Source organism: Achromobacter agilis (assembly GCF_900496965.1).
Taxonomy (GTDB): Bacteria; Pseudomonadota; Gammaproteobacteria; order Burkholderiales; family Burkholderiaceae_B; genus Achromobacter; species Achromobacter agilis.
Map to the genome: position 1 here is coordinate 1 of NZ_UFQB01000016.1, position 111,034 is coordinate 111,034.

The window sequence follows — 111,034 nt, forward strand, 5'->3', positions numbered from 1 at the left end:
GGCCGCCGTGCCTGCGCCAGCACCGACACCCATGCCCGCCGCCGTCCAGGCCGCGCCGGCGCCCGAAGCCGCTCCCGCCGCGCCGGCCGTCGCTCCCCAGGTGGCAGCGCCCGCCGCGCCCGAACCGGTAAGCGCCGAAGCCGAACCCGAACCCGAACCCGAACCGCAACCCGTTGCGGCTGTCGCGGCGCCGGCTGTCGAGCCGGGTAGCGTGCCGCCCTGGGAAGATCTGCCGGCCGAGCCGGCGGTCGCCGCCGAGGCGCCCGGCAAGCCTGCCGGTTCCGCGGCGCTGGCGGTCACGCCGGCCGTTGCCGCCGTCGTCGCCGCGCCGGCCGTGGATGCCGCCGATGCCGGGGACGGCCCGCCCGCCTGGGTCGACGAGGAAATCCCGTTCGACGCCGAAGGCGGTTTCGCACCGGACAACGGCTTCACCGCCGACCCGGACGACGACGATTTCGAAACCCTGGCGTCGCCTGGCGCCGCGCCGGCGCCGGCCGCGCCCGCCCGGCGCGAGAGCCCGCCGCCCGCGCGCAAGCGCAGTTCGGGCGCGCGCATGGCCGACATGACTCCGGCGGGCTGGCCCGAGTTGGCCGCGCGCCTGCCGGTCACCGGCCTGGCCGCGGAACTGGCGCGCCAAAGCGAATGGGCCGGCGTGCAGGGCGATGCGATCGTCCTGCGCGTGGCCGTCAAGACGCTGGCCGAAAGCGAAAGCCGCGTCCGGCTCCAGACCGTGCTGTGCGAGCATTTCGGCCAGGGCATACGATTGGATGTGGAAGTCGGCGTGACGGGCGACGCCACGGCGCACGCCGTGGCCCAGGCCGAACGCGCCGCCCGCCAGCAGGCCGCCGAAGACGCGGTCGCCGTGGATCCGTTCGTGCAGGCGCTGGTGGCCGATTTCGGCGGACAGGTCGTCGCCGGCTCCATTCGCCACGTCGATTCCCCAGCCGCCGCCTGAGGCGGCGGCAATCTCTCATTTCCCTCGTTCAAGGAAGCACCGATCATGATGAAAGGACAACTGGCCGGCCTGATGCGCCAGGCGCAGCAGATGCAGGAAAATATGAAGAAGGCGCAGGACGCCCTGGCCGAGATCCAGGTCGAAGGCGCCTCCGGCGGCGGCCTGGTCAAGGTCACCATGACCTGCCGCCACGACGTCAAGCGCGTCGCGATCGACCCGTCGCTGCTGGGCGACGACAAGGACATGCTGGAAGACCTGGTCGCCGCCGCGTTCAACGACGCGCTGCGCAAGGCCGAAGCGACCTCCCAGGAAAAGATGGCGTCCGTCACCGCCGGCATGCCGCTGCCCCCGGGCATGAAGCTGCCGTTCTGAATCCGGCCGCATCCGCATCCACAGGCCCTGGCCCGCAATGGATCCTTTACTGCCCGAACCCGAACCGCTGGTTTCGCTGATCGAGGCGCTGCGGCGCCTGCCCGGCGTGGGCGTGCGTTCCGCGCGGCGCATGGCCTATCACCTGCTGCAGCATGATCCGCAAGGCGCGGACATGCTGGGGCGGGCGCTGGCGGGCGCGGTGCGGGACCTGAAACATTGCGCGCGCTGCAACAGCTTTTCGGAAGACGAGGTCTGCGGCACCTGCAGCAATCCCAAGCGCGACCGCTCCTTGCTGTGCATCGTCGAAACCCCGGCCGACCAGAACATGATCGAGTCCAGCCACGGTTACCGCGGCCTGTACTACGTGCTGATGGGACGGGTGGCGCCGCTCGAGGGCATCGGCCCGCGCGAGCTCGATTTCGACCGCGTGATCAAGCGCGCCACCGACGGCGAAGTGCAGGAAGTCATCCTGGCGACCAACTTCACCGCCGAAGGCGAAACCACTGCGCACTTCCTGGGTGAAGCCCTGGGCGAGCGCGGCTTGCGCGTCACGCGGCTTGCGCGCGGCGTACCGGCAGGCAGCGAACTCGAATACGTGGATGCGGGCACCATCGCGTGGGCCCTGATGGAGCGCAAGATCACCTGAAGTCAATGCCAGCGAGCCTTCGGCAACGTATCGAAGGCCGCCGGAAAAATCCGCGAGGAGACAATCGATGTCAGCGCTGACCGGACTGAAAGTCCTGGAACTCGGCACGCTTATTGCCGGCCCGTTCGCCGCGCGCATCTTCGGCGAATTCGGCGCCGACGTCATCAAGGTGGAAACGCCCCACGGGCCCGACGGCTCGGGCGGCGGCGACCCCATCCGCAGCTGGCGCCACCTGCACGAAGGCAATTCCCTGTGGTGGACCGTGCAGGCCCGCAACAAGCGGTCTATCGCTCTCAACCTGAAAGACCCGCGCGCGCGGGAGATCGCCCGCCAGCTGGCGCTGGACGCCGACGTGGTGGTCGAGAACTACCGGCCCGGAGTGCTCGAGAAGTGGGGGCTGGGCTACGAACAGTTGCGCGCGGTCAATCCGGCGCTCATCATGGTGCGGCTGTCCGGTTACGGGCAGACGGGGCCGATGAAGGACCAGCCGGGCTTCGGCGCGATCGGCGAATCCATGGGCGGCCTGCGGTACGTTTCGGGCCACCCGGACCGGCCGCCGCTGCGGGTCGGCATCTCGATCGGCGATTCGATCGCCGCGCTGCACGGCGTGATCGGCGCCATGATGGCGCTGCGCCACCGCGACGCCACGGGCGGGCGCTGGAACGGCAAGCAGGGCGTCGAATGTCAGGCAGGGCAGGGGCAGATGGTGGACGTGGCCCTGTACGAGGCCGTGTTCAACATGATGGAAAGCCTGGTGCCCGAATACGACGTGGCCGGCGTCGTGCGCGAACGCACGGGCGGCGCGCTGCCCGGTATCGTGCCTTCAAATACCTACACCACCCGCGACGGCCAGAACATCGTCATCGCCGGCAACGGCGACGCGATCTTCCACCGGCTGATGCGGGCGATCGGCCGGGACGACCTGGCGTCGGACCCCGGACTGGTGCGCAACGATGGCCGCGCCAGGCGCGTGGAAGAGATCGACGGCGCAATCCAGCAATGGTGCGGCGAACGAGGCATCGAAGAAGCTCTGGGCATCCTGAAGGGCGCCGACGTGCCTGTCGGCAAGATCTACAGCGTGGCCGACATGTTCAGCGATCCGCAGTTCCTGGCGCGCCGCATGATCGAGCAGCACCGCTTCGCCGACGGCAGCCCGGTCAAGCTGCCGGCGGTCGTTCCCAAACTGTCGGAAACCCCTGGAGAGACTCGCTGGGTGGGCCCGGGATTAGGGGAACATACCGAGGAAGTCCTGAAATCGCTGGGGTATGATTCAGCGGCTATCGACGAACTGGCAAAGACCGGCGCTATCGGTAGACCCGACAATTAGGAGACAACCACATGTCAGTCACTCGCCGTGATCTGCTCAAGATGGCCGGTGCCGCCGGCGTCATGGGCATGGCGCCCGCCATTGTGCGCGCCCAGAAGCTGGAAAAGACCAAGGTCCAGATCGCCGTCGGCGGCAAGCCGCTGATCTACTATCTCCCCCTGTCCATCGCGGAAGCCCGCGGCTATTTCAAGGACGAAGGGCTGGACGTCAGCATCGCCGACTTCGCGGGGGGCTCCAAGGCCCTGCAGGCGGTGGTGGGTGGCAGCGCCGACATCGTTTCCGGCGCGTTCGAACACACGTTGTCCATGCAGTCCAAGGGGCAGGCCTATCGCGCCTTCGTGCTGCAGGGCCGCGCGCCGATGATCGGCGTGGGGGTCTCCAAGAAGAACCTGCCCAACTACAAGGGCGCGGCCGACCTGAAGGGCAAGAAGATCGGCGTGACGGCGCCGGGTTCTTCCACCAACATGGTGGTCAGCTTCTTCCTGGCCAAGCACGGCCTGAAGGCCTCGGACGTGTCCATCATCGGCGTGGGCGCCGGCGCCGGCGCGGTGACCGCCCTGCGCAGCGGCCAGATCGACGCCATCTCCAACACCGATCCCGTGGTGTCGATGCTGGCGATGCCCGGCGACATCCAGATCATCGTGGACACGCGCACGCTCAAGGACACCCGGGAAATCTTCGGCGGCAACATGCCGGCGGGCTGCCTGTACGCGCCCCAGGCCTTCCTCGACGCCAATCCCAATACGGCTCAGGCGCTGGCCAATGCGCTGGTGCGCGCCGACAAATGGATCCAGAAGGCCGGACCGGACGAGATCGCCAAGGTCGTGCCCGAAACGTATCTGCTGGGCGATCCGGCGGTCTACAAGGCCGCCATCGGTAAGAGCCTGGAAGGCCTGTCGCCCGACGGCATGATTCCCGAGGACGGCGCCGCCACCGCGCTCAAGGCGCTGGCCGCCTATCAGGCGGACTTCGACGGCTCCAAGATCGATCCGTCCAAGGTCTGGACCAATGATTTCGCGCGCCGCGCCAACGAGAAGTACCCCAATGGCTGAAGCCGCGCTTTCGCTGGAGAACATCAGTTGCACCTTCGTCTCGCGTGACGACCGCAGTCAGCGCTACACCGCAGTAAGCGACACGTCCCTGGCCATCGCGCCGGGGGAGTTCGTCTCGGTGGTGGGGCCCACGGGCTGCGGCAAGTCCACCTTGCTCAACGTCAGCGCCGGCCTGCTGGCGCCGTCGTCGGGCCAGGTGAAAGTATTCGGGCAGCCGCTGTCCAGCATCAATGCGCGGGCGGGCTACATGTTCCAGGGCGAGGCATTACTGCCCTGGCGCAGCGCGCTGGATAACGTCGTGGCGGGGCTGGATTTCGCCGGCGTGCCGCGCCCCGAAGCGCTGGAGCGCGGCCGCGAATGGATGCGCCGGGTCGGCCTGGGCGGTTTCGAAGGCCGCTATCCCCACCAGATGTCCGGCGGCATGCGCAAGCGCGCTATGCTTGCGCAGACCCTGATCCGCGACCCGGACATCATCCTGATGGACGAGCCGTTCTCCGCGCTGGACATCCAGACGCGCCAGCTCATGGAGAACGAGGTCCTGGACCTGTGGATGGCCAAGCGCAAGGCCGTGCTCTTCATCACGCACGACCTGGACGAAGCCATCGCCATGAGCGACCGGGTGGTGGTGCTGTCGGCCGGTCCCGGCACCCACCCCATCGGCGAATTCGCGATCGACCTGCCGCGCCCGCGCGACGTGGCGGAGGTGCGCACCGATCCGCGGTTCGTTGAACTGCATGCCGCCATCTGGGGCGTGCTGCGTGAAGAAGTGCTCAAGGGCTATGCCCAACAGAAGCGGGCCTAAAGATGAGACCCACCCCCGAAGCGCCTTTGGCGCTTCCCCCTCAAGGGGGCGCCGCAGGCGGACCGGCGAAGCCGGATCCGCGGCGGCCGGGCTTGGTGTATGCCTGCTGTCTAAGCAGAACGAGGCGCGCAGGCGCCCTGGAGTGGTGACATGTCGAAGTCTTTGATCAAACCGGGTACGGCCAGCTTACGCTTCTGGCAGTTGCTGCTGCTCGTCATCATTCTTCTCGTCTGGCATTTCGCCTCGCGCGATCCGAAGGTGGCGTTCTTTTTCGGCGAACCGCTGAAGGTGTGGGGCCGCATCTGGGCCTGGTTCGTCACCAATGCGGACATCTATACCCACCTGGGCGTCACGCTGACCGAAACCGTGCTGGCCTTTTTCATCGGCACCATCGCCGGCCTGGGCTTCGGCCTGTGGCTGGGGTTGTCGCCGGGCGCCAGCGCCATCCTGGATCCTTACATCAAGGCTGCCAACTCGATGCCCCGCGTCATCCTGGCGCCCATCTTCGGCATGTGGTTCGGACTGGGCATCTGGTCCAAGGTCGCGCTGGCGGTGACCCTGGTGTTCTTCATCGTCTTCTTCAACGTCTACCAGGGCGTGCGCGAAGTCAGCCCCACCTTGCTGGACAACGCAAGAATGCTGGGCGCGCGCAAGCGCCAGCTGTTGCGGCACGTGTATCTGCCGTCGGCCACCAGCTGGGTGTTCTCCAGCCTGCACACGTCCGTGGGCCTGGCCTTCGTGGGCGCGGTGGTGGGCGAATACCTGGGGTCGGCGAGCGGGGTGGGGTACCTGATCCTGCAGGCTGAAGGCACGTTCGACGTGAACACCGTGTTCGCGGGCATCATCGTGCTGACGGCCTTCGCGCTGGTCCTGGACGGCATCGTCGGCGTGGGTGAAAAGCGCCTGATGAAATGGCAGCCCCGGTCAGGCGAAACCGAAAAGCTCTAACCAGGCATTCTTTCATTCCTACGGAGTTCCCATGGCCCGCCTGCCTTATGCCGACCTGACCCACCCCGACGCCCAGCCGCTGGTCGACCGCATCGTCGCCGAACGGGGCAGCGTTCTGCATCTGTACCAGATGCTGCTGCACAGCCCCGCCGTGGCGGGCGGCTGGCTCAACTACCTGACGTCGATCCGCCAACTCAGCACGTTGCCCGGCGACCTGCGCGAGCTGGTGATCATGCGGGTGGCGGCCATCAACGGCGCGCCCTACGAGGCCGACCAGCATGCGCCGATCGCCCTGAAAGAAGGCGTGTCGCAGGCGCAGCTGGATGCGCTTGACGCCTGGGAAAGCTCGAGCCTCTTCAGCGACCGCGAGAAGGCGGTGCTGGCCTACACCGACACCATGACGCGCCACGTGCAGGTGCCGGAGCCGGTGTTCCAGGCGGCCAGGGCCGCCATGGGTTCCGACAAGCTCATGGTCGAACTGACCGCGACGGTAGCGGCCTACAACATGGTGTCGCGCTTCCTTGAGGCGCTGCAGGTGCATTCGCACGACCACCGGTAAGCCGCGCAAGCGGCATCCGGTGGCCGGCGCGGTTCTGTTCAGGCGCGCTGGGCTTCGATCAGCGCATCCAGTTTGACCGCGTCCGCCACGAACAGGCGGATGCCTTCCGACAGTTTTTCGCTGGCCATCGCGTCTTCGTTGAGCAGGGTGCGGAACGTGACCTCGTCCGCGCCGATGCGGGCGAGGTCGGCAGGGACGTCGTCGGCGCGCAGCTGCGCGGGCGCGTCGCCCTCGGTGCCGGCCAACTTGGTCAGCAGCTCCGGGCTGATGGTCAGCAGATCGCAGCCCGACAGCGCCAGGATCTGGCCCACGTTGCGGAAGCTGGCGCCCATGATTTCGGTGGGAATGCCGAAGTGCTTGTAGTACTGATAGATCCGGGTGACGGACAGCACGCCCGGATCGCGAGCGCCGGCGTTGTCGGCTTCGACCCAGGCGGCGCCGGCGGATTTCTTATGCCAGTCGTAGATGCGGCCGACGAAGGGCGAGATCAGTTGCACGCGCGCATCGGCGCAGGCGACCGCCTGCGGCAGCGAGAACAGCAGGGTCAGGTTGCAGCGCACGCCTTCGGATTGCAGCGCGCGGGCCGCCTGGATGCCTTCCCAGGTCGATGCGATCTTGATCAGCACGCGCTCGCGCGGCACGCCGGCAGCTTCGTACAGGGCGATCAGGCTGCGAGCGCGCTCGATGGTGGCGCGGGTATCGAACGACAGGCGGGCGTCCACTTCGGTCGACACGCGTCCCGGAACGATGTCCAGGATCGCGCGGCCGAAGGCGACCAGCAGGCGGTCCATGAGTTCCGCGGTGGGCGCGCCGCGGTATTCGCGCGCGGTTTTTTCCAGCAGCGGGCGGTAGGCATCCTGCTGAACCGCCTTGAGAATAAGGGACGGGTTGGTGGTGGCGTCGGTGGGACGCAACGCCTTCATGGCTTCGAAATCCCCCGTGTCGGCGACGACGGTGGTGTGGTTGCGCAAGGCGTCAAGTTGACTGGACATGGACGATACGGCTCGCAGCTGGCTAGGGTTGAAGGTGTCCTAGCGTATCACCGAGGCCGCCAGGGCGCTGTCGGCCGGACGAGGGAGGGGGATGGCCGGGCGTCGGAAAACGGGCCAAAACACCGTTTCCGGCCTTATTTGGCGCGGTTCGCCGGGAAAAACGGCCGCTCAAGGTATAATCCGAAGGTTTGATTATCGATTCTAAAACCGGGGTTTACTGTGCTGCCGCAACTTTTTCCCGAGGGGATCAACCGCTTCCCTCCTGCAATTCTGGCTCTGGCGGACGGTACCATTTTTCGAGGCGTGTCGATCGGTGCGCCTGGGCATACCGTTGCCGAGGTGGTGTTCAACACCGCGATGACCGGGTACCAGGAAATTCTCACCGATCCCAGCTACAGCGGCCAGATCGTTACGCTGACCTATCCGCACATCGGCAATACCGGCGTCAACGCCGAGGACGTGGAAGCCAATCGCGTCTATGCCGCCGGCCTGGTGGTCCGCGACTGTCCCGCCCGCGTGTCGAACTTCCGTTCCACGCAATCGTTGCCTGAGTACCTTTCCGAGCAGGGCATCGTCGCCATTTCTGGCGTGGATACCCGCAAGCTCACCCGCATCCTGCGTGAAAAGGGCGCCCAGGGCGCCTGCATCTTCGTCGGCACCGACGCCGAACGCGCCGTCGACCTGGCCCGCGGCTTCGCCGGCATGGCCGGCATGGACCTGGCCCGCGTCGTCTCCATCAAGGACAGCCTCAACTGGACCGAAGGCACCTGGCAACTGGGCTCGGGCTTCTCCCAGCCGGACCAGTCCAAGTTCCACGTCGTCGCCTACGACTTCGGCATCAAGAGCAACATCCTGCGCCTGCTGGCCGACCGCGGCTGCCGCATCACCCTGGTGCCGGCCCAGACCAGCGCCGAGGAAGTCTTCAAGCTGAATCCGGACGGCGTGTTTCTGTCCAACGGCCCTGGCGATCCCGAGCCCTGCGACTACGCCATCGACGCCACGCGCGCCTTCCTGGACAAGAAGTTGCCGGTGTTCGGCATCTGCCTGGGCCACCAGATCATGGGCCTGGCGCTGGGCGGCAAGACGCTCAAGATGAAGACCGGCCACCACGGCGCCAACCACCCCGTGCAGGACCTCCAGTCCAAGCGCGTGTTCATCACCAGCCAGAACCACGGTTTCGCGGTCGACGCGGCCAGCCTGCCGGCCACCGCGCGCGTGACGCACGTCTCGCTGTTCGACGGCACGCTGCAGGGCTTCGAGCTCACCGACCGTCCGGCCTTCTGCTTCCAGGGCCATCCCGAAGCCAGCCCCGGTCCGCACGACATCCTGGAGCTGTTCGACAAGTTCATCAGCCTGATGTCCGGCCAAAAGTAAAGATTGCATCATGCCCAAGCGTACAGACCTAAAAAGCATTCTCATCATCGGCGCCGGCCCCATCATCATCGGGCAGGCCTGCGAATTCGACTACTCCGGCGCCCAGGCGTGCAAGGCGCTCAAGGCCGAGGGCTACCGCACCATCCTGGTGAACAGCAACCCGGCGACGATCATGACGGACCCGGAAACGGCCGACGTCACCTACATCGAGCCCATCACCTGGCAAGCCGTCGAAAAGATCATCGAGCGTGAAAAGCCCGATGCGCTGCTGCCCACCATGGGCGGCCAGACCGCGCTGAACTGCGCGCTGGACCTGGCGCACCACGGCGTGCTGACGAAGCACAACGTGGAACTGATCGGCGCCAACGAGCACGCCATCGAAAAGGCCGAAGACCGCCAGAAGTTCAAGCAGGCCATGACCGACATCGGCCTGGAATCGGCCAAGTCGGGCGTTGCCCACAGCATGGACGAGGCCTGGGAAGTGCAGCGCCGCATCGCGGCCGAAGTCGGCACGTCCGGCTTTCCGGCGGTCATCCGCCCCAGCTTCACGATGGGCGGCTCGGGCGGCGGCATCGCCTACAACGCCGAAGAATTCGAAACCATCTGCCGCCGCGGCCTGGAAGCCTCGCCCACCAGCGAACTCCTGATCGAAGAGTCGCTGCTGGGCTGGAAGGAATTCGAAATGGAAGTGGTCCGCGACAAGGCGGACAACTGCATCATCGTCTGCTCCATCGAAAACCTGGATCCGATGGGCGTGCACACTGGCGACTCGATCACCGTGGCGCCGGCCCAGACGCTGACCGACAAGGAATACCAGATCATGCGTAACGCGTCGATCGCGGTGTTGCGCGAGATCGGCGTGGATACGGGCGGCTCGAACGTGCAGTTCGCCGTCAATCCCAAGAACGGCCGCATGATCGTCATCGAGATGAACCCGCGCGTGTCGCGTTCGTCGGCGCTGGCATCGAAGGCTACCGGCTTCCCCATCGCCAAGGTCGCCGCGCGCCTGGCCGTGGGCTACACGCTGGACGAGCTCAAGAACGAAATCACCGGCGGCGCCACGCCCGCCTCGTTCGAACCCTCGATCGACTACGTCGTCACCAAGGTGCCGCGTTTCGCCTTCGAGAAATTCCCCACCGCCGACGCGCGCCTGACCACGCAGATGAAGTCGGTCGGCGAAGTCATGGCCATCGGCCGCACCTTCCAGGAATCGTTCCAGAAGGCGCTGCGCGGCCTGGAAGTGGGCGTCGACGGCCTGAACCAGAAGACCACCGACCGCGAAAAGCTGCAGGTCGAGCTGGGCGAACCCGGTCCCGAACGCATCTGGTACGTGGGCGACGCTTTCGCGCAGGGTTTCTCGCTGGACGAAGTGCACAACATCACGCACATCGACCCGTGGTTCCTGTCGCAGATCAAGGAAATCGTCGACATCGAGCTGGCGCTCGAACAAAAGACGCTGGCCGACCTGGACTACGCCACCCTGTGGGAACTCAAGCGCCGCGGTTTCTCCGACCGCCGCCTGGCCTTCCTGCTGGATTCCTCGGAATCCGAGGTGCGCAAACTGCGCCACCAGCTGAACGTGCGCCCGGTCTACAAGCGTGTCGATACCTGCGCCGCCGAATTCGCCACCCGCACCGCCTACATGTATTCCACGTACGAGGAAGAGTGCGAAGCCGCGCCCACCGATCGCAAGAAGATCGTGGTGCTGGGCGGCGGCCCGAACCGGATCGGCCAGGGCATCGAGTTCGACTACTGCTGCGTGCACGCGGCGCTGGCGCTGCGCGACGACGGGTACGAGACCATCATGGTCAACTGCAACCCGGAAACCGTGTCCACCGACTACGACACGTCGGACCGCCTGTACTTCGAGCCGCTGACCTTGGAAGACGTGCTGGAAATCGTCCACAAGGAAAACCCGGTCGGCATGATCGTCCAGTACGGCGGCCAGACGCCGCTGAAGCTGGCGCGCGCCCTGGAAGCGAATGGCGTGCCCATCATCGGCACCAGCCCCGAATCCATCGACGTGGCCGAAGACCGCGAGCGTTTCCAGAAGCTGCTCAACAAGCTCGGTCTGCGTCAGCCGCCCAACCGCACCGCGCGCACCGAAGGCGAGGCTCTGGCCCACGCCGCCGAGATCGGCTATCCGCTGGTCGTGCGCCCCAGCTACGTGCTGGGCGGCCGCGCCATGGAAATCGTGCACGAGCAGCAAGACCTCGAGCGCTACATGCGCGAGGCCGTGAAGGTCAGCAATGACTCGCCCGTGCTGCTGGACCGCTTCCTGAACAACGCCACCGAAGTGGACGTGGACTGCCTGGCCGACGGCGAAACCGTCTTCATCGGCGGCGTCATGGAACACATCGAACAGGCCGGCGTGCACTCGGGCGACTCGGCTTGCAGCCTGCCCCCGTACTCGCTGTCAGCCGACGTGATCGCCGAGATCAAGCGCCAGACCACGATGATGGCCAAGGCCTTGAACGTGAGCGGCCTGATGAACGTGCAGTTCGCGATCCAGGGCGGCGACGTCTACGTGCTGGAAGTGAACCCGCGCGCCTCGCGCACGGTGCCTTACGTGTCCAAGGCCACCGGCCTGCAGCTGGCCAAGATCGCCGCGCGCGCCATGGCCGGCCAGACGTTGGCTGCCCAGGGCATCACCAAGGAAGTCGTGCCGTCGTATTTCTCGGTCAAGGAAGCCGTGTTCCCGTTCGTGAAGTTCCCGGGCGTGGACACCATCCTGGGTCCGGAAATGAAGTCGACCGGTGAAGTGATGGGCGTGGGCATGAGCTTCGGCGAAGCCTTCGTCAAGTCGCAGCTGGCCGCGGGCGTGCGCCTGCCGGATTCCGGCACGGTGTTCATCAGCGTGAAGAACCAGGACAAGCCCCTCGCCGTGGAAGTGGCGCGCGGCCTGCACCTGCTGGGCTTCAAGCTGGTCGCCACGCGCGGCACGGCAGCCGAGATCGAGGCCGCGGGCATTCCCGTGCAACTGGTGAACAAGGTCACCGAAGGCCGTCCGCACATCGTCGACATGGTGAAGAACGGCGAGATCTCGCTGGTCATCAACACCGTCGAAGAGCGCCGCAACGCCATCGCCGACTCGCGCACCATCCGCACCCAGGCGCTGGCCGCCCGCGTGACCTTCTTCACGACGATCGCCGGCGCCCGCGCCGCGGTCGAGGGCATGCAGTACCTGCGCCAAGGGCTGGGCCTGCAGGTCTACCCGCTGCAAGAGCTTCACGCTTCCTTGCGCGGATAATCCGGCAACGGCATCAAGGTAGGGCACGCGAGAGCGTGCCCTAATTCTTTGCAACGCGATAAAGGGCTTCAGGCATTATGGACAGAGTCTTCATCACCGGCGCGAGCAGCGGCCTGGGACGCGCGTTGGCGCAGCGATATGCCGCCGCGGGCGCCACGCTGGGGCTGCTGGGCCGCCGCGAAGAGGCGTTGCGCGAGCTGGCCGACAGCCTGCCGGGGCAGCACCGCTGCTATGTCGCGGACGTGCGCGACCGTGAGGCCTTGCATGCCGCGGCCCAGGATTTCATCGCGTTCTGCCAGGGGAGGGTCGATGTCGTGATCGCCAGCGCGGGCATCAGCGCGGGGACGCTGACCGATCATGGAGAGGACTACGAGGTCTTCAAAGCGATCGTGGACACCAATCTGCTGGCAACGGTTTCGACGTTCGAGCCTTTCATCGCGCCGATGCGGGCGGCGGGGGCGGGGCGCCTGGTGGGCATCGCGAGCGTGGCGGGAGTGCGGGGGCTGCCGGGGGCCGGCGCGTACAGCGCTTCCAAGTCGGCGGTGGTGACCTACTGCGAGAGCCTGCGGCTGGAGCTGGCGGGGGAGGGTGTCCAGGTGGTGACGATCGCGCCGGGCTACATCAAGACGGCCATGACGGCGCACAATCCCTATTCGATGCCTTTTCTGATGGAAGCGGACGCTTTCGCGCAGCGCGCGCGCGCAGCCATCGATCGCGGGACGTCCTATGTGGTGATTCCGTGGCAGATGGGGGTGGTAGCCAAGCTGATGCGCCTGCTGCCCAACGCCGTCTACGACCGCCTGGCCCGCAATGCCCCTCGCAAACCGCGCAAGCCGCAGTAAAGGCCGCGGTGTTCGTAGCACCCCTGCGAGCTGCCCGCGTTCGTGTCTGACACGCTTACGCGCTGCCCGCCAGGCTAAAGGGGTGTCCCCGGGTGTCAGACACCCGCGTTACACCACAGCGCAGCCAAGGCCATCTCCTCGGGTGTCAGACACTCACATCAGCGCCGGGTGTCAGAGACACCTATATCAGCGCCAGGCGTCAGACACCTACAACCGCCTCAGGTGTCTGACACCCATACGGGCAGGACTTTAGACTCGGACTGCCCCGCCCGGGTGTCAGACACCAAGAAGAATCCCTCTTGTGTCAGACACCAAGAACGATCCCTCCGGTGTCCGGCACCAAGAAGGTTTCCAGTGCCTGCCGCCTCGCAGAATCACGGCACCACGTCGTCCCCGACCTCGTCGCTCACATGGCCGACATCCCCCCAGTCCAGCACCTGCCACTTGCGGCCCTGGATGCCGACCCGGTTGATGCTGACATTCAGCAGCGCCGCGTCGCGCGGGGCGTTCAAGGGGACGCCCGACGCGTGGCGCCAGATGATGTCCAGCACGCCGCCGTGCGTGAACATCAGGATGCGCTCGTCATCGTGGCGGCTGGCGATATCGTCCACGGTGGAAATCACGCGGGACTGGAACTGGCCCAGCGTTTCGCCGCCGTCCAGCGGGCGCAGCGGGTCACGGCTCTTCCAGGCGGCCGCGGCTTCGGGCGCCTGAACGTCGATGTTGTCGTGGTCCAGCCCTTCCAGCACGCCGAAACCGCGTTCGCGGATGCCGGGTTCCACGCGGACGCGCAGCCCGAGCTGGTCGGATACGGGCGTGGCCGTGGCGTGGGCGCGTTGCAGGTCGCTGCTGTAGATGGCGTGGATGGGCGTGCGGCGAGCTTCTTCGCGCATGCGCGCGGCCAGGAGGCTGGCCTGGTTGACGCCGAATTCGTTCAGGGGGATGTCTTGCCAGCCTTGGAGGCGCCGTTGGCGGTTCCAGTCGGTTTCGCCGTGGCGGATGAACCAGATTTCAGTCATTACGGATATTTGATGCTTGATGCGGGGGAATAGGGCCTAAAGCTGGGCCGGCGCAATGGGCGCGCGTGGATTCCAGATGGTTTGAATGATCGAGCTTAACGCGACCAGCGCGGGCTCGCTAGCGCGCTCGTGCGGCTGGATGAACGCGAGCACCGCGTCGACCCGCGCCTGGCCCCAGACGATGAAGTCGTTGGAGGCCGCGCCCGCCAGCGCATTTTCTTCGCGCAGCAGCGCGCAACCCGCGCCGGCGCGGACCAGGGCGTCCAGGTTGGCCTGGTCGTCGTTCTGCATCACGACGCGCGGCGACAGGCCGTGGCGCTCGAACATGTCGCGCAGCAGCAGGTGGGTGTGGCTGCCCGAAGGGCCGTCCAGCCACGGTAGCTGCGCCACTTCTTTCCAGCCGCCGCGCTTGAGCACCGCCGCGTGCTCCTTGGGCAGGGCGATGCGGTAGCGCACGCTGCGCAGCGGCTGCCACAGCACGCCGCGCGGCGGATTGGAGGCGATGGTCAGCGCGGCTGGCAGGCGGCCGGTGCTGACCTGTTCCGCCAGCGTGGCGGCGGGGAGTGTCTGGGTTTTCAGTTCGACCAGGGGCAGGCGTTGCGTAACGGCCGAGGCCAGTTCGCCCAGGCGCAGGAAGTCGGGCTTTTCGCTGGGCACGCCCAGCTCGACCGCGCCGTGCAGGCTGCCCTGCAGTTGCTGGGCCTCCGATTTAAATTGCGCGCCCAGCACCAGCAGCGATTCCGCGGTAGGCAGCAGCACCTCACCCGCCTTGGCCAACGCCAGCCTGCCGCCGCTGCGGTCGAACAGGGCCACGCCCAGGCTTTGTTCCAGCGCCTTGATCTGCGCCGTGACGGCGGGCTGGGTCAGGGAAAGGGCCTCGGCCGCCTTCGTCAGGTTGCCCAGCCGGGCGACGGTCACGAAGGCGCGGATCTGATAGATTTCCATGGCGGCGGAGTCAGGCCGCCAGCAAGCGCACCTGGGTGGGCTCCAGGCCTATCGATACGGGAGCGCCCACGGGGAAGGGCGACAAACCGGCCAGATGCGACTGGTCGGCCGTCAGGCGCTGTTCGCCGATCTGCACCTGGTAGCGGGTGAACTCGCCCAGGAATTCGCTGCTTTCCACGATGCCCGGCAGCCAGACGTAACGCGCATCGCCCAGGCCGTCCGCCATTTCGATCTGCACCGTGTGCGGACGGAAGCTGGCCGCAAGCCGCGATGCCGACGGCGCTTCGCCCGAGAGGGGCAGGTGCAGGTCGCCCACGCCTTCCACCGCCAGCACCACGCTGCCGCTGGTGCGCTCGCGCACTTCGCCCTCCAGCACGTTCATGGTGCCGACGAAGTTGGCCACGAAGCGATTCACGGGGTAGTCGAACAGCGTGCTGGGCGCGCCGATCTGCTGGACCACGCCGTGGTCCAGCACCGCCATCCGGTCGGCCGTGGTCATGGCCTCTTCCTGGTCGTGCGTGACGAAGATGGTGGTAATGCCGAGCCGGCGCTGCAGGCTGAGCAGGTCCTGGCGCATCTGCACGCGCAGCTTCTTGTCCAGGTTGGACAGGGGCTCGTCCAGCAGCAGCACTTGCGGCTCGATGACGATGGTGCGGGCTAGCGCCACGCGCTGCTGCTGGCCGCCTGAAAGCTGGTTGGGCCGGCGCTTGGCATACTGAGACAGGCCTACCAGGTCCAGGGCAGCCTCCACTTTGGCGCGGATTTCGGCGCGCGGCAGCTTGCGCTCAACAAGGCCGAAAGCCACGTTGTCCCAGACCGTCATGTGCGGCCACAGCGCATAGTTCTGGAACACCATGCCGATGTTGCGGTCCCAGGGCGGCGTGGTGCTGATGTCCTTGCCGTCGACCAGGAGCTGCCCCGCGTTATGGCGGTTGAAGCCGGCGATGAGGCGCAGCAGCGTGGACTTGCCCGAGCCGGACGGCCCCAGCAGGGCAAAGAACTCGCCCGGCTCGATGTTGATGTTCACGTCCTTCAGCACTTCGGTCTTGCCATAGGACAGCCGGATATTGCGGCATTCGACGCTGACCTTCTTCATTCCGTTTCCCCTTCGTGGCGCGCCGGCCGCTGGCGCGTCTGGGCGCGCTCCACCAGCAGGTGCGATATATACGTGCCGACGGCGACCGCGGCCACCGCCAGGACGCCGAGTGCAGCGCCGGGGCCCCGGCCTGCGGCGCTCTGCATGTACAGGTAGATGCCGTAGCTCATGGGCGCCTGGCTGTCTTTTGTGACAAGCATAATAGTGGCGGACAGTTCGACGGCCGCCGTTACGAAGCTGGTGACGAAGCCCGCCAGCATGCCGCCCGCCATCAGCGGCACCACCACGCGGCGTATCGTGCTCATGCGCGTCGCGCCCAGCGATTGCGCGGCCTCTTCGAGCGATATGTTTATCTGCTGCAGCGACGCCACGCAAGAGCGCAGGGCGTAGGGCAGCCGCCGGACCGAGTACGCGATCATGATGACGATCCACGACGAGGTCAGCAGCGTGCCGGTGCCGGGCAGTTCGATGCCGCGAAAGGTGCGCAGGAAGCCGATGGCCAGCACGATGCCCGGTATCGCGAGCGCGGCCGACGCCAGGAAGTCCAGCCATTGGCGCGCGGGCAACCGGGTCCGCAGCATCAGGTAGGCGATGGCCGTGCCCAGGATCACGTCCACGCCCGCGGCCAGGCCGCAATAGAGCAGGGTGTTGGCGATCATGCCCTGGGATTCGGAGAACACGGCCGAGTAATGCGCCAGCGTATAGCCGTCGGGCAGCGGCGCGAAGCTCCAGACGCTGGCCAGCGACAGCAGCAGCACGCCCATGTGGGGCGACAGCACCAGCAGCAGCACCAGGATGATCCAGCCGTAGGCCAGCACGCTTTCCAGCGGGCGCAGCTTCCGCTTGTGGATGGAGTTGCCGCCCTTCTGCAGGGTGGAGTAGTCCCGGCCCTTGAGCACGCGGGCCGATAACCACAGCGCCAGGATCGAAAAGGCGACCATGATGACGCTGATGACGTAGCCCAGCGGATCCTCCAGCCCCACCTGGGTGATGCGCAGATAGGCCTGCGGCGCCAGCATGTTGGTGGTGCCCAGGACCAGCGGCGTGCCCAGGTCGTCGAAGACCTTGACGAAGACAAGGGACGTGCCCGCCACGTAGCCAGGCAGCGCCAGGGGGAAGATCACCCGGCGGAACAGGCGGAAGCCGCGCGAGCCCAGGTTGAAGGCCGCCTCTTCCATTGCGCCATCGATGTTGCGCAGCGCCACGACCAGGTTCATCAGGATGAACGGGAAGTAGTGCAGCGCTTCCACGAAGATCACGCCGTTCAGGCCTTCCATGAAGGGCAGCGTGAAGCCGAACCAGTCCTGCAGCAGCAGGTTGACGCTGCCGGAGCGTCCGAAGATCAGCTGCATGGCGACCGCGCCGACGAAGGGCGGCATGATCAGCGGCAGCACGCCCAGCGTCTGGATCAGGAGCGCGCCGCGGAAGTCGAAGCGCACGGTGAAGTAGGCCAGCGGCACCGCGATGAGCGACGCGAGCAGGGCCGACCAGCCCGCCACGTACAGGCTGTTGAAGAACGCCTCCTGCATCAGTGGCTGGTTGAAGAAGGCGCCGAAATGGCCCATCGTGAAGCTGCCGTCGGCGTTCACGAAGGCGGTGTAGAACACGGTTCCGACCGGAATGGCCAGGAACAGCAGCAGAAAGCCGAACACCAGGAGCGCCGTCAGCACAGGGCCGGCGTGCAGGCGCGAATGGCCCGAATAATTCATCGAGAATCCCGAAATCGTTGCGAGTGTCTGGTCCGGCGCATACGGAAGACGGTCGTCATCCGGACGCCGCTACGGAACGGAACACGGGGGAGCCGCCGGCAGCGGGCGGATTCCCCGCCCGCTGCCGTTCGCAGGGCTTGCCGGTTAGAGCGCCGCGGCTTGCCTGGCCAGCTTCACGGCCTCTTCGTAATTGGCGCGGGCGCGCCCGTTCCACTCGCCTTCCAGCTGCGTGATCTGCTGGTTCACGGCGGCGTCTTTCTTGTTGCCGGCGAAGATGGCCAGGAAGGCCGGGTCCGCCGCCTTCTTGCCGTCGACCAGCGGCGTCCAGGTCAGCTTGCGGGCCTGCTCCAGGAGTTCCGCCGGCTTGCCGCTCTTGGCCTTGTCGCCCAGCTTGGCTTCGGCGTCGTAGATGGCCTTGGAGGCCGCCTGCAGTTCCTTCAGGCGGAACGTGACGGTCTGGTCGTACAGCGACTGCACCACGTAGTAGCGCGTCTGCGAGAGGTCGGCATTGAATTGCACCTTGCTGCGCTTGGCGATTTCAGCCGGATCCGGGTAGCCGGGCGGTATCTTGCCGGCAAGCGCGGAGTAGGGCAGCACCGGCAGGCGCGAGATCTTCGGCTCCAGCAGCAGCTCCTGGCCAGCCTGGCTGAGCGTGAAAGCGATGAACTTCTTGCCTTCCTCGGTATTCTTCGCGCCTTCGATCAAGGCGATGTTGGCGGGCACGATGGCGGTTTCGGACGGATAGACGAAGTCGACCGGGAACTTGGAGTACTTGCTGGACAGACCGAAGAAATCGATGACCGGGCCGGCGCCGAACTGGCCGTTATTTACGCCGTCCGGCACGCCGAACGAGCGCTCCGTGACGGCGCTGCTGTTGCCGGACATGCGTAGCAGCGTGCGCCAGCCTTCGTCCCAGCCTTCGCCCTGCAGGATGGTTTCGACGGTCAAGTGCATGGTGCCCGAGCGCGACGGCGACGTGATGCCGACGTGGCCGAACCATTGCGGCGCCAGCAGGTCCTTCCATTCGACCGGCGCGGGGAGCTTGTGCGCGGCGATATAGCGCGTGTTGTAGATGATGCCGTAGCCGGCCAGCGCCTGCCCGAGGTACATGCCGCCCGGATCGTTGATGGGGTAGTTGCCGATCTTGTCCGGCACGTCCTTGTTCGCCACGTCGGACGACTTGGCCAGCAGCTTGTCGCGGCCCAGCACCTCGAATGCGTCGGGCGCGCTGGCCCAGAACACCTCGGGGCGTTGGCCGGCGGGCGTTTCGCGCACATAGGCGATGCCCGACACCGTGTTCTTGTTCAGGATTTCCAGCGTGATGCCGGGGTTGGCCTTCTCGAACGCGGCCTTGTAGGCCTGGGTCAGGTCCTTGGGGAACGACGTGATCACCGTCACCGTGCCGGCCAGGGATGGCGCGGCGCAAACGGCCAGCAGCGCCCCTGCGAGGGCTGTGCGCATTGCGTGCATGGTTTGTCTCCGTGGTATTAGATTTGTCCGGAGACAGTAATGTCTGGTCCGCAATGCGTCCAATCAGAAATTTTGATGCGGCCCATCAGCGTGGGCGGCCCCGCGCTACGCCGTGGCGGACACGCCGCCCTGCATCGCACGGGCTTGCTGCGCCATGACCTGCGCGATCTGCCCCTGGATCTGCAGAGCCTGGGCATTGAGGGCCTGCAACTGCTGGGCCTTCATCTCGGCCGACATGCCGCTGGCCTTGACCCGGGCGATCTGCTCCATGACCCGCTTCAGCTGCTTCTGCAATTCCTTGATCTGGCGCGTGAATTCGTCGTCGTTGTCGGTTTCCTCGGCCGCCTGCGCGCCGCCGACTTTCATGCTTCCCGGCGCGCTGACACGGATACTGCCGTCCTGGCCGGACACTTCCGCCTGCGCGCCCGGCGCGTTCCTGGCCTCTTTGTTGGCCTGGATTTTCTCGGCCCACAGGTCCGCCAGGCTGATGGCCCGGGAGGTGCCGTTGATGGAATTGATCGCCATGGTTGCTCCTGCTGCCTGTATGGATTTCGGGGTTTCTACCAATACGGCATTCCACAGAGGAACTTAAGCATTGCCGGGCCTTCGCGGCCCCCTTTACACTGGCGCCCGCTCGCATCCTGAATCCTCCATTCGAATCATTCTCCCGGGGAATCCATGTCCAATTCCTATTTTCCGCGCTGGCGCCTGGCGGACGACGCCGAGCCCGGCGTCATCATCGCGCCCGATGAGCGGCTGTCCTGGCCCAAGAACGTGGCCATGGGCGCCCAGCACGTCGTCGCCATGTTCGGGTCCACCGTGCTGGCGCCGCTGCTCATGGGCTTCGATCCCAACGTCGCTATCCTGATGTCGGGCATCGGCACGCTGATCTTCTTCCTGTTTGTCGGGGGGCGGGTTCCGAGCTACCTGGGTTCCAGCTTCGCCTTCATCGGCGGCGTGATCGCGGTGACGGGCTACGCGGGCGCCGGTCCAAACGCCAATATCGGCGTGGCGCTGGGCGCCATCATCGCCTGCGGCCTGGCCTATACGCTGATCGGGCTGATCGTCTGGTTCGTCAATGCGCGGGCCGGCGGGGGCGCGAACTGGATCGACACGCTGATGCCGCCCGTCGTCACGGGCGCGGTGGTTGCCGTGATCGGCCTGAACCTGGCGCCCATCGCCGCCAAGGGCGCCATGGGCGCATCGGGCTTCGATAGCGTGATGGCCATGGTCACCATCCTCTGCGTGGGCGGTATCGCGGTGTTCACCAAGGGCATGGTGCAGCGCCTGCTGATCCTGGTGGGCATGATCCTGGCCTGCGTGCTGTACGGCATCTTCGCCAACGGCCTGGGCCTGGGCAAGCCCATCGACTTCTCCGCGGTGTCCGCAGCCGCCTGGTTCGGCCTGCCGCATTTCGCCGCGCCCGTGTTCAAGGCCGAAGCCATGGGCCTGATCGTGCCGGTCGCGATTATCCTGGTGGCCGAGAACCTGGGCCACGTGAAGGCGGTCAGCGCCATGACGGGCCAGGACCTGGACCGCTACCTCGGCCGCGCCTTCGTGGGCGATGGGGTCGCCACCATGGTGTCCGGCGCGGTGGGCGGCACAGGCGTCACCACCTATGCCGAGAACATCGGCGTGATGGCCGTGACCCGCATCTACTCGACGCTGGTGTTCGTGGTGGCCGCCGTCATCGCCATCATTCTGGGCTTCTCGCCCAAGTTCGGCGCCCTGATCCAGACGATCCCGGCGCCCGTGCTCGGCGGCATGTCGGTGGTGGTGTTCGGCCTGATCGCCATTGCCGGCGCCCGTATCTGGGTGGTCAACCAGGTGGATTTCAGCGATAACCGCAACCTGATCGTGGCGGCGGTCACGCTGGTGCTCGGGGCGGGCGATTTCACCGTCAAGCTGGGGACCTTCACGCTGGGCGGCATCGGTACCGCCACTTTCGGCGCCATCATTCTGTATGCCTTACTGCGCCGCAGGACGTAAAACACGCGCCGCGGGGAAGCGCGAACCCGTTTCCCCGCGGCAGCGGCCCGCCTAGGAGCGGGTCAGCCGGGAAGCCTGCGGCAGGCGGCCCAGCGGTGCCGGTGTTGCCTCGATGACCTGCCCCGACTGCGTCTTGAACACGGAGGTGGCTTCCGCCAGGCGCCGCGCCTGTTCCTCCATCGCCGCCGCGGCGGCGGAGGCCTCTTCGACCAGCGCCGCGTTCTGCTGCGTGACTTCATCCATCTGCGTGATCGCCAGGCTGACCTGGTCGATGCCGCCGGCCTGCTGGGCCGAGGCCGCCGAAATCTCGCCCATGATGTCGGCCACGCGCTGCACCGACGTCACGATTTCCTGCATGGTCTGGCCGGCGGCCGCGACCTGCGCCGAGCCGGCCGCGACGGTGTCCACCGAGGTTTCGATCAGCGCCTTGATTTCCTTGGCCGCCTGGGCGGCGCGCTGGGCCAGGGTGCGGACTTCGCCCGCGACCACCGCGAAGCCCTTGCCCTGCTCGCCGGCCCTTGCGGCCTCGACGGCGGCGTTCAGCGCCAAGATATTGGTCTGGAAGGCGATGCCGTCGATTACCGACACGATGTCCGAGATCCGCCGCGAACTGTCCGAGATGCCATGCATGGTGGCCACCACCTGATCCACGTTCTGGCCGCCGCGCTGCGCCACGTCCATGCTGACCGCCGCCAGTTGATTGGCCTGGGCGGCGTTTTCCGCATTCTGCTTGACCGTGACTGCCAGCTCCTCCATGGTCGAAGCGGTTTCTTCCAGCGCCGCGGCCTGCTCTTCGGTGCGGACGGACAGGTTGGCGTTGCCCGCCGCGATTTCCGCCGCGCCGACGTTGATCTCGTCCACGCCGAGGCGCACGGAGGTCACCGTGCGGGTGAGCCCTTCCTGCATGCGCTTGAGCGCGGCGAAGAGGGCGCCGATCTCGTTGTCCGAGCGGCTTTCCACGCGCGCGGTCAGATCGCCGGCCGCGATGCGGTCGAAATGCCTGCCGGCTTCCTGCAGCGGTTGCAGTACTCCGCGCCGGATGAAGGCCCAGCACAGCGCGGTCAGCAGCAGGGCGGCCGATACCAGGGCGATCGCCGAGATCCGCGCGGTGGAGTAAGTCTGCTCGGCGCTGGCCAGCACGCCGTTGCTGCGTTCTTCGACCCGGGCCAGGAAGGCCTGCATGTCCTTGATGAAGCTGGCGTCCGCCTGGCGCACCCGGCCCTCATCCTGCTGGTACCTGGCGGGCGAGCGTTCCTTCAGGGCCGCGCCCAGCGCTTCAAGTCTTGCGCCGTACTCCGTGAAGCGGGCCTGCAAGGTCTGGGCCAGGGCTTGGCCCCGCTCGGTCTTGGGCACGGCCATATAGCGGGCGAAGCGCTCGCGGGCCAGCGCAAGTTCCCGGGCGGCTTCCTGCTCGGTCTGCGCGGCCTGGTCGGTGGCGGCGGCCTGCAAGGCGGCCATGCCGGCGCCGAGCGCCAGCCGCGTGCGCAATAAGGCCGCGTTCGCTTCATACAAGGGGTCGACCTGATGGACTGCGACGTTGTTCAGGTCCTTGATCTCGGTGACGCTTCTTTCGGCGTTCATCCAGCCCAGACCGCTTGCCAGCGCAAGGGCGATCACGAAGCAACCCAGCACCAGCAGCATTCCCGTACGGACTTTCAATTTTTCCAGCATGAGCCTTTCTCCTTCCTCAACGCACTCCGCCACGCGCGGGACGGGGCCTGGCCCGCCCGCCGCGTGCCGTAGCGGCGGGCGTCGCGCCGGATGGTTGTGCGATGCGCCCGCCAGAACTGCCTACATCGCCAATGACCCGCGCCGCGCTGGCGGCCCGTATTCGGACCGCTTGCCGGGGTGGGGAAAATACTCGTATTAATTATTTGTATTAAATTGTCATTAATTGACGGTTTTGTTTTTTATACTGGTTTTCGCGATTTTCTCCAGCGGTTTTCATGCGCCATCCGGCACCGGATGAATAAAAGGTTATTCCAGAGTAGTTTTTGTGCAACAAACGGCGGCTGCCAGCATCCCGAGCGCGCGATTGCCGGCACAACTTGCGCGAAAGCAAGGACAGTTGGAGAAAATGGCTGGTTTTAGCGGGTTACAGCGCCGAAATCCGTCGAAAACGACGGTTTCTCCGGCGGCTTGCAATTCCCGTGGACTTTGCCCACAATATGACTTTGATTGCCCCGGTTCCGACCCGAGCCGGGGTTTTGTTTTGGTCGTCCGCGCCGCACCGCCGTTATTGATATTTCCGGCGGCATGCGCGCGCGAGCTCTGCGACCTTCACCGAGAACGCTCCGTCGGGGGCGTTTTCTACTTTTGTTTGGGAAACGACATGTCTGCCATTCCTTTGACCGTGCGCGGGGCCGAGCGCTTGCAAGAAGAGCTCCAGCGGCTGAAAACCGTGGAACGTCCCGCCGTGATTAACGCCATCGCCGAGGCGCGCGCGCAGGGCGATCTGTCGGAAAACGCCGAGTACGATGCAGCTCGCGAGCGCCAAGGCTTTATCGAGGGCCGGATTGCCGAGCTTGAAGGCACGCTTTCCAATGCCCACCTGATCGACCCCTCCGCCCTCGAGGCCGAAGGTCGTGCCGTGTTCGGCGCAACCGTCGAAATCGAAGACCTGGATTCGGGCGATCGCGTGACCTACCAGATCGTCGGCGACGTTGAAGCCGACATCAAGTCGAACCTGATTTCCGTGTCGAGCCCGGTGGCCCGCGCGTTGATCGGCAAGAGTGAAGGCGACGTTGTCGAGGTCAAGGCCCCGGCTGGCGTTCGCGAGTATGAAGTGTTGGGCGTGCGTTACATCTGACGCCGCAGTAAGTTGCTGGAAACTGTCAAAACACCATAGTCCGAACCGTGCGTTCGCATGGATTTCGCGGATTAATGCGGACACGCTATGGTGGGCCGGGCGCGTAAAGCGCCCGTTTTTGTGTCGGCGCTCCGTTTACGTTTACTATTGCCGCCGGGCCGCCCCAAGGCAAAAACGCCCCCTTGGGGGGCAGCAAGCCGAAGGCGCAGCGTGGGGGTACATTTTGCCGCCGGGCCGCCCCAAGGCAAAAGCGGCCCCCTTGGGGGGCAGCAAGCCGAAGGCGCAGCGTGGGGGCTCTACTTCTACTTATTATTTCGAACGGCGGCTGGTGCCGCTGCGGGCTCCGGCCCGCAGGCTGAGCGCGCTGCCGGCGCGACGAGGGATGCCGTGGTCGCTGCTGGAGGCCTTCTTGGTGCTGGGGCGCATGGGCTTGCCGTTCTTGTTCAGCTGATCCGCGGGAACGTAGCGCGTCTTGGGCTTGGGTTCCTCGGTTTCGCTGCGGCGGGGGCGCTTGGCAAGGGTCTTGCCTTCGGCGGCCAGCTTCTTGGGCGTATGGGGCTCGGAGGCGCGGCGCTTGGCCGGACGTTCAGGCTCCAGGGCGGCCAGCGAGGCGGGCTTGATGTTGCCGGCCAGCGGGCGGAACAGGATCAGGATCTTGCCCAGGTGGTGGACCGGGGCGCACGAGAGCGTGTCGCAGATGGCCGACAGCATGGCTTCGCGGGCTTCGCGGTCGTCGCCGCCGGCGCGCACCTTGATGAGCCCGTGCGACGTCAGTGCAAGGTCGATTTCCTTGAGCACGGCGTCGGTCAGGCCATTGTCGCCGATCAGGACGACGGGGCGCAGAGGGTGAGCGGCGGACCGAAGGTCGCTACGCTCACGAGAGGTAAGTTCTAATATAGGCATGCGTGGAATTGTACGGTAATGGCCAAGAATAAATTCTCCAAAGACTGGATTCACCAGCACATCAATGATCCCTATGTGAAGCTGGCGCAACAGAAGGGCTACAGGGCCCGCGCCGCCTTCAAGCTGATCGAGATCCTGGAAACCGAGAAGCTGATGCGCCGGGGCGACCTGGTCGTGGACCTGGGCTCGGCGCCGGGCAGCTGGTCCCAGGTGGCGCGCGAGCGGCTGGCGGGGCCGGGCGGCGTCGTGGACGGCCGTATCATCGCCCTGGACCTGTTGCCCATGGAGCCGGTGGCCGGCGTCGAATTCATTCAGGGCGACTTCCGCGAGGATGACGTTTTGAAACAATTGGAAGACATGGTCGGATCCCGTCAGGTCGACCTTGTTATTTCAGACATGGCCCCCAACTTGTCTGGCGTGGGTAGCGCCGATTCGGCGCGTATCCAGCATGTGTGCGACCTGGCGATGGAATTTGCCTGCGCCCATTTGAAGCCCAACGGGGCGCTGATCGTCAAGGCCTTCCACGGCAGCGGCTTTTCGCAGATCGTGCAGTCCTACAAGCAGCGCTTCAAGCGGGTGGTCGAACGCAAGCCGAAGGCGTCTCGGGACAAGTCCTCTGAAACCTTTCTGGTTGCGCGCGATCTGAAATAGCCCGGGTTCGCCTGGGCCAGAAAAACCTATCGCCTGCCGAGACAACGACCAGAAAACTTACGAATCAGACGAAACTTAGAGGGGCCCAGGGTTCCCAGGACGCAATCTGCCTGACAGGGTAGAATGGGCTATTGACATACTTGTGACTGTGCCATATGCGGGTGCGCGGTCGCCGGTCGGAATCGAAAGCAGGAGATCGACCTTGAATAATTCATTTTCGAAAGTCGCTGTCTGGATGGTGATAGCCCTCGTGCTATTTACCGTCTTCAAACAGTTCGACGGACGCGCCCAGACGCAGGATGGCGTGACGTATACGCAGTTCATGGATGACGCCAAGGCGGGACGCATCCGCAAGGTCGACGTCCAGGGCGACGTGCTGTATGTAACGCCCGACGCGGGCCGTGCCTATACGCTCACTTCTCCGGGCGACCTCTGGATGGTTTCCGATCTGCTGAAGTATGGCGTCCAGGTGTCGGGCAAGCCGCGCGAAGAGCAATCGCTGCTGATGAGCATCTTTGTGTCGTGGTTCCCCATGCTGCTGCTGATCGGCGTCTGGGTGTTTTTCATGCGGCAGATGCAGGGCGGCGGCAAGGGCGGTGCGTTCAGCTTCGGCAAATCGCGCGCCCGCATGCTCGACGAGAACACCAACCAGATTACCTTCGCCGACGTTGCCGGCTGCGACGAGGCCAAGGAAGACGTCCAGGAACTGGTCGACTTCCTGCGCGACCCCAGCAAGTTCCAGAAGCTGGGCGGGCGCATCCCGCGCGGCGTGCTGATGGTCGGCTCCCCGGGTACCGGCAAGACGCTGCTGGCCAAGGCCATCGCGGGCGAAGCCAAGGTCCCGTTCTTCAGCATTTCCGGTTCGGACTTCGTTGAAATGTTCGTCGGCGTGGGCGCGGCCCGCGTGCGCGACATGTTCGAGAACGCCAAAAAGCACGCACCCTGCATCATCTTCATCGACGAAATCGATGCGGTGGGCCGCCAGCGTGGCGCCGGCCTGGGCGGCGGCAACGACGAACGCGAACAGACGCTGAACCAGATGCTGGTGGAAATGGACGGCTTCGAATCCGGCCAGGGCGTGATCGTGATCGCCGCGACCAACCGTCCGGACGTGCTGGACCCGGCGCTGCTGCGTCCGGGCCGCTTCGACCGCCAGGTCGTGGTGCCGCTGCCCGACATCCGCGGCCGCGAGCAGATCCTGAAGGTCCATATGCGCAAGGTCCCGCTGTCGCCCAACGTCGACGCCACCGTCCTCGCGCGTGGCACCCCGGGCTTCTCGGGCGCCGACCTTGCCAACCTGGTCAACGAAGCCGCGCTGTTCGCCGCCCGCCGCAACGGCCGCACGGTGGATATGTCCGACTTCGAAAAGGCCAAGGACAAGATCATCATGGGCGCCGAGCGCCGCTCCATCGTCATGCCTGAAGAGGAGCGCAAGAACACGGCGTACCACGAGTCCGGCCACGCCATCGTCGCGCGCCTGCTGCCCAAGACCGACCCGGTCCACAAGGTCACCATCATCCCGCGCGGCCGTGCGCTGGGCGTGACGATGCAGCTGCCCGAGACCGACCGCTACAGCATGGACAAGGGCCGCCTGCTGTCCACCATCGCCGTGCTGTTCGGTGGCCGTATCGCCGAAGAGCTGTTCATGGACCAGATGACCACGGGCGCCTCGAACGACTTCGAACGCGCCACTGCCATCGCCCGCGACATCGTCACACGCTACGGCATGACCGACGAACTGGGCCCCATGGTCTACGCCGAGAACGAAGGCGAAGTGTTCCTGGGCCGCAGCGTTACCAAGACCACGCACATGTCCGAAGCCACCATGCAGAAGGTGGACACCGAGATCCGCCGCATCATCGACGAGCAGTACGGCGTCGCGCGCAAGATCCTGGAAGACAACCGCGACAAGGTCGAAGCGATGACCACTGCGCTGCTGGAATGGGAAACCATCGACGCCGACCAGATCAACGACATCGTCGAGGGCCGCCCGCCGCGTCCCCCGAAGACGCCCTCGGGGCCGTCGGACACGTCCGACACGCCCCCGACCGGCCTGGCTGCGGGCGGCAATACGGCTGCCGCAGTCTGAGGGCTCTCGTCCTGAGTTATGGCAAATAACTTTCTTTGCGGGCGCTTCGAGTTTGATCTCGAGCGCCCGCTTGTCATGGGTATCGTCAACGTCACGCCGGATTCCTTTTCCGATGGCGGCCAGCATGGCGATACGGATTCCGCGGTGGCGCACGCGCGCCAGTTGGTCGAAGAGGGCGCCCAGATCCTGGACCTGGGGGGCGAGTCCACGCGGCCCGGCGCCGACCCGGTCTCGGTGGCGGACGAACTGGCCCGGCTGCTGCCGGTGATCGAGGCGCTGCGCGATTGCGGCGTGCCCCTGTCCATCGACACGTTCAAGCCGGAAGTCATGCGGGCCGTGCTGGACGCGGGCGCGGACATGATCAACGACATCTATGGCTTTCGCCAGCCCGGCGCCGTCGAGGCAGTGGCGCAATCGCGCTGCGGGCTGTGTGTCATGCACATGAAGGGTGAGCCCCGCACCATGCAGGCTACCCCGCCCGAGTACACCGATCTGATCGGTGAAATCGGAATTTTCCTGGGAGCCCGCGCGCACAAGCTGCGCGCGGCCTGGGTCGATCCCCGCCGCATCGTGCTGGATCCGGGCTTCGGCTTCGGCAAGACCGCCGACCAGAACTTCCAACTGCTGCGCCGGCTCTCCGGCCTGCGCAGCATCGGTTATCCATTGCTGATCGGCCTGTCGCGCAAAAACATGATCGGCCAGGCCACTGGCCGGCCGGTGAACGACAGGCTGCCCGGCAGCATCGCCGCGGCGCTTGCCTGCGTGGCGCGTGGCGCTTCCATCGTGCGTGTGCATGATGTGGCGGCCACCGTCGACGCGCTGAAGGTATGGCACGCGGCAGAACAAGGAGCAATCACTTCATGATTCGACGCAAGTATTTCGGCACTGATGGCGTGCGCGGTGAGGTTGGCGGTCCGGTGATCAACGCCGAGTTCGCCCTGAGGCTGGGCTATGCGGCTGGCCGCGTGCTGGCGCGCGAGCACGCCGTGCGCGGCGCAAGCCGCCCGCAGGTCGTGATCGGCAAGGACACGCGGATCTCCGGCTATATGCTGGAATCCGCCCTGGAAGCCGGCCTGTCGGCCGCGGGCATCGATGTGCTGTTGGCCGGCCCGATCCCGACGCCGGCGGTGGCCTATCTGACGCGGGCCCTGCGCCTCGTGGCCGGTATCGTCATCAGCGCTTCGCATAACCCGTACCATGACAACGGCATCAAGTTCTTCTCGGCACAGGGCATGAAGCTGCCCGACGATATCGAGGCGGCGATCGAGGCCGCGCTGGACGAGCCGCTGGGCTGCGTCGGCTCGGAAGCCCTGGGCCGCGCCCGCCGCATGGCCGACTCGCAGGGCCGTTACATCGAGTTCTGCAAGAGCACCTTCCCCAACGATCTGGATCTGAACGGGATGACGATCGTAGTGGACGCCGCCCACGGCGCCGCGTACAACATCGCTCCTCATGTCTTCCGCGAACTGGGTGCCGAGGTGCATGCCATCGGCGTGCATCCCGACGGCTTCAACATCAACAAGGGCGTGGGCGCGCTGCATCCCGAGCTGTTGGCCAAGGAAGTGAGCGCGCGCGGCGCCCAGTTGGGTATCGCGCTCGACGGCGATGCCGACCGCCTCCAGATGGTGGACGGCGACGGCCGCATCTATAACGGCGACGAACTCATGTACGCCATCGTCCGCGAACGCATGCAGCGCGGCAAGGTGGACGGCGTCGTGGGCACGCTGATGACCAATTTCGGCTTCGAACGCGAGATGAAGCGCCTGGGCGTGGGTTTCGAGCGCGCCAATGTGGGCGACCGCTATGTGCTGGAGCAGATGCAGGCGCGCGGCTGGCTGTATGGCGGCGAGAGCTCGGGCCACCTGTTGTGCCTGGATTGCCATTCGACCGGCGATGGCATCGTTGCCGCGCTGCAGGTGCTGACCGCGCTGCGCCGCAATTCGGTCGGGCTGTCGGAGTGGGTGAGCGACCTGCGCATGTACCCGCAGAAGATGATCAACGTGCCGCTGGCGCCGGGCCAGGACTGGAAGACCCATGCCGGCCTGAGCGCCGCGCGCAAAGCCGTCGAAGCGGAACTGGACGGCCGCGGCCGCATCCTCATCCGGGCGTCGGGCACGGAACCGAAACTGCGGCTGATGGTGGAAGCCGAAGACGAAGCGCTGGCGGTGTCTTGCGCGGAAAAACTTGCCGCCAGTTTGGGGTAGACGGACCGCTACCTTGATTTGCGGCAAAGCAAAGGCCACCCAGTATGTGACGGGTGGCCTTTTATCTGTAAGCAATTGGCATAGGTTTGTAAAGATTTGTCGACATCTGCGGAAAATGGACAGATCTGCTCCGAACTAAACTTCATAGTCACGTAACATATTGGTCAAGTCTTTGACATACAGGGCGTCCACACTGACTGGACTCTCTAGGAGCTTCGCGCAATGCTGGAATTAGCACGCATCAATCCGAGCCGTAATGCTGCAGAACCTTGGACCGGCGCCGCCGCCAAGGTGCTGGTGGTGGGCTTGGCGCGCACCGCTGAAGAAATCGAGCAGATTCAACGCCTGCGCTACGAGGTCTTCACCGAGGACATGGGAGCCGTATTCCCGGATGCCCAGGACGGCGTAGAGAACGACCGCTTCGACCCGTTCTGCGAACACCTGATGGTCCGCGAGCTGGATACCGGCCGTGTCGTGGGCACATACCGCATCCTGACGCCGGAAAAGGCGCGGGAGGCGGGCGGATACTATTCGGAGTCCGAGTTCGATCTCTCCGGCCTGGGCTCGATCCGGGACGAGCTCGTTGAAGTCGGCCGTTCCTGCACGCACGCCGACTACCGCGGCGGCGGGGTCATTATGCTGCTCTGGTCCGGCTTGGCGGAATACCTGCGCCGCGGCGGCTACGAATATGTGCTGGGCTGCGCCAGCGTGAGCCTGCGCGACGACGGCGTCACGGCTGCCGAAGTGTGGCGCACCATCTCCAAGCACCTGCCCCAAGGCGACGAACCCCGCGTCACACCGCTGCACCGCTATCCCGTGGAAAAGCTCAACAGCACCTTGCCGGCGCGTGTGCCGCCGCTGATCAAGGGCTACCTGAAGCTGGGCGCCAGCGTCTGTGGCGAACCCGCATGGGATCCCGATTTCAACGCCGCGGATTTCCCCGTGCTGCTCAAGATGGGGCGCATGGACGAACGCTACCGCCGCCATTTCGGGCTGGATCAGCCCGCGGCCCCCAACGCCCAGCGCTGACTGCCATGCGCCGCCTGCTCCGCCGCATGAAGATCAGACTGATACGGCGGGCGACGCGGCCCCTGCGCATGGAACTCAAGCGGCTCGACCGAGAAACGGATCTTTCACCGTTCTAGCGCCGGGCCGCAAGGGCATGCGGCCGTAACGGCGGGCGGCGCCCGCCGTCCGCCCATGTTCTGGGCCTGCCGGCCCTAGAACTCCAGTAGTTCGAACGAAAACCCCACCTTGTTCCATTCGGCTTCTTCGGCGCGCAGCGTGAAGTCGCTCAAGGGGTGCTGGGCCAGCCAATCGCGGTTGACGCGCACGACGATGGAGTTGTCGCGCACCGATGCCGTCAGCGGCAGCGGCTCGATCTCGTTGCGGCGGCGGAACAGCAGTACCGCCAGGCGCAGGCTGAGGATGGCTTTCCATTGGGGGCGGGAACGCACCAGCGGCTCCAGCTTGGCCAATTTGCCCTGGTGGCCGAGCGCCAGCAGCGCAAGCAGCTGCTGGTCCGCGCGCGAGAAGCCCGGCATGTCGGCGTTTTCCAGCACGTAGGCCGTGTGCTTGTGATAGGCGTTGTGCGCGATCGACAGGCCCACTTCGTGCAGGTCGGCCGCCCAACCCAGCGCCGGCCGCAGCTCGGCGCGTTCCGGGCCGTCGGGGAACATCGTGTCGAACAGGGTCAGGGCCGCGTGGCGCACGCGGCGGGCCTGGTTGACGTCGACGTGGTAGCGCTTCATGAACTGGCGCACCGATTCGTCGCGCTTGTCGTGTTCGTCGTCGCGGCCGAGCAGGTCGTACAGCACGCCCAGGCGCAGGGCGCCGTCGCCGGTGTGCATGACCTCGATGCCCAGTTCGTCGAAGAGGGCGCTCATGATGGCCAGGCCGCCCGGCAGCACGTCCGCGCGTTCGATCTTGATGCCCGGCAGTTCGGAGGGGATGACCCGGCCCGAGCGCACGATGCGGTCTTTCAGTTTGGTCAGGCCGGCGCGCGTGATGCCGCGGTCGGAGAAGCGGCTTTCGGTCAGGATGGCGAACAGCGCCTTGGCGGTGCCCGAGGAACCGTAGGCTTCTTTCCAGCCCATCTTGCGGTACTGCTTGGCGATGACTTCGATTTCGCGCCGGGCGGCCAGCTCCGCCTGCTTCATCTGGTGCGCGTCCACGATGCCGTCCGAGAAGAACTGCCGGCTATAGCTGACGCAACCCATATAGAGCGAGGACATCAGCGAGGGTTCGTGTCCTTTGCCGATGATGACTTCCGTGGACCCGCCGCCGATGTCGATGACCAGCCGCTTATTGGGCGACGGGGGCAGGGTATGGACCACCCCAGAGAAGATCAGGCGGGCCTCTTCGCGGCCGGCGATGACTTCGATGGGGAAGCCCAGGGCGGCTTCGGCCCGCGGCAGGAAGTCCCGGGTGTTGCGCGCCACGCGGAAGGTGTTGGTCGCGACGGCGCGGACGCGGTTGGGATGAAAGCTGCGCAGGCGGTCGCCGAAGCGCTCGAGCACGGCGATGGCGCGGTCGATCGCGTCGTCGCCGAGCTTTTTCTCGGCGTCCAGGCCGGCCGCGAGCCGGACGGTTTCCTTGAGACGATCGATCTGATAGATCTGGGGCGTACCGTCCTGTTGAACGATGCGTCCGATGGAGAGGCGGAAGCTGTTGGACCCGAGGTCCACCGCGGCCAGAAGTTGATCCATGCGGCTCGTGAAATATTGGCTGTGAGGTGGCCTGATTATAGAGACCCCATATGACAGCGCTCTGGACTGCGGTTTTTTTCTTACGGAACAGGGGCTTGGGAGAATATATCCTCGGCTATACGTCCCGGTTTTGGCGTACGCTACGTTCTTGGCGTCGTGTCATGGAACCGTCACCTTTTTGCAGTAAAACTCCACGCTCCCCCTACGTATGGAATCCGGTATGCCCTCACGCCCTCCCGCCGAGCCCTTGCTCATGAACCGCGAGTTGTCGCTGCTGAAATTCAACGAACGCGTGCTGGCGATGGCGGAGGATCCGAAGACGCCCCTGCTCGAGCGGTTGCGCTATGTGTGTATCGTCAGTTCCAACCTGGATGAATTCTTCGAGATCCGGATTTCCAGCCTGAAGGAGCAGCAGCGGCAGTCGCCGAACCTGGTGGGGCCGGACGGCATGACGCCGGACCAGGCGTTCGAGAACGTCCAGCAGGCGGTGCATGAGCTGGTCGGCCGCCAGTACAACCTGCTCAACGACGAGATCCTGCCCGCCATGCACGCGGAGGGCATCACCCTGCATCACGCGTCCGAATGGAATCCGCAACAGCAGGAATGGGCGCGCAATGTGTTCAACCGCGATGTGATGCCGCTGTTGACCCCCATCGGGCTGGATCCGGCGCACCCGTTTCCGCGCGTGTACAACAAAAGCCTGAATTTCATCGTGTCGCTGTCGGGGGCGGATGCGTTCGGCCGCCAGGCGTCCATCGCCGTGGTGCAGGCGCCGCGGGCCCTGCCGCGCCTGATCAAGATGCCGCAGGAGCTGTCCGGCTACCCGGAAGGCTACATCCTGCTGACGTCGCTGCTGCGCGCCTTCGTGGGCGAACTGTTCCCCGGCCTGGAAATGCTGGGCTGCTATCAATGGCGGGTGACGCGCAACAGCGACCTGTTCGTGGACGAGGAGGAAGTCACCAACCTGCGCCACGCCTTGCAGGGTGAACTGTCGCAGCGCAATTTCGGCGCGGCCGTCCGTCTGGAGATCGACAAGCTGACGCCGGTCGAACTGGAAACCTTCCTGCAGCGTGAATTCTCGCTCAAGCCCGAGGATACCTACCGCGTGCCGGGCCCCGTGAACCTGTCGCGCCTGATGCAGCTGTGCAACTCGGATTCTCGGCCGGACCTGCTGTTCCCCGATTACCGCGCGCCGGTGCCGGCGCCGTTCGACCGAGTGGGCGACAAGCCCGCCGAGCTGTTCGAGGCCGTGGCCGAGCAGGACAGGCTGCTGCATCATCCCTACCAGTCGTTCCAGCCTGTCATCGATTTCCTGACCGCCGCCGCGCTCGATCCGGACGTGATGGCCATCAAGCAGACCATCTACCGCACCGGCGAGGATTCCGAGCTGATGAAGATCCTGCTGGCCGCGGCGCGCGCCGGCAAGGAAGTGACGGTGGTGGTGGAGCTGATGGCTCGTTTCGACGAGCAGACCAACATCAACTGGGCCTCCAAGCTGGAAGAGGTGGGCGCCCACGTCGTGTATGGCGTGGTGGCGCACAAGACGCATGCCAAGATGGCCGTGGTGCTGCGCCGCGAAAAAGGGCGCCTGCGCCGTTACGCCCACCTGGGCACCGGCAACTACCACCCGCGCACGGCGCGCCTGTACACCGATTTTGGCCTCTTGACCGCCGATCCGAAGCTGTGCGAGGACATGGACAAGGTCTTCGCGCAATTGACCGGGCTGGGCGCGCGCCGTTCGCTCAAGGCGCTGATGCAGTCGCCGTTCACCATGCACGACGGCATGGTGGCGCTGATCCGCGCCGAGGCCCGCGCGGCCAAGGCGGGCAAGCGGTCCCGCATCATGGCCAAGATGAATTCCCTGCTGGAAGAGCAGATCATCGAAGAGCTCTACAAGGCGGGGCAGGCCGGCGTGAAGATCGATCTGATCGTGCGCGGCGTGTGCGCGCTGCGCGCCGGCGTGCCGGGCCTGTCCGAGAATATCCGGGTCCGCTCCATCGTGGGCCGGTTCCTGGAGCATTCGCGGGTGTTCTACTTCTATGCCGAAGGCGAAGAAACCGTCTACCTGTCGTCGGCCGACTGGATGGACCGCAATTTCTTCCGCCGCGTGGAGATCGCGTTCCCCATCTACGACAAGACGCTGAAAAAACGCGTGATCGACGAGGCCTTCACCTACGCCCTGCGCGACAACCAGCTGGCCTGGCAGCAGCAGCCCGACGGCGACTATGCCCGCGTGAAGAGCCGCCGCGAACCCTTCAACGTGCATCAGTACCTGATGCAAAAGCTTGGCGTGTAACACCCGCCGCCCGTAGGGCGGCGTTTCGACGCAGCCCCGGCCCACACCAGCGGATCCGCCCCCACCGGTCCGCTTCCCGGTGCCGCACTCCCCGGGGCGGGGCTTCGAGTTCCACCCGGTCACTTTTGCCCTTTCTCCTGGTCGTCATCCGAGGCAAGGCGCTCCCAAGCCAGGCCGCGCGGATCCGGCTCCGCCGGTCCGCCACCGGCGCCCCCCTGGGGGGGAAGGCGCGCAGCGCCTACGGGGGGGGATCATGACTGTCACTATCCTGTCATCTTGGACTTCTAAGATGCGAGGGTCGCTGAAAGACAGGCAGTACCAAAGCCTGCCAAGACTCCTCCAACGAGCACAGAAGGAACCCAGATGTTCAAACGTGTCTTCAAACAAGTTTCCCTGGGCGTCGCGCTGAGCGCCGCCGTCTTCGCCGTCCAGGCCGCCGACGTGACTGGCGCCGGCGCATCGTTCCCGTACCCGATCTACGCCAAGTGGGCGTCGGACTACAAGGCTGCCACCAACAACGCCGTGAACTACCAGTCGATCGGTTCGGGCGGCGGCCAGCAGCAGATCATCGCCAAGACCGTCGACTTCGGCGCGTCGGACGATCCCATGAAGGCGGCCGACCTGGAAAAGAACGGCCTGCTGCAGTTCCCGGCCGTGATCGGCGGCACCGTTGCCGTGGTCAACATCGACGGCGTGGAGCCGGGCAAGCTGAAGCTGTCGGGCAAGGTCCTGGCCGACATCTTCCTCGGCAAGGTCAAGAAGTGGGACGACGCCGCCATCAAGGCGCTGAATCCCGATGTGAAGCTGCCGTCGGCCGACATCATCGTCGTGCACCGTTCGGACGGCTCGGGCACCACCTTCGGCTGGACGAACTACCTGTCCAAGGTGTCGCCTGACTGGAAGGCGCAAGTCGGCGAAGGCAAGGCCGTCAAGTGGCCCACCGGCCAGGGCGGCAAGGGCAACGAAGGCGTCGCCGCCTACGTGGGCCAGTTGAAGAACTCGATCGGCTACGTCGAATACGCCTACGCCAAGCAGAACAAGCTGGCCTGGACGCAACTGCAGAACAAGGACGGCAAGTTCGTCCAGCCCGAGCAGAAGGCATTCGCCGCCGCGGCCGCCAACGCCGACTGGAAGAGCGCGCCGGGCATGGGCGTGGTCCTGACCGACGAACCGGGCGCCGATTCGTGGCCCGTCACCGCCGCCACCTTCATCCTGCTGCACAAGTCGCAAGACAAGCCGGCGCAGGGCAAGGCCGTGCTGGAGTTCTTCGACTGGGCGTTCAAGAACGGCGCCAAGTCCGCCGAAGCGATGGACTACGTGCCGCTGCCGGAAGCCGTGACCAAGGAAATCCGCGCCGCCTGGGGCGAGGTCAAGGCCGCCGACGGCAAGGCAGTCTGGAAGTAAGGATGGTATCGCGCGCTGCGGGCCAGGCAGTCTCCAGGCCTCCAGCGCGCGCAATCCGTCCAGCGGCCGGCCCCGGCCTTCTGCCCGCAGAAGAATGGGTCGGCCAGCAGCAAGATCCCCGAAGTTTCTCCCCCCAGGTTTCCTAAGGAAAGTCCATCCATGAGCGCGGTAATGGATAATAGTGTGCCGCTTCCGCCCAGCGTGGCGGACTCCGTGACTACCGGCACGCCTTCGCCTATGAAGCAAAATAACAACGCGCTGATGGATGCGCTATTCAAGAACCTGACGCGCCTGTTCGCCTTCCTGGTGTTCATCCTGTTGGCGGCGATCCTGGTTTCCCTGATCTACGGCAGCCGCGAATCGCTGGCCAAGTACGGCCTGTCGTTCCTGTGGCTAAACGACTGGGACCCCGTCAACCAGAACTACGGCGCCGTCGTGCCGATCATCGGCACGCTGCTGACCTCGGCCATTGCGCTGATCATCGCCGTGCCCGTGTCGTTCGGCATCGCCATCTTCCTGACCGAACTGTCGCCGACCTGGCTGCGCCGTCCACTGGGCACCGCGGTTGAAATGCTGGCGGCCATTCCGTCCATCATCTACGGCATGTGGGGCTTGTTCGTCTTTGTCCCCGTTTTTCAGCAGTACGTGCAGCCCTTCCTGATCGCCACCCTGGGCAGCGTGCCTGTGATTGGCGGCATCTTCGCGGGGCCGCCGTTCGGCATCGGTATCTTCACGGCTGGCCTGATCCTCTCGATCATGATCATCCCCTTCATTGCAGCAGTCATGCGCGACGTGTTCGAACTCGTGCCGACGATGCTGAAGGAATCGGCCTACGGCCTGGGCAGCACGACCTGGGAAGTGATGTGGCGCGTGGTCCTGCCTTTCACCAAGTCGGGCGTCATCGGCGGCATCATGCTCGGCCTGGGGCGAGCGCTGGGCGAGACCATGGCCGTGACCTTCGTCATCGGCAACGCCTTCAAGTGGTCCGGCTCGCTGTTCTCTCCGGGCAACTCGATCGCCTCCGCCTTGGCCAATGAATTCAACGAAGCGGGCGGCATCCAGAAATCGGCGCTGCTGGAACTGGGTCTGATCCTGTTCCTGATCACGACGATCGTGCTGGCCCTGGCCAAGATGCTGCTGGTCCGCCTCTCCGCCGGCGAAGGCAAGAAAACCTGACGCGCCGCGAGCACAAGGAAAAGATCATGGCTGTATCCGTACTCAATATGCAGAACGGCATTTATCGCCGGCGCCGCGTGGTCAACCGCATCATGCTGACCGTCTCGCTGGGAACGCTGGCGTTCGGGCTGTTCTGGCTGTTCTGGATCATTCTGACGTTGCTGATCAAGGGCGCGCCCGCGCTGTCGCTGACCCTATTCACCGAGATCACTCCGCCGCCCGGACAGGCCGGCGGCCTGATCAACGCCATCTTCGGCAGCGTGGCCATGGCGGGCGTCGGCACCCTGATCGGCACGCCCGTGGGTATCCTGGCCGGCACCTACCTGGCCGAATACGGCCAGCGCGGCTGGCTGGCGCCGGCCACGCGCTTCCTGAACGACGTGCTGCTTTCGGCGCCGTCGATCATCATCGGCCTCTTCATCTACGCCGTGTACGTGGCGCAGGTGGGCCATTATTCCGGCTGGGCCGGGGCCCTGGCGCTGTCCATCCTGGTGATCCCGGTCGTGGTGCGCACGACCGACAACATGCTGCTGCTGGTGCCCAACAGCCTGCGCGAAGCCGCGGCTGCGCTGGGCTGCCCCAAGTGGCGCATGATCACCCTGGTGTGCTATCGCGCCGCCAAGACCGGCATCATCACCGGCGTGCTGCTGGCCATCGCCCGCATTTCGGGTGAAACCGCGCCGCTGCTGTTCACGGCGCTATCGAACCAGTTCATGTCCTTCAACATGAACGCGCCGATGGCCAACCTGCCGGTCGTGATCTACCAATATGCAGCTAGCCCCTTCAAGGACTGGAACAACCTGGCCTGGGCCGGGGCCACGTTGATTACGTTGCTGGTGCTGGGCATCAACATCATTGCCCGCAACATGTTCCGCAAGTAAAGATCGCTATGCCGGCGCGCAGGGCGCGCCGGCGCCAAGGGAAACCAAATGGAAAACACCGCCACCGCCGTCAAGAACAAGATCGAGGTCAAGAACCTGAACTTCTACTACGGCAAGTTCCATGCGATCCGCAATGTGAACATGTCGATCCAGGAGAAGAAGGTCACGGCCTTCATCGGCCCGTCGGGCTGCGGCAAGTCCACGCTGCTGCGCACGTTCAACCGCATGTTCGAGTTGTATCCCGGCCAGCGCGCCGAGGGCGAGATCATCCTGGATGGCGAAAACCTGCTGACCGCCAAGACCGACATTTCGCTGATCCGCGCCAAGGTCGGCATGGTGTTCCAGAAGCCGACGCCGTTCCCCATGAGCATCTACGACAACATCGCCTTCGGCGTGCGCCTGTTCGAGCGCCTGTCCAAGGGCGAGATGGACGAGCGCGTGGAATGGGCGCTGAGCAAGGCGGCCCTGTGGAACGAAGTGAAGGACAAGCTGCACCAGAGCGGCAATAGCCTGTCGGGCGGCCAGCAACAGCGTTTGTGCATCGCGCGCGGCGTGGCCATCAAGCCCGAAGTGCTGCTCCTGGACGAGCCGTGCTCGGCGCTGGATCCGATTTCCACCGCCAAGATCGAAGAGCTGATCGCCGAACTGAAGAACGACTACACCGTCGTCATCGTGACGCACAACATGCAGCAGGCGGCCCGTTGCTCGGACTTTACCGCCTATATGTACCTGGGCGAGCTGATGGAATTCGGCCAGACCGACCAGATTTTCGTGAAGCCGTCGCGCAAAGAAACGGAAGACTACATCACGGGCCGTTTCGGCTGACCGGCAGCGGATTCCCGCCCTCTGGAAACGGCGCGCCTGGCCAGGCGCGCCGTTTTGCTTTATGGACGCTGCAAGGCCTGCGTGGCGCCGGAAGCGGACTGCGCCTGCGGTTCGTCCGCATAACGGCGGGGAATCAAGATGACGAAGACTGCCGCCAGCACGGCCGCGCACGAGAAGACGATGAAGTTCCAGGCTAGGGGCAATTTCAGGCCGGCCAGGTAGCCGCCGACGATCGGGCCGCTCATGGCGCCGATGCGGGCGAAGGAAAGCGCCCAGCCGGTGGCCGCGCCGCGCGCATGGGCCGGGTAGTAGCCCGCCAGGTAGCCCGTGAGGATCAGCGACGAGGAAATGCTGCCGACGCCGGCCAGGGCGACCCACACGTAATTCACAACCAGCGGGTTGTTGTAGGTCAGGCAATAGATGCCGGCCGCGCCCGCCAGGAAGAACAGCGCCACGATCCTGCGCGGTTCGGTTTTGTCGGCGAACCGCCCCAACACCAGGCCGCCGACGGCGGAGGCCAGGCTGAACACCAGCAGGAAGGAGATGCTGGATCCGAGGTCGTAGCCGTTTTTGCGCATGATCTGCGGCAGCCAGGTGTTCAGGCCATAGACCAGCATCATGCCGAGGAACAGCGCGCCCCAGAAGCACAGCGTGGCGCGCAGGTGGCGAGGAGCGAACACCGCCGCCATCACGTCGCGCCAGGTGGACTTGGCGCCCGCGACCTCGCGCGGCCGGAAGGCGTCCAGCGAGGCGATGCCCAGGCGCTGCGCCTGCGCCCGCGCGCCGGCCTCGTCGCCCTTGGCGAGCAGGTATTCCAGGGATTCCGGCAGCAGGCGCGCCAGCAGCGGCACCAGCAGCAGGGGCACGGCGCCCACGGCGATGACCGAACGCCATCCCCAATGGCTGAGCAGGGCCATGGCCACGGCGGCGGAACACAGGATGCCCAGCGAATAACCGGAATACATCACGCCGTAATTGAAGCCGCGTTTGGCCGGCGGGGAGTATTCGATAGTGAGGGCCGCCGCCGCCGGGATCACGCCGCCCAGCCCCAGGCCGCCGATGAAGCGGAACAGGCCGAACCAGGTGGGCGTCGGCGCCCAGGCCGCGCCGATCATCGTCAGGGAGAACAGGGTCACGCAGGCCAGCAGCATGCGCCGGCGGCCCAGCAGATCGCTCAGCGTGCCTACGGCGAACGAGCCGACGAACATCCCCGCCAGCGCATAGCTGCCCAGCACGCCCAGTTGCAGTGGACTGAGGGCCCATTGCTTGTCTTCGGCCAGCGCCGGCAGCACGGCGCCCATTACGCCCACGTCGTAGCCTTCGAACAGGATGGCCAGCCAGCAGACAAAGAGCACGGTATGGGTAGTCCGCGCGGGCGTAGCCCAGGCGGATGGAGCGGAGGCGTTTGCCATGTGTTTCCCGATGAGCGTTTATTGGTAACGGCCGGCTCCTGGCGGCGATTCCCCCACGGTGTCGGAAGTCCGCATTTAATTTAGGCTTGAAATATATAGGTGTCAATCAGGAGATAGCCGGTATGCCGCCATGGCGCGGCGCGGGCGGCGAAGGCGGAAAGTCGGCCAGTATCTGGTATAGTTGCCACCCTTCGGGGCGTAGCGCAGCCTGGTAGCGCATCTGCTTTGGGAGCAGAGGGTCGTGAGTTCGAATCCCACCGCCCCGACCAATAAAATCAAGGCCGTTAGTGATAGTGTTCACTAACGGCCTTTGTCATTTTCGACGCTGTGGGGCAACTTATGGGGCAACCGGTCGGCAGGGGTGCAGTTCGAGCAGATTTCACTTCTACACTATGCTCTGTTCGCGTCTCAAGATAGCCGTGAAGACTGCCGGGGCGACACGCTCAAATGGGGGCAGGGTCTAGCCGGATCATCGCTACTGCTGGGAGCGGTCATCCTGCACGGGTGCTAGGACAGGTCGTCTGGGCTGGCACCAGGTTGCGGGATGATGAGGCGGGCAGTGGGTGCGGAACTAAGATCCAAGAAAAAGCCCTAGGGCGCAGGCCCCAGGGCTTCAGACTACTTAATCGAACAAGTTACCTTGTCCGGGGTGCGAGCGGCAATGTTCGCAGACATGTTCCCACCGATCAAATCGGTAGCGAACATACGGACGAACACGAACCGCTTTAGGATACATGCAAATGCGCATGGCGTTCTCCTAAGCAGGTTGAAAACGCCGGCGGCACTTGCCCTTACCTTTCGGTAAAGGTAGACTAACCCCGTCTGGCTAAAGACATGGGTACTCGGCGCGCCGCCGACACCAAGAGAAGCTCTTAGGGATCCAACCCCCTAAGGGCTTTTCGCTTATTTGTACCAACTGAGCATAAACGCCCTCCTTTAGTTTGTTGTTTAGACCTTAAGCCAGGTCGTTGTTGTCGGTTGCAGCAGTCTGGGCCTCCGCCGGGATCTCTTGCTCGGAAGGTTTGTACCGTTCGCGCACGAAGTCGATGCCGCGTTCAGTCAGACGGTACAATCCAAGTGCGGGTGAATCCAACAATCCAAACTTGTTCCGGTAAATGTTGGCAAACGAGCTGATGTCCTTCCGAGTCTGCCGGAGCCCTTGCTCTTCGGAATAGGAGACCACTTCATCAAGGGTCTTTCCTCCTTCCTCCTGCCCGATAAAGGCCAGTATTTTCAAGGAAGCAGTGGAAATTCTTGACGGCAACCGGGGGGATGCCTGCAAGTCGACCGGAGCATTGCCTCCTTGCTGCTCTCGATCATCCGGCGGCGAAATCATGGTCGCAGAACCGGGCGACGCAGCGGACTGATCGGGCGGCGAGTCATTTTCGTCGTCTTCAGCAGCGAGTTCTTCAATGGTTCGGATGCGTTGCTCATGGTGAGCAATACGCCTGCGCAGGGCCTCTATTCGGCTGCGCTCCCGCTCGATCAATTGACTATAAACGATGTTCATTGGCGTTCCTTCGCCCTGGGTGCAGCCTGGGGCTGTTCAGATATCCAGGATTCTACACTGATCTACTGGGGACAATCAATCATCCAAAATAGATCCTAACAGAATGCCACCTCCGGGTGGCTTTTGTTGCTGCTCGCGTCCTCAACCCGGAGCTTCGTAGCCGGCCCGCGCTAGGCGCAGCGTCTCGGGTCGAAGCCTACCAAGCAGCAGAGATTGCCCGAGGATGCCGGTCCCGGTTCGATAGGTCAGCCGTGCGTACTCAATCTCAGTGCCGTACGCGGTCAGCATCGTGTGAATTGAAGCCTTGATCAGTTCCATGGTGGAGTCCTTGTGAATTGCCGGGCGGTCAACGCGACTCGCCCTCCTTGCATTCCACTCCTTCCGCTGCGCAGTGTTCTGCGTTATTGGAAGAGTATGCGCACCCATCCTCCCCATCAGCCCGCCTAGAGCGGGCATTTTTTTGCCCCTACTCGAGTAGCTCCAAATGACCATGTCTATCTACTACTCGGTCAATCAAGACCGGATGTTGGAGCCCTCATGGTTAGGATCATCATCTGGGTGACGGTAGTGCTGGTACAGGCCCTCTGGGTCCAGCCAGCCTACTAGCCTCCTAAAAAAACAAAGCCACCTTCGTAGTGGCCTTTTTGTTGGCACTGACCCGTCCTGAATTTGGTTGACACCTTTTTGAGAGAAAAAAAGGAGAGTCAATTGGAATCAAGGATGAAGCGAACGCAGCGGGATTACAGCCTGGCTTTTAAACTGTCGGTGGTCGAGCAGGTGGAAAAAGGCGAGCTGACGTACAAAGAGGCGCAGCGTCGCTATGGGATTCAAGGCCGGTCGACAGTGCTGGTGTGGCTGCGCAAGCATGGTCGCCCGGGCTGGAGCGGTTGGAGCCTGCCGACGGTCAGAGGAGTGGATATGGATCGTCAGGGCAAGGTGCTTACGCCCGAGCAGCGGATCAAGGAGCTGGAGGTCCAGCTCAAGGAGGCGCGCGAGAAGGCGCAGTTGTTCGAGGCCGTGGTCAACGTGCTGGAGAAGGACTACGGGGTGCGTGTCGTAAAAAAGCCTTCGGGCAAGTCCTCACGCAAAAGCTCGTCCAAGGGCTGAGCGTGGCAAGGGCTTGCCGATACATGGGCCACAGCCGCCAGGCCTACTACAAGAGCAGGCACAGAGAGCGGGAGCGCCAGCAGCAGGCATGCCAGGTGGTGTCGATGGTGACGGCGTTGCGGGTACGGCAACCGAAGCTGGGTACGCGCAAGCTGCATCATGTGCTGCGCCAGCCGTTGCGCGAGGCAGGGATCAAGGCCGGGCGCGATGCGCTGTTCGACATCCTGCGCAGCGCCCGGATGCTGGTGCGGCCGCGCCGCGCGTATCACAAGACCACGGACAGCCACCACCGCTTCCGGCGCCACCCGAACCTGCTCAAGGCAGGCCAAGGCCAAGTGGTGGCGACCGGCCCCGAGCAGGTCTGGGTGGCCGGCATCACCTACCTGCCGACCGCCCAGCGGTGCGCCTACTTGAGCCTGGTGACCGACGCCTACTCGCGCAAGATCGTGGGCTATCACGTGGCCGAGAACCTGCAAACCGAAGGGGTGCGCCGGGCGCTGGAGATGGCGTTGCGCTCGCGGCGCTCGAGCCAACCGCTGGTGCATCACTCGGATCGAGGCATCCAGTACTGCTCGACGTATTACCAACGCCTGCACGCCCGCCATGGCATCCGTTGCTCGATGACCGACGGCTACGATTGCTACCAGAATGCCTTGGCCGAGCGGGTCAACGGCATCCTCAAGGGAGAACTGTTGCTCCACAGGCCCGCCGATCTGGCCCAAGCCAGGCTCATGGTCAGGCAGTCTGTCCAGATCTACAACACCGAACGCCCACATCTGTCCCTACAATGCAAAACACCCGATGAAGTTCATCGGGTGCTCAGTCCGTAGCATCGCTGCGGATACCGGCCCGTAGGTGTCAACCTAGGGCAGGACGGGTCACACAGAGCGTGAGTGCCCTACGTTGAGCCTCTTGTTCGCGTGATGGTCTGCGAGACCCACTCGTCGATCTCCGATTCAAGCCACACAGATGTGCGCCCGTTCTTGATGCACGCCGGGAATTCGCCAACCTTGATCTGTTCGTAGATCTTGGTCTTACCCATGCCGACCCGAGCCTTCACGACTGACAAAGGGAGCAGGCTCTCACCTTGTTCACGCATCGCCATCCCCCGGTGCGTCGACGAAAAGAGACTCCAGGCCGCTGCGTGCTGCACGAGCTGCGGCCGGATCTCGGCGGCTAGCTGGTCCGTAAGGCTTGTGGCCATACCCCGTTGGGGGCGCTGCCGGGATGTCGCCACCTTCCGGCGGGCTGGTCGAGGCAACGACGCGCCGAGCATCGTCCATCGCCGCATTCCATCCACGCACATACACGCGGATCTCGGCGTCGACGTGCTTCGGCAGCAGAGGACTCCACACCACGTCGTCCTGCTTGGTTAGTTGGTTGCGCTTGGTGTGAGCGCCGCATCCTGGCCACTGACGCTCGAGTTCTTGGATTAGAAGTGCGCGGCGCCTTTGGTTGAGGAGTTCGATGATGCTCATCATGCCGTTTCCTCTATGACGCACACACGAGCTGCGGTGTTCAGCAGCGTTCGCGCGGCCATCGCGCTTGCTCTCAGCTGCGGATTCTCAGACGCTTCCAGGATGCTTGCTGTGATCTCCAACGCGCTGGCGAGGGTGGCGCAGCGCTCGCGCAGGTCGGCCGCCTGCCCCTTAATTTCGGAGAGCTCGGCATTGGCTTTGTCGTACAGGCGTGTGTAGAGCGCACGGCCGCGGACTGCTGCCGCCAGTTGTTCGGTGGGGTTGCGAGGCTTATGCATTGGTGAAGCCCTCCACCTTGGACAGATGATTGGCAAGCTCTTGGGCGCGCGCCCGGCCCACGGAGGCAAGGCCGTGGAGCGCTGGGGGATTGGTTGCGTTATCCAGCGGCATGAGTTCGTCCAGAGCATCGAAAAGAGACTGGATCTCCCACGCCATCGAAGCTAGATCTTGGGGGGCGGGAATGCTGCTCATGCCGCCTCCCGCAACACGGGGGCGCTTCGTCCGGCCTTAAACGGTGGGCGAGCGGTCATTCGGCCGATCAGCCTTTCCGGTAGTTGATGCTGCGGATTTTCCATCGCCCGGGCCTCATATTCGCGGGCGCGCTGCATAACAGTGGACGAAATGTCTGGACCGATCCAAACGTGCGCATTTTCCCGCGCAAGCATCCGAAGGGGGACGGCGTGATATGGACCCGGCCTCACATGCGGAAATGGGCGTTTGGCGTAGTTCTTACGTCCGCCAGTCACCTGGTCAAGATATTGAATCTCCGCTTCAATTGCATCTTGGTCGCGCCGGCCGCACTCGGTCAGCGGCATGGGGCGGTCGCAAACCTGAGCCCAAGCCCAGCGATCCGCAAGGATCTCGTTTGCCTGATCAATGCGATTTAGGATGTCCCGCCGGAAAGCTGGATCAGCGGCTGCTGGGCTGAGCTGAAACGAGAGGGGGCAATAGTTGTCGGCCCCGTGCCCAATTTCGTGGTGAAGCCAAAAGCGGTACATTTCGGCGTCTTTGAGTTGCGCCAGATCACATTCGTATCGAGATTGCGCGCGACGTCGAATGCCTCCCGCGTCGATCATCGTGCAGAGCAGTAGCGACGGGGGTTCGACCAGGGATCCGACTACGGCGTCTGACGTGGCGTCAATCACGCTCGCATCGATGCCTGACCGCAGCCCAATGATCTCGGCGGGCTGGTCGAACAATCGCAGGACCATGCCGCAGGCCTTCGCAATTTCTGCAAATTCCCGATACTCGATCGGCGTGATACGGATGAGCGTGTTGGTGCGCTTGTTCATGCTGCACCTCCTTCGTCATCCTGTTCCCGCGCCCAATCGTCCTGCTCTTCGCGCGTCATCGCATGAAGGCGCAGATCCTGGCGCAATTTTTGATGGCCAGGTACCGGCTGTCCGATGACCTGGAAGTTCACGAGCAGAGCGCCGATCGCATCGAGAAAATCGCTACGTGCGCCAGCGGGCAACGCTTCGAATGCCCCGCGCAGACCTGAGGGGAAGAGATAGCCTTCCGCTACCTCGGCTGCGGTGCAGAGGCCCACATGCCATTGCTCGGCGGCGTGGAATCCATCCACTTTGAAGGGAAAGGAGTTCATGCCGCTCCTCCCTTGCCCAACAAGCGGCCCGTCACGATGCGGTGCAACTCGGCGAACCGCTCCACGTACCAATGCGGTTGGGTCTCCCGCGGCGATGCCGGGTTGGTCAGGTTCTTGCCGTACGCGAGGCCTTTCTCAGTAACCGCCCAGAAGTGCTTCGTCTTGGTAGACACGGAGCGGCTGGCGCGCGTGCGCTCTTCCAGCATGCCGGCGTCGCGCAACAAGACGTTGTAGGCGGCGACGTTCGTCGTGATTCCGTGTTCCTTGAGCAGAGCCGTTAGGGAAGCAGTCGGCATAGAGCTTCCGGTCGGACCATCGGGCGCTGCATCTACCACATAGGCTGGCAGGAACGATGTGTCCAGGCGGTGGTTCTTGGCGATGTGCTGAAGCATTGCCACTTGCGACGACGGCGCCGGACGCAAGAGGCGGGTGAAGCACTCCATGATGGCCAGCTCGCCGACCAGCCGGGGAGCGGCTTCGGGGGCGCGAGGATGGCCGGTTTGATCGTGCAGCCGGCGCTCGCATTCGATGAAGTACAGTCGCGCCTGCTTGCCCTTGGCGTTGCGCTCGACCATGGATAGTTCCTTGGCCATGTCGAGGGTCAGGACATATTCCTTGATCGGGCGGCCGCCGCGGAGGTTTTCCCCGATTTCGGTGAAAACCTCGAAGTCCTGATGTTCAACGAACGCATACTGGTCGATGCGGTCTTTGATCCAAGTCGAGAAGTCTTTGCCGACCTCTAGGAAGGAGTGCAGGTCGCGTGCATTGGCTGTCGGGACGGCTTGTCCACCGATCTGGCAGGTGCCTACGGGAATGAGGTGGTTCATTGCGACACCCCTTCGGCGAGAGCGGCGATTTCGCGCGCGAGATCTTTAGCTTGGTGGACGTAGGCGTCTTGAAGCGAATCGCTCAGGGTTTGAAAGCTCTGGCGTTCGAGACCCATGAATTGAAGAAGCGCGTGGAGAGACTGCGCTTTGATGGCAATGGCGTTCAAGCCCTCGGCGGCAGGCGGGCATTCTCCAGTTGGTATCACATGTGTGGGTGCGCTACTATTGCTCGAGAGCAACGATTTGGTTTGGGGCATGGCGTGACTCCTGTGCCTTAGGTTTTTGGTGGCGACTGTGTCGCCGGTTGCTCGCATGGCCCCTTCCTGGCTGCAATCCAGGTCGGGGCCAAACTTTTTGGTACGTCTAGTACCAACGAAAGTTAGACGTATCTTACGTTTGGCATTTTATATCGTCAACTGCGCCTTACAATTTTGACGGCAGTTGTGCTACGCCTGCGGACTGTTGCGTATAGGTCAGAGCTTAGCGCCCGTCGTCTTTCTGGTACGCGGCGCGCCAGGGGCGATCAGCTAGGGCCGCGCATCGTCCACGAGTCATGCTCTGGACGCGAGGATAGTTTGCGACGGGCTCGGGGGAACGGTCTTGCGCAATCCAGATCTGAATCGTGGACTTGGCTACACCGTGGACTGCCGATACGACCGACAGACGCATACGGCCCGTGGCAGCCAGTGCGGCGCTATGGGTTTTAGCGGTATGTACCGATTTGCTATACGGGGCGGTGCGACCCGATTTGAGAATGGCGGCTTGCATCGCTGCTGCACTCCTGCGAGGTGAATACAGGTGCAGTCTGGCGATCGAGGGAGCGTTCTGGGCCTAACTCGGGTTGGGCAAAACCTAATTCGGGTGCTGATCTATGATTTTTCAGCTTTTTTTGGAAGATACTCCGCGGCTTCCTGTAGCCGCTTGCGTATTGTGTCTTCTTTCACATCATCTATGCCTACGGTCTGGAAATCCCGCAGCAATTCTGCAACCGTGGCCGTCCTTTTCTCGCCTGTATAGGACTTGTAGTTCGCCGCCGTGAGTCCTGCGATGATCTTTAGGAGGGTGTTTTTCTCGCGTGTAGATAGTTGATCATCCTCTTTCGCCTTTGGGGCGGAAGTCAATGATTGCTCAAGGCCTCGCAATGCTGTCGTTCGTACCGCGAGCTCAATGTCCTCCGTCAGACAGTCGTCATACGATTCAATCTGCCAGAGATCGCCGCTATCTTCCTGAATGAGCAACCTACCTGTATCGTATTGGGCAGATTCCGAAGGCCTGCTAAATTCGTCCAGGCATTGCAATAGGAACACGCGTGAATAGCGAGTAGCGGGCAGGTCCGCTATTTCACGTCCCGGCTGGTCTCGGGCGTAGCCAATTGCGCTCATTCCCAATTGCAGCATCTCTCCCTCCCCGCAAAACTCGGGAAGGTGTATTACCTCACCATCCACCGGCTCCCGCCTCGTAAACACGGATTGTCCCGTGGAAGCCCCTTCATTCAGTTGGTATTCGACTTCTTCATATTCGATTTCACTTGCCGGTTTTTTGTACCAACGGCGTGCGTATAAGTAGCTTGCCAGCAGGCGAATCGATAGCCGTAGATGACCGTCCAGGGCCAATTGAATTACGTCGGCTTCGGTGACGTGCTCACCAAAGGATACGGAAAGGTACTTGGCAGCGTCGGCCAGTGTCACCCATTGCTTCAAGGTGAACAGCTTGCTCATGCTCTCTTCCTAGTCGCTAAGGCATCTGGGATCTGACCTAAGACCTTTCGCACCGTGTCATCCGAAACTGGTGCTCCGATATCGTCTGTCCGTTGCGCGACATTGGTGGTCGCGCCTCGTTCGTTGAGGTCGATTTCAGAATACTTGCAGAGTGCGGCGATGATGATGAGTAGAGTATTCCTCTCGGTTGTCGCCAATTGGGAGGTGTTCTTTTTCAAGGCTTCTAGCTCCTTGATCGCAGGTGCGGCCTGTTCCTTCCACGCTGTTTCAGCTTTTTCAATCCGTGCCTTCAGTGCATCACGTTCGGCCTGCAGCGCCCTAAAGCTGTCCGCGTTGATAGCCGTATGAGTCGTGCGCTCGATTTCATCAAACAAGAACTTTGGCTTGTCGGCTGGGAATTCTCGCGAAATCCATTCCTTCAAGTCATTGCGGGAGACATGGCGACGTTCTGGGGCAACGTGCTGCGTTGAGCCGTCGAAGGCTTTGCCGCTTTCCCTGCTTACCAACAGAATGCCTTGTTCAATAGCTTCGTGGATCGCTCGGCACCTCGGCTCGAGACAAGGAATGTAGGGGTGTCTGAAGACTGCGCGATGGACCTGTTCTGCAATTTGTAGATGTTCCTGCACTTCGCCGGCAGGAATGCCGCACCACAATGCCGCAGCAGTTGGCACCGGATACACCGTGTAGTAAGACTGGACTTGCTCACAGCTATCATTGGCCCAAGCTTGACTCTTCATTGCGCTGTCCTATGCGCCGCCCAAGGAATAGGAGCCAGCACCAGGCCGATGGGCGTTTCGGCATAGACCCGTCGGGTTAGGTGCTGGCAACAAAAACCCGATCAAGCAGCCTTCGGCTTTTTGGCCGTGCTCACGCGTGCAGATGCCTCCCACTCGTCAATTAATGCGAGGGCGCGTCCCTCAATCATTCTTTTGACGGCGTCTGGCAACTGGGCGTACCGCGCAGGGTCGATCGCTTGAAACGGCCACTCTCCTGACGTCCGAGCGCCTGCATCTCTTTGATCCAGATCACCTTGGCGCGGCTCGCCGCGGCCGGTTGCCACCCAAATCGCGTCCACATTGCAAGCAGCGGCCAATCTGGACGCGACTTCCGCTGTCAACGTCTTGACGCTGCCATTTCGCCAATCGGAGACGGCCGCGCGACTTACGCCAGCCTGTCTGGCTAGCTCAGCGGCGCTCCAGTGATTCTCGGAGAGCAGGAAGTTAATGCGATCGGGGAGAGTGGTCATGGCGTCAATTTATCCTAACAAATGTAAGATGCGGCTTGCATTTTAGTGCAAGATACGTCTAACATTGCGCATGGAAAGAAATTTGACCCCCGAGAGCGACATGCGCCCCGTACTGCGTGCAATCCTCGCCGCAGGAGTTCGGCAGGCAGAGATAGCCCGAAAACTCGGCGTGTCTCGCGCGTGCATATCGGATGCCGCCAAGCCTAGCGATAGACCTTGGATGCCCTCATATGCGACGGGCGTGGCACTGCTGTCCATGCTTCGGGATCAAACATCGTGATCCCGGGGGGGCGCCCGCATGTTTAGCGTCGATGCCACGCTTATCGGCCGTGCGGAAGAGGTCGGCGTGTTGCTCGCACCTCGACATCGAGTATGCCGCCCGTTCGGGAGGCGCGTGCGCCGTACGTTAGGCAATCCAGCAGGCCAATCGGCCAAGGAATGGAACGTCGACCACCCAATCGTCAAATCCGTTCGTGCGCAGATTGGCATTGTGGGCTGGGATAGCCAGCGCGGTGATCGTGTCAGGGCCATTCGCCTGAAGGCGCCGCAATTCGCGGTCGATCTCGGCCAAAGTCATCTCAGGGGCCCGCGCGGCCAAGTCACCGAATTTCTCTCGTTGGACAGCGCAACGGACAGCCTTTTGCGCGGGTCGGATCTCTCGCTCGAGGTATGCCGCGGCAGCGATTACGCCGCCGATTACTCCGGCAATCACCCCCCGGCCGCCTGCGACCGCCGCCACTGCTGCCGAGCCGCCGACCATGTTGATCAACGAAAAGACACTATCGATTCGCCGATAAAAGCGCTCGTTCATGTCGTTGAACGTCACGCCGTAGAGGACATCAAGGACCGCCTCGGCGTGGTTCCTTTCAACGGTCGTTATGGCCTGCTTGGTAGTCATTCCGCATCCTTTGAGGTTGAGGCTGCGGCGTCGGATTGCGCCGCGGGGGTGCCTGATTTCTCTTTTCCATGGTCAGTCCCTTGTGAGCAGGTTGGGGGTGTAGGAGCCAACATTCTGTCACAAGTGGACTCGACCGCCCATATCGAGTCGGAGGATGTGGCCGAAGTGCACATCCCCGGCGTCACCACCACGCCGCCGGCACCGGGTGCCGTCCGCATCGGCCCGGAGGACGTGTAGCCATGAACACGGCAGTTTCCATCTTGATCCTAATGGCCGCGTTCACGTGGCTGCTGATGCTGATCGTCGGTTACTGCGTGGGCCTCTGGCTTCTGTGGCGCCGGCGCGGCATGCGCAAGTGGATTGCCGATTTCGATCGAGGTCTGGAGCGCGAAGAACGCACCCGGGTCAACTTTCAACGCCGCCACCGGCTCAGGCCGTAGGCGGATAACGGTGTGCACACGGCTAGGGTAGCTCCCGAAGAGATGGACTCCTCCACCCATCCTGCCGAAGTGCCTTCTTTGTGGAGTGATGGAGGTTCTATGGCCCCTCGCATGATCGTGCCTTTGCTGCGCTACACGGACGCACGTGGCACGGAACGGGAAATTTCCCTGGTGCAGCACCAGCCCGACCAGCCGCCCAGGATCGTCAGCGGCTCAGGCCCCGACGCGCTCGATGTGCCGCTGTCGGCCTTGTTCGGCGTTCAGATCACGCACGATCCCATCCGCCAACTGATCGGTGATGGGCCGGAGTTCGCAGAACTGCCCGCCGACCGAGTACGTGAGGCCGCTGCCCTGGCACTACGGGCGCTGCCCGCGTCCGCAGGCTGCTTCCGCGTTGTGTGGATACCCGACGACGGATTGCCGTTCTGAGGCGCACACATTGACACACGACAACACGTCGCCGCAGGTCGAGGACGGCCATACGCGCATCGCAAACGAGCTCCTTGAGGGCTTGTGCCGTGCCGGCCTTTCAGCGCGCCAGTGGGCCGTTGTGATGGCCGTGGTTCGCAAAACCTATGGGTATGGAAAGAAGGCTGACGACATCAGCCTGGGACAACTCTCATCTATGACTGGCATCGCCAAGCCCCACGTCAGCCGTGCTGTAAACGACCTCATTGCCGCAGGCGTCCTACGCCGGACGGCCGGCACATTCAGCAACTCGCTGTCCCTCAACAAGCGCTACAAACAATGGACGCTTGGGGGCGCTGCTCAAACCGTTACGGATTCGGTTGCGCAGGGGTTACCGAAAGAGCAACGGGGGTTACCGGAACAGCAACCCCTTGATGGGGTTACCGAAACGGCAACCCAAGTTACTGATTCGGTAACCACTACTGGGGTTACTGATTTGGTCACTGGGGTTACTGATTCGGTAAGGGTTACCGATTCGGTCACGCAGGGGTTACCGATTCGGGAACCACAAAAGGAAACTATACAAAAGAAAGAAAAACCCTTGTCGGGCAAGCCCGACTCGGCGGCTCATCCCGAAGCCGAAAGCGACGCCGCCAAGACCATCATCGCCCATCTCAACGAGGTGACTGGATCGGCGTTTAAGCCCGTAGAGTCCAACCTCCGCCTCGTGCGCGGCAGACTCGGCGAGGGCTACACCGCGGAGGAAATTCGCGCGGTGATCGACGCCAAGCGCGCCGAGTGGTTCGGAAATCCGCGTTGGGGGAAGTACCTGCGGCCTGCGACCTTGTTCAACGCGACGAACTTCGCGCAGTACGCGGGGCAGCTGAGCAACGTCGTGATGCCCGAGGATGGGCGCGTCGATCTGGGCAATGGTCGCTATCGGCTCAATGGCCGAATTTTCGGCGCTGATGGCCGTCCGGAGGTGGTGCTGTGAAGACCTTCGATGACTTCGGGATCGACCTGCGGGGCCGCACGGGCGTGGAGGTCAAGACCACGTGCCCGAAATGCTCGCCCAGTCGCCGGAAGAAAAACTATCCGTGCCTGTCGGTCAACACCGAGAAGGGCCTGTGGAACTGCCACCACTGTGGTTGGGGCGGGTCGCTGGGCCACGGCGAAGAGCGCCGGCCCGAGGCTCCGAAGATCTACCGCAGGCCGGACTACGTGCTGAACCGCACCGATCTGCCCCAGGCCGTCGTGGACTACTTCGCCGGGCGCGGGATCAGCCAGGGCACGCTGCTGCGCAATTGCATCGGCTACGGCTCACAGTACTTCCCACAGGTCGAAGAGGAACGCACCTGCGTGATGTTCCCGTACTTGGACGGCGACGAGGTGATCAACGTCAAGTACCGCACCGGCGACAAACTGTTCCGTCTGGCCTCGGGGGCGCAGCGCGTGCTGTACGGCTTGAACGATGTGGATGCAGTCCTGATCTGGGTCGAAGGCGAGATGGACAAGTTGTCGGTGGAGGAGGGCGGTTTCAAAAACTGCGTCTCGGTGCCCGATGGCGCGCCCACGCCGGACACGAAGAACTACGACAGCAAATTCGATTTCCTGGATTGCGAGCAGTTGGCCAGCGTCCGCGAACACATCATCGCTGTGGACGACGACGCGCCGGGCCGGCGCCTTCAGGAAGAGTTGGTTCGCCGCCTCGGTCGCGATAAGTGCCTGATCGTGACCTGGCCAGAAGGCTGCAAAGACGCAAACGACGTGCTGATCAAGCTTGGCCCCGAAGCCTTGCAGAAGTGTATTGAAGACGCACAGCCGGTGCCGATCGAGGGAACGTACTCCGTGACGGACTTCCGCTCGGAAATTCTGCGCCGCTACGAGGGTGAGGTCAGGCGCGGTGTGTCGACCGGCTGGCCCGGCATGGACGGGCACTATACGGTGCTGGAAGGGGAGTGGACCCTGGTGACCGGCATCCCCGGCCATGGCAAATCCGAATGGCTGGATGCCCTGGCTGTCCATCTTGCGCAGCAGCATGGTTGGAATTTCGGAATGTTCTCGCCCGAGAACTTCCCTGCGGACTATCACAGCGAGAAGCTGATGGAGAAGTTCATCGGCAAGCCGTTTGCGGCGGGGCCGAACGACCGTATGGACGTGGCGGAGTTGGACAGGGCAATGGATTTCTTGGCCGACCACTTCACTTTCATGATGCCGGAGTCGCCCAGCCTTGATGCGCTGCTGGAACAGGCTAGCCGGTTGGTGACCCGCAAGGGCATCCGCGGGTTGATCATGGACCCGTGGAACGAGATCGAACACGGGCGGACCGCCGGACAGACGGAGACGGACTATATCTCCCTAGCTTTGTCCAAAATCCGCAAGTTCTGCTGGGCGCACGGCGTGCACACATGGGTCGTGGCGCACCCGGCGAAGCTCTACAAGGACAAGGATTCGGGCGACTACCCGATCCCCACGCCATACGACGTGTCAGGTTCCGCGCATTGGCGCAACAAGGCCGACAACTGCATCACTGTGTACCGGCACGTCAAGGACGAGAACAAGCCGGTGGAGATCCATATTCAGAAAATCCGCAAGAAGTTCGTCGGTCGCGTGGGTATGGTGGAACTGCAGTATGACCGGGTGACAGGTCAGTACCGCGATTATGCGCATTTCACGCGGGCGCCCATCTACTCGCTGCAAAACCGGGGATCGGCGTGATGACTGTTCTGCCATATCGGACGGTCGTCAATCTAGAAACGAGAATGCTTGCCGAACGGCACCTCTTCGTCACTCGGCTTTTCAAACGCCGCGGTATCCCCGTTCAGATCCGCGACATGGATCTGCGCAAGGCGAGTCGCTTCGTCGATAGCGATTTGTGCGGAAGGGTAGCGCTCCTCGATGGCGATGCGTTCGCCGGCAGTTCCATCTGTGCCCGGAATCAACGTGTAGCCAATGCGCCAGTGCCCGTCATCCTGGAAAGGGCGTTCTATCTGGAAGTCCCATTTTGCTTTTTCCATAGCATCTCCTGGTCGGGCCTTCATGCTACTGCGGTCAATCCGGCCCTGAAAAATCTGCGGGTATTCGCCTGATGGCGATTGCCTGCCGCAATACATCGTCCCCGCTTGCCGGAGGACGTTGCGCTTCACCGAGAGCACTGTTCACGACGGCTCTGCGGTTGAGCTTGTGGCGCGCTTGCTGCGCGTCCCTCCCTACAACCCTGGAATCGTTTGAGGACTTGATCATGCTCGATCACAACGACCCCGAAACTTGGCTGGAGCTCCCTGTTGAGGAGGCAGCCGGCGCGATCATCGCGCGAACGCATCAAATCGCGGACCCGATCTATGACACAGGCATGACGTATGCACCGTGCCGCTGCTGGCGTTGCCGTGGGGGCGTGGCGCTTGCGGACCGCGCCACCCTTGACCGTCTGCTGGCCAAACACCTGATGACGCTGAGCGAGTCCGAGCGCGGCCAATGGATGCTGTTGTGGGCCGGGCACCCGCGCCACGATGCTGACGCGCGCGAGCAGCTGAACACCTGGCTGCGCATAGCGGGTGGCAGCAATGAACCGGCGCCCTTGTATCCCGTCTACGCGATGCCGGAGGAAGCATGACCGAACGCAATGCGCCGTTTCCGCGGCTCGCCGTGGCCTTGGCCTACGCATTCAGCGAAGAACGGCATACCCTGAACCGGCCGGCTGTGGCCCGTGCGGCAGACATGCGCTTGGGCGAGCCGGGACCCCTTGCGGGCGTCGATGGATGCGCCGAAATCGCCCAGGTCCGCCAGTTCCTGGAGCGCGGCTTGGAGCCATTGCACTTGGCTGTGCTTTGGGCGCGCTATGGACAACGCAAAGTTTGTTGCAAGCATTGCCAGTCCGAGGGTGACCATCCGGGCTGGGTGGGCGCTTTGCAAAGGATCGCGGTAGCGCTGGGCGCGCATCTTTCGATGCGTACCGCACATAGCGCGCTCCTGCACGCTCTTGTACGTCGGTACTACGACAGAGGCAGTGTACGCACCTTGCAAGCGATCGCTGACGAGTACGCTTGCAACGTTCGAAGCGTGGAAAGGGCTAGCGCTAAGGCCAACGAATGGCTGCGCGGCGCACGAGAGAAGAAGGGTGCGGAACCGATCTACGGTATCGAGCAAGCGGCGCATGCCGCTGCAGAAATGCTGCTGCGCGGCGGGGGGTTTATCCCGTAGCGCTTCCTCGCCGCATCCCATGGCAAAAAACAGCGTCCTGGACCGGGAGGCCATTTCATGGAGTCGAACAAATGAAAATGTACGAAGTCGAGGTTTCGATCATGGGCGGAAACATCTATATCACGTAGCAGGACAGCGGCAGTGACGATCCCAATACAGTAGTGATCACAGCAGACCAAGCTGACTTTGTCGCTGCAGGGATAAAAGGAGCTGCAGCGAGCCTGCGGAAGGTGGAAGTCTAGCCGCACCAAGATGATCCTTGACGGTGCGGAAAACCACCGCCATAATTAGCAATAACGGATTTCCTAAGAAGTCCGTCCCGCAAAACCCGTTACGCGAAAGCTGGCGGGTTTTTTTGCGCGCAATGCTCGTAGTGTGGCTTGATTAGAGGTTCTGCTCCGAATTCGGACAGACACAGCGACATGCGTGCCATGTTCCAAGTCTGCTCTGGCGCTAAATGGAAACGCTGGTTGACTTTCTGGGCGGGTGCGCCCATAGTGAATTAGCGGCTTTTCGAGCATCGCGATTTTCGTCCGGTTTTGCGCCCTCAAGGGTGCTTCATTGTTCGCAGTCCTTTCCTTGACTAGCTCCCTTTCGGGCGATGCCCGCGATTTAAGGAGTAGAAGAATGGAAACCGGAATTGTTAAGTGGTTCAATGACGCAAAGGGCTTTGGATTCATCATGCCTGAGAACGGCGGCAAGGACCTATTTGCTCATTTCTCTGAGATAGTCAGCGACGATGGCCACAAGGTTTTAGTTGAAAACCAACGCGTCAGCTACGTTTCGGCGCCAGGCGCCAAAGGCCCACAGGCTACGCAAATTCGCGCGTTGTGAAACAGAGCCCTAGGTAAGTGAAAGATAGGAGGGCTTATGTTTCACAACAACATGATCTACAAAGGGTATCGTCTAACGGCAAACGTCTCCCGTATATCGGTTGGGAGAAGCCGTCGGCCAGCGTTCACAGCCACTGTGGCACTGGACGTCATTGCGGATCAACATGGGTTGAACGTACCCGAAGAAGTGCCGCTGTTTGCGTCAGGAGGGTTTGTTTCAAACCCTGTAATGGCCGTAGATGCTGCTATAAATCATGGGCGTCATCTGGTCGATGCTCATGTGCGACCTTCCTGAGCAACATTCGCTAGATTGCCCACGCGTGAAAGTGGACGGTATTTTTCACATGTGTCGAAAGGCGGCGCAATGCTGATTCAGCAAATGAGCAGGTACGATCTGGCAAATCGGCTGCGCGAGATGGCAGATGCGATAGAGCGAAACATACTCATTCATTGGGCCACGCTTGAGATGAGCGCGATGTCTGCTGGGGAGTTTGCGTCGGGTGAATGCCCCGGGGCTGAAGGGCAAATGCAAGGTCCAACAATGCCAGAGAGCTTGGCCGAGCAAACTATTACGATCAGGCTGACACGCGAAAACTGAGTGCTTTGCCTGCCTAAACCACAGTGCTAGATCTGAATCCGCCAAGCGCAAGCTGGCGGTTTTTTCTTTTTGCGCGGTGCCCGAGATGCCGAAAGGGCTGGACGAAGGGTGAGGCCGCTACAGACTCTCCAGTGGGGCGCGCACCCAATACTGGGGAGTCCCTGGGTTCGAATCCCAGCCGCGCAACCTGCGGGCATGCTCAAGGTGAGCCGCCGGCCTTCCAAGCCGCGCAGCGAGGGTTCGATTCCCTCTGTCCGCTCCATTCCAGGACCGCCAACAAAAAAGCCCCGAATGATTTCTCATTCGAGGCTTGGTGACCGGTGCTGATCTCCGGCATCTGACAATCCGTCTGGACTCGAACCAGCAACGCGGGTCGAACTGCCAGGTGGCCAGGGGAATTCCACCCCCAAACCCAGTACTGCGGTCCTTCGCGCATCAGCCTGCGCATTCACCAATTACGATGGTACATCAACCAAAAGCCCCGATACGGATTCTCCGGTCGGGGCTTTTCATTTTCGCGGCGTAGCGCAGTAGCAGCGCGCCGGGTTCATACCCCGGAGGTCGCAGGTTCGATTCCTGCCGCCGCAACCATCAGCGAGGTGCGTGCGTCTTCAGCCAGTCCCGCAGGGCCGCATCTACGCGCGTCTGCCAGCCATTGCCCGTAGCGCGGAAGCTCTCCAGCACGTCGGGCGACAAGCGGATGGTGATACGTTCCTTCGTGACTTCAGCCTTAGGCCGGCCGATCTTCTTCATGTGCTTCAGATCAGCAGCGCCCAGTTCATAGGTGTCAGTATCGGCAGCAATGCCGCGGCTGATGGCTTCGTCCTCTTCGCGGGTGGGGACAATGGTCCCCGGCTTAAGCTTCGGCATAAAGATTCACCTCTCTCGAATTTGCCTTGCGCAGGCTGATGATGCGCCGTTCGTTGTTGCGGTCCACGTACACCACGCAATACAGGCGCACATCGATATAGCCCAGGGCGATCATGCGGCGCTCGCCGTACTCGCGGCGCATGTCTTCACGCACCAGGGCGTCATCCCATTCGAACTCTTCGGCTTCGGCCAGCGAAACGCCATGCTTGCGCTGGTTGCTCAGGTCTTTGGCGGCGTCGAATGTGATGTCCATGTAGTTATTGTATGTACATTAAGTCGATTCCGCAAGGACTTTTTGTGCATACGTTTATCTGTTTACCTTCTCGCTACCGCGGACCGGACGCTGGACATGGCGTGTGGGATTCGGCCATCGCGGTCGGGTGGTGTGCAATAGGTTGCACCCGCCATCGGCGCGTGCACGGGACGGGCTTACAGGGCGTAAGCCTTACACCGTATAAGCGCGAAAACGGCGCAGAAGCATGGCGGAAAAAAAGCCGATACGGCGAGGGCTTAAGCCGGGGGCCCCTAGGAAAATCGGTCCGGTAAGGGTAATTCGAACCCCGAACGCTCGCTAGTCACGGGCGCGCTAAGGGGGGTAATAATAATTTCGGCCTCCCATCCAGGATTCATGCCGGTTTCCGGCCGGCGACGCGTGCATTTCGCTGGGCATTTTCCCTCTGCGGAGGGCTTATATATGGGGGCCTTATGAAGCTGCGTCACCACTCGTCGATCAGCGAGGGCGTGGATTTCTTCGGCCAGGCCCAGCGCCAGTTGCCATACGCCACGTCGCTGGCTTTGAACCGGGTTGGGCAGCACATCCTGGATGCATTGGCGCGGGTCACGGGCGAAGTGTTCGACCGGCCCACGCCGTACACGATGCGCGCCTTGCGGTTGGCCCGGGCCACCAAGGACAACCTGGTGGCCACCGTCGATTACCGCGACGGCGCCGGCAAGGGCCTTTCTGCTGACAAGTACTTGCCGCCCCAGGTACTGGGCGGCGGCCGCCGATACAAGCGCTCCGAGAGGGCCCTTTCTCGGGTTGGATTGCCTGCCGGCGCCTATACGGTGCCGGCGGCGGCCGCCGAGATCGACGCCTACGGCAACATGTCGCGTGGTCAGATCGTGCGATTGCTGTCCTACCTGCAGGCCTTCGGCGAGCAGGGCTATCGGGCGAACTCTACGCCCCGCAGCCGCGCGCGAACGGCGAAGGTGGGAAGGACGGCTGAAGGCTACAAACGCGTCAACGGCGTGCAGTACTTCGTTTCCCGCGGCAAGGGGTCTATGTCTGGCAACCGCGAGCAGCGGCTGCCCGCCGGCGTGTGGCAGAAGACCGGCACGCATGGCGCCGATATGAAGCCGGTTCTATTGGCGGTGGCCCAGCCTTCGTATACGCAGCGATTCCCCTTCTACGAAACGGCCGAGGCGGTCTACAGCGAACGCTACGACGCCGAGTTTTCCACCGCCTTAGACCTGGCCCTGTCCACCGCACGATGATCGACCTTGAGAAGAAGACGACCCAGGCCCGGTTCGGGCAACTGGTCGGTATCACACAGCCTGCGGTAAGCGGCTTGCTCATGCGCGGTGTCATGGTCGCGGGCGACACGCTGGGCAATTGGCTGCTTTCGTACTGCGGGCACATACGTGACATTGCGGCTGGCCGCCAAGCAGGGGAGGACGCCAGAACGCTGGATCCGGCTGAGGAAAAGGCGCGGCTGTATGCCGCGCAGGCGGACAAGATTGAGATGGAGAACGCGGTCGCGCGCGGCGAGCTTGCCCCAGTCAGCGTGCTGGAAGATGTGCTGACGCGGGCCGGAACTAAGGTCAGCGCCGCGATGGATGCGATTCCGACGGCGTTGAAGCGCCGGCTGCCGAATCTGACTGATGCGGATTTGACCATTGTGCGGCGCGAGCTTGCCAAGGCCCGCAATGCGGTTGCATCCCTGTCGCTGGAAGACCTGGAGGCTGACGAAGAGAACGAGGGTGAGTAATGCTCGTAGAGTCCAATCGCGCCGCGGTCGCGCGCGCGCTGAGACGCGGGCTTGCATCCTTCGCCGCTCCGGAGCCCATGACGCTGCGCGAATGGGCCGAGCGCCATTTCTATCTTTCGGCTGAATCGTCCTATGTCGAGCAGCGCTGGGAGGCCTGGCCGTTTCAGCGGGCCATTCTCGCCTGCGTCGGCAGCGACGACGTGCACGAGGTCGACGTAATCAAGTCGGCGCGCGTCGGCTACACCAAGATCCTGTTGGCCGCCGTCGGCTATTTCGCTGAGCACAAGCGGCGAAATCAGGCGCTGTGGCAGCCGACTGACAGCGCGCGCGACGAGTTCGTCAAGACTGAGCTGGAGCCGATGCTTCGGGATGTGACGGCCATGCATCCGATCTTCCCGACACGGCTGGCGCGGCACAAAGACAACACGCTGCTGGTGAAGAAGTTTCGCGGCAGCGTGCTGCATCTTCGCGGTGGTCGGTCGGGCGACAACTACCGGCGACTATCCATCGGCGTGGCGTACCTGGACGAGTTCAGCTCGTTCGATTCGAACATCGACGGCGAAGGCGACCCCGGCCAGCTGGCAGCCAAGCGCCTCGAAGGCGCAACGTTCCCGAAGATGGTGGTTGGATCCACTCCGAAGTTGAAAGAGACCTGCCTGATGGACAAGCGCGCAGCCGGTGCCGATGCGCGATATGACTATCACATCTCCTGCCCCCACTGCGACGAGCATCATGCACTGACCTGGGGAGGCAAGGACGAACCGCACGGGTTCAAGTGGGTCGACGGCGATCCCGAATCGGTGAAGCACCTATGTCCGCACTGCGGTTGCCTTATCACCCAGAGCGAATACCTGGAGGCATCGGAATCCGGATTCTGGTATGGCTCGGACGGCACCACTATCGACCGCGACGGAGTTTTCCGTAATGCGGCTGGCGAGGTAATACCGGCTCATCGACGTGTCGCCTTCCACGTGTGGACTGCGTACAGCCCCATGGTCAGCTGGGCCAAGCTGGTCCGCGAGTTCCAGGAGGCCTACGCCAAGGCAAAGCTGGGCGATGACGAGCCCCTGAAGACATTCTGGAATACCACCCTGGGCCAGGCCTGGGAGGGCGAGGTCGAGAAGATCGAGGCGGACGAGCTGAAACGCCGGGCAGAGATTGAGGCCTACCGCCTTCCAGGCTTGGCCGAGAACCTCGTTCCGATGGGCTGCACGTTGTTGCTCGCAGGTTGCGACACCCAGGGTAATCGGGTGGAGGTTGGTGTCTGGGGATTCGGTCGTGGCGGAGAAATGTGGACTGTGGATCACCAGATATTCCACGGAAATCCGGCGGAGGACGAGGTCTGGTCCAACGTGGCAGCATACCTGTTCGAGCGGCGCTTCCAGCATGAAGGCGGCCAGCAGATGAGCATCTACGCCACGGCCATTGACAGTGGTGGCCACCATTCGAATGCGGTTTACGACTTTGCGCGCCGCAACAAGACGCGCCGGGTCTTTGCCGTCCGCGGTCGCCCCTTCGGCGAGAAGGCCATCAAGGATGGAGCCGGCCAGGTGGATATCGACTGGCGAGGGAAGCGGATCAAGAAGGGCGTGATCCTGTGGCACGTCGGCACGAACCTTGCCAAGGATCTGCTGCACAGCCGTCTCGCTATCGAGACGCCGGGCCCAGGCTATGTCCACCTTTCCGAGGATATGTCGGACGAGTGGTTCCGCCAGTTCTCAGGCGAGGCGCGAGTATCGCGGAAGACTGCTACGGGCGTTCGAACGCTGTGGACGGCGCTGCGCAAGCGCGTCGAAGCACTGGACTGCGCGGTGTATGCGCTATGGGTGGCGGAGCATCTGAGCTTGTCTCGCAAGACGGACGCCTGGTGGGACGCCATGGCGGAAAAGCTCGATGCATTACCGCCACCGCGGGACGAGGAGGCTGACCCGCCGCCACGATCAGCGAAACGGCCAGCCACGCCGGCGAAGACTGCGCCAGCAGCACCAGCGGCGCGTGCCGTTTCGGCCGTCAAGCCGGCGCGCCGGCGAGTTGCGGCTTCCAGCTACCTCAGGGGGCGCCGGTAGGCCGCAGAACAGAAACCAATAAGGCAAGGTCATGGCATATACCCAGGCGGACCTGGAAAGGCTGGATCGCGCGATAGCGAACAGCCAATTGGAGGTCCAGTACGACGGCAAGCGCGTGCGCTTTCGCAGTACGGACGAATTGATGCGCGCCCGCGCCCATGTGGAGCGGGAACTCAGCAAAGGAAAAGGTCGTCCGCGACAGTTCCGGCTGCGCAGTGCTGGCAAGGGGATCCGATGAGCTATTCGAAACGTCGTGGATCCAACCTCTTGGTGCCGCGTCGGCTGAGCGCGCAGATGAGCAGCAGCTACGAAAGTGGCAGCGCCACGGGCAGCCGGGCTCGAAACTGGAATCCCTCGGGAGCAGGGCCGAATGCGGCGGCCACCCACAATCTAGGCCTGCAGCGCCGTCGCGCGCGGGATGCCGTGCGCAACGATCCGTGGGCGCTGACCGCGACGACACGCTGGGTATCGAACGTAATCGGAACGGGAATTCAGCCATATCCGCAACACCCGGATCCGAAGGTTCGCCTCCTCCTTAAGGAGTTGTGGGCCGACTGGGTTCCGGAATCTGATGCGGATGGAAAGCTGGACTTCTACGGACAGTCCGCACTAGCTTGCCGAGCGATTTTCCAGGACGGTGAGATCCTGGGGCGCTTGCGAATTCGGCGTCCGCAAGACCGCCTTTCTGTGCCGCTGCAATTGCAGTTGATCGAAGGGGATCAGCTGCCGATTGAAAGGTCATTCTCTCTCCCGAACGGAGGTGAAGTCATCAACGGCGTGGAGTTCGATGCCATCGGACGGCGCACCTTCTTTCACATGTGGCGTCGCCATCCAGGCGAGTACAGACGAAACGTCACGGATCAGGACATTGTTCGGGTTCCTGCGGAACAGGTCCTCCACGCCTATCCGGTGCTGCGGCCCGGCCAGGTGCGCGGGGTCACCGCTCTGGCAACCGTGTTGCTACGGCTGAAATCCATCGACAACTTGGACGATGCCGTGATGTACCGGCAAGAGGTTTCAAACCTCTTCGCTGGCTTCATCACCAAGCTCGACCCAGACGCCGATCCGAATAATCCGCTTACGGGTGAGACCGATGGGTACGAGATCGATGACGATGGCACGCCATTGGTCTCCATGGAGCCCGGCACCATGCAGGAACTCGCGCCTGGCGAGTCTGTGACCTTTTCTTCGCCTCCGGATGCTGGCGACAACTACGAGGGGTTCATGCGGCAGCAACTGATGGGGGCGTTCGCTTCCGTCGGCGTGCCCTATGAAATTGCGACAGGTGATCTGCGCGGTATCAGCGACCGGACGCTGCGGGTGGTGGTCAACGAGTTCCATAGACTCATCGAGCAGTACCAGTGGCATTGCGTGATTCACCAATTTTGTCGACCGGTTTGGGCCGCTTGGATTGACGCCCTAGCACTTTCGGGTGCGATTCCTATGCCCGACTTTCACCGCCGCCGGCGTGAATGGCTGCGCGTGCTGTGGGTGCCGCAAGGATGGCCGTACTTCAACCCCGTGCAGGACGTGCAGGCCGACAAGGAGCTGGTGCGAAGCGGGTTCGCTAGTCGGTCCTCAATCATCCTCAAGAAGGGCGACGATCCAGACCACGTTGCGGCCGAGATCCGCGCCGATAACGAAGCGGCCGACGCCGAGGGGTTTGTGTTCGATAGCGACCCTCGGCATACGACCAGCGCCGGTAAGGCGGCGGGATCGGATGGGGGCGGTGGCCCCGACCCTCTCAATCAATGAATGGAGCCAATATGGCAAAGAAGGCTTGGTATTCGATCACCGTCAACGCGCAAGCGGATAGGCCCGTGGTCGAGATTCGCATTTATGGCGAAATTGGATTCTGGGGAACTACGGCCGAAGCATTCGTCGCAGAACTGGACGCAGCAGCGGCAGGTGGTGCCGACATCTTGGTGTCGCTGAACAGCCCAGGGGGTGACGTTTTCGACGCCTTTGCAATCTACAACGCGCTTCTCCGGTACGCCAGTCGGGTAACCACGCGGGTGGATGGCGTCGCTGCCTCCGCGGCCTCATTGATCGCGATGGCCGGCAAGCCGACGATCATGCCCGAGAATACGCAGATGATGATCCACAACGCTTGGATCATCACTGGGGGTACGGCCGAGGATCTGCGCACTACCGCCGAAATGATGGATCGGATCCGAGACGGTGTGGTGGCAGCCTACTCCCGTAAGAGTGGGTTGGACAGTGACAGGATCATCGAAATGATGGACGCGACCACGTGGATGTCCGCGCTCGAGGCGCAGGCATTGGGATTTTGCGACCTGATCGAGGAGCCCGTTCGCCTGCAGATGTCGGATAGTGCAGCGGCTGTGCTGCAAAAGCACAAGAATCTGCCCGACGACGTGAAAGCCATGCTCAAGTCCCTGGAAGAGGATGAGCCCGAGCCCACACCGGATCCGAAGCCCGAGCCCGCTCCGGCTCCGGCTCCTCCAGCGGATGTGCCGACGGCATCTGCGCTGGCCGCCCGCGTCTACGCATTCTGCCGGCAAGAGGGGATTGCGGACCTGGCGGAAGGTGTGCTGCTCAGCGGTGCGCTGGATAGTCTTGAACTGGCGGATCAACGGGTTACGCAAGCGAAAGAGATTGCCGGCATCTGTCTGGCAGCAAAGCTTCCAGAGAAAGCCGCCGGTTTCGTGTCTGCGGGCCTCACGGTAGACCAGGCGCGTGCGCGCCTGTTCGAGCGTGTCGTGGCCGATGCGGGCGACCCTATCAATAACCGACCTCCCACCAATTCATCGGCCCCGAAGCAGAGCGGGCCGAATCCCCTGGCGATCTACGCCAAACGAAAAGCCCTCTCTGCCACCTAGGAGTCAGCACCATGCCCTTCATCAATCAACAGGCCCGAACGGCCGATTTCATCCTCTCCGAAGCCAACGGCCAGCGTTCGCGCGAAAACGCGATCTTGGCTGCCACCCTCGTCACCCTGGCTGCTGGGCAATTGCTCACGCTTGGCGACGACGGTAAGTACGTCGCCTACGCCGGCCCGGGGGCGGACCCCGATGCACCGATCACCGCTGACGCCGTGCTGTACGGCAATGCCCCGGTGTCCGACGATGATCAGCAGATCGTCGTCATCGCGCGTGACGCGGAACTGGCGGGCGAGCTGCTCGTCGGTTTGGATGCGCCGGCTCGCGTAGCCCTGCAGTCGGCCGGCATCATCGTCCGCTGATCCCACCAACACAACTCCACCTTTCCAACATTCGCGGCCGCCTTCGGGCGGCCGTTTCTATTTCTGGAGCCTGACATGGCCGATATCAATATCTTCCAAGACGAGAAATTCACGGTTTCCGCCTTGACCGCCGCCATCAACGAGCTGGAGAGCATTCCGGGCCGCATCGGCAAGCTCGGCCTTTACGCGGAAGAGGGCGTTTCCACCACCGTGGTGCAAATCGAATACGACGGCCAGAAGCTGGGCCTGGTGTCTGCCAAGCCTCGTGGCGGCGTCGGCCAATCGGTCGTCCTGGCCGGACGCAAGCTGATTCCGTTCAACACCGTGCACTTGCCGCAACGTTCCACGATGCTGGCCGACGAAATCCAGGGCATCCGCGCATTCGGGAGCCAATCGGAGCTGGAATCGGCCGAGGCGCGGGTCGCCAAGTACCAGAAGAAACACCGCCAGCAACTCGATCTGACGCACGAATATCAGCGCGTGGGCGGCATCAAGGGGCAGATCCTGGATGCCGATGGCACGTCGGTGTTGCTCGACGTTTACCATTCCTTCGGCATCGTCCAGCAGGAATTCCCGATGGAGCTCACGAGCGCAACCACCCTCGTTCGTCAGAAATCGGACGATGTCGTGGATCTGGTCGAGGATGCCCTGGGCGCGACCCCGGCCAGCGGCGTTCGCGCGCTGTGCGGCAAGGACTTCTGGAAGACGCTGATCAACCACAAGAGCGTGCGCGAGACGTACCTGAATACCGCGCAAGCAGCCGAGCTGCGGGGCAAGCCGGCCGATTCCTTCGAGATCGGCGGCATTACCTACGAACGCTACCGCGGAAAGCTGGGGGGGACCCCCTTCATCGACGACGAGGTTGCCTACGCCTTTCCCGACGGCGTGCCCGAGTTTTTCATCACGCGCTTCGCGCCGGCCGACTATATGGAAACCGTCAACACTGACGGCCTGCCGTACTACACGCGGGTCGAGCCGCTGCCGTTCGGGAAGGGGCTCGAGATCGAAAGCCAGTCCAATCCGCTGCACCTGCCGACCCGGCCCAAGGCCATCATCAAGCTGAAGATGGGCGCCTAAAGCCATGGAATGGGATAACTCCGTGTTCGACGAAGCCTTCGATGCGGTGGGTCTGCGCGAGCCGGCGTTGCTGCTGGATACGGAGCCTCCCGTTCCATTCAAGGTTCGGTTCGACCGCCCGCAGGTCATCGACGAAGGGGAGCTGGTGCACTCGACCGACTACGAGATCGAGTACACCACTGCCGATGTCCCCGACCTTACGTACCACAGCCAGGTGGAAGTCGAGGGCGTCCGCTACCGAGTTCGCCAGGAGCCGACCGCGGTAGGCGACGGCTTCTGGTCGCGCGCGATGCTGGAGCAGCTTCCATGACTACGCTGGCAATGCAATACGTCGTGGACCTGCGTGCCGCCCTCAAGGCGGCACCCGGATTCCCCGCCGAGGTCGAGCCATCGCCTGTACGTGCAATCTCCAGGGAGGCACCGATGGTGATCTCCGTGCAGTTGGGTGGGGAGTCCGTGGAGAGCGTTCACCCGCCACGGGCCACCCGCGTACGCGAGATCCACCTCCTTGTTCACACCGCAGGCGATGACCATCAGGCCCTGGCCGAGATGGTGTTCGAGCAGGCCCACCCGGTCGTCATGGCATACGCCGGCCCCAATGTGGTCGAGGTTGCCGAGTTCGGTACCGATGAGCCCAAGTACGTCAACGGCGACCTGCGGCGGCAGGTTGTGAACAAGCGATACCGGATCACCTATCAGACCGACGAGCACGCGCTGGACCGGTGACTTCCTGGAGAAAACATGAGCAAAACCAAGACGGTGGCCACCGATGGCAAGGGCGCGCCTGTCGAGAGCACATCGGCTGCGCCGGCGCCCGAGTTCGCTTCCCCCGACGAACACCACGGCCGCGGCGGCACCTATCTGCGCGATCCGGTCACCGGCGAACGTGTCTTGGTCCAGCGGACTGCGCCCTGCGCTAATTGCCAGGCCCGGTAGGGCTGGCGCTTCACAATCAGGCCCCGCCGGGGCCGTCATTCTTTGGAGCCCATGATGGCTAAGAAAACCCGAAAGTCCGTTGTGCTGGCGAAGCCGCAGGCCTCCGGCGGAACCGACGCCCAACCGGCAGGCGCCACCGACGCCGTGTTGGTACGAAACCTGACTGCAACGCCGTTGTCGGCCGAGTTCGTCGAGCGTGAACTGCTGCGGCCTTACATGGGCAATTCCGGTCAGGTCGCCGTCACGCAGTACGCGCAACTGGAATTCGAGGTCGAACTGGCAGGTTCGGGCACGCCCGGTACTCCGCCGGGGTGGGGCCAACTCTTGCGTGCCTGCGGCTTCGCCGAAACTGTCACTGAAGATACCGACGTTCGCTATCTGCCCATCTCGGACGATTTCGAGCTGATCACGCTGCACTACTTCCTGGACGGGTTGTTCCACAAGATCGTAGATGCCCGTGGGACAGTGGCGTTTGATCTGACCGCCAAGAGCATCCCGGTCTTGCGATATCGCTTCATGGGCGCCTACCTGCCGATCACCGACGGGCCGATGCCGGCGGGCGTGGATTTCAGCGCCTTCCAGATCCCGAAGGCGGTCAACAAAGCGAATACCCCGGTTTGGTCCCTTGGTGCTTACACGGGCTGCTTGCAGTCCATGTCGTTCGATATCGCGAACCAACTGGTATGGCGCACGCTCATCGGGTGCGAGGGAGCCGAGATCACGGACCGCAAGCCGACCGGCAAGCTGGTCCTGGAGCTGCCGCGCATCGCCGATTTGAACTGGCCGACCATGGTGCTGTCCGGTGCGGGTTCCCCGCTCTCGGTTACCCATGGCGTGGCCGTGGGCCACATCGTGCAGATCAATGCGAACGCCGCCCAACTGACCAACCCGACGTACTCCGACCAGGACGGCGTGGCGATGCTCAACCTGGATATGAATATCAACCCCGGCGCCGTCGGCAACGACGAGCTGGAGATCGTCGTCAAGTAGCAGCTCGCCGCATCGGCATCCATTCCTCACTTATCCCATTGCGCCCGGCCTATGACGGGCGTTTCTCATTCTGGAGAGCATTCATGTCTTTCGTCGTTACGCGTCGCCCCATTGCTGCCATCGAAGTGGACGTTAGCGTCCACGGAACGGATGGCAAGCCCGTCGCAATCAATTTCGTCGCGCAATATCACCGCCATTCTCCGGAGCAATTGGCCGATTTGCGGGACGGCATGGCGAACAATGTCCGCGCGGCCCGGGACTTGTCCCTCATCGTCCGCAAGGACGGCAGAGTGCCCGCCTACTCCTACGCCAGCGATATCGACTTCATCAAGGAAAAGATGGCCGGCTGGCTCGGCGTCAAAGATGCGTCCGGCGATTCGGTTCCCTTCAGCGCGGGATCGCTGGATCAGGTGCTAGAGGATTGGCCGGAACTAGTCATTCCCCTGCACAGCGGATTCTTCGCGGCCCATGAGGGGGCCAAGCAAAAAAACTAATCGAGGCCGCCAGGTACTGGGCCGGCGGGGCTCGCTCATCGGGCGATGAATTCGATGCCGACGATCAGGTGCTGGCGGCACTGAGGGCGGCCGGTGCGTCGCCGGAAGTCATCGAAGCGGCCCGGCCGGCTGGTGAGTCCCAGGCGCAGGCCTTCGAGATCTGGCCAGAGAACTGGGCGACGTTCGAAGCGTTTCTGGCGCTTGGGCGGTGCTGGACCTGGGTCGCACCCGCAATGGGCGATCCGGTTCGGGTTGGCATCGCATCGGCAGAAATCGAGTCCACGCTGCGCTTGCTACGGGTGAAGCGGCGCGCGCGCCGCGAGATGTTTATGGAGCTCAGGGCGATGGAGCAGGCCGCCATTGAGGTCTTTGAGAACAAGGGATAGGCGCAACGCCGGAAATCAAAATGACGGAAAAGACTCTTGGCGTTCGGCTTACCGGCGACGAGGCGGACCTGCTGCGCGCGTTCGGCGCAGGCAGCGCCGCTTCGGCTCAATTTGCCGCCACGACGGAAACCTCGCTAGGCCGGGCCGCCGCTGCCGCCGAGCGCATGGGCGCGTCCTCGTCCCAAATGTCGGTCTCGGTGAACGCAGCCTCCGCTGGCGCGCAGGCATACGCGGTGGCCGGGGATCGCTTCCTGCAGAGCCTGGAGCGCCAGGCGCAGGCAATTGGAAAGACCCGCTCCGAACTGCTGGAGTTGCGCGCTGCGGAACTTGGTGTTGCCGGCCGGGCCGCGCCGATGATTAATCAGCTGAAGGCCCAGGAAGCTGCGCTGAACAGCGGGGCCGAAGGCTTGAACCGCTACGGGATGTCTGCGAAGCAGATGGACGCGGCCATGCGCGGCGTGCCGGCGCAGCTCACCGACATCTTCGTATCGCTCCAGGGCGGGCAGCAGCCGATGACCGTCCTGCTGCAGCAGGGCGGACAGTTGAAGGACATGTTCCACGGCATCGCGCCAGCAGCGCAAGCCCTGGGCTCCACGCTGTTGAAGCTGATTACGCCCTACACGGCTTTGGCTGCCGCTGCGGTCGCGGTTGGAGTTGCGGCATACCAGGGGCATGAAGAGACTGAACGATTCAACCGGACGATCAGGCTCACCGGAAACTACGCAGGTGTCACCGCGGGCGGCATCCGCGAGATGTCGGCGGCGGTCGCGCAGTTGGGCGGTGGTGGCCTGGGTAAGGCCCGCCAAGCGGTGGAATCGCTGGTTGCCACCGGTCAGATCTCAAAAGACACGATCTCCAGCTTGGGCGCCACGATGGTGGAGCTGCAGCGGGTGTCCGGCCAGTCCATGGATGACATTTCCAAGGACTTCGCGCGAATGCCGGAGGGCGTTACGAAGTGGGCGGAAGAGCACAACCGTTCCATGAACTTCATGTCGCTCGCCCAGTGGGACTACATCCGCACGCTGGAGGAGACCGGCAACCGCGAAGCTGCGATGCAGGCAACGTCACGAGCCTTGCATGACTACCTAGGTACAGAGGCACCTCAGAAACTGGGTTTCCTCGAGCGCGCATGGAAGGGGGCCAAGCAGGAGGCCGAGGGCTATTGGGAGGTGCTGAAGTCCATTGGTCGCGATGCGACACTGGGCGATGAGATCCGAGAGGTCGAAGAGCGGATTGCGAGGAGAGAACAGAAGCTTGCCCGGCGTGGGGGGAGTGGGCCGAATCGAGAAAAGATTGAGCTGAATCTTGCCGCTGATCGTGCCGAACTCGCGTCGCTTCAAGAGAAAAAGGCCGCTGAAGACGCGGCCGCTCAAGCGAAGGGGGCCAACGCTGCTTCGCAGGCGGCGTCGATTGCGGCTGCCAAGGCGCTTGATGATTTTGATACGGCGGCAAGCAAAGAGCGTCAGCTGAAGAAGGCGCTGCAGGAGAATGCCCGCCACGAGGCGAGCATTCGGGCGGTGAACCCAAATGACGAGCGGATCTCTGACGCGGCCATCAAGGCGCGTGATGCCGCGACCCGAAAAAGGTTCGAAGACAAGGACGCCAGTTCGGCAGGCCAGAATGGCATTTCCGCCCAGTTGGCTGCGATGCAGGCGCAGGCGCGGCTGCGGGAAGAGGCGTTACGCCAGGAAAACACGCGCCTGGAAGGCGAACGCGCCCGCGGTCTGCTGTCGGAAGAACAGTTCATCCACAAGCGCGCGGAAGCGCAGCGCGCTGCCTTGCAGGACGAACTCGAGGTCGTGCGAAAGCAGGCCGAGATCGCCGGCGGTAAGAAGCAGCTGGGCGAGCGGGAGCGATACCTCGGCCGGGTAAAGGAGCTTGAGGCCCAGATCGTGCGATCGCACGAGCAAGAGGCCACGGACATCGAGAAATATCAGGCGAAGATCCGCGGGGCTCTGCGGGCCACTCAGCTCGATATCCAGAACTACCGTGAAACGCGCGATCTGCAGGCCGGCCGGCAGATTAACGCGATGACCCTGGGCGCGAACGACCGCGCGCTGGTCGATTCGATCAATCAGGCGCAAGACCGTTTTCGGCGTATCCGTGATGGTTTCACGGACAAGATGCTGCGCGAGGGTGGGGCGGGCGCGCTGGACTCCGAGCAATACCTGCAAGGGATTGCTCAGATCGATGCGGCGATGCTGGAGCAGGTCGAGCGAGAGCGCGGCTATATGCAGCAGCGCGTTGCTCTGCAGGCCGATTGGAAGAACGGCGCGCTGCTGGCCGTCAATGAATGGGTCGATGGCGCTGCCAATCTGATGGGCCAGTCCCAACAGGTTTTTTCATCCCTCTTTTCAGGGATGGAGAACCTGGTCGCCAACTTCGCAATCTCGGGTAAGGCCAATTTTGCCGAGTTTACCCGGAGCGTCCTGACCGATTTGGCAAAGATTGCCGCGCGCCAAGCCATGATGGGGCTTGTCACCAGCGTTGCCGGAAGCCTCTTCGGCCTTGGGTCAGGAGCTGCCGCTGGAACGGAGGCTATGGCCAGCAGCGTTCAGGCTGCTGGAGGGGATGGCATTGGATCCCTGATCGCTTCGAACGGTTGGGTGGCGAACGCAAAAGGGAACGTCTACTCGTCGCCCAGTTTGTCCGCCTATTCGAACGGGGTCTATGACACACCGCGGGTTTTCGCTTTCGCGAAGGGCGCCGGTATGTTCGCGGAGGCAGGCCCCGAAGCAATCATGCCGCTCACTCGTGCTTCAGACGGAAGTCTGGGTGTTCGGGCAGTGTTGCCCAATTTTTCTCAGCAACCTAACGGCGGCACCGGGTCTGGGTCCGGCGCACCTGTGCAAGTCGCTATCTACCTTCAGCAAGGAGAAGGCCCGCGCACGGAAGCGCCTGCGGGCCTAGAGCAATTCGGCAAGGAAATCGGCGAGTTCGTCGACCAGCGGTTCGCGCGGCTCCTCGCGCGTTCGCACAAGGCTGGCGGGACTTCCTGGAATCGACTTAACGGTAGGTGATGGGAGTGGAAATTTTCTCTTGGTGTCCGCGAAAAAACCCCAAAGGAGATGTCCGATTCCGTGGGCTGAGGGCGCAGTTTGGCGACGGTTTTGCCCAGGATGCGGAGGACGGCATCAACTCCAGGACAGAAGCGTGGCCCTTGGAGTTCTTTGGAACAGAGGCGGAGATCTTGCCAATCAAGGACTTTCTAGACCGCCATGGCACGTGGAAGGGGTTTTTATGGACCCCGCCCTTGGGTCAGCAGGCGGTCTTTTCCATGGAACAGGGCTATAGCCCTGTGCCTTTGGGCGGTGGCTGGTTCACGTTGTCAGTCACGTTCAAGCAGAAATCCAAACCCTGAGCGCTATGGCTACGATTCAAACGATAAATGTTGGCCTAGCGGCCAACGACAAGAAGGGCGATCCTCTGCGCGCTGCGATGCAGAAGGTGAATAGCAACTTCACTGCTCTCGCCAGTGCAATTGATGCAAGGTTCGCTCCTACGCTGATTCCTTCAGGCGAAAATCTGAACGCCTACATGACCGCAGGCGTGTTTCACCAAAATACGAATGCAGGTGCGGCAGCGGGCCAAAATTATCCAACGCCTTACGCTGGCCTTCTGCTGGTCTACACGTCCGCTGCGAGCTTCGTTTACCAGTTCTATACCCGGTTTCGCAGTGGGCCGGGCGGGGTCCAAGCGACCTACTGGCGTACCTTCTATAGCAGCGCTTGGACCGATTGGCAGGAAGTCGCCAAGAAGGCAGATCTGGATGCTCTCTCGGTAACTGTCGCGGCGGTTCAGACTGTGGCGCAGGCTGCGATCCCGCTGGTCCAAAAGGCCGCGGCGAACGGTGTGGCGTCCTTGGATGGCAGCGGGCGCCTTCCGCTCGCTCAGGCCCCGATTCTGACCGCCACGTCTCTGCCGACGACCGCGCATGACCTGAATGATTTTCAGACCCCTGGGTCGTACTGGCAGAACCAGTCGTCAGCAGCCACGCTTGCCAATAACTACCCTGTGGCCGGCGTTACTTGCTTTCTGGAGGTCACCAACTTCGGGTCTGCGACCAAGCAGGAAATCAGCACGCGGGTCAGCCCATACCGGAACTTCTGGCGCATCAAGACGGGCACGACCTCCTGGTCGGATTGGAAGGAGTCGGTGGACAACACCACCGGGCTTGCCTTCCAAGGTGGCATGCCGTCCAGCCCCGTACAGGACCTGAACACCTACACCCAGCGTGGGCAGTGGGCGATTGGCTCAAGCGCTATCGCGGCTTCGGGGCTCAATTTCCCCATCGGGCAGTCCGGGCAGCTGCTGGTCTTGTCGGCGGGATACCCCGGTGGCCCGGCTGCGGCCGGATGCAACCAGGTTTACCTGGTGGCGAACAGCAATCGCCTGTTCTTCCGTTCCCTGGTTCTGACCACTTGGACCCCCTGGGAAGAGGCGGTGCGCTCGTCCCTGCTTGGCGCAGCGAACGGGGTCGCGACGCTCGGCATGACCGGCAAGCTCGCACTGGATCAAGCCCCGAGTGTCCCCGCTAAGCTAGTGGAAGCCGGGACGAACGCCAACGACGTCATTGAGCCCGGTCCCTACTACCTCAACTCTGACGCCAACGCTACCGCAGCGCTGAACTGGCCTGAGCAGATTGCGGGGACTCTTATTGTGACTGTCGTTCCCTCTGGGAATATGCAGATCACCCAGGAGTACACGACCCGCAACGGTACAGGCGGAGTGCTGCGTACCTACAAGCGCGTGCGGTTCGGGACTTCCGGCACCTGGGGGCTGTGGCAGGAACTGGCCCGCTTCGCGGACGCCATGACGCATACGTTCCTGACGACCGCGACGGACGCTAACAGCCTGACGGCAGACAACACGTTCTACACATGGACCTTTTCCGGGGTTCTGGGTGCGAACTTTCCGTCATTCTCGACCGCTTGGGCCGCCGCCGGTTACATGCGCGTTTACTACGGTGCATCGACGCAGGTAAGCCAGGAGCTTACCTACCTCGTCACCGGACAGAAGCCGCGCACATTCATGCGCTTCGGAAATACGTCGACCGGTGTGTGGCAGCCTTGGAAATCAACGAGCGCTTGGCACACTTCGACTGGGCTGCCCACCTCGGACATGGGTGACATCTATGTGGACGGTATTGGGTGGTACAGCTTCAATGGATCTGCCTACGCACGTACCGACCTGTCGTTGACCACCATCGCCGACCTGAAAACGCGAGCTGGTGGCCTGGAAACGCGAGCTGACGGCCTAGAAACGCGAGCTGATGGCCTGGAAGCCTTGGTAATGGGCCGCGGCCAATCTTGGCAGACAGTGGCGCGCTCCCTGGGCGTGGCATACACGAATAGCACGGGTCGCCCCATCCTCGTCAGCATGCTGGGGGTTCAGCGTGGTGCATCGGGGAACGTATGGATCCAGGTCAATGGCCGCATTTTTTCGCGCACCGGACTGTACAACAGCATTGGGGCCAACATTCCTGCCTGGGCGTGTATCCCGCCTGGCAGTACCTACGAATACGCAGGTGTCGATGCTGACACCTTCACGTTCTACGAGTACCGCTAATGAAACATTACAGAGATTCTGCTGACGGCAGATACTGGTCGTTGGACGACGATCTGATTGTCACGGCGACCGAAGACGGGAACGTTTTTCACAATGCGCTGGGGCAGCATCAGCCGCAGATACCTCTCACATTGATTGAGATCGATGCGATCCCACCAAGCCAGCCCGTCCTTTTCGCGCCTGAAGTTGTGTCTCGCTTCCAGGGGCGGGAGGCCCTGTGGCAGACACCGCATGGTGATGGCACGCTCTTCGAAGCTGCGGAGGCCATCATCAACGGGCCGGAAACGCCGGCAATGTATCGGCGAGCATGGGCTGACTTGCAGGAGTTCCGGCGCGACAGCGAAATGTTGGCTGCCATTGCTCAACTGCTGGATTTGACCACCTCCGACCTAGACAACCTGTTCGTCTTGGCCGCGAGCATTTCGGCTTAAGGAGCAGTCTCATGGGTATCAATGCAGACGTTCAAAAGTTGGAGGTGGGTTCAGTCGTGGAGTTGTTCGAGCTTGATGCGAGCAACATCGGCGGAATCGTTCAGCGGTTTCACGGCTACAACCAAAGCAGCCCGATCTGGTGGAAAGGACAGCAATACGACCCTTGGGCAATCGAGGCTGAAGGGTTCGAGCAGACTGGGGAAGGCGAGCAGCCCACACCTACCTTGCGGGTGGGGAATATCGTCGAGCAGGAGGACGGTACCTCCCTGGTCGGCATCATCTCTGCGCTGTGCTTGGTACTGGACGACTTGGTGGGCGCACGTCTGGTGGTTCGCCGGACATTGGGGAAGTATCTGGATGCGCGGAATTTTCCAGAGGGAAACCCGACGGCGTCGCCCGATGAGCAGCTTCCGGACGAGATCTGGATCGTGCAGCAAAAGACTGCTGAGACGCGCGAGTTTGTGGAGTTCGAACTTTCGAGCGCATTGGATTTCAGTGGCCAGATGCTGCCGGGTCGTCAGATCATCGCTGGCGTGTGTGGCTGGCTGACTAAGGGTGGCTACCGTGGCACGTACTGCGGTTACACCGGCTCGCGGATGTTTGATATCCAAGGAAATCCGGTGTCAGACCCGACGCTAGACCGGTGCTCGGGCTTGATTTCCGATTGCAAGAAGCGCTTCGGCGAGTACGAAGTGATCAATTTCGGTGGATTTCCTTCCGCCGACCGCATCAGAGGATAACCATGCGCAAGCAGACATTGGCTGCCATCCGGGCTCACGCGGTGGCCGAGTATCCGCGCGAATGTTGCGGTCTCGTCGTCGTGGTCGATGCGAAAGAAAGGTATTGGCCGTGCCGCAACTTGGCCACGGGGACCGCGCACTTCGTGATGGCGCCGGAGGATTACGCCGAAGCTGAGGAGGCGGGCAGAATCTCGGCAATTGTTCATTCACATCCTGACATGCCTGCCACGCCGAGCGAGGCTGATCGCGTGGCTTGTGAAGCGACTGGATTGCCCTGGTTCATCGTCACCGTCTCCCAGAATGGCGTTGGTGCTGTGGAGGCCGGAGAAGTTCGTGGTTTCGCGCCGGAAGGGTATGTTGCGCCGTTGCTTGGTCGTCCCTTCGCACACGGTGTACTGGACTGCTACAGCCTGATTCGGGATGGGTACGCGCGGGAGATGGGAATCGTGCTTCCGAACTTCCGCCGAGATGATGGTTGGTGGGAGCCCGGGAGGGCTGGGGACTTGTACATGGACCACTATGCCGAAGCTGGATTTCGGCCCCTGGCGGCCGGCGAGGACATGCAATTTGGAGACGTGGTGCTGATGCAGATTTGCTCGGATCGCGTCAATCACTCTGGCATGTTCATTGGCGCACGGCCACTGAGGGAAGCACCCGATATTTTCCCCGTGCCTGACGCCATGCTCCACCACCTGTATGGGCGTGATTCCGAACGGGTCGTGTACGGCGGCTATTGGCGCGAGGCGACCCGCCTCGTGGTGCGCTATCAAGGATAGGTGATGAGCGAGAAATTGCGGGAGATCCGGCTTTATGGCTGGCTAGGAGCCCAGTTTGGCCGCACGCATTGTCTGGCGGTAGAAAGCACGGCGGAGGCGATTCGGGCGCTTTGCGTCGTCTTGCCAGGCTTCGAACAGGCCCTAGCTAGCAGCGAAGAGAAGGGGGTGCGTTATGCCTGCTTTCTCGGCAAGAGGAATATTGGGGAGGATGAGATGCGTTCCCCGCCGGGAGGTGATGCCATCCGAATTGCGCCCATTCCTGCCGGCGCGAAGAACGGTGGTCTATTCCAGACCATTCTCGGGGCGGCCCTGGTTGCCGTTTCATTCATTATTCCCCCGGCGGGGGCGTTTGGCGTGGCGGCGCTGTCCGCCGGCACTGTAGGCGCCCTGGGGGTTTCGCTTGCAATTGGAGGAGTTGTGCAATTGACCTCTCCCCAGCAACAGGGCCTGAGCGCGAAGGATGGCCCGGAGAACGGCGCCTCGTACAACTTCAATGGCCCCGTGAATACTTCCGCGCAGGGGAACCCTGTGCCTATCCTGTACGGCAGGATGATAGTCGGTAGCGCCGTGATCTCGGCGGGAATCTATGCAGAGGATCAGGTATGACGTTGCAGGGCTATCGAGCCATCAGGGCGCCTTCGGGCGCCCTTTTTATTTCTGGGGCGGCGCGGGGGACGGAGCTACCGATAGTTGGTCACGGCGGAGGGAAAAGCGGGGGAGGCGGTCGTTCTCCCAAAGAGTCCCCCGATAGCCTGCACGGCACGGCTTATGCACGAATTATTGACCTGATTTCGGAAGGGGAGGTGTTTGGCCCAGCACACGGGCCGAATGAGGCTCTGCGCGATGTGTATTTGGCCGGTACGCCAGTGGCGAACCCGGATGGATCGCTGAACGTTCCGGATATCGAAATTGACTTTCGCCCTGGCACCCAGACCCAGGACCCTCTTCCGGGATTCCCTGCTTCGGAAAGCACGGTCGCCGTGAACGCCGAGTTGAGGGCTGCATCGCCTTGGGTTCAGGCCATTACAAACCTGCAACTGTCAGCGGTGCGCGTGAATCTTGGCTTCGATGGCCTTAGTCAGGCCAGCGAAAGCAAGGGTATTGGGGGGTACCGCATTGAGTACCGCATTGAGGTCAGCACTGATGGCGGCGCTTATCAGCTTGCGTTGGCCGGAGCAGTAGATGGAAAGACGACGCAGCACTATCCGCGGTCACATCGCATAGATCTGCCAAGGGCGCGGCAGGGCTGGTCCATCCGTGTGATTCGGATTACCCCAAATGCCAGTAGCAGCACGATTGCGGATCGAATGTTCATAGATTCGTACGCGGAGGTGATCGACGCCAAGTTGCGCTATCCGATGTCTGCCGTCGTCGGCATCAAGGTAGATGCATCGCGGTTCCAGAGCATTCCGACCAGGGCGTATGACTGGAAAGGGCGCATCATCCGCGTCCCGTCGAACTATGACCCGAATTCCCGCGCTTACGTCGGCACGTGGGACGGAACTTTCAAGCTGGCATGGACGGATAACCCGGCTTGGATTTTCTTCGACCTGGTCACTAACGACCGCTATGGCTTGGGGGAGCGAATTCCCGCGGGCTGGATGGACAAGTGGGGCCTGTATCAAATCGGTCGCTATTGCGACGAACTGGTGCCTGATGGCTTTGGTGGGCAGGAACCTCGCTTCACCTGCAACTGCTATCTCCAGTCCTCCGCCGACGCCTACCGCGTCGTCCAGGATCTAGCGTCTGTGTTCCGCGGGATGGCGTATTGGGCGAGCGGATCAGTGGTCGCGGTGGCTGATATGCCCGGGGACCCCGTCTATACCTTCACGGCCGCGAATGTCATTGACGGCCGGTTCAACTACGCTGGATCTGCGTTGAACACGCGGCATACGGTCGCGCTCGTTTCCTGGAACGACCTCTCTGACATGGGGCGGCAGAAGGTCGAATACGTCGAGGACAGAGAGGCCCTGGCGCGGTACGGGCTGAAGAAGACCGAGGTGAGCGCCTTCGGGTGTACGTCTCGCGGTCAAGCGAATCGCGTAGGAAAGTGGTTGCTGCTCACGTCGCGTATGGAGACGCGATCGGTGTCTTTCTCCGTGGGGCTAGATTCCTGCCGCGTTCGTCCGGGTAGCATTATCCGCGTGGCCGATCAGAACCTTGCGGGCCGGCGTATTGGTGGGCGCATCCGTAGTGCAACAGCAACGACGATTACTGTCGACGCCGAGCTCGGCGTGCGTCCCGGCGATCGTCTGACGATAAATCTCCCCAGTGGTGTTTCGGAGACGCGCATCATTAGTACCGCGGTGGGGCAGGGGCTCACGGTGGACATGACCACGTTCACTGTCGATTCCACTGAACTTACTGCGGATATGGTTGGCCTGCCTGGAACCGTGCTGGTTCTGACCGTGACGGCGCCATATTCAGAAGTTCCAGAGGAAGAGTGCGTCTGGACGCTCGAGTCCGAGGCACTGTCGGCTCAGCGGTTTCGCGTGCTGCGAGTGCGGCGGGTCGGCGGATTGCGGGCCGATATCTCGGCCATTCAGCACGAGCCTGGGAAGTTCGACAACGTGGACTTCGGTACGCGACTGGACCCGCCGCCCGTCACGGTGATCCCCCCCAGTGTTCAGCCTCCGCCTTCGGAGGTGACGATCACATCCTATCCGGTGATCAGCCAGGGGTTCGCCAGCCACACGGCTGTGTTCTCGTGGAAGCGAGCGGAGAGCGCTGTCGCATACGATGTGCAGTGGCGTCGTGATAATTCGGAATGGGTAAACCTGCCTCGGACAGGCTCCACGAGCGTCGAGGTGCCCAACATCTACGCCGGAGCATTTCTCTGCCGCGTGCGGGCCGTGAATGCTATGGACGTCGCGTCCATCTGGGCCTCCTCGGCACAGACGCAGTTGGACGGCATTCTCGCCCCTCCGCCCACCGTTACAAGTCTGACGGCAACGTCTCTGGTGTTTGGGATCCGCCTGAAATGGGGGTTCCCGGCTGCGCCATCGATCATTGAGCGGACGGAGATCTGGTACGGCGCGTCATCTTCTTTCGCTTCCGCCCAAAAGCTTGGGGATTATGCGTTTCCGCAGGACAGCGCCACCCTGATGGGTTTGTCCGCCGGCGCTCGCCTGTACTTCTGGGCGATCCTCCGCGATCGCAACGGCGTGGCTGGAGTGCGCTACCCGGCCGGGATTGGTGTTTTGGGCCAAGCCAGTTCAGATGCGGGCGAGATCCTTGAATACCTGAAGGGAAAGATCACCCAGACGCAGTTGGCACAGGATGTACTCGCGCCGATGGAGAAAATTCCGGCTCTGGAAACTCGCATCTCGGAGGAGGAGACCATACGGCAGGCACAGAATTCCGCCATGGCGCAGTCGATCCAACAGGTAAGCGCGAAGGTGGAATCGGAGTCGGCCGTTGTGCAACAGAAGCTGGAGGCATTGGCCGATGCCGACGGAGCGCTGGGCCGAAGGGTCGACACCGTGCAGGCTGCCGCGGATGATGCCTTTGCCGCGGTAGAGGAGACGAGCGAGGCTATCGCCAAGACCAACGGTGACCTGGCTGCGATGTGGAGCATCAAGACGCAGACTACTGCGGGGGGGAAGACGTACATCGCGGGCATTGGTGTCGGCGTCGAAAACACCGGCGGAGTGGTTGAGTCGCAGGTGATCGTTGCGGCAGACAAGTTCGCCGTGATCCATCCCAACGGAGCACAGGTGACCTTGCCGTTCGTGATCGTTGGCGGCCAGGTGTTCATGGATGATCTGCTCGTCCGGAATGCTTCTATTGGTGCGGCCAAGTTCAAGGACTTCTTGGACTCCGACGCGACCGGATACGCAGGGCGGCCGCTGTTGCGGTTGAATTTCCGTACCGGCGCTGCCGAATTTAACGGCCAAAGCTCGGATGGATCGCGTACCGAGATTAACAACCGGGGTATGCGGTACTACTACCCCAATGGCGTGCTTGGCGCGCGCTTCGGAGGTGGCTGATGGCGATTGCACCGCTTCAGGTGTGGGATAGCCAGGGGCGCATGCTCATAAACTTCAGCACGCGCATCGCCCGCCAGCTTGGAGTCGTTTGGACGGGCACGAGCGACGGTGGGGTGTATCTCCCGGAACTTGCGACCGCGGATGGTTGGATTGCCGTGCAGGCGCTGGGGGATTATGGGTTCAACAATGCGCCGATGATCAGCCGCGTAGGTGGGGCGATCTCCTGGCGCTTTGTCCCTGGTCATCCTAACGGGCGCGTGAACGCCAAGATTCTTTACGGGGTGCGTTGATGGCTGATGCTGCAGTAGTCCTCTACAACGAAGCGGGAAACCTCATCGTTGATAGCCGGAACGTGAACATGTTCCTACGGTATTCCGGAATTGCTGGCGGAGCGGATCGGTTCGCGAACATCGTGGTGAATTGCATCGACCCGGTGCTGTTCTTTCGGCCGATCTCCGAATACGGCGGCGTGGAAGCGATGTTCCGCAGTGGCAACGAGGTGACCTATCGATTCCGGGGGCAATGCGAGTACTACATTTTTGATCGCCCCTGGAAAACAGGCGGACCGATCGATATCTGGGCGCAGGATGGGACGCATATCTTCATGAGCACGGCGCGACCCATGAACGTGCTGCAAACCATCGATCTTCCCAATTACTTCGACGCCTATCGCCAGGCGTATCGGGATGGTTGGACCTATGCCGGCCTGCCCACGTCCAAGTACGCGTACAACGTGTCCTTCACTCGCCAGGGGTATGACTGCATGCCCATGGCGGGCGGGGGATGGTCGGCCTGGCTTTGCAACGAGCGGATCTATTCAACGGCGAACGGGCTCCGCGTCAGCTTTCCCGAGTACGGCATGCGGTTTCTGAGCTGGGCGCCGCTCTTCAGCAATGTGTTCATGAGCTACGCGGGGGCTTGCCCCGTTTCATTTATCGACGTTACCGGATGGCTATGACGGCCGATGGACAGCTGCCCGCCGAGCGCGGGCCTTTTTTTGGGGAGTGCAGATAGATGGCAGAACCTGCAAGCACGGGTGTTGTGGCGGTGGCGGCCGCGGGCGTGACACTCGCCGGCCTGCTGCCGGGAATTGACGGCAATGCTCTCATCGGGGCGTTTGCCGGGGCATCGCTCTTTGTGGTGTCGCGCAAGGAAGGTGGCCTGCTGTCGCGCGGCATCTACTGGGCCATTTCGTTCGTGATCGGCTATCTGGCCGCACCGGATGTTGTGGCGCTGACGCCGATCAAGGAAACCGCCATCGCGGCGTTCGGTGCTGCGGCGTTGGTCGTGACTATCGCCCTGGCGGCAATCGAGCGCATCAAGACGTTCGACTTCACCGTGATCTTCAAGAAGGGGAGCTGAAATGCAACCTGCCGAAATGATCAGCATGGGCCACCAGCATCTGGTGGCCCTTTTGTTTGTAGTGGCGAATTTCGCTTCCGCGGTGCGGCTCCTGCTGTATCGCCGGAAGGGCGCCCGGTTCCGCCGCGGGATGTCCTGGCTGGCCTATCTGCTCATCGTGGGCACGGGCGGCCAGGCCCTGGACTTGCTCGTGCGGCATGAGCCTGTGACGGTGTGGCAGGCGGTGGTGGCGGTCTTGATCGCCGTGTTGGTGTATCGCGCCCAGGGGAATGTGGCGTGCATTGTGAGGATCAATCCATGACGCTGAAAGAGATTATCGCCGGGGCGATCAACCCGGCGCTGGCGCTGCTGCCGGCCAAGATGGACACGGCTGCGGCGCGGGTCCAGCTCCTGGCCATCGGACTGCAGGAATCCGAATTCGAACATCGGCGCCAGTTGGTGGGGAGTCCGCCGCGGCCGGTCGGGCCTGCCAAGAGCTTCTGGCAGGCCGAGCAGGGCGGCGGGATGGTCCGCGGCGTTCGGCTGCACACCGCCACTCGCGCCGCAGCTGCGCATCTGTACGAGGCCCGGGGCGTACCCGCGCGGGACGCGGCGATCTGGGATGCCATCGAGTTTGACGACGTGCTGGCGGCTGGCCTGGCGCGGTTGCTGCTCTGGAGCGATCCGGGCCCGCTGCCCAGGGTTGGCGACGCCGAGGGTGCCTGGAGGCTGTACCTCCGCACCTGGCGGCCCGGCGCGTACGCGCGCGGTACGGCGGCCCAGCGGGCAGGCCTGCGCAAGAAATGGGCCAGCAATTACGTCCAGGCCCTGGAAGAGATAGGGGGCGGCCATGTTGGCGTGGCTTGAACGTATCAAAGGCTGGCTCTTACTGGTCGGCCTGGCGCTGGTGACGCTGGCCAGCGTCTTCTATCGGGGGCGCGCGACGGGGCGCCAGGCGGAGAGGCAAGAGCGGCAGGATCAGATCAACGAACAGGCGGCCCAGGCCCGCCAGGAGGTGCGCGATGTGCAGGACCACGTGGCCCGTCAAAATGATGGTGCTGTCGTTGCTGATCTCAAGTCTCGCTGGGTGCGCGGCCCTGGTTCGGGTGGGCGTTGAGTATTGCGACCATGCCCGGCCGATCTACTTTGATTCGGAGACTCAGGTCGATCAGACACCGGCGGCGATTAGACGCGAAGTGCTGGAAGGGAACGAGACTTGGCGCCGCCTGTGTAGTGGGAGGTAAGTCCCTACGATATGTTCGAGACAGCGCTTTTCCAGGAGGCCGACTCATCGGGCGAGGAGTGTGCTGGTCAGTGCAAACGGCGCATGGCGCATAGGGCAGCTGCACGTTCAGCCTTAGCCCGGCGGTTGTCAGTCTCGGCTTGCCAGCCCTGCTCCCAGGCGTCGACCTTTTGTTTCCATGTCGAGATGGATTCACCAGTGTAGCTGGGCAACGCCCTCGCACGAAAGTATGGGCAATCGAACAAAGTCAAACCATCCCACGCCGCCTGTGCTCCAAGCTCTTGGATGTCGTCGCGCGGCATTGGCCGTCCTTCAAAAGTACATTTGGGGGGATTCTCATTCTCGCGTCCTCGCTGCGTGACTTAGTGCTGACCGGCCGGAGGAGTCTTTTTGTCGTTTTGGCCTGCCTGAGTAGCCTTGCGGGCTGCATCTTCCTTCTGTTGCTGGCTTTGCTGCTCGGCTTGCTTTTGGGTGCGGGTGCCTTGGTCGGGCTGCGTGGATGAATTGGATGATGCATGTTGACGAACGGTCGAAGACATTTTGCTCACCTTTACAGTTGATGTGACGAAGATGCCACCCGTCCAACGTACGCCGGTCTGATGACATTCCCTAGGCTTCAATTGAAACAAGCTCTGTTGAGCCCGGGGCCGGAACATGATGAGGGCGGCGCAGTGCGCAAGTTGAAGATAACTCCCTGCGGGCTGACGTTGATGCCCAGGCGCCGACGGCTGCACGTCCGTGCCATCTAGCCCGCCGTCCGCGGTGGAGTGCCAGAAGCCCGAGCCGCCGCCAGCGTGGTTAACGGAGCCGGCGTCGAACTTGATGCCGCTGCTTAGTCGGATTTCTTCGCCCTCCGGGCGGGAATTCGACGGCTAACGGCGCAGCTGGAGGCTTGTCAAATTCGTTGAAGACCGGGTGACGCATAGTGCGGTTCCGGCACGGCGCTTGCTGCACAAAATTCACATCGTTGGGAGGGATGCCATGACGGGCGACGAATTTGTTTCTAAGATGATCCTTTTGCCCCGTCTGGAAAAATTGGAATTTGGTGACTGGGCAGATGTTTTGGACGCGTATGCGGAGATTCTGGTCCGTATTGAGGGGAGGCTAAGTACCAGTGAAACTGCGGATTTAATGGGCGTAGGAGCGGAGTTCTATCGCACACTGGCCCGGTGTGAAGACTATAGGCGGTATGCAATTCCCCTCAGATGAAAGAAAGGCGCCCCTAAGATGGAGAGCCTTTTTTGGTGTTGCAGAGAATTATGCCCTCTTAGGGCCGGTCGAGCTTCGGCGCCAGCTCGTCGTGCATCGCTTTTCAACTTCCGATTTCCATCCGTCCTCCCAAGCTTCCACCTTGGTTCGCCACTCCCACGGGCGTTCCCCTGTATGGCGCGGGCATGGCCCGCGCACGGAGGAATGGGCAATCGAGCAACGTTAAACCAACTTGCGCCGAAAGCGCGCCGAGCTTCTGGATGTCCATTTTCATGGTAGTACCCTCCAAAAGTTGCGAGCCTTCAGTATGCAATTCAGGCTACGCCATGCGCAATAGTGTATTCGTACAGAGATGTAGGTATTTTTTTCTAGGCCATCGAGTGTCCGTGCCACAGTTTCAGGCCTGACGAAATAAGGTGTCGCAGCTCGAAGGTGGGACGCCAGGCGGGAGATGCCGATCAGTGTTTTCGGTGGGTGTGTTGCAGCAGGTTAACTAGGTGGCCATAGCCCGGACGGCGGCTCACCTGCCTCATGTGCTGGTGTAGCTCCTCTTCAGCCGACTGGACTTGCACCCTTCCGGCTGGCCTAACAAGCGTGGCGTATGGATCTTGCAGTTTGTCCTTCCATTCTGCCGATTTTTCACCTCGCAAAAAGGGGGAGTGTGGGTCGTACTTGCCCATAGCCATCTCCTAAGTGATTGGTGAAAGCGAGCGTCAAGAAAGGTCTCCCGAATGAAAATCCCACTGCGCCCTCGAGCGCGATTTCAAACCCTTCCGCGCCCGCCACATTGGCGACTCATCTGCACTACCCCTTTCACAAGGAAGAAGGCAGCGGACGCTGCACCAAAGCACATTGTCAGCACCAAGAAAATGCGTGGCGCAAAGCAGGGAAACGGCGTTAACTTTCACTTTCAGGCCGCTTGTGCGCGACGGCGATACCTACGGTTCCATCGGGCATACGGTATTTGCCGCCGGATAGCCACGTAACGAGGTCTCCGGTTGGCAAGGTACAGACATAGTGTGTGACAGGCTTGCCATCTGCGCTGCGGTTGCTTACGAGCCTTCGCTCAACACGGCAGGTAGAACGATCCGGCATTTTGACAATGACATCCGATAGTCGAGGTCCCGGCGCCATAATGCATTCCTCCAGAAGCCAATCCTCTGAGGCCAATTCGGCCAACGTAGATGGGCGAATCAGAAGTGTCGTCAGTGCGTACGGCTATCTATTTATCACATGTCGTGTCACGACACAATTATCCTTGCCGCCCACAAGTAGCTGGCTCGGGTGCTGCGCATCGTTCGCAACTCAAATGTATCGTCCGATACCAATGGTGAGGGTTGACTTCTCGGATTTCCCCGAAGCAAGGTTGAGAATTGGACTGTAAATTCTTGTCGATTTGTGCGGCCTCTGTCGGCCTAATGTCTCGGCGAACAATCCGCTTGCGAGGCACCCGATGAAAAGTCAAATTTGCTTTGCCTGGGAGTTCTCCTGGGCTCAGTCACTCTGTCTATGCCGGTGGTGGCTGATCCTTGGAAAGACGAATCCGGTCATGGGCGCCCCTACTATGGTGGCCACTACGAAGGCGGAGACCATAAGCAGGAGTATTGGGATGGAAACTGCAAGGTCGAGCGCAAGTGGAAGGGCAATGGCGATTACAAAGAAGAACGAAAATGCAAGGGGCCTCGGTACTATGGGCGCCCCGATGTTGCGTACCCAGCCTACCCGCAATCGGGAATCTCTGTTGAGCCTGGGATCATCATCCAGGGGACGGCGGTGATCCGCTAGGTCGTGCCAACGATCTTTGTAAGACGGCCGTGTAGCTAAGCCATTACTCCCCGTTCCGTTTCATCCACCATATCGTAGTAGGACTTCCGACAATCTCCTCAAAGCCCGAGACCAGTTAGCTGCGAATTGGATCAAGTGCTAGCCTATTGCGCGTCAACTTCATCGAGACGTCGGCGTGCGTACCGCGATCCAGATCGGTTCCTGGCCCTGCCGTACACTCGGGTAGGTCAAGCAGTTCCCCCGCAACCTCTCCTGCTTCAATTCGACGAGTGATGTCGTCGAGCAGGAGCGTGCGCGAAGCGAACCCTCGGCCCGTGAGGCCTCGTGCGAACAGGCGGTAGGCCAAATTGGGCTCGGCCCCTTTCATGACGCCGAGGTCAAAAATCCTGCCTTGTTCATTCCGAAGGAAGAGGTGTCCGGGCCGAGCGTAGATTCTGTACACCCGCCAAGGCGACAAGGTCACTGAGTGCGGAATCGGCTGACGTTCTCGGCGGCCATCTTGATGATGGAAAGATGCCGTGGGTGGGAGGATCTTTCTGCAAGCGGTGATGACGCGCGCAAATGATGTACTGACAAGCTTCATCATGATGTAACGGCCTAAAGGAATCGAAGCGCGGCGTAGCCACGAGATAGTAGCGTACAGATGTGGTGGATCGGGATCGGTACACGACAACGCTGGCTCTCGCAACCACGCGACGAGTCAGCGTCTACTCACAAACTTTCCAGCCTCCATCAGCAGCTAGCCAGCTGCGTTTTTGTGGTAGGAATAGGCTGAAAGTGTGTGACTCGCTACTGTGGGGTACGTTGCTTCAGCGGGTCGTTCTGCGCTTGCTTGCGAGCCGCCTCGTCTTTTTGTTCCTGGCTTTGCTGCTCTTGCTGTTTGTTGGGTTGGTCACCCTGGCCAGGTTGGGTGGGAGGGCCTGCAGCGCTGAAGCGGGTAGGGAATGTCATGATGTTTACCTTTTTGGTTGCCGTGGCGAGTGCCACATACCTACAGTACGCCCTGCAGTAGCTCTGACCTAAGACTAAATTGAAACAGGGCTAAGTCGTGGAGTGGTGCTAGGCCTACAATAATTTCGTGCAATCCTGTCGGAGGCCGCGCCATGTCACAGACAACGGGTACTAAAGCGCTGGAACGCTGGGACGATGAGGGAGGCTCGCAATTGGTTTCGCTAGCCCAGTCGTTCGCCATCGAGGAATTTGAGGTGTCGGAGCGCCGAATACTCGCCTTTCTAGGGGCATCGGTATTGAGCCTATGGGACGAACTCCCAGCTGATGCGCGGCAGCGGGTATTGAATCGCGAGGTCGCTCAAGCAGCATTCGACAGGTCTGCACTCAAGGCGAGGATCGCACGCATTGCCGGGGAAGATCCTCTTTCGGGAGAGAAGCATGACTCGCGATCCTGAGGACTCGGACATTGAGCGCTGGCTTAATGAAGGTGGCGTGCGACTGCCCACGTCAGTTGACATGTTAGATGCAGGGAGACTTGACGAAGGCGAGCGGCGGGTCATCGCTTGCCTCGGGGCCGCAACCTTGAGCATCTGGCACGAAATGCCGGCTGAAATTCGGAGGAAGGTGCTACAGAGCGCCCTTAGCGCGGCTACCTATGACGCGGCATTGCTAAAAGAAGAGGTTGCGTTGTTCCTAAGGAGAGGCCAAAACTCTTAATAAAAACGGGACGTGCGCGTACAAAGAGTGTGTCTTCACGGTATCCGCCTTGTTCAAGCAGCTGAGAGATTTGACGACCGCGAGGTTTAATTTGCTCGTCGTCCCAATTAATTGTCAGGCGATTGAGAACTTTTCGGTCGATACCACACATTCGCGCCCAGCCACTTTCCGTCAAGTATGGGATGCCGTATCCAGGACTCCCATTTCGACCCCATCAATTTCAGCCTGGGCTTCGACCTTAAATAGGGGGTGCTGCGCCTTCAACGTACCCCGGGACTGGTCCGCCATAACAACCTCCTAAGCCTTTGATCTAAAGAAACTGTGGGGTGGGCCTAAGCCCGTGCAGATTGGGCCACTTCACCCAGTTACTAAAAATTCCCAGCCTTTCAGTATGTGCGAAGCGGATAAGGTCTGTGGACTCTGTCAAAGGTTGGTTCAGCTAGCCTATTGCTACGACCGCGCCCACTGCCCCACCTCATCGTCCCGGAGCCTGGCGCCAGTCTGGACGAAAACGCCCAACCCGTGAGGGGGCTGGGGCGAATGACGTGCAGCCAGCCGGCGTCGGAGTTGCAGGAGTTCAAAATGTAACACTATGAAAAGGTGGGCCAAGCCTGCTTCTTGAGCGCGGCTAGTGGATGCACATCGGCCCTCCAGTTGGGAGTGCCTGCATAGGGCCGGCCTGCCGGTAGACGTCACAAGGAAGCTAGAGTGGCGCCGCGCCGGTGGCTTTGATGTAGGCTTAGTCTTCGCATGAAATGCCGCCGTCATATGGATCGGAGCTGACATGAGGGTATTGACCTACGGCTGGGCCCAATCAATTGAAACGTTGTTAGAGCCGGAGCAGGAAACGTTGGCTCGGCTGATAGCGGCGGAGGCTCGCGTCCCACCATACATCCGTGATGAGCGCAAAGCCGTCCATGTCGCCTTGAAAGAACTACAAGAATATCTTCAAGCGCGCGCCAATGAATTGCTCGAGGCTCAAGCTGTTCATTTGAATGAGGGAAAGAAAAAGCGTAATTCACAAGGCCCCTCCCTTGTGCTCGGCCATACCTGGAAAGCCGCGATACGTGAAGGGCTGCTGCTATTTCCGAAACACAAGGCGCATGCACTGCGGGTCACGCTTCGCGGGTGGGAACGGGCGCTGAATCTCGCTGACGATTTGTTTACCATGGCCTCGCTTCGCGGCTATGAGCCTGTGCCGTGGAAAATGTGGGACAAGACTTTTAAGATTCGCGCGGTGGAGGCTGAGCTTGACCTAAGGATTATGGAGAAGCTGGCGCGAGTCCAGGACGATGGCGAGGGTTCGGCGACGGGGACACCTTACGAAAACTACTTCACAACTACCCGCTCACTGTCGATTTATCTCAACCGCGCCGGCGGGGAAGTCGAGGTGGTCGAAAAGGAAGGGGTACCTCTTGAAGACCAGCTGGAGGAGCTATTTGATCAGATTCCCCGCGAGCTCGTACTCGATCTCGCGCAGAATCGAAAGTGGCAACGAGACAAGGAAGCAGACGCCGAAGCACGTCAAGCAGAGTTAGAGCTGAAGCGGCTGAAGGATGCAGAGGCCGCTAGGCGAAGCAGGTTGGAAGACGAAGCGCAGAATTGGCACCGTGCGATCATGATTCGGCAGTACGCTGAAGAGATAGAGCGGGCCATGCTTCCCGATATGGGTGATGCAGCGAAAGAGTGGGTTAAGTGGGCGCGTACGGTTGCTGATGAGGTCGACCCAACCTCAAAGCGTTGCAATCAACTCAGGCATACGGCAGGGATGACGTCCCCAGATGGCAAGGAGGATGCCAGTGCGTCGAACAATACAGCGCGCGGAGCTATACGACAGGGTATGGAAAGTCCCGATTTCGAAGCTTTGCCAAGAGTATGGCCTCTCAGACAATGGACTGCGTAAAGTTTGCCGCAGGTTGGGCGTGCCTGTACCAGAAAGAGGGTACTGGGCAAAGCAGGCCGTTGGAAAGGCGCGTGCGCGGCCGAAGCTTCCTGCTTTGGCAGGAAAGCCCGCTTCAGAGACCGTGACCACTAGGGATGAGACCGCACCATCTCGTGCTATGAGGTCCGAGACGAAGGCGATTCTGGAAAGGGACCTAGTATTCGAGAAGGATTCAAGCAATCGCGTGGATGCCCATGATCTGCCTATGCATAAAGCAATATTGTCTGTGCAACAGCGACTCGTTCGACGGGTGAAGGAGTGGCAGAAGGCTCGTAAAGATCACGAGGCGGCCCTGCGAAGATCTGAGAATAGGCCTTGGGAGCCGAATTGGTCCGCGTTGAACTCCGGGCTGAGGTGGCCGGATTTTGAGGAAAAGGGCGGCTACCTGTTCTTAAAGAACGAGCCATGCGTGGCAAGGGTGACCGAAAAACAGATAGGCCGCGCGGTGGCAATTTTGAACGCAGTCGCGCATGCGGCTTCCAGCCGCGGGTATACGTTCTTGGTGCCAGAGGCTAAGGCAGGAGCTTTAACTCTAAGACGAAGAGGTGTCGATACGCTCTTGCGATTGACCGAGCATGCAACGGTCAAGGAGGTAAAGGATAAAAGCATCTTCTATGCGCACCTGGGCGGTATACGGAAAGAGCCTCATCCGACGGGGAAATTACGGATTCATTTCAGGATATCGACACGCCCTGAGAAGTTCGTGTCCGATGAAGACGGGCCGCTGGAAGAGCAGTTAAACGACATTTTCGCCAGACTCGCTAAGGCCGAAGCTGCATATGCTGAACATCTTCATCGCGAGGCCATCCAAGAGAAATTGCGCGAGGAGGCGCAAGTTCGATGGATTGAAAGGCAGCAACAGTTGGAGCAGGAGCGGAAGGCACAGCAGCTCATCGAGACGCAGTTGCAGCGGGAAAAAGAGGAGAGGGAAAACTTCTTGCGGGACCTATGCGCAGAAGCTGACGCTTGGCGGAAGTCGCAATCAGTGGAGTGTTATTTGAGACATCTTCGCGAGGCATCGGGGAATTCGGCTTCAAGCGAGTTGAGAGAATGGCTCTCTCGGGCGGAAGAAGCTATGAGAGAGCTTGATCCCACCACTCGGCGCCTTGGTAGTTGAGAGTTTTGGCAGGCGACTACAAAGCGGGTCCTGCGGAAAGCGCCGTTTCCAAAGCTGAGCCGAGCGCCTTCCAAGCCTCGCGCATTTGGCTCGAGTGATCGCTGTGTAGATAGTGCCGTCGAATTTTGGCGCTGCCCGTATGAATGACATGGTTCTGGCAAAGGTCGATAACCTTGTCTTCAATTCCGATTGTCTCCATTAGAGTGGCTCCTGTCCGGCGCAGATCGTGCGCAGTCCAGTTTCCGTTTCGTCCACTCGCGAGAACAAGACTGTTGTCGTTGCGCCGCCCCTTCAGGGCTTTGCGGTTCATGAACATCACCTGACGGTCGCCTATCTGCTTGCCCACAGTCGATTCTGATACGTGCCCCTCTGCTTGCTTGGCTGGGAAGCACCAAATTCCTTTGCCGGTCTTTTCATACAAGCGCTCAAATTGCATTTTCGCGAATGGCGACAGAAACACTGTGAGCGCGCGCTGCCCGGCTTTTGTCTTCTTGACGTTTTCTTTGGGTATATACCAAGTGCCCACGGCCAGGTCGACATGTTCCCAACGGGCCTTGAGCGTTTCGCCGATGCGGGAAAGTGTGGAGAGGCAGATCCATACCGCCACCTGGGTTTCAAGTGCGATAGGACGTATGGCGCGCCGCCTATCCTCGGCGGTGGCGTACTCACACTCCATGCGCTCGAAGATTGCCTGCAACTCTCGGATCTCGTCCAGGCTTAGAACGCGGTCGCGTATGTTCGCCAAGTCGTAGTCCTTCTCCACTATCTTGGGGATCTCGATGAGGTCTGTAGGATTGCCCTCTATGAGTAGGGCTCGCCAGGGCTTTCTTTTTTCGCCCCAGACCAGCATTTGTCGTATGGCGGTAAAGACCACTACAGCAAGCCTGTTCGCTCCTCGCGCCACAATCAGCCTCAGCAGCGCTCTGATGCCGTGCTCATCCAGATTCCGCAGCGCTGTGGTTCCGATATGTGGCAACACGTCCTTCTGAAAAACGCGCTTGAGTTCTGCATTGTCGTCCGAGCGCCGCACACCGTCGGTGATCCAGGCGTCATAGAGGTCCTTCACTGTAAGGTCATCAGCTTGACGTCGATCTTCTTCGGCGAGGGTTGCTTCAATCTGACGCTGAGCCTCAATCCGAACAACCCGCTTTTGATCGCTTGGATTCACTCCGGTCCTGACCCATTCACGGGCTTGGTCGCGAGTTACGCGGATCTGATCCAGCGATAGGCTTGGCCATGTGCCGCAATAGTGGCGCTTCGTCTTGCCCTCCCACTTATAGGCGTACCTCCAAGCTACGGAGGTTTTTGCGCCGTGCTGTCGAACCTCTCCCTGCAGGCCGTCACCGTCGGCCAACGTGTCGCCTTTCCAGGAAGGTGGGATAGCTTCTAGTTCCTTGACGGTCCAGCGGAAGCCTTTACCTCGTTTCGGATATCTGTTCATCAGCAGAGGGTCGCAAGTCGATTTCTATGGGGCAACTCATGGGGCAACTTTTCGCCGGCTGGTAGCGTACAGTAGCGAACGGTAGCGAACAAGTCGATCCTGGGAAATACTTAAAATTCAATGGCTTATATGTTCGTTGCCGTCCGCTGCCGTTCGTGATTAATTAATTTGGGAGCAGAGGGTCGCGAGTTCGAATCCCGCCGCCCCGACCAATTCGCATCAAGGGCTTACAGAGGTTTTCTCTGTAAGCCCTTTTGCTTTTGCGCGGGCAGTTCTCGCTTGATGCCGGGCGCCGCCGTGGCGCGATCGCTCAGTACTTCCGGCACATTTTTCCTTTCGTCACATTCAATTTTCAGATGTAATACGGGCCTCGCATGATGTCCCGCCGGGCTGCCCGGTCTGGCGGCGCGTCTGCCTGACAGTTTTTTCAAGGGCCACCGGGGAGTTGTGTTGGGTCGAATAACGGATTGGATTCAGGGCGATGGCAAGCTGCCGGCGAGCAACCCGCCCGCTGGCCGGCCGTCGGCGCCGGCGCCGGCAGCGGAGTCTGCGGCGGCATCGCCGCCCGTGGACCGGTCCAGTCCGCAGCGCGCGCCTCGCGGCCACGCGGAACTGTTGCGCCGGGTGTCTTCCAAACCCAGGAGCAAGCCGGCGCCATCGGTTCCGGTACCCGAGATGCCGCCGGTGGCGGCCAAGGCGCATCCGCCGGCAGCCGAACCGCCGGCGCGGGCGCCTGAGACCCCCGCGCCCGCCAGCGCCGAATCCATCCAACCGCTGGATGTTCCGCGCGCCGCGGCTCCCGCTGCCGCGCCCGCGGTGGCGGCTCCTGGAACGCCTCGCGCGATTTCACAGCACCTGATGGCGCGCCTGCGCCGCAATCCGCTGCCGGGCCTGTCACGCTCGCCGGACGATCCGGACTCGGTCAACGACGCCGATGAGCCCATGGATCCCAACACCCAGGATGTCTGGGAGTTTTTCGTCATGCCGGTGGCGCAGCAGATCCAGCAGCGTCTGCAGGCCAACGCCTTGCTGCCGGTATTCATCGTCGAGAATCCGTTTCCGCGCTACGCCAAGAACCTGCGCAGCGCGCTGGCCAATCTTTGCCCGGCACTGAACACCTATCAGCTGGATACGCGCGTCACGGCAGATTTCCAGGATCTGGTGATACGCATGGCGGAGCAGCGCGCTTTCGGCATGATCCTGTTCTGCACGTCGCGCAACCAGCTGCCGCGCGAGTTTCTTTCGCTGGTGCGCAGCGACGGTTATCTCAGCATCCCGCTGATGAATGCCGAGCGGCTCGCCGATTACGCCGGCCACCGCTTTCCCGGGGCCGATCCGAGCGCGATCACGCCCGCCTGGGCGCTGGCCATCGGGCCGCAGGAGCTGCTTTGCGTCAATACGCTCAAGGCCGAGCGCGACTGGCTCACCGGCCTGCGGCAGCTTGCCGACCAGCGTACCCAGGTGCAGTCGGCCGGCGCCTCCATCCGCCTCGATGACCTGCATGGCGTGGAGAGCGCCAAGCGCTGGGCCCGGCAGTTGTTCAACGACCTGCGGCTGGCGATGCGGGGCGAGATCCAGTGGAAGGAAGTGGACCGGGGCGCGCTGTTCGCGGGCCCGCCGGGGACCGGCAAAACCACGCTTGCGCGGGCGATCGCCCTGGACTGCGGCATTCCGTTCACGGCGGTGGCGCCCGCCAAGGACTGGATGATCGGAAACGGGCTCGACGAGTGCATTCAGCTGATGTCCGCCACCTTTGCGGCCGCGCGTCAGCAGGCGCCCAGCATCCTGTTCGTGGACGAGATCGACACGCTGGGCAACCGGGACAGTTTCCAGGGGCAGAATGCCTCGTGGAACACCGCTTTCCTGAATGCGCTGCTCAGCGAGCTGGATGGCTTCGACGACAGAAGCCAGGTGATCGTGATCGGCGCGACCAACTATGCCGACAATGTCGACCCGGCGTTGCGGCGGGCGGGCCGCCTGGACAGGGTGATTCCGATCAGCCGTCCGGACGTTGCTGCGCTGCAGGCTATTTACCTGGCCAAGCTCAAGCCTTATGCCCACGCGATTTCGCCCGAAGCGCTGAGAAGCTGCGCCAGCCTGTCACTGGGCCTGACCGGCGCCGATGTCGAACTGCTTGTGCGGGGCGCGCGCCGGCGTGCGCGCATGGACGGAAACCGGGCCATCACTGCAGATGACCTGCAAGGCGAGATTTTCCGCATTCCGCCCCAGGCGGTCCGCAATCCGCTGCATGGCCCGCAGCTGGCCCGGACGGCGTACCACGAGGCCGGCCATGCCGTCGTCGCGCTGGCGTTGCCCAGCCTGCGGGAACACCTGCAGCTGGCGTCGGTCGTTGCCGATGACCAGGGGGCGCTGGGCTTCGTCGGCATCAAGAACGCCGACCACAACCAGACCCGCGCCGAATTGCTGGACCGGATCTGCATGGTGCTTGCGGGCCGTGCCGCCGAAGCCCTGATCTTCGGCGAGGACGAGGTGAGCACAGGCGCCGGCGGCTATGGTTCCCACAACGACCTGGCGGTGGCGCGCCGGCTCGCCGAGGCCGCGCTTGGCGTATATGGCTTCAGCGCGGCGCATCCCAATTGGCACACAACCCAGCCGGACGAGGCAGAGATGAAAGCGCTCGTTGCCGCGCAGTACGGCCGGGCGAGGGCGTTGCTGGACGACCAGCGCGCGCTGCTTGTCGCGGTGAGCGAGAAATTGCAGGCCGAGCACGTGCTGGACAGGTTCGCGCTGCTGGCGCTGCTTGAGGACAAGGCCGAATGAGCCGCGACATTGCCGACGGCGCCACTCCCGTGACGAAGTGGCTCGATGAACTGGCCGATTGGTACCGGGGCATCGCCGAGAACAGCCATTACCAGGAAAAGGTCTACTGCTATTTCGACTTGGCCTCGGACAAGCCGGATTTGAAGTTTTCCGTTGTGCTCGAACCGACCCCGGCCGCGGGAGACAAGGCCGCGGACGGCGAACCGCCTGCAAAAGAAGAGCGGTCTCCGGCGGAGAACACGACCAAGCGGGCCGCCGAACTGCCAGCGACCATCGAGCGGTCCAATCTCAAGAATCTCCTGCCCACCCGGGCCGAAGCGCGAGGGCGTGTCGCGCTGCGTGCGCTGCCTGCCGCGGTCCGCGCCCCGCAAAACGAGGCCAAGAGCGCAACGCCGGACGGCAACAAGGCGCTACGCATGCCGCAGGAGGCGGGCGGCGCCACGGTCAGTGACTTCAAGAGCACCGCGGCCCGCAGCTTCTCGATCAACAATACGCCGGTCGATTACGCCTTCCACATGGCCAGCAGCTCCGCGTTGAACGAAGACCTGCTCAAACTGCTGGTGCGTTCGCCTCCGCCGGCCAATTCGCCCAACTGCATTTCGCTGGCGGTGAGCCTGTCTTCCGAAACCAGGCAGGATCCGTGCCTGCAGACGGATGCCGGACGTTACGGCATCTTGCTGCGCGCGGCGCTCGTGGCCAAGGTCGCGGGCAGCAAGGGCAATCTGGCCTTGTACATCAACCGCCTGGAAGACCTGCGCGAGATGTTCGGCAAGGCCGAAGAACTACCCATTTCCGCCATCAAGCGGGCCCGCCTGATGCGTTCATTGTGGGACCTGCTTGAAGACGTGCGCGAGAAGGCGCCCGTGATTCCCGGCGCGTTGCGGCAGCTGCCCACGGAGCTGCGCCCGGCGCTGACGGGTTCGCCGCGCGTCAGGCTGCGCGATCTGGGCGACCTGGCCTGGTATCGCTGGAACCTGACCCTCCCGGTATGGATCAGCAAGCACGTGGCCCGGCTCACGAAGCTGGGGCATCTGCTGGCCTACGCGGCATTCGCGTCGCTGTTGCTCCTGTCCCTGCATTCCGCGCTGGCGCCCGTCGATGGCGCCTTCGCCGATTGGCTCGCGCATATCGCGGCATGGCGCAGCCGCGCGCTGCCCGACGGCGCCACCCTGGCCATGGCCTTCGCGGCGGCGGCGGGCGTCCTCTATGCCTTGACGACGCAACGGCTGACCATGCCCGAAAGGGTCGCCTTGTCCATTAACGACAAGATCGAGGGCGTCCTGGACAGCGCGATCGCCGACCTGATGAAGGCGAATATGGATGTCCAGATCGGCCGTCTGGGGCGCGGCGAGCCGCCAGGCCTCATTCCGGAAAGCGTCGCGCGCAAGCTGGACGAAGCCTTTGCCCTCAAGGAGCTCGTCAACAGCTACGAGAGCACCGTGCGCGCCCGCCTGCGCCATGTCGCCCACGAAGTGCGGAAGGCCCAGAACATCCGCCTGGAAAGCCACCAGCGGGTGCGCAATGCCGCCCTGGGCGTCACGGCAAGCTTCGTGCTGCTGGAGATCGGCAGCCGCATCCAGGATCATCGCGACCTGCAGGCCGGCACCGATTCCATGTCATACGCCTACTGGCTGCATCGCCAGGACGGCGCTGCCGCCGCCGGCAGCCCGCATGCCGTGGCGGCGCCGTCCGCCATCCTGGACTGCGCGCGCACCGAGATCGTCCAGCAAAAGCCGTCCAGCCCCGAGTGCCTGGATCAATGGCGCGAGAGCTCGTTGGCTTCGTCGTCCCAATTGCTGTTTCTGGTATTTTTGATTGCCTTGCTGATGTTCGTGGTTCGCGTTATGCGCCGCGGCGGCAATCAGGATGCGTCCTGAACGACGCCTAATTTTTCATCATTATTCACTCAACGGAGTTTTCATCACAATGAGCCGCGAATCCGCCGAACGCATGACACGCTATTTCCAATCCTTGCTCGAAAGCGAAGGATTCAATCGCGGCCAGATCCAATGGGACGACCAGTCCCAGACCTCGGACCTGATCTTCAAGGTCGAGGGCCGCAACTATATTCTGATCTCCGACGCCGACGACGAGGATTTCGCGCGCCTGGTGTTCCCCAACTTCTGGCCCCTGGACAGCGACGAGGAATTCGCCGCCGCGCTGCAGGCCATTTCCCTGGTGAACGGCCGCTGCAAGGGCGTGAAGGTCTATGCCGCCAGCAAGAATGACAACGTCGTGGCGACGGTGGAATTCCTGATTTCGGCCAGCAACCCTCAGCTCAGCGCCGGCTTGTTCATTCGTTACATCCGCATGCTCAACAGCGGAGCCGAAGAGTTCGCCCGCATCATGCGCGAGTTCGCGAACCAGCAGTCCTAAGCGCGGCGCGCTGGAAACGCGGATTCTTGTCGGCGGGGCTCCGGTCTCCGTCGGCCCGGACAGGCCATGTCCGCTAGAATCCGCAATTGCGCCTGCCTTGCGGCGGCCGACGAAACCAGGGGAATCGAATGAGAATGTCATTGCTGTTCGTGGCAGCCGTGGTGGCGGGATGCGCCAGCGGTTCCAGCGACCTGATCACGGAAGCGAAGGTGCAGGCGATCAAGCTGAACGTCACCACCTATGACGAGATGGTCCGTGATTACGGGCCGCCTCGGTCGCAGCATTTCAACCAGCAAGGGCTGCTGACCGCGACCTGGTTCTATTTCTACGATGGCGATTACGATGCGATGGACGATCAGCAGAAGCTGACCGTGATTTTCAATAAAGACCGCACCGTGAAGGATTATGAGAACGCTTCGGCCTCCGGGCTTGCGGAAGGCAAAGGCGCGGCCAAGCGCCGCTAGGCCAACAGGCCGGGCGCCGGCCAGAGGCGCCCGGCCTGTTCCCGAGGCTATTCGGCCTTCATGCCGGCCGACTTGACGACGCCGCCCAGGCGTTTGTCTTCGGCGGCGATGAAAGTCTTGAACTGCGCTACCGAGCCGGGGATGGGCTCGTAGCCGGCGTCGTTCAACTGCTGTTTGACCGCCGGCGTCGCCATGACTTGGGCGATGGCGCGGTTCATCGCTTCAATGACGGCGTCGGGCGTTCCCTTGGGCGCATACATGCCGCCCCAATGCGTGATGTTGATCTGCGGGAAGCCCTGTTCGGCCGTGGTCGGCGTGTCCGGCAACAGGGGCGTGCGGTGGTCTGCGGTCGCCGCCAGGGCGCGTACCCTGCCGGCGGCGACGTAGTTCCGGATCGATACGCTGGCTTCCGACGCCGCGTCGACCTGTCCTCCCATCAGCGCCGCGGAGCTTTCGGAGCCGCTCTTGTAGGGCACGATCGTCACGGGAACGTTCAGGGCCTGGCCCAGCATTTCCCCGACGAAGTGGCCGGTGCTGCCCGATCCCGCCGTGGCGAACAGGATGGGGTGTCCGCCGGCGCCGGCCTTTTTCTGCCAGTCCTTGAGCGTATGGATGTCGCTCTTTGCATTGACGACGATCACCGACGACGATTCGAACAGCAGCCCGACGGGCACGAGGTCGGCGTCTTCATAGGGCATCTTGGCGCGCAGCAGCTTGTTCGTGATGGCGCCGTTGCCCGCGATCAGAAAGATATAGCCGTCAGGATCGCTCTTGGCGACGACATCGGATCCGATCAGGCCGCCGGCTCCCGGCCGGTTGTCGATGACGACCGGCTGCTTCAGGTTTTCGGAAAGCCCGGTCGCGAAGATCCGCGTCATGGCGTCGAGCTGGCCGCCCGCGGAGAACGGCACGATGAGCCGCAGCGGCTTCGTGGGCCAGTCGGCGGCGTGTGCGGTCGAGACGAGCGCCAGTCCTGCCGCCAGCGCCAGGGCGCGCAGCGGGGCGTAGAGTCGTTTTGCGTACATCTTTGTCTCCTTTGGTTGTGGTGATGGCACTTCGCTTCTGCTTCTTATGGTTGCTGCGCGCTGCCTGAATCGGCCAGCGCCTGGCGCAGCACGGCGGGCAGGATGCCGCCGGCCCGCCAGATGTGCACTTCATGCTCGTTGTCCAGCCGGCAGGCCAGGAGCAGCCGGCGCGGCGCGCCGCCGCCGCTGTGGATCACACAGGAAACCGAGCCCTGCGCGCTCAGGCCGGCGTCGATGTCCAGGTCATAGGTTTCGCTGCCGTCGAGCCCCAGGGTCAGGCGCGTGGTCCCGGCGGGGAACTGCAGGGGCAGCACGCCCATATTGACCAGGTTCGAGCGGTGGATGCGCTCGAAGCTCTCCGCGATCACCGCGCGCACGCCCAGCAGCCGGGTGCCCTTGGCCGCCCAGTCGCGAGAGGACCCGGTTCCGTAGTCCTTGCCGGCCACGACGATCGCCGCAACGCCTGCGTCCCGGTAGCGCATGGCAGCGTCATAGACCGGCAGGGTCTCGCCGTCAGGCTCGTGGCGGGTGGCGCCGGCGGGCCCTTGGGGCAGGAGTTCATTGGCCAGTGTGGGCTGCGCGAAGGTGGCGCGCATCATCACTCTGTGATTGCCGCGGCGCGCGAGGTAGGTATGCAGGTCGGCGGCCGCCACGCCCAGGGACTGGAGGTAGCGGCCTGCGCTGGACTGGGGCGGAATCTCGTTGGCGGGCGAGATGTGGTCGGTGGTCACCGAGTCGCCCAGGATCATCAGGGCGCGCGCGCCGTGGAGCTGGATGGCGCCGTCTTGCTGCGGCACGTCCAGATAGGGCGGGCGGCGCAGGTACAGGCTTTGCTCGTCCCAGGCGTAGCAGGCGCCGGTGCCGGCAGGCAGGGCCAGCCAGGCAGGGTCCCCCTCGAACACATCGCGGTAGCGTTGCGTGAAGAGGCCGGGCCGCACATGCGCGGAGACCATTTCGTCGATCTCGGCGTCGCTGGGCCACAGCTCGGCCAGATGTATGGGCGAACCATCCGGCCGCCACCCGACCGGCTCCGTGTCGAGGTCCCGTTCCACCGTACCGGCCAGGGCGAAGGCGACGACCAGCGCGGGAGACGCCAGGTAGTTCGCGCGGGCCAGCGGGTGGACGCGTCCGGGGAAATTGCGATTGCCCGAGAGCACCGCGGCTACGCGGGGATTGCCTGCGGCGATGGCGCGCTCGGCCGCGCACGTCAGCGCGCCGGAGAGGCCGGCGCAGGTGGCGCAACCGTAGCCGGCGGTATGAAAGCCCAGTTCGTCCAGCGCGGCCTGCAGTCCGCTGGCCTGCAGATAATCGGTGACGACGCGAGAGCCCGGCGTGAACGAGGTCTTGGTCCACGGCTGCGGGCGCAGGCCCAGGGAAACGGCCTTGCGCGCCAGCAGCCCGGCGGCCACCAGCAGCCTGGGGTTGGACGTATTGGTGCAACTGGTGATCGCGGCCAGCACCACCGCGCCGTCGGGCAGCGCGTCGCCGGTGGTTGCAGGCATGGCGGACGCTGCCTTTCTGAAGCTCACCGGCAGTTCGGCCAGGCTCACCTTCTCCTGAGGCTTGTTCGGTCCGGCGGCCACGCGTCCGATTTGCGCCAGGTCCACGTCGACGATCCGGTGGTAGCCGGCCTGTGGCGCGCCGGCCGCGCGCCACAGGCCGGCTGCCTGCGCGTACCGCCGCACCCGCTCTACGTGCTCCGGCTCGCGTCCTGTGCGCCGCAGATAGGACAGCGTTTCCTCGTCCACGGGAAAGTACGCGCAGGTCGAGCCGTATTCCGGGGCCATGTTGGACAGGGTCGCGCGGTCCTCCAGGGTCAGCGTGCCGTCCAGGGCGTCGCCGGTGAATTCGACGAACTGCGCGACCACTTTGGCCTGGCGCAGGATACTGGTGAGGCTAAGCACGATGTCGGTAGCGGTGACGCCAGGCGCCGGCCGGTTGCGCAGGCGGACCCCGATCGTTTCCGGCGCGCGCAGCACCAGGGCGTCGCCCAGCATGGCGGCTTCGGCTTCGATGCCGCCAACGCCCCAACCCAGCACGCCCAGCGCGTTGACCATGCTGGTGTGGCTGTCGGTGCCCACCAGCGTGTCGGGGCAGGTGACGCGGGCGCCTTGCGCGGTGGTCCGTGTCGAGGCGACTTCGGCCAGGTACTCGATATTGATCTGATGCAGGATTCCCTTGCCCGGAGGAACCAGGCGCAGCTTGTCGAAAGCGCCTTGCGCCCATTTGAGAAAAGCGTAGCGCTCGCGGTTCTGCGCGTATTCGCTGGCCTCGTTGGCGGCGCGCGCGCCGGCGTGGCCCGCCTGCTCGGCGATCAGCGAGTGGTCCACGATCAGGTCCACCGGGATGTGCGGATTGATGCGTTTCGGGTCGCCGCCGCGCGCCTGGATGGCATCGCGCATCGCGGCCAGGTCGATCAGGCTGGGTATGCCGCTGACGTCCTGGGCCAGTACGCGCGTGGGGTACAGCCAGACGTCGGCGGGCTCGCCGGTCCGGGGTTTGGGCGCATCCGGATGGTAGGTCCGCAGCAGCGCCTCCGCGCGCGGCCGGCTGCCGCCCGGAGCGCTTTCATGGCGCAGCGCATTTTCGATTAGCACCTTGGCCACGTAGGGCAGGCGCAGCGCGTCCAGCCCATGGGAGGCCGCAAAGGCGGGGACCGAGAAATGGCGTCCGTATTCCGCGCTGTCGTCGTAGACGAGCAGGAATGGGTCGTCCGGCAAGGAATGCATGATGGCGATGTCTCCAGTTCGTGTTGTTCTGCTTGCCGCCCTCGGGCGGGCGATGGCGGATCAGGCGGCCTTGCCGGCATAGAGCGCGTCGAGCTTCTCCTCGTAGGTGAAGTATCCGATGCTCTCGTAGAGTTCCATGCGCGTCTGCATCTCGTCCAGCATGGCGCGCTGCGTGCCGTCGCGCCGGATGGCCGCGTATGTCCGTTGCGCCGCGCGGTTCATGGCGCGGAAGGCCGACAGGGGATACAGCGCGATGGCGACATCGGCCGCGGCGAGCTCGTCCACGGTCAGCATGGGCGTCTGCCCGAACTCCGTGATGTTGGCCAGGATGGGCGCGGGCAGCGCGCGGGCGAAGTCACGGAATCCTTCCAGGTCGGGTACCGCCTCGGGAAAGGCGACGTCCGCGCCGGCTTCGATGCAGGCCGCCAGACGGTCCAGGGCGCTTTGCCGGCCCTGGCTGGCCAGCGCATCGGTGCGCGCGATGATCACGAATTCGGGATCGCTGCGGGCGTCGACCGCCGCCTTGATGCGGTCCACCATTTCGGGCAGGGTCACGACCTCTTTGTTCGGCCGGTGCCCGCAACGTTTGGCGCCGGCCTGGTCTTCGATCTGCATCGCCGCCGCGCCGGCGGCGATCAGCGATCGGGTGGTGCGCGCCACATTGAACGCCGACGCGCCAAAGCCGGTATCGGCGTCGACCGTCAGCGGCAGCGGGCAGATCTCGGTGATCCGCCGCACGTCGGTCAGCACGTCCTCAAGGCCGACGATGCCAAGGTCAGGCACGCCGAGCGAGCCGGCGGCCACGCCGCCGCCCGAAAGATAGATAGCCTGGAAGCCGGCTTGCTGGGCCAGCAGCGCGTGGTTGGCGTTGATGGCGCCGACGATCTGCAAGGGGCGTTCGGTCTGCATCGCCAGGCGCATGCGCGCGCCGGCGCTTGCGGGGGCGGAAGGGCGGGTGGAGAGGGCCATGGGGGTTCCGTTGGAAGAGGGTAGGTTTGCTTATGCAAGATGCGTACCAGGCCTGCCTCCTCCCGTAGCGGGGACATAGGGGCGATGTTTCAATTTCAAAATTGAAATATATGGATTTCAATGATGAGATAGCCGGGCGCAACCGCCACAGGGCCCGCCATGCTTCCAGCTTCGCCATCGACCGAACCGGATTCCCCCTCATTGCCTCGCATCTGGGCCATAGGAATGGCGCGGATATCGCGCAGTTTCGCGCAGATCCTGCCGCGCTTTGCCGGCCGGGGAGAGTTCAAGCTCATCGAGGCGGGCTTCGAGACGGCCGCCAATGCCATCAATCAGGCGGCGCGGCAGGGTCAGGTGGATGCGGTGGTGGCGGCGGGCCTCAATGGCGCTTACCTGCGGCGCCATGTATCCGTGCCGGTGGTGCAGGTGAAGATCATCGGTTTCGAGGTCATGAACGCGCTTTCCACGGCCCGCCGCATTTCACCGCGGGTCGCCCTGTTGGGGCAGGCCGGTCAGTATCCCGAGCTGGAGACATTCCTGAACACGTTCTCGCTCGACATTCCGGTCCGAACCTACCAGGATCCGGATGATGCGCTGGCGCAGGTCCAGGCGCTGAAGGGCGAGGGTATCGAAGTGATCGTCGGCTCGGGATTGCTGGTGGACTATGCCGAGCGCATCGGGCTGATGGGGGTGCTGGTGTATTCGCCGGCGACGATAGGGGCATGCATCGAGGACGCCATCGAGATCACCAGGCTGCAGCGGATCGAATCGGGGCGGCGCGAGTATCTCAATGCGGTGCTGGCTAACCTGGACGAAGGTGTGGCCGCCGTCGACGCGTCGGGCCGGATCCAGGCCCTGAACCCTGCCGTCGAACGCCTGCTGGGCATCAGGGCATCCGGCATGGCCGGACGCCGGCTGGAGGAGGTTTCGCCGGCGCTGTCCTTGGACGAGGTGCTGCGCAGCGGCAAGCGCGAGGCCGAGTCCGTCCATCGCCTGGCCGGCAAGATGGTGGTTGTGAACCGCATTCCGCTGGCGACAGGGGCCGGCCTGTCAGGCGCCGTCCTGACCTTGCAGGAAGCCGGTGCCATCCACCGCGCCGACCGCAATCTGCGCACCCGGGCTCGGATGCGCGCCCACGCCGTGCGCTACACGCTGGACGATTTGTTCGGCACGGCGCCCCCCGTCGAGAAGGTGCGCATGCTGGGCCGCCGCTATGCCAGAGTGGACTCCACCGTACTGATCGGCGGCGAAAGCGGCACGGGCAAGGAAGTGCTGGCGCAAGGCATTCATCAGGCCAGCGCACGCCACAGCTTCCCGTTTATCGCCGTCAACTGCGCGGCCTTCCCCGAAAGCCTGTTGGAAAGCGAGCTGTTCGGCTACGAAGATGGGGCGTTCAGCGGCGCCCGCCGGGGAGGAAAACCTGGCCTGTTCGAATCGGCTCATAACGGCACGCTCTTTCTGGACGAGGTGGGCGACATGCCGGCCGCCTTGCAGATCCGTCTGCTGCGAGTGCTGCAGGAACGCCAGGTGACGCCGGTGGGGGGCAGCGAAGCGGTGCCGGTCAATGTGCGTATCATCGCCGCCACCCACCGCGACCTGGCGGCCATGGTCGCGGCGGGGGATTTCCGCCAGGACCTGTTTTTCCGCTTGAACATCCTGCGCATCGATATGCCGACCCTGCGCGAGCGCAGGCAGGATATCTGGCCGCTGGCGCAACGGCTTTACCTGCGTATCCAGGAGAACCTCGGCTTGCAGCCGCTCAGGCCGTTGTCTCCCGCCGCGCAGGCAGCCCTGATGGCGTATGCCTGGCCCGGCAATATCCGCGAACTCGAGAACGTGCTGGAGCGCCTGGCGGTGTATCTGGTCGAGATGCCCGGCGATCTCTCCGGGGCGCAGATGCGGCGCATCGTCGGAGACGTCGCGCCCGAACTGGCTGGCGGCGCGCCGGTGGAAACGCGCGCGGAGTCGCTGGCCGATACCTCGCGGCGGCACGATGCGGCGCATATCCGCGCGGTGCTGGCGCGCTGCGGCGGCAACCGCCAGGAGGCTTGCGCCATGCTGGGGATCAGCCCCACCACGCTCTGGCGCAGGCTGCGCCAGAGCCGGTAGCCTGCGCCGGGCTCACAGCACCAGCTTCACGCCGATGGCGAACATGGCCGCGGCGACGAATGCATCCAGCACTCGCCACGCCTTGGGGTCGGCGAAGACCGGCCGGAGCAGGCGCGCGCCGTAGCCCAGGGCGAAGAAAAAAGTGAACGAGGCCGCGATCGCGCCCAGCGCGAAGGCAAGCTTGTGGCCGTCGTACTGGCTGGATACCGAGCCGAGCAGGACCACAGTGTCCAGGTAGACGTGCGGATTGAGCCAGGTGAAGGCCAGGCAGGCCGCCAGCGCGGCCCATCGTCCCGCCGTTTCCCGGGACGACGGCGCCAGGCTGCCGTGGCGGCTGCGCAGCGCGGAGATCAGGCTGCGGGCGGCATAGGCGAACAGGAATGCCGCGCCGCCATAGCGCAGGGCGGGTTCCAGCCAGGGAAGGGTAGCGACGGCCAGGCCGAATCCGGCCACGCCCGCGCCGATCAGGACGGCGTCCGACAGGGCGCAGGTCAGGCAGACGTCAAAGACGTGTTCCTGCCGCAATCCCTGGCGCAGGACGAAGGCGTTCTGCGCGCCGATCGCCATGATCAGGCTCAGGCCGAGCAGGAAGCCGGGAAGAAAGGCGGTCGTCATGGATACCCTTTGCGAAGGGCGACAGCCTAGTCTGTGCGGCGAGATTAGAAAAACTAAAAAAACTAATCTGTACTTAGCCCCGCTAATTATTCCGCGCCGGCAGCCGGTCAGGCCGGGAGCGCGTCGTCCCGTCCCGCCGCCGCAAGATGATCCAGCAGCAGGCGGGCGGCCGCGGGCAGGTTCTTTTCGTCGCGCATGCAGACGGCGAAGCGCCGGCGGCTCCACGGGTCCTTCAGCGGCAGCACCCGCAATCCATGCGCCAGCGCATAGGGCGAGGCCACTTCGACGGGAGCGACGCTGATCGCCAGGCCGGCCAGCACCACACGGAAGGCCGAATCGAAATTGCTGACCGTTACCCGGTGCCGCAGGGTCTTGCCGCTTTGGCTGGCGGCGGTTTGCAGCATCCGCAACACGGCGCCGGCCGCGGGCATGTTGACGTGTTCGTATTCCAGCGCGTCTTCGAACCAGACCGCTTCGTGGCGGGCCAGGGGATGGTCGGGCCCGGTAACGACGGCAAGGCGGTCGCCCCGGTAGGGGCGGGTGTGCAGCCCGTGGAAATCGGCGGCGTCCCAGCAGATGCCCAGGCTGGCGATGCCGTCCTTGACGCCGCGCACCACCTCCTGGCTGACGCGCTCTTCCATGTCCACGCGGATGTTCCGATGGGGGGCGGCCTGCAGGAACGCAGCGATGTCTTCGGCAAGCGATTCGGCGAGCACGGAAGCAGTGGCCAGGATGCGCACCTGGCCTTTCACGCCGCTGGCGTACGCGGCCATATCGCGCTCGACGCGTCCGGCGGTGGCCAGCATGGCGCGCGCGTGCTCGAGCAGCGTTTCTCCGGCCGCGGTCGGCTCGACGCCGCGGCGCTTGCGCGTCAGCAGCTTGGTGCCCACGGTGTCTTCCAATTGCGCCAGCCGCTTGCTGATGGCCGAGCCGACGATGTTGGCGCGTTGGCCTGCGCGGGCGATGTTGCCGGTCTCGCACACGGAGACGAACAGGCGCAAAGTCGTGATATCCAGGTCGCGCATGGGTGTAAGCCGGTTTTCTTGATATTCCAATACGGAATTTTAGGCGTTCCTTAATAGCGCTTGTGGATTAAATGAGAATATCTAAACTGGCTGCTCCCAGATAGACCTGACATCGCGATGCCGCCTGATTGCCTCCCGTCCCCTCCCGCCGCCGCCATCGTCCGAGAAGTGGGCCTGCGCGACGGCCTGCAAAGCCTGCCGGTGGTGCTGCCGACCGCCGCCAAGCTCGAATGGATAGACGCGGCCTATGCCGCCGGGCAGCGCGAAATCGAGGTGGGATCTTTCGTGCCCGCCCGCCTGTTGCCGCAACTGGCGGATACCGGCGAACTGATTGCCCACGCGAAGCGCCTGCCGGGCCTGTCCGTTTCGGTGCTGGTGCCCAATTTGAAGGGCGCGGAACGCGCGCTGTCCAGCGGCGCGGACCTGATGCTGGTGCCGCTGTCGGCCAGCCACGCCCATAGCGTGGCGAATCTGCGCAAGACGCCGCAAGAGGCGGTCGCGATGCTGCGGGAGATCCGTGCCGCGCGCGACGCCGCCGGTTCGCCGATGCTGATCGAGGGCGGCGTCGGCACGGCCTTTGGCTGCACGCTGCAGGGCGCGGTGCGCCCGGACGAGGTCCTGCGCCTGCTGGGTGAGTTGCTGGATGCGGGCGCCGACCGGGTGAGCCTGGCAGACACCGTGGGCTATGCCGATCCGGCCTCGGTGCGGCGCCTGTTCGCGCAGGCGCGGCGCATCGCCGGCGACCGGCTCTGCTGCGCGCATTTCCACGACACGCGGGGACTGGGGCTCGCCAATGTGTTGGCGGCCCTGGATACCGGCGTGGCTCGGTTCGACGCCTGCCTGGCGGGCATCGGGGGCTGTCCGCATGCGCCGGGGGCCAGCGGCAACGTCAGCACCGAAGACCTGGTGTTCATGCTGGAGAGCATGGGCATCGGCACCGGCGTAGACCTGGACCGCCTGCTGGCGCTGCGCGAAACCGCGAGCCGCTGGTTGCCGGACCAGCCCTTGCACGGCGCGCTGTGGCGCGCCGGCCTGCCCAAGACCTATTCCTCGCGTTCCCCGGCCGCCTGAGCGCGCCGCCGGCTTCCCAACGGGCCATTCCATGCAGAACATTCCAGACGCTTCCGCTCCTCAATCTTCTCGCGCCTTGCCGCTGGCCGGCCTGCGCGTGGTCGAATTCACCCACATGGTCATGGGGCCCACCTGCGGGATGGTGCTGGCCGACCTGGGCGCGGAGGTGATCAAGGTCGAGCCGGTGCAGGGCGACCGGACCCGCCACCTGCTGGGGGTGGGGGCGGGCTTCTTTCCCATGTTCAACCGCAACAAGAAGAGCATTGCCCTGGATATCCAGACGCCCGCTGGGGCCGAGGCCGCGCGCAGGCTCGCGGCGAGCGCCGACGTGGTAGCCGAGAATTTCCGTCCCGGCACGATGGCCAGGCACGGCCTGGACTACGCCTCGCTGTCCAGGGAGAACCCCCGGCTCATCTACGTGAGCCACAAGGGGTTCCTGCCCGGCCCCTATGCGATGCGCACCGCGCTGGACGAGGTGGTGCAGATGATGGGCGGGCTGGCCTACATGACGGGGCGTCCCGGCGACCCGGTGCGCGCCGGCACCAGCGTGAACGACATTATGGGCGGCATGTTCGGCGCTATCGGGGCCATGGCGGCGCTGATCCAGCGCGGCATTACGGGACGGGGCCAAGAGGTGCAGTCCGCGCTGTTCGAAAACAATGTGTTCCTGGTCGGCCAGCACATGCTGCAGTACGCGATCACGGGCCAGCCTTCCGCGCCGATGCCGGACCGCGTATCGGCCTGGGCGCTGTATGACGTGTTCACCGTCAGGAACGGCGAACAGATTTTCCTGGCCGCCGTCAGCGACTCGCAATGGCAGACTTTCTGCGACGCCTTCGGGTTCGACGACCTGAAGCATGATCCGGCGCTGGCGACGAACAACGACCGCGTGCGCATGCGGCCCACGTTGCTGGCCGATCTGCGCAAGCGCCTGGCCTCCCGCAGCGCGGCCGAACTGGCAAGCGTGTTCGAGCGCATCGGCCTGCCGTTCGCGCCGATCGTCAAGCCCGAGGAGCTGTATGACGATCCCCATCTGCGCGCGACCGGCGGACTGGCGGACATCCGCTTGCCGGATGGCGAACGGGCAGGGCAGATGGCGGGCGCGGCCCTGTTCCCCTTGATGATGGACGGCCGGCGCCTCGGAGTCAGGCAGCATCCGCCCGTGCTGGGCGCCGACACCGACGTCCTGCTGCAAAGCCTGGGCTATGCCGCGGGCGAGATCGCCGCGCTGCGGGAGCAGGGAGCGGCGGCTTGAGGCATTGAATCCGTAGTGGGAAGCGCACCGCAGACGCGGGCGGCAAAAAAACGAAAGGAGACAGACATGGACAAGCAAGTCGCGGGTTGGAGCCGCAGAAGGGTGCTGGGCGCGTTCGGGGCCGCGATACTGGCCGCGCCGGGCCTGTCGCGGGCGCAAAGCGACAGGCCCGTGAAATTCATCCTGCCGGTGGGCGTGGGATCCGGCGTGGATACGATCACCCGTTCGGCGGGGCCGGCGCTTTCGGCTGCTCTGGGCCATACGGTGGTGGTCGAGAACCAGCCGGGGGCGGGCGGGATCGTCGGCACATCGGCGCTGGTGCGCTCGGCGCCCGACGGCTATACGTTGGCCATGCTGTCGAACAACCATGTCATTTTTCCCAGCGTGTACAAATCGCTGCCGTTCGACCCGCTGGCGGATATCACGCCGATCAGCATGGTGGGGATGACGCCTTTCCTGCTGGTGGCGAATCCGCAGAAGATCGCGGCGCAGGGTATCCAGGAACTGACCGCGCTGCTGCAGCGCCAGCCCGGCCGCTACAACTATGCGTCTTCGGGCAACGGCACCATCCTGCACCTGGCCGCCGAGATGTATGTGCAGCAGGCCGGCGTGAAAGCCAGGCACATCCCGTACAAGGGCGTCGGGCCGATGATGGCGGACCTGATGAGCGGGCAGGTGGATTTCGGCGTCCTGTCGCTGCCCTCGGTACTGCCGCAGGTGACGAGCGGGGCGTTGAAGGCGTTGGGCGCGTGCGGCGCCGAACGCATGGCGGCGCTGCCGGACTTGCCCACCTTGCGGGAGCAGGGCCTGCCGGATTACGAAATAGGTGGATGGTTTGCCGCGGCGGGCCCGGCGAAGCTGCCCGCCGCCGAGGTGCGCCGCATTTATGGCGCGCTGGACCGCGCATTCAACTCGCCTGAGGTCAAGCAGGCGATGGCGGTCCAGAACAACAAGATCGTGCTGATGCCGCCTGAGCAGACCGTGGCGTATTTCCGCACTGAGATGGCGAAATACGCCTCGGTCGTCAAGGGTGCAGGGTTGGAATTGATGTAGCCGGCAGTCTCAGCTGCCGCCCTGGTCCGCCGCGCGCAGGATGCCGTACAGCTTGTCCTTCAGTTGCAGCTTTTCCTTCTTTAGCACTTCGACCTCGTTGCCGGATGCCGGCTGGATGCCGGCCTCCATATTCTTGATTTCCTGGTCCAGGTCATTGTGACGCTGGAAAAGCGCGGAGAAATGCGCGTTCTCGGATTTCAGCCGGGTAATGAGTTGGCGGTATTCAGGGAACATAAGGGCCTCTTGAAAAAACCGGTTGACGGGTACTGCGGAAGCGCTGCGAGCCTGATGATCCTGGTTGTCGGTTCCATGACACGCCAACCCCGTGCCGTTGTCAACCGCCCGTCCGGGGGCTGCGGGCCGGCGCGTTGATGCGGCGCAAAGGGAAAGTGAGGCGAACCGTGGCGTTCTGGGAGTTTGTGCGGTTTGGTCACGAGTGATTACATGCAGATCCCGGCCCGGGGATACACTCGCTTCCCCGTGGTCAGCCATAAAAGTGAAATGAAACAGCGCGCGCCCATCTACCGGCAGGTCTTCGAGCTTTTCAAGCAGGACGGGCGAATCCGCCCGGGCACGGGGATGATCAGCGGCGTGATGGCGCTGTTCCTGGCGATCCTCGCCGTCCTGGGCGTGCTGGCCTTCCATTTCCCTGCCTACCTGACGACGCCGGAGTTGCGCAGCTTTTATTCCGTCGAAGCGATGCGGGGCCTGCTATTCGGCGCGCTGCTG

112 protein-coding genes, 4 tRNA genes and 1 pseudogene (1 of these 117 cut by a window edge) are annotated in these 111,034 nt (G+C 63.0%); 78 read left to right on the forward strand and 39 right to left on the reverse strand.

Annotated features, from left to right (window positions below; translation table 11 throughout):
• The 8 genes and pseudogenes from AGI3411_RS18285 to AGI3411_RS18320 form a co-directional block, all read left to right on the forward strand.
• A pseudogene (locus AGI3411_RS18285) lies at positions 1–955 on the forward strand (DNA polymerase III subunit gamma/tau); the annotation flags it as partial.
• Positions 956–1,000: 45 nt separating this feature from the next.
• Positions 1,001–1,327: a YbaB/EbfC family nucleoid-associated protein gene (locus AGI3411_RS18290; protein WP_042794716.1), complete on the forward strand. Its 327-nt coding sequence runs from the start codon at positions 1,001–1,003 to the stop codon at positions 1,325–1,327.
• A 37-nt stretch (positions 1,328–1,364) separates the two neighbouring features.
• On the forward strand, positions 1,365–1,973 hold the full coding sequence (gene recR / locus AGI3411_RS18295) for a recombination mediator RecR (RefSeq protein ID WP_129528778.1): 609 nt from the start codon (positions 1,365–1,367) through the stop codon (positions 1,971–1,973).
• A 67-nt stretch (positions 1,974–2,040) separates the two neighbouring features.
• Positions 2,041–3,300, forward strand: coding sequence for a CaiB/BaiF CoA transferase family protein (locus AGI3411_RS18300; RefSeq protein ID WP_129528779.1), 1,260 nt, complete (start codon positions 2,041–2,043; stop codon positions 3,298–3,300).
• Positions 3,301–3,311: 11 nt separating this feature from the next.
• Entirely contained in the window at positions 3,312–4,352 is a 1,041-nt protein-coding gene (locus tag AGI3411_RS18305) for an ABC transporter substrate-binding protein (RefSeq protein WP_129528780.1), read from the forward strand.
• Positions 4,345–5,154, forward strand: a complete 810-nt coding sequence (locus AGI3411_RS18310; protein ID WP_129528781.1) for an ABC transporter ATP-binding protein — start codon at positions 4,345–4,347, stop codon at positions 5,152–5,154. Before AGI3411_RS18305 ends, AGI3411_RS18310 begins: the two co-directional genes overlap by 8 nt.
• 150 nt (positions 5,155–5,304) lie before the next feature.
• Complete coding sequence (locus tag AGI3411_RS18315; RefSeq protein ID WP_129528782.1) at positions 5,305–6,102, forward strand: ABC transporter permease; 798 nt, start codon at positions 5,305–5,307, stop codon at positions 6,100–6,102.
• Between the two features lie 31 nt (positions 6,103–6,133).
• Entirely contained in the window at positions 6,134–6,661 is a 528-nt protein-coding gene (locus AGI3411_RS18320) for a carboxymuconolactone decarboxylase family protein (protein WP_129528783.1), read from the forward strand.
• A 38-nt stretch (positions 6,662–6,699) separates the two neighbouring features.
• Here AGI3411_RS18320 and tal read toward each other — a convergent pair whose 3' ends face one another.
• Positions 6,700–7,653, reverse strand: a complete 954-nt coding sequence (tal, locus tag AGI3411_RS18325; protein WP_129528784.1) for a transaldolase — start codon at positions 7,651–7,653, stop codon at positions 6,700–6,702.
• 219 nt (positions 7,654–7,872) lie between these two features.
• Here tal and carA point away from each other — a divergent pair, with 219 nt between their 5' ends.
• The 3 genes from carA to AGI3411_RS18340 all read left to right on the forward strand — a co-directional run bounded on the left by carA (position 7,873) and on the right by AGI3411_RS18340 (position 13,119).
• Positions 7,873–9,027, forward strand: coding sequence for a glutamine-hydrolyzing carbamoyl-phosphate synthase small subunit (gene carA / locus AGI3411_RS18330; RefSeq protein ID WP_165359205.1), 1,155 nt, complete (start codon positions 7,873–7,875; stop codon positions 9,025–9,027).
• Between the two features lie 10 nt (positions 9,028–9,037).
• On the forward strand, positions 9,038–12,277 hold the full coding sequence (carB, locus tag AGI3411_RS18335) for a carbamoyl-phosphate synthase large subunit (RefSeq protein ID WP_129528785.1): 3,240 nt from the start codon (positions 9,038–9,040) through the stop codon (positions 12,275–12,277).
• A gap of 77 nt (positions 12,278–12,354) precedes the next feature.
• Positions 12,355–13,119, forward strand: a complete 765-nt coding sequence (locus AGI3411_RS18340; protein ID WP_129528786.1) for an SDR family oxidoreductase — start codon at positions 12,355–12,357, stop codon at positions 13,117–13,119.
• Between the two features lie 374 nt (positions 13,120–13,493).
• On the opposite strand, the gene AGI3411_RS18345 is transcribed toward AGI3411_RS18340, so the two are convergent.
• The 6 genes from AGI3411_RS18345 to AGI3411_RS18370 form a co-directional block, all read right to left on the reverse strand.
• Positions 13,494–14,138 carry a histidine phosphatase family protein gene (locus AGI3411_RS18345; RefSeq protein WP_129528787.1) on the reverse strand — a complete coding sequence of 215 codons (645 nt, stop codon included), beginning with the start codon at positions 14,136–14,138 and terminating at the stop codon, positions 13,494–13,496.
• A gap of 36 nt (positions 14,139–14,174) precedes the next feature.
• Complete coding sequence (locus tag AGI3411_RS18350) at positions 14,175–15,083, reverse strand: LysR family transcriptional regulator (protein WP_129528788.1); 909 nt, start codon at positions 15,081–15,083, stop codon at positions 14,175–14,177.
• A 10-nt stretch (positions 15,084–15,093) separates the two neighbouring features.
• Positions 15,094–16,179, reverse strand: a complete 1,086-nt coding sequence (locus AGI3411_RS18355) for an ABC transporter ATP-binding protein (protein ID WP_129528789.1) — start codon at positions 16,177–16,179, stop codon at positions 15,094–15,096.
• The gene (locus AGI3411_RS18360; RefSeq protein WP_129528790.1) at positions 16,176–17,888 is read right to left on the reverse strand and encodes an ABC transporter permease; all 1,713 of its coding nucleotides are present in this window, start codon (positions 17,886–17,888) and stop codon (positions 16,176–16,178) included. Before AGI3411_RS18360 ends, AGI3411_RS18355 begins: the two co-directional genes overlap by 4 nt.
• A gap of 144 nt (positions 17,889–18,032) precedes the next feature.
• A complete protein-coding gene (locus AGI3411_RS18365) occupies positions 18,033–19,358 on the reverse strand; it encodes an ABC transporter substrate-binding protein (RefSeq protein ID WP_129528791.1) in 1,326 nt (441 codons plus the stop codon).
• A 105-nt stretch (positions 19,359–19,463) separates the two neighbouring features.
• Complete coding sequence (locus AGI3411_RS18370) at positions 19,464–19,883, reverse strand: FlxA-like family protein (RefSeq protein ID WP_129528792.1); 420 nt, start codon at positions 19,881–19,883, stop codon at positions 19,464–19,466.
• 153 nt (positions 19,884–20,036) lie between these two features.
• On the opposite strand from AGI3411_RS18370, the gene AGI3411_RS18375 reads away from it, so the two are divergent.
• Complete coding sequence (locus AGI3411_RS18375; RefSeq protein ID WP_129528793.1) at positions 20,037–21,347, forward strand: solute carrier family 23 protein; 1,311 nt, start codon at positions 20,037–20,039, stop codon at positions 21,345–21,347.
• A 51-nt stretch (positions 21,348–21,398) separates the two neighbouring features.
• On the opposite strand, the gene AGI3411_RS18380 is transcribed toward AGI3411_RS18375, so the two are convergent.
• A complete protein-coding gene (locus AGI3411_RS18380; protein ID WP_129528794.1) occupies positions 21,399–23,018 on the reverse strand; it encodes a methyl-accepting chemotaxis protein in 1,620 nt (539 codons plus the stop codon).
• A 661-nt stretch (positions 23,019–23,679) separates the two neighbouring features.
• On the opposite strand from AGI3411_RS18380, the gene greA reads away from it, so the two are divergent.
• Positions 23,680–24,156 carry a transcription elongation factor GreA gene (greA, locus tag AGI3411_RS18385; RefSeq protein WP_129241724.1) on the forward strand — a complete coding sequence of 159 codons (477 nt, stop codon included), beginning with the start codon at positions 23,680–23,682 and terminating at the stop codon, positions 24,154–24,156.
• Positions 24,157–24,465: 309 nt separating this feature from the next.
• On the opposite strand, the gene AGI3411_RS18390 is transcribed toward greA, so the two are convergent.
• Positions 24,466–25,059, reverse strand: coding sequence for a YhbY family RNA-binding protein (locus AGI3411_RS18390; RefSeq protein ID WP_129528795.1), 594 nt, complete (start codon positions 25,057–25,059; stop codon positions 24,466–24,468).
• A gap of 18 nt (positions 25,060–25,077) precedes the next feature.
• On the opposite strand from AGI3411_RS18390, the gene AGI3411_RS18395 reads away from it, so the two are divergent.
• From AGI3411_RS18395 to AGI3411_RS18415, 5 genes are all read left to right on the forward strand, one after another.
• A complete protein-coding gene (locus AGI3411_RS18395) occupies positions 25,078–25,710 on the forward strand; it encodes an RlmE family RNA methyltransferase (RefSeq protein ID WP_129528796.1) in 633 nt (210 codons plus the stop codon).
• A gap of 202 nt (positions 25,711–25,912) precedes the next feature.
• A complete protein-coding gene (gene ftsH / locus AGI3411_RS18400) occupies positions 25,913–27,799 on the forward strand; it encodes an ATP-dependent zinc metalloprotease FtsH (protein WP_129528797.1) in 1,887 nt (628 codons plus the stop codon).
• 18 nt (positions 27,800–27,817) lie between these two features.
• Positions 27,818–28,663, forward strand: coding sequence for a dihydropteroate synthase (gene folP / locus AGI3411_RS18405; RefSeq protein WP_129528798.1), 846 nt, complete (start codon positions 27,818–27,820; stop codon positions 28,661–28,663).
• Positions 28,660–30,003 carry a phosphoglucosamine mutase gene (glmM, locus tag AGI3411_RS18410; RefSeq protein ID WP_129528799.1) on the forward strand — a complete coding sequence of 448 codons (1,344 nt, stop codon included), beginning with the start codon at positions 28,660–28,662 and terminating at the stop codon, positions 30,001–30,003. Before folP ends, glmM begins: the two co-directional genes overlap by 4 nt.
• 222 nt (positions 30,004–30,225) lie before the next feature.
• Positions 30,226–31,032: a GNAT family N-acetyltransferase gene (locus tag AGI3411_RS18415; protein ID WP_129528800.1), complete on the forward strand. Its 807-nt coding sequence runs from the start codon at positions 30,226–30,228 to the stop codon at positions 31,030–31,032.
• 191 nt (positions 31,033–31,223) lie between these two features.
• Here AGI3411_RS18415 and ppx read toward each other — a convergent pair whose 3' ends face one another.
• Positions 31,224–32,711: an exopolyphosphatase gene (gene ppx / locus AGI3411_RS18420; RefSeq protein WP_129528801.1), complete on the reverse strand. Its 1,488-nt coding sequence runs from the start codon at positions 32,709–32,711 to the stop codon at positions 31,224–31,226.
• A gap of 220 nt (positions 32,712–32,931) precedes the next feature.
• On the opposite strand from ppx, the gene ppk1 reads away from it, so the two are divergent.
• The 5 genes from ppk1 (at position 32,932) to pstB (ending at position 39,293) form a co-directional block, all read left to right on the forward strand.
• Positions 32,932–35,007, forward strand: coding sequence for a polyphosphate kinase 1 (gene ppk1, locus AGI3411_RS18425; protein WP_129528802.1), 2,076 nt, complete (start codon positions 32,932–32,934; stop codon positions 35,005–35,007).
• Between the two features lie 363 nt (positions 35,008–35,370).
• Positions 35,371–36,411, forward strand: a complete 1,041-nt coding sequence (gene pstS, locus AGI3411_RS18430) for a phosphate ABC transporter substrate-binding protein PstS (RefSeq protein ID WP_129528803.1) — start codon at positions 35,371–35,373, stop codon at positions 36,409–36,411.
• 159 nt (positions 36,412–36,570) lie between these two features.
• Positions 36,571–37,587: a phosphate ABC transporter permease subunit PstC gene (gene pstC, locus AGI3411_RS18435; RefSeq protein ID WP_129528804.1), complete on the forward strand. Its 1,017-nt coding sequence runs from the start codon at positions 36,571–36,573 to the stop codon at positions 37,585–37,587.
• Positions 37,588–37,613: 26 nt separating this feature from the next.
• Positions 37,614–38,468: a phosphate ABC transporter permease PstA gene (gene pstA, locus AGI3411_RS18440; protein WP_129528805.1), complete on the forward strand. Its 855-nt coding sequence runs from the start codon at positions 37,614–37,616 to the stop codon at positions 38,466–38,468.
• 48 nt (positions 38,469–38,516) lie between these two features.
• Entirely contained in the window at positions 38,517–39,293 is a 777-nt protein-coding gene (pstB, locus tag AGI3411_RS18445; RefSeq protein ID WP_006385463.1) for a phosphate ABC transporter ATP-binding protein PstB, read from the forward strand.
• A gap of 59 nt (positions 39,294–39,352) precedes the next feature.
• On the opposite strand, the gene AGI3411_RS18450 is transcribed toward pstB, so the two are convergent.
• Positions 39,353–40,705 carry an MFS transporter gene (locus AGI3411_RS18450; RefSeq protein ID WP_129528806.1) on the reverse strand — a complete coding sequence of 451 codons (1,353 nt, stop codon included), beginning with the start codon at positions 40,703–40,705 and terminating at the stop codon, positions 39,353–39,355.
• A gap of 192 nt (positions 40,706–40,897) precedes the next feature.
• Here AGI3411_RS18450 and AGI3411_RS18455 point away from each other — a divergent pair.
• Positions 40,898–40,974 (forward strand) — tRNA-Pro (locus tag AGI3411_RS18455).
• 686 nt (positions 40,975–41,660) lie between these two features.
• On the opposite strand, the gene AGI3411_RS18465 is transcribed toward AGI3411_RS18455, so the two are convergent.
• Positions 41,661–42,215 carry a hypothetical protein gene (locus AGI3411_RS18465; RefSeq protein WP_043544072.1) on the reverse strand — a complete coding sequence of 185 codons (555 nt, stop codon included), beginning with the start codon at positions 42,213–42,215 and terminating at the stop codon, positions 41,661–41,663.
• A 141-nt stretch (positions 42,216–42,356) separates the two neighbouring features.
• Complete coding sequence (locus tag AGI3411_RS30130) at positions 42,357–42,533, reverse strand: hypothetical protein (RefSeq protein ID WP_156124281.1); 177 nt, start codon at positions 42,531–42,533, stop codon at positions 42,357–42,359.
• A 390-nt stretch (positions 42,534–42,923) separates the two neighbouring features.
• Here AGI3411_RS30130 and AGI3411_RS18470 point away from each other — a divergent pair.
• Positions 42,924–44,152 (forward strand): IS3 family transposase gene (locus AGI3411_RS18470; RefSeq protein ID WP_208748129.1). Its coding sequence is split into 2 segments (ribosomal slippage): positions 42,924–43,271 and positions 43,274–44,152, totalling 1,227 coding nucleotides; the frame shifts between segments, so codons are not numbered across the junction.
• A gap of 68 nt (positions 44,153–44,220) precedes the next feature.
• On the opposite strand, the gene AGI3411_RS30625 is transcribed toward AGI3411_RS18470, so the two are convergent.
• From AGI3411_RS30625 to AGI3411_RS30265, 12 genes are all read right to left on the reverse strand, one after another.
• Entirely contained in the window at positions 44,221–44,526 is a 306-nt protein-coding gene (locus AGI3411_RS30625) for a helix-turn-helix transcriptional regulator (RefSeq protein WP_425265356.1), read from the reverse strand.
• Positions 44,414–44,803, reverse strand: a complete 390-nt coding sequence (locus AGI3411_RS18480; RefSeq protein WP_129528808.1) for a hypothetical protein — start codon at positions 44,801–44,803, stop codon at positions 44,414–44,416. The genes AGI3411_RS30625 and AGI3411_RS18480 overlap by 113 nt, the downstream gene beginning before the upstream one ends.
• Positions 44,800–45,078: a hypothetical protein gene (locus AGI3411_RS18485; RefSeq protein WP_129528809.1), complete on the reverse strand. Its 279-nt coding sequence runs from the start codon at positions 45,076–45,078 to the stop codon at positions 44,800–44,802. Before AGI3411_RS18485 ends, AGI3411_RS18480 begins: the two co-directional genes overlap by 4 nt.
• The gene (locus AGI3411_RS18490; RefSeq protein ID WP_129528810.1) at positions 45,071–45,271 is read right to left on the reverse strand and encodes a hypothetical protein; all 201 of its coding nucleotides are present in this window, start codon (positions 45,269–45,271) and stop codon (positions 45,071–45,073) included. Before AGI3411_RS18490 ends, AGI3411_RS18485 begins: the two co-directional genes overlap by 8 nt.
• Positions 45,268–46,092 (reverse strand): hypothetical protein, encoded by an 825-nt coding sequence (locus AGI3411_RS18495; protein WP_129528811.1) that lies wholly within the window; start codon positions 46,090–46,092, stop codon positions 45,268–45,270. The genes AGI3411_RS18490 and AGI3411_RS18495 overlap by 4 nt, the downstream gene beginning before the upstream one ends.
• The gene (locus AGI3411_RS18500; RefSeq protein ID WP_129528812.1) at positions 46,089–46,403 is read right to left on the reverse strand and encodes a hypothetical protein; all 315 of its coding nucleotides are present in this window, start codon (positions 46,401–46,403) and stop codon (positions 46,089–46,091) included. The genes AGI3411_RS18495 and AGI3411_RS18500 overlap by 4 nt, the downstream gene beginning before the upstream one ends.
• Entirely contained in the window at positions 46,400–47,230 is an 831-nt protein-coding gene (locus tag AGI3411_RS30260) for an antA/AntB antirepressor family protein (RefSeq protein ID WP_208748133.1), read from the reverse strand. The genes AGI3411_RS18500 and AGI3411_RS30260 overlap by 4 nt, the downstream gene beginning before the upstream one ends.
• Positions 47,227–47,487 (reverse strand): hypothetical protein, encoded by a 261-nt coding sequence (locus AGI3411_RS18510; RefSeq protein ID WP_129528813.1) that lies wholly within the window; start codon positions 47,485–47,487, stop codon positions 47,227–47,229. The genes AGI3411_RS30260 and AGI3411_RS18510 overlap by 4 nt, the downstream gene beginning before the upstream one ends.
• A gap of 612 nt (positions 47,488–48,099) precedes the next feature.
• A complete protein-coding gene (locus tag AGI3411_RS18515; protein WP_043544065.1) occupies positions 48,100–48,948 on the reverse strand; it encodes a hypothetical protein in 849 nt (282 codons plus the stop codon).
• Positions 48,945–49,685, reverse strand: a complete 741-nt coding sequence (locus AGI3411_RS18520; protein WP_129528814.1) for a hypothetical protein — start codon at positions 49,683–49,685, stop codon at positions 48,945–48,947. The genes AGI3411_RS18515 and AGI3411_RS18520 overlap by 4 nt, the downstream gene beginning before the upstream one ends.
• 101 nt (positions 49,686–49,786) lie before the next feature.
• A complete protein-coding gene (locus tag AGI3411_RS18525) occupies positions 49,787–50,194 on the reverse strand; it encodes a helix-turn-helix domain-containing protein (protein ID WP_081955037.1) in 408 nt (135 codons plus the stop codon).
• A 406-nt stretch (positions 50,195–50,600) separates the two neighbouring features.
• Complete coding sequence (locus AGI3411_RS30265; RefSeq protein WP_043544063.1) at positions 50,601–51,092, reverse strand: hypothetical protein; 492 nt, start codon at positions 51,090–51,092, stop codon at positions 50,601–50,603.
• Between the two features lie 239 nt (positions 51,093–51,331).
• Between AGI3411_RS30265 and AGI3411_RS18535 the strand changes: the two genes are divergently transcribed.
• The 4 genes from AGI3411_RS18535 (at position 51,332) to AGI3411_RS18545 (ending at position 54,658) form a co-directional block, all read left to right on the forward strand.
• Positions 51,332–51,532, forward strand: coding sequence for a hypothetical protein (locus tag AGI3411_RS18535; protein ID WP_129528815.1), 201 nt, complete (start codon positions 51,332–51,334; stop codon positions 51,530–51,532).
• A gap of 111 nt (positions 51,533–51,643) precedes the next feature.
• Positions 51,644–51,961 (forward strand): hypothetical protein, encoded by a 318-nt coding sequence (locus AGI3411_RS30140; RefSeq protein WP_165359207.1) that lies wholly within the window; start codon positions 51,644–51,646, stop codon positions 51,959–51,961.
• A 10-nt stretch (positions 51,962–51,971) separates the two neighbouring features.
• Positions 51,972–52,934 (forward strand): replication protein, encoded by a 963-nt coding sequence (locus AGI3411_RS18540; protein WP_165359208.1) that lies wholly within the window; start codon positions 51,972–51,974, stop codon positions 52,932–52,934.
• Positions 52,931–54,658, forward strand: a complete 1,728-nt coding sequence (locus AGI3411_RS18545; RefSeq protein WP_052097086.1) for a toprim domain-containing protein — start codon at positions 52,931–52,933, stop codon at positions 54,656–54,658. Before AGI3411_RS18540 ends, AGI3411_RS18545 begins: the two co-directional genes overlap by 4 nt.
• Positions 54,659–54,690: 32 nt before the next feature.
• Here AGI3411_RS18545 and AGI3411_RS18550 read toward each other — a convergent pair whose 3' ends face one another.
• Positions 54,691–54,957 (reverse strand): hypothetical protein, encoded by a 267-nt coding sequence (locus tag AGI3411_RS18550; protein ID WP_043544056.1) that lies wholly within the window; start codon positions 54,955–54,957, stop codon positions 54,691–54,693.
• A 224-nt stretch (positions 54,958–55,181) separates the two neighbouring features.
• Between AGI3411_RS18550 and AGI3411_RS18555 the strand changes: the two genes are divergently transcribed.
• The 8 genes from AGI3411_RS18555 (at position 55,182) to AGI3411_RS18585 (ending at position 58,162) form a co-directional block, all read left to right on the forward strand.
• Positions 55,182–55,553: a hypothetical protein gene (locus AGI3411_RS18555; protein WP_129528817.1), complete on the forward strand. Its 372-nt coding sequence runs from the start codon at positions 55,182–55,184 to the stop codon at positions 55,551–55,553.
• Positions 55,550–56,140 (forward strand): hypothetical protein, encoded by a 591-nt coding sequence (locus AGI3411_RS18560; protein WP_043544053.1) that lies wholly within the window; start codon positions 55,550–55,552, stop codon positions 56,138–56,140. Before AGI3411_RS18555 ends, AGI3411_RS18560 begins: the two co-directional genes overlap by 4 nt.
• A gap of 627 nt (positions 56,141–56,767) precedes the next feature.
• Entirely contained in the window at positions 56,768–56,974 is a 207-nt protein-coding gene (locus AGI3411_RS18565) for a cold-shock protein (protein ID WP_043544052.1), read from the forward strand.
• Between the two features lie 36 nt (positions 56,975–57,010).
• Positions 57,011–57,268, forward strand: coding sequence for a hypothetical protein (locus AGI3411_RS30400; protein WP_129528818.1), 258 nt, complete (start codon positions 57,011–57,013; stop codon positions 57,266–57,268).
• A 69-nt stretch (positions 57,269–57,337) separates the two neighbouring features.
• Positions 57,338–57,571 (forward strand): hypothetical protein, encoded by a 234-nt coding sequence (locus AGI3411_RS18575; protein ID WP_043544050.1) that lies wholly within the window; start codon positions 57,338–57,340, stop codon positions 57,569–57,571.
• 70 nt (positions 57,572–57,641) lie between these two features.
• Positions 57,642–57,757, forward strand: a tRNA-OTHER gene (locus tag AGI3411_RS30145).
• A gap of 3 nt (positions 57,758–57,760) precedes the next feature.
• Positions 57,761–57,833: transfer RNA gene (locus AGI3411_RS18580), tRNA-Gly, on the forward strand.
• A gap of 254 nt (positions 57,834–58,087) precedes the next feature.
• Positions 58,088–58,162: transfer RNA gene (locus AGI3411_RS18585), tRNA-Met, on the forward strand.
• On the opposite strand, the gene AGI3411_RS18590 is transcribed toward AGI3411_RS18585, so the two are convergent.
• Both AGI3411_RS18590 and AGI3411_RS18595 read right to left on the reverse strand, forming a co-directional pair.
• Positions 58,163–58,441, reverse strand: coding sequence for a BrnA antitoxin family protein (locus tag AGI3411_RS18590; RefSeq protein ID WP_129528819.1), 279 nt, complete (start codon positions 58,439–58,441; stop codon positions 58,163–58,165).
• Positions 58,428–58,694 (reverse strand): BrnT family toxin, encoded by a 267-nt coding sequence (locus tag AGI3411_RS18595; RefSeq protein ID WP_043544044.1) that lies wholly within the window; start codon positions 58,692–58,694, stop codon positions 58,428–58,430. The genes AGI3411_RS18590 and AGI3411_RS18595 overlap by 14 nt, the downstream gene beginning before the upstream one ends.
• 452 nt (positions 58,695–59,146) lie before the next feature.
• On the opposite strand from AGI3411_RS18595, the gene AGI3411_RS18600 reads away from it, so the two are divergent.
• The 28 genes from AGI3411_RS18600 (at position 59,147) to AGI3411_RS18735 (ending at position 83,545) form a co-directional block, all read left to right on the forward strand.
• Positions 59,147–59,935 carry a hypothetical protein gene (locus tag AGI3411_RS18600; RefSeq protein WP_129528820.1) on the forward strand — a complete coding sequence of 263 codons (789 nt, stop codon included), beginning with the start codon at positions 59,147–59,149 and terminating at the stop codon, positions 59,933–59,935.
• Complete coding sequence (locus AGI3411_RS18605) at positions 59,932–60,429, forward strand: terminase small subunit (RefSeq protein ID WP_129528821.1); 498 nt, start codon at positions 59,932–59,934, stop codon at positions 60,427–60,429. Before AGI3411_RS18600 ends, AGI3411_RS18605 begins: the two co-directional genes overlap by 4 nt.
• A 77-nt stretch (positions 60,430–60,506) precedes the next feature.
• On the forward strand, positions 60,507–62,495 hold the full coding sequence (locus AGI3411_RS18610; RefSeq protein WP_129528822.1) for a phage terminase large subunit family protein: 1,989 nt from the start codon (positions 60,507–60,509) through the stop codon (positions 62,493–62,495).
• Between the two features lie 31 nt (positions 62,496–62,526).
• A complete protein-coding gene (locus AGI3411_RS18615) occupies positions 62,527–62,733 on the forward strand; it encodes a phage head-tail joining protein (protein ID WP_129528823.1) in 207 nt (68 codons plus the stop codon).
• A complete protein-coding gene (locus tag AGI3411_RS18620; protein WP_129528824.1) occupies positions 62,730–64,250 on the forward strand; it encodes a phage portal protein in 1,521 nt (506 codons plus the stop codon). Before AGI3411_RS18615 ends, AGI3411_RS18620 begins: the two co-directional genes overlap by 4 nt.
• A gap of 11 nt (positions 64,251–64,261) precedes the next feature.
• Positions 64,262–65,338, forward strand: coding sequence for a head maturation protease, ClpP-related (locus tag AGI3411_RS18625; protein ID WP_165359210.1), 1,077 nt, complete (start codon positions 64,262–64,264; stop codon positions 65,336–65,338).
• Positions 65,339–65,349: 11 nt separating this feature from the next.
• Entirely contained in the window at positions 65,350–65,700 is a 351-nt protein-coding gene (locus AGI3411_RS18630; protein ID WP_129528826.1) for a head decoration protein, read from the forward strand.
• Between the two features lie 75 nt (positions 65,701–65,775).
• Positions 65,776–66,777, forward strand: a complete 1,002-nt coding sequence (locus tag AGI3411_RS18635; protein ID WP_129528827.1) for a major capsid protein — start codon at positions 65,776–65,778, stop codon at positions 66,775–66,777.
• A gap of 22 nt (positions 66,778–66,799) precedes the next feature.
• A complete protein-coding gene (locus AGI3411_RS18640) occupies positions 66,800–67,087 on the forward strand; it encodes a head-tail joining protein (protein ID WP_129528828.1) in 288 nt (95 codons plus the stop codon).
• Positions 67,084–67,503 (forward strand): hypothetical protein, encoded by a 420-nt coding sequence (locus tag AGI3411_RS18645; RefSeq protein ID WP_129528829.1) that lies wholly within the window; start codon positions 67,084–67,086, stop codon positions 67,501–67,503. Before AGI3411_RS18640 ends, AGI3411_RS18645 begins: the two co-directional genes overlap by 4 nt.
• Positions 67,504–67,518: 15 nt before the next feature.
• Complete coding sequence (locus AGI3411_RS18650; protein WP_129528830.1) at positions 67,519–67,713, forward strand: hypothetical protein; 195 nt, start codon at positions 67,519–67,521, stop codon at positions 67,711–67,713.
• 54 nt (positions 67,714–67,767) lie between these two features.
• Positions 67,768–68,703: a phage tail tube protein gene (locus AGI3411_RS18655; RefSeq protein WP_129528831.1), complete on the forward strand. Its 936-nt coding sequence runs from the start codon at positions 67,768–67,770 to the stop codon at positions 68,701–68,703.
• Between the two features lie 83 nt (positions 68,704–68,786).
• Positions 68,787–69,197 carry a hypothetical protein gene (locus tag AGI3411_RS18660; RefSeq protein ID WP_129528832.1) on the forward strand — a complete coding sequence of 137 codons (411 nt, stop codon included), beginning with the start codon at positions 68,787–68,789 and terminating at the stop codon, positions 69,195–69,197.
• Positions 69,198–69,265: 68 nt separating this feature from the next.
• The gene (locus AGI3411_RS18665) at positions 69,266–69,583 is read left to right on the forward strand and encodes a DUF1799 domain-containing protein (RefSeq protein ID WP_165359211.1); all 318 of its coding nucleotides are present in this window, start codon (positions 69,266–69,268) and stop codon (positions 69,581–69,583) included.
• Between the two features lie 20 nt (positions 69,584–69,603).
• Positions 69,604–72,603 (forward strand): phage tail tape measure protein, encoded by a 3,000-nt coding sequence (locus AGI3411_RS18670; RefSeq protein ID WP_129528834.1) that lies wholly within the window; start codon positions 69,604–69,606, stop codon positions 72,601–72,603.
• The gene (locus AGI3411_RS18675) at positions 72,603–72,944 is read left to right on the forward strand and encodes a phage tail protein (RefSeq protein WP_129528835.1); all 342 of its coding nucleotides are present in this window, start codon (positions 72,603–72,605) and stop codon (positions 72,942–72,944) included. Before AGI3411_RS18670 ends, AGI3411_RS18675 begins: the two co-directional genes overlap by 1 nt.
• Before the next feature lie 5 nt (positions 72,945–72,949).
• Positions 72,950–75,151: a pyocin knob domain-containing protein gene (locus tag AGI3411_RS18680; RefSeq protein ID WP_129528836.1), complete on the forward strand. Its 2,202-nt coding sequence runs from the start codon at positions 72,950–72,952 to the stop codon at positions 75,149–75,151.
• A 41-nt stretch (positions 75,152–75,192) separates the two neighbouring features.
• The gene (locus AGI3411_RS30270; protein WP_208748135.1) at positions 75,193–75,582 is read left to right on the forward strand and encodes a hypothetical protein; all 390 of its coding nucleotides are present in this window, start codon (positions 75,193–75,195) and stop codon (positions 75,580–75,582) included.
• Between the two features lie 11 nt (positions 75,583–75,593).
• Positions 75,594–76,322 carry a phage minor tail protein L gene (locus AGI3411_RS18690; RefSeq protein ID WP_129528837.1) on the forward strand — a complete coding sequence of 243 codons (729 nt, stop codon included), beginning with the start codon at positions 75,594–75,596 and terminating at the stop codon, positions 76,320–76,322.
• Positions 76,323–76,324: 2 nt separating this feature from the next.
• Complete coding sequence (locus tag AGI3411_RS18695; RefSeq protein ID WP_129528838.1) at positions 76,325–77,098, forward strand: C40 family peptidase; 774 nt, start codon at positions 76,325–76,327, stop codon at positions 77,096–77,098.
• Positions 77,099–77,101: 3 nt separating this feature from the next.
• Positions 77,102–77,704 (forward strand): tail assembly protein, encoded by a 603-nt coding sequence (locus AGI3411_RS18700; protein ID WP_129528839.1) that lies wholly within the window; start codon positions 77,102–77,104, stop codon positions 77,702–77,704.
• Positions 77,701–81,087 (forward strand): TipJ family phage tail tip protein, encoded by a 3,387-nt coding sequence (locus AGI3411_RS18705; protein WP_129528840.1) that lies wholly within the window; start codon positions 77,701–77,703, stop codon positions 81,085–81,087. Before AGI3411_RS18700 ends, AGI3411_RS18705 begins: the two co-directional genes overlap by 4 nt.
• A complete protein-coding gene (locus AGI3411_RS18710) occupies positions 81,087–81,377 on the forward strand; it encodes a hypothetical protein (protein WP_129528841.1) in 291 nt (96 codons plus the stop codon). Before AGI3411_RS18705 ends, AGI3411_RS18710 begins: the two co-directional genes overlap by 1 nt.
• Positions 81,377–82,045 carry a hypothetical protein gene (locus tag AGI3411_RS18715; RefSeq protein ID WP_129528842.1) on the forward strand — a complete coding sequence of 223 codons (669 nt, stop codon included), beginning with the start codon at positions 81,377–81,379 and terminating at the stop codon, positions 82,043–82,045. The genes AGI3411_RS18710 and AGI3411_RS18715 overlap by 1 nt, the downstream gene beginning before the upstream one ends.
• A gap of 56 nt (positions 82,046–82,101) precedes the next feature.
• Positions 82,102–82,449: a putative holin gene (locus AGI3411_RS18720; protein ID WP_129528843.1), complete on the forward strand. Its 348-nt coding sequence runs from the start codon at positions 82,102–82,104 to the stop codon at positions 82,447–82,449.
• A gap of 1 nt (position 82,450) precedes the next feature.
• Entirely contained in the window at positions 82,451–82,750 is a 300-nt protein-coding gene (locus AGI3411_RS18725; RefSeq protein WP_129528844.1) for a phage holin family protein, read from the forward strand.
• Positions 82,747–83,295, forward strand: a complete 549-nt coding sequence (locus AGI3411_RS18730; RefSeq protein ID WP_129528845.1) for a hypothetical protein — start codon at positions 82,747–82,749, stop codon at positions 83,293–83,295. Before AGI3411_RS18725 ends, AGI3411_RS18730 begins: the two co-directional genes overlap by 4 nt.
• Positions 83,279–83,545, forward strand: a complete 267-nt coding sequence (locus AGI3411_RS18735) for a hypothetical protein (RefSeq protein WP_129528846.1) — start codon at positions 83,279–83,281, stop codon at positions 83,543–83,545. Before AGI3411_RS18730 ends, AGI3411_RS18735 begins: the two co-directional genes overlap by 17 nt.
• Before the next feature lie 194 nt (positions 83,546–83,739).
• On the opposite strand, the gene AGI3411_RS30580 is transcribed toward AGI3411_RS18735, so the two are convergent.
• Both AGI3411_RS30580 and AGI3411_RS30150 read right to left on the reverse strand, forming a co-directional pair.
• Entirely contained in the window at positions 83,740–83,973 is a 234-nt protein-coding gene (locus AGI3411_RS30580) for a CrpP-related protein (RefSeq protein ID WP_081955030.1), read from the reverse strand.
• 60 nt (positions 83,974–84,033) lie between these two features.
• Complete coding sequence (locus AGI3411_RS30150) at positions 84,034–84,210, reverse strand: hypothetical protein (protein ID WP_156124276.1); 177 nt, start codon at positions 84,208–84,210, stop codon at positions 84,034–84,036.
• A gap of 199 nt (positions 84,211–84,409) precedes the next feature.
• Between AGI3411_RS30150 and rz1 the strand changes: the two genes are divergently transcribed.
• Positions 84,410–84,547, forward strand: coding sequence for a lysis system o-spanin lipoprotein Rz1 (rz1, locus tag AGI3411_RS30630; protein WP_129528847.1), 138 nt, complete (start codon positions 84,410–84,412; stop codon positions 84,545–84,547).
• 2,233 nt (positions 84,548–86,780) lie between these two features.
• On the opposite strand, the gene AGI3411_RS30405 is transcribed toward rz1, so the two are convergent.
• Both AGI3411_RS30405 and AGI3411_RS30155 read right to left on the reverse strand, forming a co-directional pair.
• Positions 86,781–87,248 (reverse strand): hypothetical protein, encoded by a 468-nt coding sequence (locus tag AGI3411_RS30405; RefSeq protein ID WP_081955043.1) that lies wholly within the window; start codon positions 87,246–87,248, stop codon positions 86,781–86,783.
• A 206-nt stretch (positions 87,249–87,454) separates the two neighbouring features.
• A complete protein-coding gene (locus AGI3411_RS30155; RefSeq protein WP_165359212.1) occupies positions 87,455–87,616 on the reverse strand; it encodes a hypothetical protein in 162 nt (53 codons plus the stop codon).
• A gap of 152 nt (positions 87,617–87,768) precedes the next feature.
• Here AGI3411_RS30155 and AGI3411_RS18765 point away from each other — a divergent pair, with 152 nt between their 5' ends.
• The 3 genes from AGI3411_RS18765 (at position 87,769) to AGI3411_RS18780 (ending at position 91,392) form a co-directional block, all read left to right on the forward strand.
• Positions 87,769–88,071: a hypothetical protein gene (locus AGI3411_RS18765; RefSeq protein ID WP_129528848.1), complete on the forward strand. Its 303-nt coding sequence runs from the start codon at positions 87,769–87,771 to the stop codon at positions 88,069–88,071.
• 1,046 nt (positions 88,072–89,117) lie between these two features.
• A complete protein-coding gene (locus AGI3411_RS18775; RefSeq protein WP_043544006.1) occupies positions 89,118–90,236 on the forward strand; it encodes a hypothetical protein in 1,119 nt (372 codons plus the stop codon).
• 244 nt (positions 90,237–90,480) lie between these two features.
• Positions 90,481–91,392 (forward strand): hypothetical protein, encoded by a 912-nt coding sequence (locus AGI3411_RS18780; protein WP_129528850.1) that lies wholly within the window; start codon positions 90,481–90,483, stop codon positions 91,390–91,392.
• 16 nt (positions 91,393–91,408) lie between these two features.
• Here AGI3411_RS18780 and AGI3411_RS18785 read toward each other — a convergent pair whose 3' ends face one another.
• Positions 91,409–92,833: a tyrosine-type recombinase/integrase gene (locus AGI3411_RS18785; RefSeq protein ID WP_129528851.1), complete on the reverse strand. Its 1,425-nt coding sequence runs from the start codon at positions 92,831–92,833 to the stop codon at positions 91,409–91,411.
• Between the two features lie 567 nt (positions 92,834–93,400).
• Between AGI3411_RS18785 and AGI3411_RS18790 the strand changes: the two genes are divergently transcribed.
• The 4 genes from AGI3411_RS18790 (at position 93,401) to AGI3411_RS18805 (ending at position 98,454) form a co-directional block, all read left to right on the forward strand.
• Positions 93,401–95,614: an AAA family ATPase gene (locus tag AGI3411_RS18790; RefSeq protein WP_129528852.1), complete on the forward strand. Its 2,214-nt coding sequence runs from the start codon at positions 93,401–93,403 to the stop codon at positions 95,612–95,614.
• Complete coding sequence (locus AGI3411_RS18795) at positions 95,611–97,491, forward strand: hypothetical protein (RefSeq protein ID WP_129528853.1); 1,881 nt, start codon at positions 95,611–95,613, stop codon at positions 97,489–97,491. The genes AGI3411_RS18790 and AGI3411_RS18795 overlap by 4 nt, the downstream gene beginning before the upstream one ends.
• A 49-nt stretch (positions 97,492–97,540) precedes the next feature.
• The gene (locus AGI3411_RS18800; RefSeq protein WP_129528854.1) at positions 97,541–97,990 is read left to right on the forward strand and encodes a YbjN domain-containing protein; all 450 of its coding nucleotides are present in this window, start codon (positions 97,541–97,543) and stop codon (positions 97,988–97,990) included.
• 128 nt (positions 97,991–98,118) lie between these two features.
• Positions 98,119–98,454, forward strand: a complete 336-nt coding sequence (locus AGI3411_RS18805) for a hypothetical protein (RefSeq protein WP_129528855.1) — start codon at positions 98,119–98,121, stop codon at positions 98,452–98,454.
• A gap of 47 nt (positions 98,455–98,501) precedes the next feature.
• Here AGI3411_RS18805 and AGI3411_RS18810 read toward each other — a convergent pair whose 3' ends face one another.
• Genes AGI3411_RS18810 through prpB form a run of 3 tightly spaced genes read right to left on the reverse strand, consistent with a single transcriptional unit; the run spans position 98,502 to position 103,177 of the window.
• Entirely contained in the window at positions 98,502–99,479 is a 978-nt protein-coding gene (locus tag AGI3411_RS18810; RefSeq protein ID WP_129528856.1) for a Bug family tripartite tricarboxylate transporter substrate binding protein, read from the reverse strand.
• Between the two features lie 44 nt (positions 99,480–99,523).
• On the reverse strand, positions 99,524–102,208 hold the full coding sequence (gene acnA, locus AGI3411_RS18815) for an aconitate hydratase AcnA (protein ID WP_129528857.1): 2,685 nt from the start codon (positions 102,206–102,208) through the stop codon (positions 99,524–99,526).
• Positions 102,209–102,268: 60 nt separating this feature from the next.
• Complete coding sequence (prpB, locus tag AGI3411_RS18820) at positions 102,269–103,177, reverse strand: methylisocitrate lyase (protein ID WP_129528858.1); 909 nt, start codon at positions 103,175–103,177, stop codon at positions 102,269–102,271.
• Positions 103,178–103,402: 225 nt separating this feature from the next.
• Between prpB and prpR the strand changes: the two genes are divergently transcribed.
• Positions 103,403–105,286: a propionate catabolism operon regulatory protein PrpR gene (gene prpR / locus AGI3411_RS18825; protein ID WP_425265358.1), complete on the forward strand. Its 1,884-nt coding sequence runs from the start codon at positions 103,403–103,405 to the stop codon at positions 105,284–105,286.
• Between the two features lie 12 nt (positions 105,287–105,298).
• Here prpR and AGI3411_RS18830 read toward each other — a convergent pair whose 3' ends face one another.
• Complete coding sequence (locus AGI3411_RS18830; RefSeq protein ID WP_129528860.1) at positions 105,299–105,901, reverse strand: LysE/ArgO family amino acid transporter; 603 nt, start codon at positions 105,899–105,901, stop codon at positions 105,299–105,301.
• Positions 105,902–106,008: 107 nt separating this feature from the next.
• On the reverse strand, positions 106,009–106,926 hold the full coding sequence (locus AGI3411_RS18835; protein ID WP_129528861.1) for a LysR family transcriptional regulator: 918 nt from the start codon (positions 106,924–106,926) through the stop codon (positions 106,009–106,011).
• A 117-nt stretch (positions 106,927–107,043) separates the two neighbouring features.
• On the opposite strand from AGI3411_RS18835, the gene AGI3411_RS18840 reads away from it, so the two are divergent.
• The 3 genes from AGI3411_RS18840 to AGI3411_RS18850 all read left to right on the forward strand — a co-directional run bounded on the left by AGI3411_RS18840 (position 107,044) and on the right by AGI3411_RS18850 (position 110,305).
• The gene (locus tag AGI3411_RS18840; RefSeq protein ID WP_129528862.1) at positions 107,044–107,997 is read left to right on the forward strand and encodes a hydroxymethylglutaryl-CoA lyase; all 954 of its coding nucleotides are present in this window, start codon (positions 107,044–107,046) and stop codon (positions 107,995–107,997) included.
• A 31-nt stretch (positions 107,998–108,028) separates the two neighbouring features.
• Positions 108,029–109,252 carry a CaiB/BaiF CoA transferase family protein gene (locus AGI3411_RS18845; RefSeq protein ID WP_129528863.1) on the forward strand — a complete coding sequence of 408 codons (1,224 nt, stop codon included), beginning with the start codon at positions 108,029–108,031 and terminating at the stop codon, positions 109,250–109,252.
• A gap of 66 nt (positions 109,253–109,318) precedes the next feature.
• Positions 109,319–110,305 carry a Bug family tripartite tricarboxylate transporter substrate binding protein gene (locus tag AGI3411_RS18850; RefSeq protein WP_129528864.1) on the forward strand — a complete coding sequence of 329 codons (987 nt, stop codon included), beginning with the start codon at positions 109,319–109,321 and terminating at the stop codon, positions 110,303–110,305.
• 9 nt (positions 110,306–110,314) lie between these two features.
• Here AGI3411_RS18850 and AGI3411_RS18855 read toward each other — a convergent pair whose 3' ends face one another.
• Positions 110,315–110,539: an HP1242/YdcH family protein gene (locus tag AGI3411_RS18855; RefSeq protein WP_129528865.1), complete on the reverse strand. Its 225-nt coding sequence runs from the start codon at positions 110,537–110,539 to the stop codon at positions 110,315–110,317.
• 267 nt (positions 110,540–110,806) lie between these two features.
• Here AGI3411_RS18855 and AGI3411_RS18860 point away from each other — a divergent pair, with 267 nt between their 5' ends.
• Positions 110,807–111,034, forward strand: the 5' end (the start) of a protein-coding gene (locus AGI3411_RS18860) for a sterol desaturase family protein (protein WP_129528866.1). The gene runs 921 nt beyond the window's last position; only the first 228 of its 1,149 coding nucleotides appear in the window; its start codon is at positions 110,807–110,809; its stop codon lies off the right edge, out of view.

Bases quoted from the DNA above. Each gene is read 5' to 3' on its own strand.
- AGI3411_RS18290 (WP_042794716.1), top strand. From the start codon at position 1,001: ATGATGAAAGGACAACTGGCCGGCCTGATGCGCCAGGCGCAGCAGATG.
- recR (WP_129528778.1), top strand. From the start codon at position 1,365: ATGGATCCTTTACTGCCCGAACCCGAACCGCTGGTTTCGCTGATCGAG.
- AGI3411_RS18300 (WP_129528779.1), top strand. From the start codon at position 2,041: ATGTCAGCGCTGACCGGACTGAAAGTCCTGGAACTCGGCACGCTTATT.
- AGI3411_RS18305 (WP_129528780.1), top strand. From the start codon at position 3,312: ATGTCAGTCACTCGCCGTGATCTGCTCAAGATGGCCGGTGCCGCCGGC.
- AGI3411_RS18310 (WP_129528781.1), top strand. From the start codon at position 4,345: ATGGCTGAAGCCGCGCTTTCGCTGGAGAACATCAGTTGCACCTTCGTC.
- AGI3411_RS18315 (WP_129528782.1), top strand. From the start codon at position 5,305: ATGTCGAAGTCTTTGATCAAACCGGGTACGGCCAGCTTACGCTTCTGG.
- AGI3411_RS18320 (WP_129528783.1), top strand. From the start codon at position 6,134: ATGGCCCGCCTGCCTTATGCCGACCTGACCCACCCCGACGCCCAGCCG.
- tal (WP_129528784.1), bottom strand. From the start codon at position 7,653: ATGTCCAGTCAACTTGACGCCTTGCGCAACCACACCACCGTCGTCGCC.
- carB (WP_129528785.1), top strand. From the start codon at position 9,038: ATGCCCAAGCGTACAGACCTAAAAAGCATTCTCATCATCGGCGCCGGC.
- AGI3411_RS18340 (WP_129528786.1), top strand. From the start codon at position 12,355: ATGGACAGAGTCTTCATCACCGGCGCGAGCAGCGGCCTGGGACGCGCG.
- AGI3411_RS18345 (WP_129528787.1), bottom strand. From the start codon at position 14,138: ATGACTGAAATCTGGTTCATCCGCCACGGCGAAACCGACTGGAACCGC.
- AGI3411_RS18350 (WP_129528788.1), bottom strand. From the start codon at position 15,083: ATGGAAATCTATCAGATCCGCGCCTTCGTGACCGTCGCCCGGCTGGGC.
- AGI3411_RS18355 (WP_129528789.1), bottom strand. From the start codon at position 16,179: ATGAAGAAGGTCAGCGTCGAATGCCGCAATATCCGGCTGTCCTATGGC.
- AGI3411_RS18360 (WP_129528790.1), bottom strand. From the start codon at position 17,888: ATGAATTATTCGGGCCATTCGCGCCTGCACGCCGGCCCTGTGCTGACG.
- AGI3411_RS18365 (WP_129528791.1), bottom strand. From the start codon at position 19,358: ATGCACGCAATGCGCACAGCCCTCGCAGGGGCGCTGCTGGCCGTTTGC.
- AGI3411_RS18370 (WP_129528792.1), bottom strand. From the start codon at position 19,883: ATGGCGATCAATTCCATCAACGGCACCTCCCGGGCCATCAGCCTGGCG.
- AGI3411_RS18375 (WP_129528793.1), top strand. From the start codon at position 20,037: ATGTCCAATTCCTATTTTCCGCGCTGGCGCCTGGCGGACGACGCCGAG.
- AGI3411_RS18380 (WP_129528794.1), bottom strand. From the start codon at position 23,018: ATGCTGGAAAAATTGAAAGTCCGTACGGGAATGCTGCTGGTGCTGGGT.
- greA (WP_129241724.1), top strand. From the start codon at position 23,680: ATGTCTGCCATTCCTTTGACCGTGCGCGGGGCCGAGCGCTTGCAAGAA.
- AGI3411_RS18390 (WP_129528795.1), bottom strand. From the start codon at position 25,059: ATGCCTATATTAGAACTTACCTCTCGTGAGCGTAGCGACCTTCGGTCC.
- AGI3411_RS18395 (WP_129528796.1), top strand. From the start codon at position 25,078: ATGGCCAAGAATAAATTCTCCAAAGACTGGATTCACCAGCACATCAAT.
- folP (WP_129528798.1), top strand. From the start codon at position 27,818: ATGGCAAATAACTTTCTTTGCGGGCGCTTCGAGTTTGATCTCGAGCGC.
- glmM (WP_129528799.1), top strand. From the start codon at position 28,660: ATGATTCGACGCAAGTATTTCGGCACTGATGGCGTGCGCGGTGAGGTT.
- AGI3411_RS18415 (WP_129528800.1), top strand. From the start codon at position 30,226: ATGCTGGAATTAGCACGCATCAATCCGAGCCGTAATGCTGCAGAACCT.
- ppx (WP_129528801.1), bottom strand. From the start codon at position 32,711: ATGGATCAACTTCTGGCCGCGGTGGACCTCGGGTCCAACAGCTTCCGC.
- ppk1 (WP_129528802.1), top strand. From the start codon at position 32,932: ATGCCCTCACGCCCTCCCGCCGAGCCCTTGCTCATGAACCGCGAGTTG.
- pstS (WP_129528803.1), top strand. From the start codon at position 35,371: ATGTTCAAACGTGTCTTCAAACAAGTTTCCCTGGGCGTCGCGCTGAGC.
- pstC (WP_129528804.1), top strand. From the start codon at position 36,571: ATGAGCGCGGTAATGGATAATAGTGTGCCGCTTCCGCCCAGCGTGGCG.
- pstA (WP_129528805.1), top strand. From the start codon at position 37,614: ATGGCTGTATCCGTACTCAATATGCAGAACGGCATTTATCGCCGGCGC.
- pstB (WP_006385463.1), top strand. From the start codon at position 38,517: ATGGAAAACACCGCCACCGCCGTCAAGAACAAGATCGAGGTCAAGAAC.
- AGI3411_RS18450 (WP_129528806.1), bottom strand. From the start codon at position 40,705: ATGGCAAACGCCTCCGCTCCATCCGCCTGGGCTACGCCCGCGCGGACT.
- AGI3411_RS18465 (WP_043544072.1), bottom strand. From the start codon at position 42,215: ATGAACATCGTTTATAGTCAATTGATCGAGCGGGAGCGCAGCCGAATA.
- AGI3411_RS30130 (WP_156124281.1), bottom strand. From the start codon at position 42,533: ATGGAACTGATCAAGGCTTCAATTCACACGATGCTGACCGCGTACGGC.
- AGI3411_RS30625 (WP_425265356.1), bottom strand. From the start codon at position 44,526: ATGGCCACAAGCCTTACGGACCAGCTAGCCGCCGAGATCCGGCCGCAG.
- AGI3411_RS18480 (WP_129528808.1), bottom strand. From the start codon at position 44,803: ATGATGAGCATCATCGAACTCCTCAACCAAAGGCGCCGCGCACTTCTA.
- AGI3411_RS18485 (WP_129528809.1), bottom strand. From the start codon at position 45,078: ATGCATAAGCCTCGCAACCCCACCGAACAACTGGCGGCAGCAGTCCGC.
- AGI3411_RS18490 (WP_129528810.1), bottom strand. From the start codon at position 45,271: ATGAGCAGCATTCCCGCCCCCCAAGATCTAGCTTCGATGGCGTGGGAG.
- AGI3411_RS18495 (WP_129528811.1), bottom strand. From the start codon at position 46,092: ATGAACAAGCGCACCAACACGCTCATCCGTATCACGCCGATCGAGTAT.
- AGI3411_RS18500 (WP_129528812.1), bottom strand. From the start codon at position 46,403: ATGAACTCCTTTCCCTTCAAAGTGGATGGATTCCACGCCGCCGAGCAA.
- AGI3411_RS30260 (WP_208748133.1), bottom strand. From the start codon at position 47,230: ATGAACCACCTCATTCCCGTAGGCACCTGCCAGATCGGTGGACAAGCC.
- AGI3411_RS18510 (WP_129528813.1), bottom strand. From the start codon at position 47,487: ATGCCCCAAACCAAATCGTTGCTCTCGAGCAATAGTAGCGCACCCACA.
- AGI3411_RS18515 (WP_043544065.1), bottom strand. From the start codon at position 48,948: ATGAGCAAGCTGTTCACCTTGAAGCAATGGGTGACACTGGCCGACGCT.
- AGI3411_RS18520 (WP_129528814.1), bottom strand. From the start codon at position 49,685: ATGAAGAGTCAAGCTTGGGCCAATGATAGCTGTGAGCAAGTCCAGTCT.
- AGI3411_RS18525 (WP_081955037.1), bottom strand. From the start codon at position 50,194: ATGACCACTCTCCCCGATCGCATTAACTTCCTGCTCTCCGAGAATCAC.
- AGI3411_RS30265 (WP_043544063.1), bottom strand. From the start codon at position 51,092: ATGACTACCAAGCAGGCCATAACGACCGTTGAAAGGAACCACGCCGAG.
- AGI3411_RS18535 (WP_129528815.1), top strand. From the start codon at position 51,332: ATGAACACGGCAGTTTCCATCTTGATCCTAATGGCCGCGTTCACGTGG.
- AGI3411_RS30140 (WP_165359207.1), top strand. From the start codon at position 51,644: ATGATCGTGCCTTTGCTGCGCTACACGGACGCACGTGGCACGGAACGG.
- AGI3411_RS18550 (WP_043544056.1), bottom strand. From the start codon at position 54,957: ATGGAAAAAGCAAAATGGGACTTCCAGATAGAACGCCCTTTCCAGGAT.
- AGI3411_RS18555 (WP_129528817.1), top strand. From the start codon at position 55,182: ATGCTCGATCACAACGACCCCGAAACTTGGCTGGAGCTCCCTGTTGAG.
- AGI3411_RS18560 (WP_043544053.1), top strand. From the start codon at position 55,550: ATGACCGAACGCAATGCGCCGTTTCCGCGGCTCGCCGTGGCCTTGGCC.
- AGI3411_RS18565 (WP_043544052.1), top strand. From the start codon at position 56,768: ATGGAAACCGGAATTGTTAAGTGGTTCAATGACGCAAAGGGCTTTGGA.
- AGI3411_RS30400 (WP_129528818.1), top strand. From the start codon at position 57,011: ATGTTTCACAACAACATGATCTACAAAGGGTATCGTCTAACGGCAAAC.
- AGI3411_RS18575 (WP_043544050.1), top strand. From the start codon at position 57,338: ATGCTGATTCAGCAAATGAGCAGGTACGATCTGGCAAATCGGCTGCGC.
- AGI3411_RS18590 (WP_129528819.1), bottom strand. From the start codon at position 58,441: ATGCCGAAGCTTAAGCCGGGGACCATTGTCCCCACCCGCGAAGAGGAC.
- AGI3411_RS18595 (WP_043544044.1), bottom strand. From the start codon at position 58,694: ATGGACATCACATTCGACGCCGCCAAAGACCTGAGCAACCAGCGCAAG.
- AGI3411_RS18600 (WP_129528820.1), top strand. From the start codon at position 59,147: ATGAAGCTGCGTCACCACTCGTCGATCAGCGAGGGCGTGGATTTCTTC.
- AGI3411_RS18605 (WP_129528821.1), top strand. From the start codon at position 59,932: ATGATCGACCTTGAGAAGAAGACGACCCAGGCCCGGTTCGGGCAACTG.
- AGI3411_RS18610 (WP_129528822.1), top strand. From the start codon at position 60,507: ATGACGCTGCGCGAATGGGCCGAGCGCCATTTCTATCTTTCGGCTGAA.
- AGI3411_RS18615 (WP_129528823.1), top strand. From the start codon at position 62,527: ATGGCATATACCCAGGCGGACCTGGAAAGGCTGGATCGCGCGATAGCG.
- AGI3411_RS18620 (WP_129528824.1), top strand. From the start codon at position 62,730: ATGAGCTATTCGAAACGTCGTGGATCCAACCTCTTGGTGCCGCGTCGG.
- AGI3411_RS18625 (WP_165359210.1), top strand. From the start codon at position 64,262: ATGGCAAAGAAGGCTTGGTATTCGATCACCGTCAACGCGCAAGCGGAT.
- AGI3411_RS18630 (WP_129528826.1), top strand. From the start codon at position 65,350: ATGCCCTTCATCAATCAACAGGCCCGAACGGCCGATTTCATCCTCTCC.
- AGI3411_RS18635 (WP_129528827.1), top strand. From the start codon at position 65,776: ATGGCCGATATCAATATCTTCCAAGACGAGAAATTCACGGTTTCCGCC.
- AGI3411_RS18645 (WP_129528829.1), top strand. From the start codon at position 67,084: ATGACTACGCTGGCAATGCAATACGTCGTGGACCTGCGTGCCGCCCTC.
- AGI3411_RS18650 (WP_129528830.1), top strand. From the start codon at position 67,519: ATGAGCAAAACCAAGACGGTGGCCACCGATGGCAAGGGCGCGCCTGTC.
- AGI3411_RS18655 (WP_129528831.1), top strand. From the start codon at position 67,768: ATGGCTAAGAAAACCCGAAAGTCCGTTGTGCTGGCGAAGCCGCAGGCC.
- AGI3411_RS18660 (WP_129528832.1), top strand. From the start codon at position 68,787: ATGTCTTTCGTCGTTACGCGTCGCCCCATTGCTGCCATCGAAGTGGAC.
- AGI3411_RS18670 (WP_129528834.1), top strand. From the start codon at position 69,604: ATGACGGAAAAGACTCTTGGCGTTCGGCTTACCGGCGACGAGGCGGAC.
- AGI3411_RS18675 (WP_129528835.1), top strand. From the start codon at position 72,603: ATGGGAGTGGAAATTTTCTCTTGGTGTCCGCGAAAAAACCCCAAAGGA.
- AGI3411_RS18680 (WP_129528836.1), top strand. From the start codon at position 72,950: ATGGCTACGATTCAAACGATAAATGTTGGCCTAGCGGCCAACGACAAG.
- AGI3411_RS18690 (WP_129528837.1), top strand. From the start codon at position 75,594: ATGGGTATCAATGCAGACGTTCAAAAGTTGGAGGTGGGTTCAGTCGTG.
- AGI3411_RS18695 (WP_129528838.1), top strand. From the start codon at position 76,325: ATGCGCAAGCAGACATTGGCTGCCATCCGGGCTCACGCGGTGGCCGAG.
- AGI3411_RS18700 (WP_129528839.1), top strand. From the start codon at position 77,102: ATGAGCGAGAAATTGCGGGAGATCCGGCTTTATGGCTGGCTAGGAGCC.
- AGI3411_RS18705 (WP_129528840.1), top strand. From the start codon at position 77,701: ATGACGTTGCAGGGCTATCGAGCCATCAGGGCGCCTTCGGGCGCCCTT.
- AGI3411_RS18710 (WP_129528841.1), top strand. From the start codon at position 81,087: ATGGCGATTGCACCGCTTCAGGTGTGGGATAGCCAGGGGCGCATGCTC.
- AGI3411_RS18715 (WP_129528842.1), top strand. From the start codon at position 81,377: ATGGCTGATGCTGCAGTAGTCCTCTACAACGAAGCGGGAAACCTCATC.
- AGI3411_RS18720 (WP_129528843.1), top strand. From the start codon at position 82,102: ATGGCAGAACCTGCAAGCACGGGTGTTGTGGCGGTGGCGGCCGCGGGC.
- AGI3411_RS18725 (WP_129528844.1), top strand. From the start codon at position 82,451: ATGCAACCTGCCGAAATGATCAGCATGGGCCACCAGCATCTGGTGGCC.
- AGI3411_RS18730 (WP_129528845.1), top strand. From the start codon at position 82,747: ATGACGCTGAAAGAGATTATCGCCGGGGCGATCAACCCGGCGCTGGCG.
- AGI3411_RS18735 (WP_129528846.1), top strand. From the start codon at position 83,279: ATGTTGGCGTGGCTTGAACGTATCAAAGGCTGGCTCTTACTGGTCGGC.
- AGI3411_RS30580 (WP_081955030.1), bottom strand. From the start codon at position 83,973: ATGCCGCGCGACGACATCCAAGAGCTTGGAGCACAGGCGGCGTGGGAT.
- AGI3411_RS30150 (WP_156124276.1), bottom strand. From the start codon at position 84,210: ATGTCTTCGACCGTTCGTCAACATGCATCATCCAATTCATCCACGCAG.
- AGI3411_RS30405 (WP_081955043.1), bottom strand. From the start codon at position 87,248: ATGAAGCTTGTCAGTACATCATTTGCGCGCGTCATCACCGCTTGCAGA.
- AGI3411_RS30155 (WP_165359212.1), bottom strand. From the start codon at position 87,616: ATGACATTCCCTACCCGCTTCAGCGCTGCAGGCCCTCCCACCCAACCT.
- AGI3411_RS18765 (WP_129528848.1), top strand. From the start codon at position 87,769: ATGTCACAGACAACGGGTACTAAAGCGCTGGAACGCTGGGACGATGAG.
- AGI3411_RS18775 (WP_043544006.1), top strand. From the start codon at position 89,118: ATGAGGGTATTGACCTACGGCTGGGCCCAATCAATTGAAACGTTGTTA.
- AGI3411_RS18780 (WP_129528850.1), top strand. From the start codon at position 90,481: ATGCATAAAGCAATATTGTCTGTGCAACAGCGACTCGTTCGACGGGTG.
- AGI3411_RS18785 (WP_129528851.1), bottom strand. From the start codon at position 92,833: ATGAACAGATATCCGAAACGAGGTAAAGGCTTCCGCTGGACCGTCAAG.
- AGI3411_RS18795 (WP_129528853.1), top strand. From the start codon at position 95,611: ATGAGCCGCGACATTGCCGACGGCGCCACTCCCGTGACGAAGTGGCTC.
- AGI3411_RS18800 (WP_129528854.1), top strand. From the start codon at position 97,541: ATGAGCCGCGAATCCGCCGAACGCATGACACGCTATTTCCAATCCTTG.
- AGI3411_RS18805 (WP_129528855.1), top strand. From the start codon at position 98,119: ATGAGAATGTCATTGCTGTTCGTGGCAGCCGTGGTGGCGGGATGCGCC.
- AGI3411_RS18810 (WP_129528856.1), bottom strand. From the start codon at position 99,479: ATGTACGCAAAACGACTCTACGCCCCGCTGCGCGCCCTGGCGCTGGCG.
- acnA (WP_129528857.1), bottom strand. From the start codon at position 102,208: ATGCATTCCTTGCCGGACGACCCATTCCTGCTCGTCTACGACGACAGC.
- prpB (WP_129528858.1), bottom strand. From the start codon at position 103,177: ATGGCCCTCTCCACCCGCCCTTCCGCCCCCGCAAGCGCCGGCGCGCGC.
- prpR (WP_425265358.1), top strand. From the start codon at position 103,403: ATGGCGCGGATATCGCGCAGTTTCGCGCAGATCCTGCCGCGCTTTGCC.
- AGI3411_RS18830 (WP_129528860.1), bottom strand. From the start codon at position 105,901: ATGACGACCGCCTTTCTTCCCGGCTTCCTGCTCGGCCTGAGCCTGATC.
- AGI3411_RS18835 (WP_129528861.1), bottom strand. From the start codon at position 106,926: ATGCGCGACCTGGATATCACGACTTTGCGCCTGTTCGTCTCCGTGTGC.
- AGI3411_RS18840 (WP_129528862.1), top strand. From the start codon at position 107,044: ATGCCGCCTGATTGCCTCCCGTCCCCTCCCGCCGCCGCCATCGTCCGA.
- AGI3411_RS18845 (WP_129528863.1), top strand. From the start codon at position 108,029: ATGCAGAACATTCCAGACGCTTCCGCTCCTCAATCTTCTCGCGCCTTG.
- AGI3411_RS18850 (WP_129528864.1), top strand. From the start codon at position 109,319: ATGGACAAGCAAGTCGCGGGTTGGAGCCGCAGAAGGGTGCTGGGCGCG.
- AGI3411_RS18855 (WP_129528865.1), bottom strand. From the start codon at position 110,539: ATGTTCCCTGAATACCGCCAACTCATTACCCGGCTGAAATCCGAGAAC.